Origin of the sequence: Thiocapsa rosea, from assembly GCF_003634315.1 — a bacterium.
GTDB lineage: Bacteria > Pseudomonadota > Gammaproteobacteria > Chromatiales > Chromatiaceae > Thiocapsa > Thiocapsa rosea.
Genome location: NZ_RBXL01000001.1, coordinates 1,515,554 through 1,630,896, shown reverse-complemented (window position 1 = coordinate 1,630,896; position 115,343 = coordinate 1,515,554). Strand labels below are relative to the sequence as shown.

Sequence of the window (115,343 nt, the reverse complement as noted above, 5' to 3'; positions counted from 1 at the left end):
CACGGCGAGGTCACGGACGATCAGGTCGATATCTTCGATCGCGAGCAGCGCTTCATCGAAGAGCGTTTGGAGCCGATCGTGCGCGCATTCCCGGAGCTTAAGGTCGTCTTCGAGCATGTGACGACCGCCGAGGCGGTCGATTTCGTACGCGACGGGCCACCGACCCTGGCTGCGACCATCACGCCCCATCACCTGCTCTACAACCGCAACGCCATGCTGGCCGGCGGGATTCGACCGCATCTGTACTGCCTGCCGATCCTCAAGCGCGAGCGGCATCGGCTCGCGCTGGTCTGCGCCGCGACCGGCGGTCATCCGAGGTTTTTTCTCGGCACCGACAGCGCACCGCACGCGATCGAGGGCAAGGAGAGCGCCTGCGGCTGTGCCGGGGCCTTTAGCGCGCACGCCGCCATCGAACTCTATGCCGAGGTGTTCGAGCAGGCCGGTGCCTTGGAGCGTCTGGAGGGGTTCGCGAGCCATCATGGCGCGGATTTCTACGGCTTGCCCCGCAACACCGGGACGATCCGTCTGAGCCGCGAGCCCTGGACCGTTCCGGCGTCCTATCCCTTCGGACCCAGCCGGGTGGTGCCTTTACGAGCCGGTGAAGCCGTCGCCTGGCGTCTGATGGCTTGACAGCTGCGCCAACGGGGTTTGCCCATCAACCCGGCCACCTCACCGATTGGAAAGGGTGGACAAGCGCCGTAGGGTGGACAAGCGCAGCGCAGTCCACCAGCGCCGGCGCGAGAACAGGTGGACTGCGCTGCGCTTGTCCACCCTACCGGCTTTATCCCGGAAATCGCGAAAATTCGCAACGCACTAAACCGCGTCTCACCGGGATCGAGGACATCTCCGAAGCCAAACGCAAAATGAAAACGACGCATGTCGAACTGGACGCGGTTCAGTCAAACTCGATCTCGTCCCAAAAATCCTCTTCTCCTTCGATCTTCGGCGGATTGCCGTCGTGCACCCGATAGTGACGTCGCTGCAGATAGGCGTCGCGCAGCAGGATGTAGGGATCGATAGCCGCATCCTCAAGGATCTGACTGGTCGCCAAATAGTTGGCGCGCTTATCGATCGCCCGGAGCGCAATCAGGCTCCAGTAGGTGTGATCCCTATCGATGTTCAAGAGGGGATCGAGGTTGAACAAGGGGTCGGTGAAAAGATCGCCGACATCGCCGAAGGCGTCGCGCACACTGCTCGGTCCCAGGAGCGGCAACATGATGAAGGCACCCGAATCGAGCCCCCAATAGCCGAGGGTCTGACCGAAATCCTCCTTGTAGCTCGGTAATCCCACGTTGGTCGCAACATCCACGAAGCCCAGCACGCCGACCGTCGAGTTGATGAAGAGCCGCCCGACGTCGCTGCCGGCACGAGACATCTTGAATTGCAGCACGTTATTGACGAACGAGGTGACGTCGGCGAGATTGCCGAAAAAGTTGGTCACGCCACGCTCGACCGGGTCCGGCGTGATGGCCTGATAGCCTTTCGCGATGGGCTGGAAAAACGCCTTGTCGAAATCGGTATTAAACCGGAAGACGGCACGATTGAAGGGCTCCAGCGGGTCGCGGGGCTCCGAGATCCGGCTCGGCGAGGTGGTGCAGCCCGCGCCGAGCAGCAGGATGACCACGATCCCCAGCCAAGTCAGTTGTCGATAGGCGTTCAAATCACGGTCCTTCATGCGTAGCAGATCTCTCGCGACACGTTGCGCAAATGCTATCACAAGCCGGTGCCTCGCTCGGTCCTTGCCGGGCGCGATTCAGAAGACGACCGTGACGCCATGATCGCGCCGTCGCAGCAGCGCAACGACGCCCTGATCGCCGGGAAGATGCAGGGCGCCGATCGCGATGAACCAGCCGCCCTCGGCCAGCAGGGGCACCATGCGATCCACCATGCGGCGGTTGCGTGCATCGATGACCACCTCTTGGAAGTGTGCGGCAAGACGGGGGTCGCTTTCCGCGAGGTGCTGTTCACTCAGGTGCTGTAGCTGATCGACATCGCGCGCGATATAGGCAGCGATCAGTGCCTCGAAAACGAGCGGCAGTTGCTCGCGAGACGCCAGCGTCTCGCGCAGCAGCGTGATCTGATCGGCCTCGGCCAGATCGTCGAAGACAGCGAGCTGCTCGGTCATGGTTTCCAGACCCTCGATCCGCTTGCCGTCCGCGACCGCGCGATGAAAGAGCAGTATGTCGAGGAACTCGCCTGTCTCGGAGGGCGGGCTGCTGAGCAGGGTCACGACGGACCAGGGCTTGAGATCCTTGAACGCCTCCTCGGGCATCCCGATCTCGGCGAGCGCATCGGCGGTCTCCAGGTAGAGATCCGCCGGCAGAACGTCGCGCAGCAGACGGCCGTCGGTATAGGACATGGTCACCATCGCGCGGATGATGGCGGAGGCATCCGGGACAACCTCGAGGGCGATGCTCGGGCTCGCATGAAAGGCCGCGCGCACCGGCGCGGGCAGCTCCACCACCCGAGCGTCCTCGCTGTGGATTGTGCCGAAGAGGTAGCTCGGCGGGGCGCCTGCCGGGGGGCGGATCTCGTAGAGGAGGCCACGTGTCGCGGGGGACCCGACGGGTGCGTCGACGGTTGTCGCGGGTTCGGCCCACACGCAGTGGCTTGTCGCGAGCCATGCGGCGAGAAGGACTCGGGCGATCATCATGCGCGCCGCCGGGTGTGGCAGACCGAACGATCGGTTCCGGGAGCCTCGGGGACGCCTGTCTCGCCCGGACCGGCCGTTAAACTCCGCTCCGGCGCCGCGCCGTCACGATCACTGTGTTTGGCATTCATCCGCGCGCCACTTATGCTGTCGCCATGAACCAAGAACCCAGAATGAGAGAAGGGATCGCCGCGCGCTTTCGCGGCTTTCTGCCGGTGGTGATCGATGTCGAAACGGCCGGTTTCGACGCCCAGCGGCATGCCCTGCTGGAGATCGCCGCCGTCATCATCCGAATGCTTCCCGACGGTCGACTCGAGCCGGCGGCGCCGATCGCCTGTCACGTACTGCCCTTCGTGGGCTCGGAGATCGACCCGAGCGCACTGGCCTTTAATCGGATCGATCCCGACCACCCCTTCCGAGACGCGATCTCCGAATGGGATGCCCTGACGCGCATCCTCACGCCGATCCGCAAGGCCGTCAAATCAACCGGGTGCAATCGGGCAATCTTGGTCGGGCACAACGCCCATTTCGACCTCGGGTTCGTGAAGGCGGCCGTCGAGCGAACCGGTTTCAAGCGTAACCCGTTTCACGCCTTCAGTGTCTTCGACACCGTGACCCTATCCGGCCTGATGTTCGGCCAGACCGTGTTGGCCCGTTCGGCGAAAGAAGCGGGTCTGGGGTGGCAGAGCAGCGAGGCACACTCGGCGATCTACGACGCCGAGCAGACCGCGCGTCTGTTTTGCACCGTCGTGAATCGCTGGCGCGAACTTGACCCGGTCCGGGTTTGGGAAGAGAAGGAGCCGATCTGAAACCGCGCGACGACGATCGCGGGGGACCGGATCTCCCCGATCCCCGCGTCCGACCGCTCAGGCGTGCTTGGCAGCCGCTTCTTCCATCATCGTCTTGAGCTGGCCGCCCGCGTGCAGCTCCAGCGTGATATCGCACCCGCCGACCAGCTCGCCGTCGATATAGATCTGGGGGAAGGTCGGCCAGTCGGCATAACGCGGCAGATTCTCGAAGATCTCGGGATCCTGCAGAACATTCACGTAGGCGAATGGAACGCCACATTCCTGCAAGGCGGCCGATGCCCGCATCGAGAAGCCGCATTGGGGAAACTGGGGTGTGCCTTTCATGTAGATGACCACCGGGTTGGTCTTCACCTGTTCGCCGATTCGCTCCAAAACATCCATCGCTGACCTCATGCTCTTGTTGACGACCGATCCGACAAGGTTCGGGACGGTGAATGGCTTTTCAAGCGACCCCGAAAGGGGAGGGGTCATGTCTCCCGGTCGGGTGCTAAACCGCGTCCGGAGCGATATGCGTCATTTTCACGTTGCGTTTGGCTTTGCAGATATCCTCGATCTCGGTGAGACGCGGTTTATAATTTAATTTTTTCAATACGTTAAACCTCGCCATCTCCGACAGTCGTCGGAGATGGTGCGGCCAAGCCATTCCAACACGTGACGCATACCGCACCGGGCGCGGTTTAGCATTTTCCGGCGTGGCCGTCCCGTCATCCGAGTGTGTCGACGTTGCGCTGCAACCAAAGCTCCAGCAGCGCGAGATGCCACAGTTTGTTGCCCTGGATGCGGGTGTGGTGCATGTCCGGTGCGGCCAGCAACTGGTCCAGATAGGTCTGCCGGTAGAGTCCGCGCTCGCGACTGGCGCGTGATGCGAGAACGTCGCGCATCAGCTCGAGGAAAGGGCCGCGTACATATTTGAGCGCCGGCATCGGGAAGTAACCCTTGGGTCGATCGATGACGGCATCCGGGAGCAGGCCGCGCGCCATCGCCTTCAATGGATATTTTCCGCCCTCGCGCAGCTTGAGTTCGGGCGGGCAGCGTGCCGCCAGCTCGACCAAGTGGTGATCCAGGAAGGGCACCCGCGCCTCCAGTCCCCAGGCCATCGTCATGTTGTCGACCCGTTTGACCGGGTCGTCGACGATCAGGGTCGTCGCGTCCAGACGCAGGACCGCGTCCAACAGCTCGTCTGCCTCGGGATCGGCCAGGCGCTCGGCGATCAGGGCGGAGGTGTGGTCCTCGCCTGCATAGGCGTCGGTGACCATCCGCAGATATTCGTCGTGATCGCGGTCGAAGTAGTGCTTCGCGAAGCGTTCGACCGGCGAACCCTCGCGCTCGGCGGCGATGCGCGGATACCAGAAATAGCCCCCGAAGACCTCGTCCGCGCCCTGACCCGACTGCACCACCTTGACTTCGCGCGAGACCTGCTCGGCCAAAAGATAGAAGGCCACCGCGTCCTGACCGAACATGGGCTCGGTCATGGCGTCGATCGCCTCGGGCAAACGCTGAAGGACCTGCGCGTTGGGGACCAGGAAACGATGATGCCGGGTGCCGTAGCGCTCGACGACGAGATCCGAGTATTGGAACTCGCTCCCGGCCTCTTCGGGCGTGTCCTCGAAGCCGACCGAGAAGGTCCGCAGGTCCGACACGCCGGCCTCGGCGAGCAGCGCAACGAGCAGGCTTGAATCCAGCCCGCCGGAGAGCAGCACGCCTACCGGCACATCGGCGACCTCGCTGCGGATCTTGACCGCGTGGCGCAGTGCGACGTGGATCGCATCCAACCAATCGGCCTCGCTCCGAGGCTCGGCCGGGCGCGTGGCGTCCAGACGCCAATAGGTGCCTTCGGTCCGGCCGCCGCGTGCATCGAACCGCAGCCAGTGTCCCGGCGCGAGCTTGCGCACCCCGCGCAGGATGGTGCGCGGCGCGGGGACCACGGCATGCAGTGTGAAAAGATGATGCACCGCGACCGGGTCGATGGCCGTATCCACCCCGCCGCCGGCCAGAAGCGCCTGTGTGCTGGAGGCAAAACGCAGCGTCCCGCCCTGCTCGGACCAATAGAGCGGTTTGATCCCGAAGCGGTCGCGCGCGAGAAACAGCACCTGCTGATTGGCGTCCCAGACCGCGAAGGCAAACATGCCGTGCAGCCGGGCGCAGCAGTCGGTTCCCCAAGCGTGCCACGCCTTGAGGATGACCTCGCTGTCGCCCTCGGAGAAGAAGCGGTAGCCGCGCTCTTCGAGCTCGCGACGAAGCGCCCGGTAGTTGTAGATGGTCCCGTTGAAGACCAGCGCGAGCCCCAACTCGGCATCGACCATCGGCTGATTGGAGCGCACCGAGAGATCGATGATGGAGAGCCGTCGATGCCCGAACCCGAGCGCCCCGTCGCTGTAGCTCCCGCCGTGGTCCGGCCCGCGTCGCACCAGCTCGCCCATCATCGCCTGGATGGTCTCCAGGTCAGCCGACGCGCCGTCGAGCCTCAATTCACCGCAGATACCGCACATCGGACCGCTCCCATGCTGTCGGGATCACTCGTCGGCGATCCCGTTGTGTGATCCTGGATTTGAAACGCAAAGGCGGGAAGGACGCAAAGAAAATTATAGTGGTGAGTGGTGAGTGGTGAGTGGCTAGAGTGACACCGCAGCGCGGGTGTCGCGAGCGGCATCGCTCATTAGACCGGCGCCAACCAACCTTACCGGTGCCACCGAATCTTAGAAGGTCTATAGGGTAGGGAAGGCTCACGCCTCCCCTCCCTCCGGTAGGGTCGAGAACTGGCGCGCCGAGGTTAGGGTCCGGTGGATCCTCCAGCGCTTTCGCGCTGGCCCTCAGTCCGGCTCCCATGATCACGTTTCCAGCCCCCGCCACGTCAAACCCGGCGTGCCGTTTTCCGGCACCGGGCTTTCCTGCCGACTTCACATCCAGGGTTATGAGACCGCTTGCACTGGGAGCGCTTTCGGCTTACGCAGCCCGATTCGGTACCCGTCGTAGAGCCCGAGCACCTCGTATAGCCACGTCCTACTCCACCTCTTCCAGCCAAAGCCCTGACGCTGCCGCGCGCGCATCAGATGGCGCCGAATCTTCTTCTCCACCCAATCTTGGACATACCCGAAACAGCGACTGGAGTGCCCCACCCGAAAGTAGCCTACCCACCCCCTGAGGATCGGATTGATCAAGGCGATCACCCGATCGATCGGCTGCGAGCGGTAGCGGCGGAACACGTCCTTGAGGCGTTGTAGGATCGCGGTACGCGCCTTCATCCGTGGCGTGTAACGCGCGCCCCAGACCCCGCGCCGAGTCTTGGCCCGGCGGAAGTCAAAGCCCAGGAAGCTGAATGCCCCTCCCCGGCTCAGGTCCAGCCGTCGTGTCTTGTCTTGATTGAGTTGCACATCGAGCTTGGCCAACTCCTCGACCAAGCGTCGCCAGGCCGCGTCCTTGAGCCAGTTCCACCGGCGATACCCATCGACCAAGATCACCAGGTCATCGGCATAACGGGCATACTCGATATAGGTATAGCGTCCGTTGCGGGTGACCTCCTTGGCCCGCTCCAGCATCCGGTCGACCTCGTTGAGGTAGAGGTTACTGAGCAGGGGTGAGATCACACCGCCTTGCGGAACGCCCCGCTTGCCACTGGCCTTGAGGATACGCTTGAGCAAGCCCAAGACCTGATCATCGCGGACCCGCTCCGCCACCTTCCCCAAGAGGAGATCGTGACGAACCGTGTCGAAGTAAGACGCCAGGTCCACATCAATCACATAGGTCTTGTTGCTCACAATGGCCTCGGCCACGCGCTGCACGGCTTGATGCGCCGTGCGCTTGGGTCGGTATCCATAGCTTCCATCCTGGAAGTCAGCCTCGAAGATCGGCTCCAGAATCAGCTTGAGCGCCCCCTGGACCACGCGATCGCGAATGCAGGGAATCCCCAGGACGCGCATGCGCCCGTCTCCCTTGGGAATCTCCCGGCGGCGATTCGGTTGCGGTCGGTAGGTTCCGATGACCAGCTCATCCCGGATGCCTTTCAGAAACGCCTCCACGCCAGCCGCCTCGATGGCCGCGAACGTCACCCCGTCACTGCCGGGGGCACCGTTGTTCGCTTTCGCCATCGCATAGGCCGCGTGCAGGGTCTCCTCTTTGCACACGTGGACGTAGAGTCCCCAGAAGCGCCAGGCCGGTTCAGCCTTCGCCTTGATGTAGATCCTCTTCCTCAGGTCTTGCAGATCGATGGGCGTCGTTGTCATCTCGCCCCTGCCTCCCATCTTGTTCAAGGATTGCCAACAGTAGGGCGCCTTCGCTCCACGGACATTACCCCGCTTCAGCGCTACTACGCGCCCATCCGCCACCCGCTCGCCTTCGGTCCACTTCCCGGTGTCGCCGGTTATAAGACCTACCTTGCTCCGGGGATTTCGCCCCGGGGCGAGACGGGCTTCTCCAGTTGCTTAGCGTGCCCTTGCCACCATGCCGTCGCTACTCACCCCGCCGAAGTGGTCGGATCGTCTCGGTCAGATTTCGACCCGCCATGCTGCCTTCGCCCCACGGTTGCAGGCTCGGCCTTCGGAGCTACGCATTGTCGAGGCCATCATTGCGTTCACTGTTGTTACGGCCTGGTGACTCGCCACCTCCCCAAGGAAGGTGCTGTCGATCGGCTTCAGAGTCTTGGTCTCCCGCCACCCTGCGATCCAAGCTACGGGGCTCCTGACTGTTACCCCGGCAGGACTGTCTCCTGCTGAACACGCCAGCCTTCGCTGGACACACAACCGTACGTGCGGTTCTCCCGCATACGGCTCTCCGGTCGAGCGTTTCCTCATCGGGATCGGCACGCTAGGGCATGGGCTTCGGTCAGGGTGAAAAGCCCAAGCTTCGCGAAGTAGGCATTTGGCCAACGTCGATGCGTTAGGGGGCTTAGGCCCCATCCCTGCTTGTGGTGGCGGCGCAATAACAGGGCGCGTAAGCGGCGGCGGACAAACTTGTCCACGTCGGGAAACTCGGTGCGGTAGGCGTGCTTGAAATATTCAAACCAGCCTCGCAGCGTGAGGTTCAATTCCTCCACGATCTGCGCCATGCTCCCGCTGCGCGAGCGACGGGTTTTGGCCCGCACGACCTCGCGCAGTGCCTTGCGACTCTTCTTGCGCACCCAACGGCGCCCCGCCTCGAACCGGTAGCCCAGGAATTCAAACCCCTGCCCCGGTTCACGGCAATCGCCGATGTGGGTCTTCTCGGGGTGGAGCGTCAGCCCGTTGGCTTGGGTCCACGCCCGGACCGCTTCCAATGCGGCTTGCGCCTCGTCCCGGTCCCGACAGAGGATGACGAAGTCGTCGGCGTATCGAACCATCTTCCAACCCCGCTCGGTGATCATCCGATCCAGGGGGTGCAGGTAGAGGTTGGCCAGCAGCGGACTGAGCACCGCACCTTGGGGGGTGCCCGCCGTGGGGGTCCAACACTCCAGGCCGTCCATGACCGCTTGCTCCAAGAAGCGCCCGATCAGGTTCAGTACGCGACCATCGCTGATCCGTTCGGCCACCCGTTCCAGCAGTGGCTGATGCGGGATGCTGTCGTAGTAGCTCGCCAGGTCGGCATCCACCACTGTGGTGTAGCCTTCGCGCAGGAGCTCATCGACCTGCCGCAGCGCGTCCTTGCATCCTCGTTGCGGTCTGAAGCCATAATTCACGGGCAGGAAATCCTTTTCAAAGATCGGTTCCATGACCAGCTTCAGCGCCGCTTGCACGATGCGATCTTTGATCACGGGGATTCCCAGCGGGCGGCGTTTTCCGTCACCCTTGGGGATGTAGACCCGTCGCACCGCATCGGGCCGGTAGCGTCCCGCGGCGAGGTCATCATGCAGTTCCGCCAGGTAGCGATCCGCCTGCGCCTCGAAGTGCTCAATCCGCATCCGATCCACACCCGCCGCGCCGTGATTCGCCCGCACCCGTTCCCAGGCCAGGCGCAGCGTTGTCGGGGCATGAACCTTATCCATCAGACTGTACCATCGCCCTCCCTTCACCCCGTTCTCCAGGGCTGCCAACATTCGGTCCGTCCACACCGATGCTTCCACCCACTGCCAAGAGCGGGTGTCTGTCTCACGTTTAGTCGTTGCCGACACTGCCGAAACTGCTCTGTTTTGCTGCATCGCTCTGGTCATTCCAAATCGCTCTTCCTATCCCCCTTCCCTCGACGCGGCTTTGCTTTCCGCGCTTTTCCGTACCCGGTCTCAACGGTAGGCCGGGTCTGCGCCCCGGTCTCTCGAGGATCGGCCGTTTCCAGCCGATGGCCCTGGTTGTCCGAGCGTACGTGCGGTACTACGAGGACTCTGACTCCTGCCCCCGGTCACCTCCGCGGGCAGGTCTCCCTGCTTCTCTCGTTTCACCTTCCGACCATTCCATCCCCAAACATACCCGGTGGTCCACTCATCGCTTTGGGCGCCATGTCAGCGTGAGCGGTGCGTTTCAGGCTTCGCCATGTCACGGCAGGCTCGCCACCACCGAACACCGAAACGGGTTCGTCATCCTACGGACTGGTCGTTCGCCTCCGGTTGCTCCCCACCCCGCCTCGCGGCGACGCAGTAACCTTCGGCTACGGGGTTATGGCTTGCCCCGGTACGGACTTTCACCGTACTGTTGAAACGCCTCTGCAGGCGTACCGTGACACCGCTCGGCGGTGTCACGCATGCCCTAGGCGCTCTGCGCCAAGTGCCGCGGCGGCCGGAGTGACAAACAATGCCTCACGAGCTTCCGTAGGTTTGCGAGGCCGCCCTCATGAGCGAGACCATCGCACTCATACTAGACTCGCGAGGCAGGCCGCACCGCAGACACTATCCGTCCCGCGTCGGCTCCGTACCCCACCCCCCGCCGCCCGGTGTCTCGATGGTCAGGCGATCCCCGCCGTCGACGCGAAGACTCACCTTCGGCGGCAGCTCTTCGCCGTTGAGCCGATTACGCCCCGGCAGGGCAGGGCCGCCGCCGGCAATGCCCCAAGGCGCGACCCGGCGCCGCTCGGTGAGAAGCGTCACCTCGGCCGGCGCAAGAAAGGTCAGCTCGCGGATCAGGCCCTCGCCGCCGGCGCGCGCCCCTTGCCCGCCCGATCCGGATCGCAAGGCATACCGCGACACCCGCAGAGGAAAGCGCGTCTCCAGGACCTCGATCGGCGTGTTCAGCGTGTTGGTCATGTGGGTCTGAACACCCGACCAACCGCCGCCGGTGGCCCCCGCGCCCATGCCGCCGCCGATGGTCTCGTAGTAATCCCAGGCCGCGCCGGGCTCGCTGCTGCCGACGGCCAGGTTGTTCATGCTGCCCTGACTGGCCGCCGGGATCCGATGCGGAATCGCTCGGGCGAGTGCCCCAAGGACGACATCCACGACACGGCTGCTGGTCTCGACATTGCCCGCGGCCACCGCTGCCGGGCGCTGCGCGTTGAGCAAGCAACCGAGCGGCGCGCTCAAGCCGATCGAGCGGAAGGTTCCGGCGCACGCCGGCGTCTGTGGCGGCATCAGACAGCGAAAGACATAGAAGACGGCGGCCGCAGCGACCGAGAGCGGGCAATTGATGTTGCCGGCGACCTGTAGCGCGGTACCGGCGAAATCGACTTGGATCCCCTCGGGCGTCACATCGAGGCTCACCCGGATCGGGATCGCCTCGGTCCCCTGGCCGTCGTCGTCCATCAGGTCCTCAAAGGCGTAACGTCCCGGCGGGATCGTCCCGAGGGCTGCACGGGCGAGGCGCTCGGCATAGTCGTCGAGTGCGCAAATCGCCGACACATAGGCCGAGACGCCTAGGCCGTCGATCAGACCCTGCAGTCGGGTCAACCCGGCGCGATTGGCGCCGATCTGGGCGAAGAAGTCGCCGCGCGCATCGTCCGGGTTGCGGGTCGCACCGAGGATCCGCGCCAGCAGCGGCTGGTCGATCTCGCCTTCTCTGACCAACCGCACGGGCGGGATGATGAGCCCCTCCTCGTCGAGCGTGCGCGAGACCGGCATCGACCCCGGTACGCTCGCCCCGATGTCGGCATGATGTGCGCGATTGGCGACGAAGGCGACCAGTCGACCCTCCGCAAAGAGCGGGGCCACCAGCGTCACGTCCGGCAGATGCGTCCCGCCGAGGAAAGGATCGTTGAGGACCACCATGTCGCCCTCGGCCCAGTCCAGCGCGCCGACGATGTCCGCCATCGCGTAGGCCATGCTCCCGAGGTGGACCGGAATGTGGGCGGCCTGGGCGCTGAGGTTCCCGTCGGGGTCAAACACCGCGCACGAGAAATCGAGCCGATCGCGGATGTTCGTCGAGAAGGCCGCTTGTCGCAGAACCACGCCCATCTCCTCGCAGACCGACTCGAGCCGGCTAGCGAAAAGCCCCAAGTCGATGGCATTCATGCTGTCGGGACCTCCGGGCTTTCACACGCAGCGACGCGCCGGCGACCCCGTCGTCCTGCGAAAGTTTCGCATCTCTCGCTCGGGCACCGCATCAACGGGTTGAGATACCCGATCGCGGGCCAACATTGCGGGTGACCGTCGACCACTGCAGAATTCAACCTTCGAGGAGGCTTGACCATGGCCCATGAACTCCCGGCGTTACCCTACGAAAAGAATGCACTCGAGCCCGTGATCTCCGCCGAGACCATCGACTACCACTACGGCAAGCATCATCAGACCTACGTCAACAACCTCAACAACCTGATCCCCGGCACCGAGTACGAGACCATGAGTCTCGAAGAGATCATCATGAAATCCTCGGGCGGATTGTTCAACAACGCCGCCCAGGTCTGGAACCACACCTTCTACTGGAACTGTCTCAGCCCGGACGGCGGCGGCGGCCCGACCGGCGCACTTTCCGATGCCATCGACGCCAAGTTCGGCTCGTTCGACGAATTCAAAAAGCAGTTCTCCCAAGCCGCCGCAACCAACTTCGGCTCCGGCTGGACCTGGCTGGTGAAGAACGCCGACGGCTCCGTCGAGATCCACAACACCTCCAACGCCGGGACCCCCATGACCGAGGGCAAGACCGCGCTGATGACCGTCGACGTTTGGGAGCATGCCTACTACGTCGACTATCGCAACGCCCGTCCGAAATACCTCGAAGCGATCTGGGACAAGATCAATTGGGAGTTTGTGGCGGCCAACTACGGCGGTTGATCCGCTATTATTTCTTCATAATTAAGTCCCGAACTGAATAATTAAGTCCCGAACTTCGGCGACCCCATGAAGACGTAAAGATACGAATTGGCCCAGCGCAATGCTGGGCCATCGTGCGTTTTGAACGGATTTTGAACAGGTGTGCTGGATCGCGGCTTTTCCGCCGTCTTCGCAAGCGGATGAATCACTCCTGCTCGAACCCCTGACTCGTAAACTTCAGCGTCCGGCAGTTCTCGGTCACCGTGCGCACCACCTGATCCGGTGCGCCGTCGGGCATCTCCGCCTCGATCTCGATGGTGACCGTCACTTTGGCATGAACGAGACCATCCAGGTGGGCGATGACCTCTTCGGCGATGCGGCCGGCGTCGCGCCCGACGCGGGTCGCGTCGAGAAGGACAGTGCCGTGGAAGCGCTTCGGCTTCGCCGCCGCCGGGGGCAGGGTGTTTCCGCCCGGTGTGGTGATCTCGGGCGTGACCACCGTCGGTTCGTCCACGCCGTTCGGGTTCGGATCAACGCTCCGCGGCTCCGGAGCGACCGGGCGCTCGGCGTCCATCTGACGTGCGGCCACGTCGGGTTTGACCAACAGCCCCGGCGCTTGGCTGTCGACCAAGGTCAGCATTTGGCCCGCGCGTAGCCCTTGGTAACGCCCCGCTTCGGCATCGTATCCGTCGGCGAAGGCAAAGCCATCCTGCACCCAGGTCAGCAGATTGACCCCGTCGGTCATCGCGTGGAGCAGAACGCTCGGGTCTTTGAGACGCGGCAGGTAGAGATAGCGTGCGAAATCCTCGACCAGCTGCTTGACCTCGACATGATCGCCGCGCCAGAGTGGAATCCTGTCCAGATCCATCTTCAGGCGGGTGGCGCCGAAACTGGTCAGGTACAGCTCGTCGGAGCGCAGCTTCTTGCTGACACGCACGGCCAAGGCGTCCGGGACGCTCAAGCGGCTCGCTTCCCAGGTGACGGGCGACTGCGGGGTCGCTTGGACCGGCACCAGCAGCCATTGGTAGGTCTCCGGAATGCGGGCGAGCATGGTGCTCTCGGCCACACCACGCTGGGTCTCGGCTTGGGTGACCTGATAGGGCGTCAGATCCAGGTGTGTGCGGTCGGCGAGGATCGACTGCCAGGCCAGGTATTTGCGCGCCGCCTCGTCGAGATCCTGCAGGCGGGTCTTGTCCGCGGCCAGGAAGACCAGGGTATTGCGATAGAGGCGCGGACTGGTGCCGCGAGTCTCCAGGATCGCCTTGGCGGCGACCTCGGCGGCGCTGTCGGGCGTCTTGGCGTAGGGCTGACCGATGCCCAGCACCACCAGGCGTGCGTCCAGATCGTCCGGGACATCGGCGCTGGTCTGCGGCATCGGATGGATGCGGGTGAAGGCACCCTTGTCGGTCAGATCCTTGCGCAGACGTTGCTCCAGCTCATGGGCAACCTTGTCCGGCTCGCGCTTGAACTGCTCGGCACGGTCCTCGGCGAGCTTGGTCACGGTCGGCTGGGTCGAATACCAGTAGTGCGGCCCGTCCTGATACAGATAGGTCGCGGCGGCGGCCATGCGGCGCAGGGCGTCGCCGAACACCGCCGGGGACTCGCCAGGCATGACGCAGCCAAGCTTCACGCGCCGGTCCTCGATGCCCTTGTGGGCGGCCGCCGTGGTCGGGGCAGAGCCCATATAGACCGCGCGCGCCACGCGCCGGCAGGCCGAGAACTTACCCAGATTCGGCAGCTCGCTGTCGAGCTTCAGCGGCAGGGAGCTGGGGCCGTCGACGTCCTTCTCGATCACCGGCACCCAGTTGTCGGAGAGATAGCGGGTCAGCTCCGACTGCACGCGCGCGTCGTCGATGGCGACGTTGGCGGGTAGAATGAGCGGGTTACGGTCGCCCTTCTCCCAGAGGCTGTGGATGACGGCGGCCATCAGACGCAGCACGCCGCGGGTGCGCTGGAATTTCACCAGGGTCGACCAGTCGGTATAGAGCCGGTCGAAGACCTCGGGATGGATCGGATAGGCGGCCTTGAGCCGCTGCTCGTAATCGGTCTCGCGACACTCCGGCGGAAACTCGGCCTGTTGGGTGCGGTACAGCTCGGCGAAGGCGCGCGCGGTCACGTCGCGGTCTTTGAAATGCGCGGGATCGGTGATCGGCTGGAACAGGCGTCGCCGCACGATCTCGAAACCCTCCTCCGCGGTGGCCGGGCGCCAGGAGGATTCGAGCCGTCCCACGACATTGCGCAGCCGGTCGAGTGCCTCGCGCCCGCGGGTGCCGCCGACCTCCACATCGTCCGAGTGAGAATGGGCCGTGCCCGAGGTATCGGACGCGGGCAGGCTGATGACCAGCAGACAATTGCGCGCCAGCTTGGCCGATTCGGTCAGCACTTGGGCGAAGCTGAACTGGGTCTCGAAGCCGCCGGCCGGCAGATCGCTCTGATCATGGAGCTGGCGGGCGTAGGCGACCCACTCGTCGATCAGGATCAGACAAGGTCCGTAGTCGTTGAACAGCTCGCGCAGCATGTCGCCGGGGCTGGTCGCGTTCGCGTCGTCGGCCGCGACGCGGGCGTAAGCCTCCGGGCCACCCAGTTGCCAGGCCAGCTCGCCCCAGAGGGTGCGCACCACCGTGCCGTCGGGTTTGACCGAGGGGTTGCCGGGCGAGATCTTGTTGCCCACCAGCACGACGCGCCGCGCCGTCGGCAGACGGTCGATCCCGGCGGCGGCCATGAGGGCATCGACTCCGGCGAGACCTGCTCCGAGGATGCCCGACACCAGGTGATACAGCGCCAGCATCGCGTGGGTCTTGCCGCCGCCGAAGTTGGTCTGCAACTGAATCACGGGGTCGCCGTCGCCGACGATCAACCGGCGCAGCGCCCCGATCAGCATCGCGCGCAGGCTCTCGGTGAGGTAGGTCCGACGGAAGAACTCCTCCGGGTCGCGGTACTCGGGCGTGCCTTCGCCGAGATGCACCTGCCAGAGATCGGCAGCGAACTCGGCCTGTTGATAGCGCCCGCTCGCGACGTCCTCGTGCGGCATCACCACCTCTCGCCAGGGCTTGAGGTTGCCGCTCGCGCCGCTCTCGATGGCGATCCCGGCCGACTTGCGCTTCTCCCCGCGCGCCTGTTCGTCGAAGCGCACCCGCAGCAGCTCCATCTTCATCTTGTCGACGTCCTCGGCCTCGGGGGCGGAGACGGCGGACAAGAGACGCTCGACGGAGTCCAGCGCACGGTAGGCGTCGTCGCCGGAGAAGAGTTCTTGGTGCGCCCAACGGTTGCGCACACTGATGATCTCATTGACCAGACTACGCTCGGCCTTGCCGAGGATATGGCGAAAGACCTCGCCCCATTTTCGATCCATGATCACCAGCATGGCGGCAACGTCCCCGGTGGGATCGCTCTTGCCGTCGCTCAGACGGGTGTCGGCCAGAATATCCTTGGCCTCGAAGGCCCAGCCCTCGCCGTATTTGGCCTTCAGCTCACGCTCGACAAACGGCCCGAGACCGGCCTTGAGCAGGGTGAGTGATTTGCCGACGCGTTCGTAGTTGGTGATGGCCACTACTCAGCCTCCGTGCGAAAGGATCGCTTCCAGTTGTCTCATCAGGGACGGGATGGCCGTCGAAGCCGTTTTCCGATCTTCAGGCCGCATACTGCACCTCGGCCGTGCGCACCACTTCGTCGCGGAAATAGCGCGACAGATCGCCGGCGGTTCGCAGATCCACCTTGCGGCCCAGCATGTCCGTCAGCTCGATCTCCATGCCGGCAATCCCGAACAGCGTCGGTGTGTGATCGGGATCGAACTCCACCAGCAAATCGATATCGCTGTCTGGCCCCGCCGTTCCCTTAAGTTGCGAGCCGAACAAAGACAGACGGCGAATCCGGTGTTTCTCGCAAAACCGGGCGAGGACCGGCTCATCGAGAGTCAAGATGTGATGCATGAGGGGCCCTCCTGTAGCGACCTCAAATGGCTACCCGCGAGTTCCTGCGCCGTGGTCGCCGGGGCGATCAAGGCAGAGCAGTCCGCGACCAGGATCATGGGTGGCGCCCAATGGACTGCAACTCCTGAACAAGCTCTTCACGTGAAACCTCGATGACCGGGATCCGATTCGCCTTACACGCAGCCATGAACTCGTAAATCGTGATCCCGGCCAGCTCTGCCGCCTTGGCAATCGTGATCCGCGCATCCTTGAACAAGGACAGCGCATAGGCCAGTCGCATCTCTTTGGCGATCGCCTGCTCAGTCAGCATCTCGACAAAATCATTCGGAAGATCAACGGCGACTCGCATGATTCGCTCCGCTTAAGGTTGTGCGAACAGATCCCCGGTACCCTGAGGTGCCGTGCTACCGGTCTCCCGCGCCAGTCTGGCGATCTCCGGCCAACTCTGCACTAAGCCGTTGTACGCCATGGCCTCGTTCTCGCGTTTCTTGCGCTCGCAGAGGGTGTAGAGGCGATAGCACAGCTCGCGCGCCGTCTCCGATTCGCTGCCGAGCTTGGCGAGCAGGGCCGCCGCCGCGGTCTCGCCGCCGGATTCGAGCGCGCGGATCAGTTGGTGCACCATCATCCAGTGAGGAGTGAGAAAAGAGGAGTGAGGAGTGAGTGGGTGTGCTCGCTTCTCGCCCCTCTTTCCTCGTTGCTCGTCCTCCGGATCCCAGTCCGCGGACAGCTCGGCGGGTTTCAGCAGACGCACCTTGCCGGCCTTGGAGACTAAAATGCCGGCCTGCTCCAGCCCCGCGACACTGGTGTTCTTGGACTTGGAGAGCTGCTCGGCGACGCCGTACTCGCCCTCGTTGAAGGCCATCTGCTCGAACCAGGTCAGCGCCCAGCGGGTATCCGCGTCGAATTCGCCCTCCTGCTCGGCCAGCGCCTCGTCGAGAGTTTGATTGATCAGGGCCAGCGCGGCGCGCACCGGCAGCGGCTTGCCCTCGGCATCGAGCACCTGCGCATAACGGGTATAGACCGCTGCAGCGTCGACGGATGCCCGTGCCGGATCGACTTCTCCCGCGCACTGGCCTTGTTGATCGCCTCAAGCGGCAGGGCGACTTCGATGAGTTTTTTCTTGGGAAGCGTCACGAAAAAATGTCCTTTCCAACTGCACTTCAAGAGCGCTCAAGGAGTTGCACCATGGTCTTGGCAGAGACGATTCGCGTGCTTGCGTGAGAGCCGAGGGCAAGCAGATCACTTTTGTCGCCGGTGACCAGATAGTCTGCGGCGGCAGCTTGGGCTATGGCCAACAGAAAATCATCGTTCGGGTCCGGGGATACCGTGACGCTGGGCAAGGGGTCAAACATGGTCGCAAGGCAACGAATGTCGTTGATCATCCTGCCGATCTCGCTCGCCGTCAGGCGCGCCTTAAAAAACGGTCGTCGCGATACCCTTTTTAGTTCTTCCAGTTGCTGCTCGGCAGAGGCCAGGTGAAACCGCCCGTGTCGCCAGGCTTCGTAGAGCCGATCCGGCGGCGTTCCGCGAACCATCAAGGCCGACAACAAGATATTGGTATCGAGAACGAGGCGCATGGATCGGCGCTACCGACTCTGGTCACGCATTTGGGCGCGTACTTCGCGCGTGGCCTCGTCGATCATCGCCTCCAGGACATCGGGCGAGAGATCTTGATTGCGATCCTTCACGACTTGAACCGTGCGGTCCAGCATCCGCCAGCGCACCGCATCCTCGACGAACTTTGAGAGATCGCCTTTTTTCATGCCTTGCGCGCCAAGGAAACCGCGCAAAGCGAGATCGGTTTCTTGAGAGACCTTGATCGTCCAGCGGACTGCTTCTGTCATGCTGACTCCTAAGCGGATAAACGTCTATCCGCCATTTATAGCGCGGAACTCGGGCCGGGCACCAGGTCTTGAGCACGGATATCCTGTCTTCGCTTTGGCGCGAGCGGCGGCGCCGGTTTGCGCGTCGAACATCGGCGTGTCGATCAGAGGTCCGCATAGGCTTGGCGATCCTCCTCGGAATCCCATTCATCGAAGGTCTTGAAGGAGTCATCGCGCCTGATGGGGTGCGCCTTGCTCAGGATGACCTGCCCCTCGTCGATGCGATACAGGATCTCGTCTCCGGGATGGAGATCAAGCGCGAGGCGCACAGGCTGAGGAATGGTGGTTTGCGCTCTGCTGGTGAGTTTGCTGGTGAGCATCGGAACCGCCTCGTTTCAAGATCAGGGGGACGTGGCAGGGAAGGTCCTCGCATCCGTTAAGCAGTCTCCTCGACGACGCGGTTAAGGTGGCGCGGAGACTATCGCGGCGCCTCCGCGCGACTCAGTAATTCAGCGAAGTCGTAATTCACGCTGTTGGCATGGAAGTCCGGCTCCCGCCGAAACGGTTGTCGAAGGTAGTGCACTCGGTGTGTGTCGCCCTCGAGAAACTCCACCATGGCGAGGATGAAATCGTCGGGCTTATTCAGCGAGTAGAGGACCTCGTTGCGCGTCACCGTGATGGTCTCGGCGCCCGACACCCGGCCCTTGACCTCGATGAAGCGCAGTTTTCCGGTTCCCGGGACGCGGCTCTCGATGTCGTAACCGAGCTTCTCGAATTCGCGGTCGGTCGGATCGAAGCCGAGGCCGCGCTCGACCGCCATGACGATGGCGCGGGCACTGGCGGCGCTCGCTTGGGTGTCGATCGGATGGGTCGGTTCGGTGCCGGTTTGTCCGGTCATGGCGCGGATCAGCCCGATCGGCACCACCAACAGACCGCCGAGGACCACCGGCGGGAGCGGCGAGAGCTGGGCATCCAGCTTCAGGTCTTGCAGTCGCTTTTGCAGCCGCCCTTGCAGGAGGTCGGCGCGCTTGCGTGCTTCGCCCGAGTTGAGCCTGGCGTTGGGCTTACCGGCCGACTCCTGGAGCTTCAACTCCTCGGCGCGATGGTCCCAGTAGGTGATCTCTTTGGTGAGACGGTCCTTCACCGCCGCCTCGGTCTTGGCGATCAGGTCGAGCTTGCGCGCCTTCACCTCGGCTAGATGCTCCGGCACCACGTGGGCGATGGCATGACCCTGCGCCTTTTTCTCCAGCTCGCGGTCGATCCATCGGCACTCGGGGCGGTCGAGGATGGCGTCGATCCCCGGCTCGTCCGGCGCCGGCGGTCGGTAGTCGAGATAGGGCGCGTAGGCGAGGTGAGAAAAGAGGAGTGAGAAACGAGAAGCGAGGAGAGAGAAACGAGGAGAGAGAAGTGAGGAGTGAGGTCCGGGTGGGACATCGGTGTTTAGGTTTGGCGGTGTTTGCGGCGCATGACGGTCAACATCCGGCTGACTTCGTCCAGCAAACCTCGAAGTAGGGCCGTTTCCGCCTTCGGAAACCAGCCGAGATCCTCGCACAGGGTCAGCAGGGTCTCGGTTTCCGCCAGCGAGGCGTGGGCGATCGCCAGAAACTGCGTTTTCTCCCGGATCCCCTCTCGCGTCCATCCCTCCGCGATGTTCGCCGGCATTGAAACCGCGGACCGCGTGATCTGGGAACGCATCCCGTACATCTCTTCCTTCGGGAGAAGCGGGACGAGTCGATAGACCTCCCGAGCCGCGAACATGGCCTTCTGCCAAACCACAGTCTCTCGATAATGCATGCCCCTCACTCCTGCCTTCTCTTTTCTCGCTCCTAACTTCTCTTTTCTCGTTTCTCTCTCCTCGCTCCTCGCTCCTCACTTCTACAAAAAGCATGCGCTTGGAGACCATCCGGCGCTCGCCCGAGCGGGTGACTCCGGCGTCCTGGATGGCGTGCTCCAGATAGAACACCACGCGCGGCGCGGTGCCGAGGTCGCGCTCGTCCACCAGCAGGGTGCCGCGCTTGAGCAGGTCGCGGTTGCGCTCCAGGGTGAGATCGATGACGGCGTCGAGCAGCGGATGGCCGGGGCAGACGAAGGCGGCCAGGGGCTGACCCTGCGGGGCGACCAGAGATTTGTCGAAGGCGATGCGCTCGTAGCGCGGCAGCACCGGTTCGCCGATGCCGATCAGGCGATCGCGGTTGCGCACGGCGGCGGGGACGTGGGTGATCTCGTAACGCCGGGGCTCGCGCTGCTTGGCCGTGCCGCCGAGTCGTTTGAAGGCGTCAAAGAAGAAGGACTCGATGTAGTGCGGTTGCAGACGGCGGGCGTCGGCGCGCTCCATCTCCTCGCGGATACGCTGCACGCCGCTGGCATCCATGGCATCGTGGGCCAGAACACGCTCTTCGAGCAGGCCCTGCAGGTGACCGCGGTCGAGTGCCGTATCGAGCACGGTGGTGAGGAAGGCTTGGACCTCGGGCCGTTCGCCGTAGCGGATCGCCTCGATCAGCAGGTCGCGCAGTGATTTACCCTCGAACTGGAGCTTGCCGAGCACGTCGAAGACCTGCCCGCCGAGGGCTTGGCGCGCCTGCTCGAGCTTCTCCAGCAGCCGGCGGTAGACGTCGCCCTCGCGGGTCTCCTCGGCGACCAGGTTCCACAGATGGCACACCTCGGTCTGGCCGATGCGGTGGATGCGCCCGAAGCGCTGCTCCAAGCGGTTCGGATTCCAGGGCAGGTCGTAATTGACCATGAGATGCGCGCGCTGCAGGTTGATGCCCTCGCCGGCCGCGTCGGTGGCGAGCAGGACCTGGACCTCGGGGGTCGTGCTTGAAGGACTCCTGGACATTAAGGCGCGCCTCGCGGCCGATCCCGCCGTGGATGATGACCACGGCATCCTTGCGCCCGAGCAAGGTGGTGATGCGGCCCTCCAGATAGTTCAGGGTGTCGCGATGTTCGGTGAAGATGACGAGCTTCTGATGCGGCGACGGCGTGGGCGGCGGGATCGGACCCGCGCCATAGGGGACCTTGGGCTCCTCGGCGCGGTCGGCCAAGGCGGCGGTGGTAAAGATCTCGCCCAGCAGGCTGGCCAGCTCGCGCCACTTGGTGTCGGTGCCGCTGCGGCAGACGGCGAGCGCTTGTGCTTCGAGATGCTGAAGCGTGGCGATCTCGATGCGCAGCTCGGCGATCGAGCGTGCCGCGGTGGCTTGGTCGAGGATGGTCTCTTCGAGGGCGGCGACTTCGTTCTCGGGTGCCTCGGCACGATTGAACTCCTCGCGCACATAGGCCGTGACCGCCTGATACAGGGCGGCTTCGGCGTCGGAGAGCTTATAGGGGACCGTGTGGGCGATGCGCTCGGGAAAGAGCGGCGTACCGTCGAACTTGAGCAGGCTCTCCTTGACCATCCGGCGCATCAGGTCCGAGACATCGGCGGTGTGCACGCCGTCGCGGAACTTGCCCTCGAAGCGGTCGCCGTCGAGCAGCGCCATGAAGAGCTGGAAGTCTTCCTCCTTGCCGTTGTGGGGCGTGGCCGACATCAGCAGGAAGTGACGTGTCAGGGTCGAGAGCAGTTGGCCGAGGCGGTAGCGCTTGGTGTATTTGACCTCGTTGCCGAAGATGGTGGCGGACATCTTATGGGCCTCGTCGCAGACCACCAGATCCCAACGGCAGTCCGGGGCCTTGAGTTTCTGCTGCACCTCCTCGTTGCGCGAGAGCTTGTCGAGTCGGGCGATGACCAGGTTGGTTTCGAGGAACCAGTTGCCGGCGCCGGGATCGTCGGCCAGCAGAAAACGCAGCGGCTGGCGCGGCAGCATCGCCTCGTAGACCGCGGTGACCTGGTGCGGGAGCGGATCGACCAGCGAGGTGTGCACCGCCAGCACCGGGTCGAACAGATGCGCCAGGCGGATGCGGTGCGCCTCCGAGACCAGGCGGAAGAGCGCGCCGTCGCCGTCGAAGCTCCAAGGACGGCCCTGCTCCGCCAGTTCCAGGCGGGACTCGTCATCGCGGTAGAGGATCTCGTTGGCGACCTTGCCCGTCGGCGTCTTGTAGGTCAGCTCCAACGCCTCGGATCCGAACCACTTGACGCTCACGACTTCGACCAGAGCATCCGGGAGGATGCCCCGAATCATGGCGCTGGGCTGAAGCTGTTCGAGCTGCATGGTCGGAGCGTCCGTGTTCTTCGTCTGTCCGGAAGTGTCGCACACTTGGCGGATAGGCGCCGACTGCCTCTAGAGTCGTCGGTGCGCCTCCAACTGCCTGATCAGCGCGCGCGATCATCGTCCGCGCCGGAGGCTTCGTCGCCGGAGTCCTCGGAGTCCTCGGGGACATCCGTGCTGTTCAGGTCGATCCAGAGGGGTGTCAGGAGGGAAAGCGACACGAAGTGCGGATCGGTCGTGACGAATCGGCCGCAGCCATAGTGATTTGCGATCGCGATATGCACCGCATCCATCGCCTTGAGGCGCTCGCTTTCCGCGATCGATAGGGCATCGGTGAACACCGACTTGGGTGTCTTCAGGACAGGGGTGGTCTCCAGGATGGCGCGGTAGGCCATCGCCAAGGGTGCTTGCTTCTTTCGCAACGGACCGATCAACACTTCCAATCGGACCGCGTCGGATGTGCAGAGGACCCAATTGTCCAAGGCCAGAGTCTTCAATGCAGCGCGGATCTTGGGATGATAGGTGGTGAGCCCCTCGACCAGGCTGATCCAGACACAGGCGTCAACGTATGCGAGTTTCATGATCCCTCGCGAAACCTTTTAAGCTCGTCGATGATTTGAAGATGGCTGCGGCTGTGCGTGCCGAGCTGATCGAGTCCGTCCAACACCTCCGACAGCTTGCTCCATTGCGCAGAGGCTGCCTGCTCGTCGGCTTCTTGGATGCTGACGCGGATACGCTTACCGCGATATCGCCTCGGGACCTGAATCGTCACAGTACCGTCTTCTTCGACGTCTGCCTCGATGTTCATAAATCGGTTCCTCGATGGGTTCCACTGTTCAGCCTGTAAAGAGCGCGGCCGCGATCGTTTTCGATCGCGGCACCCGCACGCCGGTTCCTTCAAACCAAGCCCGGCCGGTAGGGTGGACGAGCGCGAGCGAAGTCCACCGAACCCCGCTCCGGCGCTGGTGGACTGCGCTGCGCTTGTCCACCCCACGGCGCAAAGTCATCGCAGTGGCCGGCGTTTTGAGCACGGCTTCACCCGCGTTTTGACAGGCGCAGAGCAACCTGTCAATACGCGCGGAGCAGGCTTTACTTTCCGATACAGAAGCTCGAGAAGATCCGTCCGAGCAGGTCTTCCGAGGTAAAGCGGCCGGTGATCTCGCCGAAGGCGTGCTGGGCCTGAAGCAGATCCTCGGCCACCAACTCTGCGCCTGCTGCCTGCGCGAGTGCGTCTTGGGCCGATCGTAAATGAGCGAGGCCGCGATGCAGGGCATCAAGGTGGCGTCGCCGCGCAACGAAGGCGCCTTCGGTCAGGGCACCGAGACCTGCTCGATCCCTCAGGTGGGACTGCAAGAGGTCGAGCCCTTCTCCGGTCTTCGCGGAGAGGGCGATCTCCGTGCCCGTCTCCACCTCGCTCGATCCGGGCGGCATGCCGTAGAGGTCGATCTTGTTGCGGACGCGGGTGACCGGAACGCGTGCCGGGAGGCTCTCGCGGGTCAGCGGATCCGGGCCTTCGGCGGCGTCGTAGACCCAGAGGACCAGGTCGGCTTGGTCGATTTGCTCACGCGCTCGCCGCACGCCTTCGCGCTCAACGAGGTCTTCGCTGTGACGCAGCCCCGCGGTATCGACGATCCGAATGGGCAATCCGTCGACCTGGATATCGAGCTTCAGCAGATCGCGCGTGGTGCCCGGGATCGGGGTGACGATGGCGGCATCCTGTCCGGACAGGGCATTGAGCAAACTGGATTTTCCAGCGTTTGGCGGGCCGGCGATGACGACCGCGAGACCATCTCGAATGACCTGCCCCAGACGCGCGGCACCCATAACCTCGCTTGTGAGGCCGATGAGGATCCGAAGATCGTCGGAGACGCCGAGATCGGCAGCGAGATCGAGCTCTTCATCGGGAAAGTCGAGCGTGGCCTCGATGTAGGTCCTCATGCGGATGAGGCGCTCGATGAGGTCGTCGATCTTCTGCGAGAAGACCCCCTGCAGGCTGCGTCCGGCGAGCCGGGCGGAGAGCGCGGTCGAGCTTTCGATGAGATCCGCGATGGCCTCGGCCTGCGCGAGATCGATCTTGCCGTTGAGAAAGGCGCGCTCGGAGAACTCTCCGGGGCGGGCAGGGCGGGCGCCGAGTTCGAGGCAGCGCTGGACCAGAAGATCCAACACGACCGGGCCGCCGTGGCCCTGTAGCTCGAGGACATCCTCGCCGGTGAAGGATGCCGGTGCGGGAAAGTAAAGGACGATGCCTTGGTCGATGAAGGCGCCCGAAGCATCGCGGAAGGTCGCGAAGCTCGCGGATCGCGCAGCAGGAAGCCGGCCGAGCACGGCGGTGGCAATACGGGAAACACCGCTGCCGCTCACCCGCACGATGCCCACCCCGCCGAATCCGGGCGGGGTGGCGACGGCTGCAATGGTGTCTGTCACCATTGCGCTCGACCCACAGGGTCTACTTCTTCCGTTTGGCCGCGGCCGCCTGCTTCTCGATCGTGCGGGTGATGTGCCATTGCTGCGCGATGGACAGGAGATTGTTGACGGTCCAGTAGAGCACCAGGCCCGACGGGAAGAAGGCGAAGAAGACCGTGAAGACGAACGGCAAGGCCATCATGATCTTCGCCTGCATCGGATCCGGCGGCGGCGGATTCAGCTTCATCTGCACGAACATGGAGACACCCATGATCAGCGGCAGGATGAAGTAGGGGTCGGGCGCCGAGAGATTGTCGAGCCAGAGGATGAAGGGCGCATAGCGCAGCTCCACGCTCTCGAGCAGGACCCAGTAAAGCGCGATGAAGACCGGGATCTGGATCAGGATCGGCAGACAGCCGCCGAGCGGGTTGATCTTCTCGGTCTTGTACATCTCCATCATGGCCTGGTTCAGGCGTTGCTTGTCGTCGCCGTAGCGATCTTTCAATGCCTGCAGTCGAGGCGCCAGCTGACGCATGTTGGCCATCGACTTGTAGCTGGTCTCGGAGAGTTTGTAGAAGGCCAGCTTGATCAGGATCGTGAGGAAGATGATCGACCAACCCCAATTCCCGACCACCCAGTAGATCTTGCTGAGCACCCAGAAGATCGGCTGCGCGATGACGGTGAGCCAACCGTAGTCGACCGCCAGCTCCAGCCCCGGAGCCACGCCCGCAAGCTGGTCTTGGAGCTTCGGACCGACAAAGAGCTCGTTCTCGAAGACGTGGGTTGCGCCGGGCGCGATGCTGACCGCGGGCGAGTACTTGCCGATGATGTAGCGCGAGTCGGCGAGGACGTTCGTATAAAAGGTCTCGAGCACGCCCGCCGGCGGGATCCAAGCCGCCAGGAAGTAGTGCTGCATCATGGCGATCCAGCCGTCGGCGACACTCCGGTCGAGCTTGCCTTTGCGCATGTCGTCGAACGACACCTTCTTGTACTTGTCCTCCGGGCTGTAATAGACGGCACCGGTGAAGGTGTGGATGAAGCGCGATTCGTTCGGATCGTAGAGATCCGTGCGCTGGAGCTGGTTGTACTGGCGCGCGACGAGAGGCGCGTCGGTCGTGTTGGTGATCGACTGGCTGGTGCGCACGACATAGCTGCCGCGCTCGAAGCTGTAGCGTTTGCGGACCTCGATGCCGGTGTCGCTGACCCAAACCAATTCGACATCGAGGGTCTTCTCGTCCGGCCCGAGCCGATAGACGGACTGAGTGGCCTCGAAGATCGCCTCATGTGTCGGCAGCAATGAGGGGTCTTCGCCCAGCAGCCCCGACTGGGCAATAAACATGTTCGGGGGAACGGGCTTGAGCAACTGGAAGGGTTCGTCCGGACGCTCCGCGACGGTCGCGTAATCCAACAACCAGGCCGCGGAGAGGGTTCCACCGCGCGGGGAGATCTCGATGTGGAAGACGTCGGTCTCGACCCGGACCGGGATCTCGGTCGGTGACGTCGACGCTTCGGCGGCAGACATGCCGGCGGTAATGGCATCGGGGGTCGTCGCGACCTGCGGGACATCCGGCGCCGCGGAGGAGGGGGCGGATGCATCGACCGTCAGACCGCGCTCCTGCGCCACCTGCGGCTGAGCCGGGCGCCCGTAGTCTTCCATCCAGGCCGAGTAGATGAGAAACACTACGGCGGCCAGGGCGAAAAACAGGATTAAACGCTGGTTATCCATGAGAACTGGTCTGCCTTTCGGTTGGAACTGGATCGAAGCCGCCTTCGTGCCAGGGGTGGCAGCGGGACACCCGGCGCATCGCCAGGTAGCCGCCGTGCAGGAATCCGTGGCGCTCGATCGCCTCGACGGCGTAGTGCGAGCAGGAGGGATGGAATCGGCAATGCGGCCCGAGGAGCGGACTGATGCCGTACTGATAGGCGCGGATCAGGACGATCAAGATTCGACGCATGGTTGTTTCTCGATGGTATCCCAGGCGCGGGCGAGGGTGGCGAACAAGCGCTGATTCGGCATGGCCGGCGCGCCGGACGCGCACAGCACAACGATATCCCAGCCGCCGAGGCGCGAGCGATTGAGCCGGAAGCTTTCGCGAACGATCCGTTTCAAACGGGCTCGGTCGACGGCGCGGCGCGCGCACTTCTTCGCGATCGCGAGCCCGAGTCGTGGATGCTCCAATTGATTCTCGCGGTACAGCACGAGGAAGCCGGCGCCGCCGCGGCGCCGCGGTTCGGCAAAGACGTCACGAAACTGTCGGGAAAGGGTGAGTCGACAGGTCCGCGGAAAGGTCTGATCCGGCTCCGCGGGCGGCTCGGCGCGATCCTCCGCGCGGTTCAGGGGATCAGGCGCACGCGACCCTTGGCGCGGCGGGCATTGAGGACCTTTCGGCCGTTTTTGGTCGCGCTGCGCGCGCGAAAACCATGGGTCCGCGCGCGCTTGATGCGGCTGGGTTGGAAGGTGCGTTTCATGCTCGGTGCTCCGGAAGTCGCGTCGTCCGGGACTCGGCTGAGCCCCGCCTTAAAAGGCGCGGAAACATAAGCAATTTCCGCCTGAAAGTCAATGCCGATAGGGTTCGGGCTCTGGGCGACCGGTTGTGGATAAGTCTCGTCCGGGAGGCTAGACTGCCGCAACACCGGATCGGGGAGAGGTCAGCGAGGGAAACCTCCGGACCGATCGGCCGAGCCATCAGGAGCGCCGGAGCGATCGACGGTCCTGCTCGACAACAGCAAGCGGGTTTTTGGGAGTCCACCGTGGGAGTATGGGAACAGTGTGTCAGACAACTGAAAGGAGAGTTGACCTCGGCTGAGTTCAACACCTGGATCCTGCCGTTGCAGGCGCGGGTGGACGAGGGTCGGTTGCGGTTGTTCGCGCCGAACCGGTTCGTCTTGGATTGGACGCGCCAGCATTACGAGGGGCGGCTGCTTGACCTGTGCCGTGCCTACAGCGACGGTGCGATCGCGAGGCTGAGCTTCGAGGTCGGGGGTTTAGACTCCACCTCGAATGGCACGCCGGCCCAGATCTCCACCGCCGCCGTTCCCGTGGATGCAGACGGTGAGTTGGCCGCGCGGCGGGCGAGTGCCAATTTGAACGCGGATTTCACGTTCGACAGCTTCGTCGAGGGTAAATCCAACCAGCTCGCCCGGGCGGCATCGATCCAGATCGGACAGAATCCGGGTACCGCATACAACCCGCTTTTCATCTACGGCGGCGTTGGGCTCGGCAAAACACATCTGATGCATGCCGTCGGCAACATCGTCCTCGCGACCAACCCGAACGCTCGGGTCGTTTATCTGCACTCGGAGCGGTTCGTGGCCGAGATGATCAAGGCGCTTCAGCACAACCGAATCGACGAGTTCAAGAAGACCTATCGCTCGGTCAACGCCCTGCTGATCGACGATGTTCAGTTCTTTGCGGGGAAGGAGCGATCACAGGAGGAGTTTTTTCACACCTTCAACGCACTGTTCGAGTCCCGCCAACAGATTGTCCTCTCCAGCGACCGTTTTCCGAAGGAGGTCGTAGGCCTTGAAGAGCGGCTTAAATCCCGTTTCGGTTGGGGACTGACGGTTTCCATCGAGCCGCCGGACCTCGAAACCAGTGTCGCGATTCTGCACAGCAAAGCGAGCCTCTGGGGTGTGGATCTGCCGGAGGATGTCGCCTTTTTCGTCGGGCGGCGGATTCGCTCGAACATTCGCGAGCTCGAAGGGGCGCTCCGACGTCTGGTTGCCAACGCTCAGTTCACCGGCAAACCCATCAGCATGGAGCTGGCAAAACATGCGCTTCGGGACATGCTGGCCGCACAGGACAAACAGGTCAGTATCGAGAATATCCAGAAGACCGTGGCCGAGTACTACAAGCTCAGAACCTCCGACATGATCTCGGCGAAACGCAGTCGCTCGATCGCTCGCCCGCGTCAGGTCGCCATGGCGCTCGCAAAGGAGCTGACGAAGCACAGTCTACCCGAGATCGGACGGGCCTTCGGAGGACGTGATCATACGACCGTCCTGCACGCGACCCGGACGATCAAGAATCTTCGCGACAGCGACGCATCGATCGAAGAGGACTACAAGAACCTGTTGAGAACTCTGACCTCATAGCTGTGGATAGCGTGTTGACAGAAATCGAAGGCGGTTTGAGTCGAAACTTATACACAGACTGCCCAGAGGTTGTGTCTTCGGTCGAGCACGCCGATGTCGCTGATCCAAGGTCAGTTGTGGGCGCTCCTGCACTCATGCACAGCCCTTATTACTACAGGTTTTTTAAATTACTTAAGTTTTAGGAGATCACGATGGAGCTTGTCGTCAGCCGTGAACGCTTGTTGCCTGTGCTCAGTAAAGTCGTCGGTGTGGTGGAACGACGCCAAACGCTCCCGATCCTCGGGAACCTCTTGTTGTCCGCTCGCGAAGACCGCCTCGATATTTGCGGAACGGATTTAGAGGTCGAGGTGAGGACGAGCTGTACCGCCACGGTGCCGGGGGTGGGTGAGACCACGCTTCCGGCTAGAAAGCTGATGGATATTTGCCGGAATCTGGCTGAAGGGACGGAGATTCGGTTTCGACTGAACAACGAGCGTTGCCTGGTCACTGCGGGACGCGGTCGGTTTACCCTCGGTGCTTTGCCCGCGGCGGACTTCCCGCTGATGGATGCCGACATCGATGGTGTGGAGGTGAAGGTTCCGGAGGGCGTCCTGCGTCAGATTCTCGATAAAACCTCGTTCGCGATGGCCCAACAGGACGTGCGCTATTACCTGAACGGTCTACTGCTCGAGTGGGAACGCACCGGGATCACGGCCGTCGGCACCGACGGGCATCGATTGGCGAAATTTCATCGGACCCTGGATTTGGATGTGCCGGAACGCGTCCAGGTCATCGTACCGAGCAAGACAATCCTCGAGCTTCGGCGACAATTGGCATCCACCGACGAGGAAGTGACGGTTTCGGTCGGTTCGAGGAGCATTCGGATTGCGGTCGGGGGCATGATCATGACTTCCAAGTTGGTCGACGGACGTTATCCGGAATACGATCGGGTTATCCCGCGCGAGCTCGGAAAGGTGGCCAGGGTGAGTAACGATGCCTTGAAGCGCGCCTTGGCACGGACCTCGATTCTGTCGAACGAGAAATATCGTGGCGTTCGTTTGGCGTTCGAGGAGGGCGTCCTACGGCTGCAGGCTCACAATCCCGAGCAGGAGGAGGCGGAGGAGGAGATCGAGCTCGACTACAGCGGCGAGCCCGTCGCGATCGGTTTCAATGTTGCCTATTTGTCCGATGTCTTGGGTGCGGTCGAGGGCACGGAGATCGAGGTTCGATTCAGCGATGCGGGGAGCAGCTCTGTTTGGCGTGGTCTCGCGGCGGAGGACGAAACCTATGTCGTCATGCCGATGCGGTTGTGATCTGCGGAGTTCATGGACGGTTTGACAGGTCCGCGGCTTTTGACGCTGCGGATCAGGAATCTAAGAAACCTCCGGAGCGTGGATCTGGACCTGCGGGAGAAGTCGCAACGGATCCTCTTGACCGGGGACAACGGTGCGGGAAAGACAACGCTGCTTGAAGCGGTTTATCTTTTGGCTCGAGGCCGGAGTTTTCGTGGACGCAAGGCGGGTTCCCTCACGACCGACGGTGAGCGTCGAACGCTGATCGAAGGGCGGTTTCGGGAGGTGGATTCGTCGAGCGACTCGATTTTGGTCTTTGAGCGAAGCGGTCGGGGAAGTCTGAGACGGTATAACAGTGTCCCGTTGGGTTCGCTACCACCGAGCGACAGCCCCCTGCGGGTCAAGCTTGTCGGGGAGAATCCTCAGATTCTGTTGGAGGGGGAGCCGACACTCAGACGCGGGCTTTTGGACTGGAATGTGTTCCACGTGGAACATCAGCTTGGTCGGCTGCGGGCGGATCTTCGGCGTGTCCTCGCCCAGCGAAATGCGGCACTCCGGCAAGGCGGCGCTCGCGTGTCGACTTGGGATGCGGCATTCGTCGACCTTTCGGGCCAAATAACAGGCAAACGCGTGGCTTTCCTGGAGCGGTGGCGCGCCCAGTTCAGAACGCTCGCAGACGACTTTGCGTTCCTAGACGGGTGCGATTTGTTCTTCGAGCGCGGTTGGCCGGAGGATAGCGACTTGTTGGACATCCTGGAGCGGGGGCGGAGCGCGGAGATACAACGCGGTCAGACCCTCGCGGGCGCACACCGGGCCGATATCAGGATCGGCCGCGACGGATCTCCATCGAGGCTCTCCCGTGGCCAGGCAAAGGTGGTCGTTTGTCTTCTTCAGCTCGCGGCAGAACGTGTTCACCGAATGACCGGGCTCGCGCCGTCGCTCTGGCTCCTCGACGACGTCGATGCCGAGCTCGACAAAGGCACCGCTGATCGACTCTGGCGGGTGCTCGGAGAGTCGGTCGCACAGCTGTTCATCGCACGCTTGAGCGCCGAGTCCGGGGGCATCGCCGATGGATCCACGATGCCGGACGCCATGTTCCACGTGGAACATGGCGTCCTCACCCCACCTGCGATCGTCGATCTTACCCCGACGAGGTTGTCCTCGGTTTGACGGCCTCACCGTCCACTGCCCATATCCGCACCCGCCGCCCTTAAGGCGCTTCGGCGCCCGTTCCCGTATAATGGGGGTGTTCAGGCAGCAGCCTTGCCCCGGCGTCCACCTCACCGACAGCGGGGCGCACCATGCTTCCAAAAAAGGCGTGATGCGGCGATCCATCAACGGTCGCGCAGCCAGCGTTTGCGAGCCCTCCCACCGATCCAGCATTTCGACCAGGCCACATGACCTACGATTCAACGAGCATCAAAGTCCTTCGCGGACTCGACGCGGTCCGTAAGCGGCCGGGCATGTACATCGGCGATACGGATGACGGCACCGGTCTCCACCACATGGTCTTCGAGGTCGTCGACAACTCCATCGATGAAGCCCTTGCCGGCCATTGCGACAACATCCGTGTCATCCTGCACGATGACGGCTCGGTTTCCGTGACCGACAACGGGCGCGGGATCCCCGTGGATATCCATTCCGAGGAACAAAGGTCGGCGGCCGAGGTGATCCTCACGGTCCTCCATGCCGGGGGAAAGTTCGACGACAACTCCTACAAGGTCTCGGGAGGGCTCCACGGTGTGGGCGTGTCGGTCGTCAACGCTCTCTCCGATCGCCTTTTTTTGAAGATATCCAGGGGGGGGCGCCTGTATCAGCAGGAGTACCACCTCGGAGAACCTCAGTACCCGCTCAAGCTCGTTGGAGACACCGATGCAACGGGAACGGAAATCCGCTTCTATCCGTCGGACCAGACCTTTACCCACATCGAGTTCCATTACGACATCCTGGCTAAGCGACTTCGCGAGCTTTCGTTCCTCAACTCCGGTGTGCGTATAGAGTTGTTCGAAGAGGCAACCGGCCGAGAGGACATCTTCGAGTACCAGGGCGGCATCCGGGCCTTTGTGGAGCACCTGAACCAGAACAAAGAGCCGATCCACCCGAGCGTGATCCATTTCACCGCCGAGCGGCAATCCGTCACGGTCGAGTTGGCGATTCAGTGGAACAACGGCTATCAAGAGACGATCTTCTGCTACACCAACACCATCCCGCAGAAGGACGGCGGCACCCATCTGGCCGGACTGCGTGCCGGGCTGACCCGGACCTTGAACGGCTATATCGAGCGCGAAGGTCTCGACCGCAACCAGAAGATCCGTCCGGTCGGCGACGACGCGCGCGAAGGCTTGACCGCGGTCCTGTCCGTGAAGGTGCCGGACCCGAAGTTCTCGTCCCAGACGAAAGACAAGCTGGTCTCCTCCGAGGTGAAGGCGATCGTCGAGTCACTCGTCGTCGAGCAGTTGAACATCTTTCTCGAGGAGCAGCCGGCGGAGGCGAAAGCGATCGCCAACAAGATGCTCGAGGCCGCGCGGGCTCGCGAGGCGGCCCGCAAAGCCCGTGAGATGACGCGACGCAAGGGCGTGCTCGATGTTGCAGGGTTGCCGGGCAAGCTTGCCGACTGCCAGGAAAAGGACCCGGCCAACTCGGAGCTGTATCTGGTCGAGGGTGATTCCGCAGGCGGTTCGGCCAAACAAGGGCGTGACCGGGCCTTCCAAGCGATCCTTCCGCTCAAGGGAAAGATCCTGAACGTCGAGAAGGCCCGTTTCGACAAGATGTTGTCCTCTGCCGAGGTCGGTACCCTCATTACGGCGCTGGGATGCGGGATCGGGCGCGAAGAATACAACCCGGACAATCTCCGTTATCACCGAATCATCATCATGACGGACGCCGACGTCGACGGCGCTCATATTCGAACGCTTCTGTTGACCTTCTTTTATCGTCAGATGCCGGAGCTGGTGGAACGCGGCCATATCTTCATCGCACAGCCGCCGCTCTACAAGATCAAGAAGGGGAAGCAGGAGGAGTACCTGCTCGACGATGCGGCCCTGAACCGCGCGATGCTCCAGGCTGCGCTGGACGGTGCCGACCTCCACGTCAATGCGGACACGGTGCCCTTGGCCCGTACCGCGCTCGAAACACTCGCGCGGGACTATCAAGTGTTCGTCGGGATCATCAAGCGTCTATCGACACGCTACGACGCGGTCTTTCTCGACGAGCTGGCCAAGGCGCCACCGCTCGACGATGCGCTGCTGGCTGATGCCGGAGCCTTCTCCGATTGGCGCAACGACATGGAGCGGCGATTGAATCAGCTCAAGTCGCTTTCGTTGCACTACCAGCTCCGTCTCACCGATCCGACATCGCTTCGTCCTGGCGCGCTGGAGTTGGTTCGTTTGATCCATGGCATTCCGGAGAGCCGCATCATCCCGCTGGACTTCTTCCACACGGCGGACTACGCAAAGATCCTGGATTACGGCCGAAAGGTCGCTGGCTTGATCGAGCCGGGAGCCTACATTGCGCGCGGCGAACGCCGTAAGGAGATTACCGAGTTGGGCGAAGGGATCCGCTGGCTGCTCGCCGAGGCGCAGCGCGGACACAGCATTCAGCGCTACAAAGGACTTGGCGAGATGAATCCCGACCAGCTCTGGGATACCACAATGAATCCCGAGACTCGGCGCCTGTTGCGGGTGACCATCGAGGATGCCGTGGGTGCCGACCAGATCTTCACCACCCTGATGGGCGATCACGTCGAGCCGAGGCGTGAATTCATCGAGCGCAATGCGCTCAACGTCGAGAATCTGGACGTCTAAACCGCGTCCGGTCCAGGCAATGCAGCGACCGTCGACTCAATCCATTCTTCGACCGCCGCATTGATCTCGGCAGCGCTCCGCCCCGCCGTCGGGATGGTCGGGCCGATGACCAGGTCGATCGTCCCGGGTGTCTTGCTGATGCTCTGCCGTCCCCAGAAGGAACCCGCATTGTGCGCGATCGGCACGACGGGTTTACCGCTGCGCTCGGCTAAGACAGCCCCGCCGATAGCGTACGGGCGGCGACAGCCCGGTGCCGTGCGCGTACCTTCCGGGAAGACGATCACCCACCGCCCGCTCTGCAGGTTCCGCAGACCTTCGCGCACCAGCTCCACGATGGCTCGACGTCCCGCGGCCCGGTCGATCGGAATGCAGTGCAGGCGCCTCAAACCGGCCCCGAAGACCGGGATGCGCATCAACTCCTGCTTCAAGACCCAGCTCTGGCGAATCGGCAGCACGGCCCTCAGCGCGAGGATGTCCCATGCCGACTGATGTTTGCTCAAAACGATCGCGTTCTCGACAGGCAATCTGTCCAGTCCACTGACGCGGCAGCGCAGGCCGCAGATCCATTTCAATGCCACGAGATTGAGCTTTGCCCAGCTTTGCGCCAGACGATCGAGACGTTCGTCCGATGCCATCGGACCGACGAGGAGAAGAAGGGTGGAATAGACGAGGGCCGAGCCGACCAGAACGACCTGATACAGCAGGGAACGGGTCAGGGTCACCCCGCGCATCAGACCGGCATTCAGCCTCTCCCGGAATGTCGGCCTATCCATGGAGAAGTGCGTCGGCGACGGACGCGAGGTCGGCATAGGCGGGAACTCCGACGAGGTCAGGGGATCCGCTCGCCAGTGTGCCTTCCCCTTTTCCCGTGCGAACCATCCAGGGATCGGCCCCGGCAGCCCTCGCCGCAACGATGTCGCCGAGCGAGTCGCCGACAAAGGGTACGCCGGCAAGATTCACCGAGAGTCGCCTTCCGATCTCCTCGAGCATGCCGGGTTTCGGTTTGCGGCATTCGCAGCCGGCATCGGGTCCATGCGGACAATAGACGATCATCTCGATCCGTCCTCCTTGCTCGGCCAGGAGATCCCGAAGCTTGCGGTGCATGGCATCGAGGTCCGCCGGTGTCAGCAGACCGCGCGCCAACCCGGACTGATTTGTCGCGACGGCCACCCGATAGCCTGCGTGGGAGAGACGCACGATCGCATCAATGCTGCCCGCCAAAGGGATCCATTCGTCGATGGATTTGACGAAATGCTCCGAATCCTCGTTGATGACGCCGTCACGATCCAGAATCACGACCCGATCAACCATCACTGCCGCCCTCGTACATCAAAACGCAACCGCCCGTTGAGTTGACCCATCCATCATTCTTGGAGACGGGAAATATCCGCAACCAGGAGGAACAATCCCGCCAGTGAACTGAGCAGTCGGATGCGGTTCTCGCGGATATCCGGGTCCTCCACCATGACCATCACCTGGTCGAAAAAGGCTTCGAGATCGGTTTCGAGGTCGGATAAACGATGCAACACCCCGACATAGTCACGGGAACGGGCGAGGGGTACGACCAGCGAGGAGAGCTCCTCGACCCGAGCGGCAAGTCGGATCTCGGCAGGCTCTTTGAGCAGTTGCCCGTTGGTTTGCGGACACTCCGAGCCGAATTCGATGTCGACCCCTGCCTTGCTTAAGATGTTGCGGATGCGCTTGTTTGCCGCTGCGAGGGATGCCGACCCGCTCATGGATCGGAAGGCCGTGACGGCCGCCAGACGGGCATCCAGATCGGTCGGTCGAGTGACACCCGTGTGGAGCACCGCCTCGATCGTATCCGCGGAGACACCACGCTCATGGTAGTAGCCGCGCAAACGATCGATCACATACGCCAGCGCAGCAGCCTCGACATCCTTGCTCAAGAGGCCCTGCGGATAGGCGGATGCCGCCGAAGCAATCAGCTCGCGTAGATCGAGCTCCAAGGGGGTCTCGATTAGGATGCGCAGCACGCCGATCGACGCACGTCGCAGCCCGTAAGGGTCTTTGGCCCCGGTGGGACGCAAGCCGATGCCGAATATCCCGACCAGGGTATCGACCCGATCGGCGATCGCCAGGACCCTTCCGCACGGGCTCGTCGGAAGGACATCGCCTGCGAACCTCGGCAGATACTGCTCTTCCATGGCAGCGCAGACACAGGGATCTTCGTTCGCGTGCTCGGCGTAATAGCGCCCCATCGTCCCCTGAAGGCCGGGAAACTCGTAGACCATTGAGGTGACCAGATCGCAGCGTGAGAGCCGAGCGGCGCGGGCAGCGAGATCCGGATCGACCCCGATCGAGGACGCCAGATCACGTGCCAGGCGCGCTACTCGGGCGCTCTTCTCGGCGACCGTGCCGAGCCGATCCTGGAAGACAACGGTCTCGAGCCGTTGGGCATATCCTTCCAACGGTTGTTTGAGGTCTTGGGCCCAAAAAAAGGCCGCATCCGCGAAACGCGGACGGATCACGCGCTCGTTGCCGGCACGGACCTGATCCGGATCTCGGCTCTCGATGTTGGCCACGGTGATGAAGGAAGCTTGCAAGACACCCGAGGTGTCCTCGACCGGGAAGTATTTTTGATTCGAGCGCATCGTCTCGATCAGAACCTCGGGGGGAATGGCGAGGTAGGCCGCGTCGAAGTGGCCCAGAATCGCGCTTGGCCATTCCACCAAGGCCGTGACCTCGTCGAGCAGCGCGTCATCGACCCGTGCGCGCAAACCATTCGCCGCGGCCAGCGCCTCGACCTGGCTGCGTACCAGATCCCGCCGCCGTTTGAAATCCGGCTCGACCGAACCCCGCGAGCGCAGGAGTTCGGCGTATTCCGTCGCGTCGGGGACGTTGATCGGGTCGGGGTGATGAAAGCGATGTCCGTGCGTGTGGCGACCGGCCTCGGTGCCCAGGATACGCCCCGGTATCGCTTCGGTCCCCAGGAGTAAGCAGACCCAGTGGACCGGGCGGACGAACTCTTCCGAGCCCTCGCCCCAACGCATTCGTTTGGGGATGGGAAGTCGGGCCAGCGCGGCTTCGGTCACATCCGGCACCAGGGAGGTCGTGAGCGCGCCGGACAGCGTGCTTCGGAATGCCAGCCATTCGCCCTTGTCCGTGACCTCGCGAGCGAGAGCATCGACCGGCACACCGCACGACCCGGCGAAACCCAAGGCGGCCTTGGTCGGCAGCCCGTCGGGCCCGAACGCGGATTGCACGGCAGGTCCCCGCCGCAGGATCTCCCGATCGGGCTGCCGGGTCAGAATGCCTCGCACCAAAAGGGCAAGTCGACGTGGCGAGGCGAAGGGCTCGATCGTCTCGAAGCCGATGCCGGCGCCGTCGAGTTGCTCGCGAAAACACCCGGCAAAGGCGTTCGAGAGTGCGAGCAAAGCGGTCGGAGGGAGTTCTTCGGTCCCGATCTCGACCAGAAGGTTACTGGTTGCGTCCAAAGTCGTCTCCCGTTAGCGGGTCAGCATCGGGAAGCCGAGGGCCTCCCGGCGGTCGAAATAAGCCTGGGCGACGGCTCGCGAAAGGGTGCGCACCCGCAGGATGAACCGCTGCCGCTCGGTGACCGAGATCGCGCCGCGCGCATCGAGCAGGTTGAAGGTGTGCGATGCCTTCAAGACGTGCTCGTAGGCCGGCAGCGGGAGCCCCTTCTCGACCATGGCGGCGCTCACCGCCTCGCAGGTGTCGAACTGCTTGAACAAGGCATCGACGTCGGCGTGCTCGAAGTTGTAGGCGGACTGCTCGACCTCGTTTTGATGATAGACATCGCCGTAGGTGACGACGCCCGCCGGGGTCTGGCTCCAGATCAGATCGTAGACGCTCTCCACACCCTGCAGGTACATGGCGATCCGTTCGAGGCCATAGGTGATCTCGCCGGTCACCGGCCGACAATCGATACCTCCCACCTGCTGGAAATAGGTGAACTGCGTCACCTCCATCCCGTTGAGCCAAACCTCCCAGCCGAGCCCCCAAGCACCCAAGGTTGGGGATTCCCAGTTGTCTTCGACAAATCGGATATCATGCACGAGCGGATCGATCCCGAGACGGCGCAGCGAGTCGAGATAAAGATCCTGAATCTCGAGCGGCGAGGGTTTCAGCACGACCTGGTATTGGTAGTAATGCTGGAGGCGGTTCGGATTCTCGCCGTAACGCCCGTCGGTCGGTCGACGCGAAGGCTGGACGTAGGCGCTGCGCCAAGGCTCTGGCCCGATGGATCGCAGAAAGGTTGCCGGATGGAAGGTTCCCGCGCCCACTTCCATGTCGAGTGGCTGAAGGATGACGCATCCCTGCTCGGCCCAATAACGCTCGAGGGCAAAAACGAGGCCCTGAAAGGTCGAGACATCCTCGCGATCGAGACTCAAGATCGTACTCCTTCGGCCCAGTGTTGACGAAAATCCAGCAGTATAGCGCCGAACGGCGAGATCGCGCCAAAGTTACAGCGATCGCCGATGGCCTCCGATCCGCGATGGCGTGTCGCCGCGGCCGCCCGTGCGCGCAAAACGCGCCATCGCCTGGTACCCTAGCGCAATCGACCGCTCGAATCCTCGGCCCCGAGCCGGCCTCCAAACGCAACCTTGATTCCTCCCGCCATGCGCACGCCCAAAGACGCGTCAGCCGAACGCCGCCACGCCGTGACGCACACGGCCGTCGTCGGGGCGGCGATCAATCTCGTGTTGTCCGTCGTGAAGATCATCGCAGGGGTATTCGGACACTCTCAAGCGCTGGTTGCCGACGGGATCCATTCACTCTCGGATCTGCTGTCCGATCTGCTGGTCCTGTTGGCCGGTCGCCGAGCCAGTCAGGGACCCGATCACGATCATCCGTACGGGCACGCCCGTTACGAAACGGTTGCAACCCTCCTGCTGGGTTTGCTGCTCATCGCGGTGGCGGTCGGCATTGCGTGGGATTCCATCGAGCGCCTGTTCCAGCCGGCGGCCTTGCTCCAGCCGGAGCCATTGACCCTGCTTGCGGCTCTGGCATCGATCCTGGTCAAGGAATGGCTCTACTGGTGGACGCTCGGCTATGCCAAGCGGGTCAAGTCGGATTTGCTGCGCGCCAACGCCTGGCATCATCGTACAGACGCGGTTTCTTCAGTGGTCGTACTGGTCGGGATTGCCGGGACCATGGCGGGCTTGGCCTATCTGGATGCGATCGCAGCCGTCGTGGTCGCGATCATGATTGCAAAGATCGGTTGGGAGCTCGGCTGGGAAGCGATCAATGAACTTGTCGATACCGGGCTGGAATCCGAGCGGCTGAACGCGGTCAAGGAGACGATTCGCTCGGTCGGAGGCGTGCGCGATATCCATATGCTGCGCACGCGCCGCTATGCCGGACAGGTTTCGGCCGACGTCCACGTCCTGGTCGATCCCCTCGTCAGCGTCTCCGAAGGGCATATGATCAGCCTTCTGGTGGAGCATCGGCTCAAGCGTGAGATCGACGAGATCACCGATGTGACCGTACATATTGATCCCGAAGACGACGATCGGTTTCCTCCCCCGGTCGGCCTTCCGCTCCGAGCCGAGGCGCTTGCTCGCCTCGCGTCGCTTTGGTCGGCGATTCCGGAGGCAAACGAGCGTGAACGAATGGTCTTCCATTATCTCCGAGGCCAAATCGATATCGAGGTCCATTTTCCGCTTGCCGCGTGCCGACGACAGGGTGCGGATGTGGCCGCTCTGCGCGAGCGGCTCGCCGCAGCGATCAAGGACGAGCCGGCCTTCCGCGATGTGCGCATCCTGTTCGGGTAACTCAACCGCGTCCAGAGCGAGATGCTCACTTTCGAGTGAATTCGACGCTTGGTGCATCCACGACCCTTCGCGGGGATGCGGTTTAGCGCACAATAACGGTGCGTTTTTTTTCGCCGAGCCTCATTGAGGTGCATCCATGCCGGAGCCGGCGACGTATCGCCTTGCCGCCAGCTCCTCGTCGGTTGGTCTCGGGCGGCCGCGATCAATCCGAGACGCGTGCTGCTCCAAAGATAACCTTGTTTAAACAATGCTTTGATGGTGCATCGGACCAATAGAGGCGTACGGATCCAGCCAGGGGGAGGCACCGCAAGATGTTTTGGCTCGGTAGATGCTAGACGGCCCGGAGGTGATCGACAGCGCCGGTCGTCTCCGGTCTCTAGACCCGACCCGGAGAACACCCATACACACCGAATCACCGCGACCCGCCGACCCATCGCGAGTCGTGCAGCCCGAAGGGCGACCTGCTAGGCTCCGAGCGGCCTCGGTGCGCCCGAAGGCGACAGACCTATCATGCCGCCGTCCGGCCATGTATCCCCCGAACCCACAGCAGCGGAGAAATCCCAAATGACAGACGTGATCAAAATGATCAAGGACAACGACGTGAAGTTCGTCGACCTTCGCTTCACCGACACACGCGGCAAGGAGCAGCACGTCTCCATGCCAGTGCGGGTGGTCGACGAAGACCTCTTCAAGGACGGCAAGATGTTCGACGGCTCGTCGATCGCGGGCTGGAAGGGCATCGAGGCGTCGGACATGGTCCTGATGCCCGAGCCCTCCACCGCCGTGTTGGACCCCTTCACGGACGAGAACACCCTGATTATCCGCTGCGACATCCTGGAACCCGACACCATGACCGGGTACGAGCGCGACCCGCGCTCCCTGGCCAAGCGCGCGGAAGCCTATCTGAAGTCCACCGGCATCGCCGACACGGCCTACTTCGGCCCAGAGCCCGAGTTTTTCATCCTCGACGATGTGCGCTGGGGCGCGGAGATGAGCGGCGCCTTCTACAAGATCGATTCCGAGGAGGCCGGCTGGAACTCCGAGCGCGTCTTCGCCGACGGCAACATGGGGCATCGCCCGAGCACGAAAGGCGGTTACTTCCCGGTCCCGCCGGTTGATTCGCTCAATGATATCCGCGCAGCCATGTGTCTTGCGCTCGAAGAAATGGGTGTGCCGGTCGAGGTCCATCACCACGAAGTCGCAACCGCGGGCCAATGCGAGATCGGCACCCAGTTCGATACCCTCGTATCCCGCGCAGACAAGAATCAAATCACCAAGTACGTCGTCCAGAACGTCGCACATGCCTACGGCAAGACCGCGACCTTCATGCCTAAGCCCTTGGTCGGCGACAACGGCAGCGGCATGCATGTGCACCAGTCGCTGAGCAAGGACGGCCAGAATATCTTTGCCGGCGACAAGTACGCAGGCTTGTCCGACACGGCCCTCTACTACATCGGCGGTATCATCAAGCACGCCCGCTCTCTCAACGCCTTGACCAACCCCTCCACCAACTCGTACAAACGATTGGTGCCGGGCTTCGAGGCCCCTGTGATGCTCGCCTATTCGGCGCGCAACCGCTCCGCCTCCGTACGCATTCCCTATGTCGCCAGTCCCAAGGGTCGTCGGATCGAGGTCCGTTTCCCGGATTCGACCTGTAACCCCTATCTGGCGTTCGCCGCGATGATGATGGCCGGCCTGGACGGCATCCAGAACAAGATCCATCCCGGCGATGCCATGGATAAGGATCTCTACGATCTGCCGCGCGAAGAGGCGAAGGCCATCCCGACGGTCTGTCACTCGCTGGATATGGCCTTGGAGCATCTGGACAAAGACAGGGAATACCTCACCGCCGGTGGCGTCTTCACCGATGATCTGATCGACGCCTATATCGCTCTGAAGATGGGCGAGGTCACCCGCATCCGGATGACCACTCACCCGGTCGAGTTCGACATGTACTACAGCCTCTAGAACAGGGCTGCTCTCGAGCATACCGACAGAGGCCCCTCCAGGGGCCTCTGTCGTTTTCGGTTGAGCCCTAAATCCCGGTCGACTATTCTTCGACCATGATCAGACACGCGTTCGCCGTCCTCGCTCTCTTAACGCCCTTGGCTTGGAGCGCCGAGATCTTTCGCTGGGTCGACGCCGACGGACGCACCCACTTCTCGGATCGACGGCCTCCGGATGCGGCGGCGCAGCGCATTGTTCCCGATACGGGTTCGGTCGGCGACTCCACCCCCGATGGCGCGACGCCGTCGGATGATGTGCCGCTTCTCGGACCCTACGCGGCCTTCGACATCCTGACACCGGCCGCCGGTGCTGTCCTGCTGCAGCAGACCGATACACTCGAGATCCAACTTGAGCTGGAGCCGCCGTTGCTCGAAGGCCATCGCCTCGATCTCATGCTCGATGATCGCGCGGTCCCCGTCGAGGCGGGATCGACGCGGTTTCAAATAAAGGGCGTCGGTTTCGAGGCACACCGTATCCAAGCGCGCGTGCAGGATGCGCTCGGAATGGTGGTCGCGACGACTCCGTCGCTTGAGCTTGAGCTGCGCCAATCCATTCCCCCCGGGGTATTGCCCTAAGCCTGCCTGATTGCACTGACTTTCCCGAACGACCGAGCCGATCTGCGATGGTATGCTTTTCGCATGTCGTCGGTGTCGAAATGGACGCCAGAGTCCGCGTGTCGCGCCGTTTGTCTGCGTAAGCCTCCCGCAGCCCGACCGTCGACGTTACACCCTCCGTCTTCGCGTGCGCCCTCGGTCACGCGCGACCTTGTCAGCCGTTCGGATGAGAGATCATGAGTATTCAGCCAGCCCCGAAGCCGGCCCTAGAGCGGACGATCCTCGATCACCTGAACACGGCCGTCCTCCTGTTCGATAAGGACTTACGTCTTCTGTATATCAATCCCGCGGCCGAGATGCTCTTCGAGATCAGTGCTCGACACATGATCGGACACCATGCACTCAACCTGCTTCCCTGCCCCGACCACCAGGTTGAAGCGCGTTTGAAGGCCGCTTTGGAGTCGCGTCACCCCTTTACGGAGCGCGAGATCAATGTCGTTGCCGGCGACGGGCGCACCAAGACGGTGAACTGCACCGTCCTACCGCTGCACCATTTTGATGCACACGATCAAGTGCTCGTCGAGCTCGCTCAGGTCGACCGTCAACTCCGGATCACCCGTGAGGAGCATCTGCTGTCTCAGCACCAGGCCACCCAAGCCCTCATCCGCGGTTTAGCGCACGAGATCAAGAACCCGCTCGGCGGATTGCGCGGCGCCGCGCAGTTGCTCGAGCAGGAGCTTCCAGATCCCGGGTTGCGTGAATACACGCGAATCATCATCGACGAGGCCGACCGACTCCAGGATCTGGTGAACCGGATGGTCGGCCCCAGTCGCTTGCCGCGCCGAGCCTTGGTCAATATCCACAATGTCCTCGAGCATGTCCGTGGACTCATCCTCGCGGAATCACCGACCGGTCCGCGCGTGCAGCGCGACTATGACCCGAGTATCCCGGATTTCATGGCCGATCAGGACCGCTTGATTCAGGCCTTCCTGAACCTAGCTCGCAACGCCGCCGCCGCGGCCGGAATGACGGGTCGGATCGAGCTGCGCACCCGCGTTTTGCGTCAATTCACGATCGGAAACCGTCGTCATCGCCTTGTGCTGCAGGCGCAGATTCGTGATAACGGACCCGGAATCCCGCTGGAGATCGAGGATCGAATCTTCTTTCCGATGGTGTCGGGCCACCAAGGCGGTACCGGGCTGGGCCTACCCATCGCCCAAGAGCTGATCAGTCAACATGGAGGTCTCATCGAATGCGAGAGCCGGCCGGGCGAGACCACGTTTTGCGTCTATCTGCCGTTGGAGACGGACTATGAATAATCGCGAGCCCAAGGTCTGGGTCATCGACGACGACAGGTCCATCCGATGGGTGCTCGAGCGCGCACTGCGCAAGGCTGAGATGCACGTGACGTGTTTCTCCAACGGGGTCGGTGTCATGGAAGCGCTCCAGCGCGAGCAGCCGGATGTCATCCTGACCGATATCCGTATGCCCGGAATCGACGGGTTGGATCTTTTACGGCAGGTCTCGGCCCGCTATCCCGGGTTGCCCGTGATCATCATGACCGCACATTCCGACCTCGACAGCGCGGTGTCGGCCTTTCATGGCGGTGCCTTCGAGTACCTGCCCAAGCCCTTCGATCTCGACGAGGCCGTCGGACAGGTCAACCGTGCGTGCCGGCGCGGTCGCGAGGAGCGCTCCGAAGAGATCGTGATGACCAAGGCGCCGGATATCATCGGCGAGGCACCTGCCATGCAGGAGGTCTTTCGGGCGATCGGCCGACTTGCGCGCTCCAACATCACGGTTCTGATCAACGGCGAATCCGGAACCGGGAAAGAGTTGGTGGCACGCGCACTGCACCGCCACAGTCCGCGCAGCGATCGACCCTTCATCGCCTTGAACATGGCCGCAATCCCAAGGGATCTTCTGGAATCGGAGCTGTTCGGTCACGAGCGCGGCTCCTTTACGGGTGCCCAAAGTCGGCGCGAAGGGCGGTTCGAGCAGGCCGACGGGGGAACCTTGTTCCTCGACGAGATCGGCGATATGCCTGCCGAGCTTCAAACCCGACTCCTGCGGGTGCTCGCCGACGGCGAGTTCTACCGCGTCGGCGGCGTTGCCCCGACGCGGGTCGACGTGCGGATCATCGCCGCGACGCACCAAAACCTTGAGGAATTGGTTCGGCAAGGCCGTTTTCGCGAAGACTTGTTCCATCGTCTCAACGTCATCCGGATTCATCTCCCCGCGCTGCGCAATCGGCGCGAAGACGTTCCGGTGTTGATGCGGCACTTTCTCGCCCAGGCGGCCCTGGAGCTGACGTGCGAGCCGAAGGTGCTCGCGCCGAGTGCGATCGATCACCTGAAGCGGCTTGACTGGCCCGGCAATGTTCGCCAGCTTGAGAACACCGCTCGCTGGGTGACCGTCATGGCCTCTGGCAAAGAGATTCACGCCGAGGATCTGCCGCCCGAGCTCAACGCCTCGTTTTCCGAGCCGGCTCGCGATGAGCCCTGGGAGACGGTGTTTCGCCGCTGGGTCCGTCAGAGCCTCAAACAGGGCCAGGGTGCCTTGCTGGACACGGCCATGCCGGTGTTCGAGCAAATCCTCATCCAGACCGCCTTGGAGCATACCGGCGGGCGTCGGCAAGAGGCTGCGCGACTCCTCGGCTGGGGACGCAACACCCTGACACGCAAGATCAAGGAGCTGCAGCTCGACATCGAGATCGACCCGGAAGAGCCCTCGGCGGATGAGGATTCAGCTCGGAGCCCCCAAATCACTTAGGCGCAGCCAATCCAATCCAACACACGACGCATACCGCGCTAAGCGCGGTTTAAAGATCCGGAGAATGACTTGGACAGTATGAGTATCGAGCTGAAAGGCTCGGAGATTTCGTCGATTGATTTGAAGGACGGATGCCTGAGCCTGCATTTCTCACGGGCTTATCTCGTGAAGACGATGACGGGTTCGACCGAGCGGACGCGTTGGCAGCAGGCAGGGAACTTAGTGATCGAAGGGGTGGAGGAAACCTCGACGATTCCGAGTGGGCCGCTCGTCTGTCGGGGAGGGGACATCGAGGAGAACATCTTCACGTATCGCGATATGATCCCGATCCCGCTCGAGAGTCGAGGGCATGCGCGCTGTGTGCTGAGTTTCGAGGGGGTTGAGGATCCGTTCGTCGCTCAGGGAACGGCGATCAGACTGGACATGCGCGAAACACCCAAATACATCGAGCATTTACGCTGAACTGCGTCTTGCGTAGGCCCTTTCGTTGTGAGCCGCGTCCGAGGTTCGGACGCGATCTCCAGCCTCCAGCCGTGCCGAGCGGATCGGGTCGGATCAGTTGCGCGCAGAGCCGACGATCTCATGAGCAATGTCGACGACGCGATTGGCCATATCTTGGTATTCCTGCCGATAGTTGACCAGCAAGCCGTCCGTCGCCGCCCAGTAATCCTTGCCTGAAACCCCGTGCTCATGCTCGTAGTCGATGAACTGCTTTTGCATCCCGAGCATCTTTTCGATCAACTCCTGCTTTTCCTTCTTCAGCGCGGCGATATCGCTCATGTCGGTGTCCTCATAGGGTTTTTGGCCGCCTTGGAGCGGCGATGTTAGAACTTTCACAAACCTTAATATAGCATGCAGCGAGACGCCTCGGTCAACCGCCGAACCTGTTCGCGTGTCGATCGACCCCGGCCGCGACCGGCCTTCCCGCCCACGCCCTGCACACTGGATCCGCGATGTTTGATGTCATCCTCTACGAGCCCGAGATTCCGCCCAATACCGGCAATGTCATGCGGCTCTGTGCCAACGCCGGTCTGCGACTCAACCTGATCGAGCCGCTCGGTTTCGCTCTGGAGGATCGACTGCTCCGGCGTGCCGGGCTCGATTATCGGGAATGGGCAGAGGTCCAGGTGTATCGCACGCTGGAAACCTGCCTTGCGGCGATCCGCCCGCAGCGGCTTTTCGCACTCTCGACCCGAGGCTCGACCGCCTATACGAGTCCGCACTACGACACCGGAGACGCATTTGTATTCGGCCCGGAGACACGAGGTCTGCCGCAAGCCTTGCTCGACACCCTTCCGAGGGATCGATGCCTTTATATCCCGATGCGTCCGGGCAATCGCAGTCTCAATCTCTCCAACGCCGTTGCGGTCGTCGCGTTCGAGGCATGGCGCCAAACAGGGTTTGAAGGAGCGGTTTAGCCGAACTCCGCCTTTGGCTCGCGATCGAGCAGGGCGCGCGTTGCGCTCTCGGGCGAGACGCCTTCGTAGAGCACCCGGTAGACCTGCTCGCTGATCGGCATCTCGATGCCCAAGCGCGATGCGAGCCGATGCATGGCAAGCGCGGTCACGACACCTTCGACCTCTTGGCCGATCTTGGACTGTGCATCGGCCAAGCTCGCCCCGGCAGCAAGCGCAAGGCCCATCCGCCGGTTCCGTGATTGGTTGTCCGTGCAGGTCAGGACCAGATCGCCGATGCCGGCGAGGCCCATGAAGGTCTCCTTGCGCCCGCCCAAGGCGGTGCCGACCCGAATCAGCTCGGCAAGCCCTCGCGTAATGAGCGCGGCGCGGGTATTGGCGCCGAAACCGAGACCGTCGGCGATCCCGGTGGCGATCGCGAGCACGTTCTTGGCGGCTCCACACACCTCGACACCGACCATATCCGAGCTCGTATAGGCGCGAAACCGCTCCCCATGCAAAAGCCGTGCAACACGCTCGGCGAACGCGGCATCGGCCGAGGCGACCGTCACGGCGGTCGGGAGTCCGTGCGCGACCTCCTGAGCAAAGCTGGGTCCGGACACCACCGCGAGCGCGCGGGCGCCAAGACTCTCCCGGGCCACGGCGTGGAGCAGCTCCCCGCTTGCCGGATCAAGGCCCTTGGTTGCCCAAGCCACGCCCATCGCAGCGGGCAGTTGCCGTGCGATCTGTTCCGCAACGCGTCGAAACGCGTGACTCGGAACCACGATCAAGCAGTCGCTCGCCCCGTCAAGCGCTTCCTCCAGGGAGGCGGTCGCAGATAGATCTGCAGGAAGCGGGACTCCGGGCAGGAAGAGGCGGTTCTCGCCGTCGCGACGCAAGGCGTCGATCTGCTCGATCTCGTGACCCCACATCCGCACGCGGTGTCCATTACGACACAGCAGGATGGCGAGCGCTGTTCCCCAAGATCCTGCACCCAGAACCGCGATGGCGGCCTTCGCGCCATCAGCCTGCAGGGAATCGCCCGGCATGGTCGTGCTCAATGCTGGCTCGGCTGCTCGACAGCGTCGCCCTGCGCGCGCTGCATGGCCTCCTGCTGATGTTGCGCAAACAGGGCGTCGAAATTGACATGCTGCAGAACGAGCTGCGGGAAGCTGCCCTTGGACACCAGATCGGAGACGACCTCGCGGGCGTAGGGAAAGAGCAGATTGGGACAGTAGGCACCGACCATCGCGCCCATCTCCTGCTCGGCAAAACCGGCGATGCCGAAGATCCCGGCTTGCTGCACCTCGACGATAAAGGCCGTCTTATCCCCGAGCTGTGCCGAGACGGTCACGGAGAGCACGACCTCGAAAAGGTCCTCCTGGATCCGATTGACCTTGGTGCTGACATTGAGCTCGTGCGTAGGCTTCCACTCGCCGCGAAAGATGTCCGGCGCATTGGGAGATTCGAATGACGCGTCTTTGACGTAGATCCGTTGGACGGAGAACTGTCGCTCCGATTGGGTACGGGGGTCGTTGCTTTGTACGTTCTCGGCCATGTGGTGGTTCCTTATCGAAGACTTGATCGACGGTTGGATCAAAGACGGGGAGGATCGGGCGCCGGCGCGGCCGACCCCGGGATGGGTGACCGCGTCAGCGTTTCTTGCGCGTGAGCGGCAGGCTCGCGGCTTCCCACGCCATGATGCCGCCCTGCAGGTTGAAGACCTGCTCGAACCCTTCCTTTCGCAGTTGGCTACAAGCCATGGACGACTGAGCTCCGGAACGGCAGTTGATGATGATCGGTTTGGCCTTGTGCTTTGTCAGCGTGGCGATCTGGTTCTTGAATCCGTTCATCGGGACGTTGATCGCGTTGATGATGTGGCCCTTTGCAAAATCGGCCGCCGGCCGAACGTCGATGACCACCGCGTCTTGGTGGTTGATCATCTCGGTTGCCGCCAAAGGCTCGACGCTCCCTTTGCCGCCCACGATGATGTTGTGGGTCAGCAACCCCAAGATGACGAACAACGCCACGAAAAGGTACCAGTGGCTTCCGACGAATTCCACGATTTGGTCTAACAGCATCGCTCTGCGATCTCATTGATTAGGCAAGACTTCGGGTATGCCGCGACCGGCGCCTCGACCACGGGTCGAGCACGCCGGGGGCGCAGTTGCCCGCAACTGCCCTCGGGATGATTAAGGTGGCGAATTATAAGGAGTAGGGACGCGGGCGTCATCCCGCAGTGCATCGATTCAGTGGGTGTGCTGACAGAAGACCTCGCGCATCATCCCGATCAGCTGGAGGGTTCTGCCGTCGCTGACCCGGTAATACACGCGATTGGCATCCTTGCGCGAGGCCAAGATGCCCTTGTCGCGCAGAATCGCCAGGTGTTGGGAGATGTTGCTCTGCGAGGTGCCGACGTGGTCCACGATCTCCTGGACGCTGACCTCTTGGTCGCCCAGGGTACAGAGGATCTTCAGGCGCAGGGGGTGCGACATGGCTTTCAGCGATCGGGATGCTCGCTCGATATCCGCATCGTCCGCGAACAGGTTCATCGCGTCGGGGTCGTTGACCGGGTCGTTCAGGACCGGGCGGGAAGGCTGGCTCGGATTGCTCACCATCGGATCCTGTCTCATCAATTCTTAAGCATACAATAATAAACTCTTTCCGGCAGAGTGCGAAGTACATGTACCCCGCAGCCCGGGCTTGCCCGAGGAGGACGGTCGGGCGGCCGAGAGCCGAGGGTCCGCATCGTCGGCCGTCGGTTCTTTCCACGGCTTCCGATCGGGCCTCGGACGATGCGTATAATCAGACGACCGATTCGCACCACGACCCACTCCCTCACCGCCGTGCCCAGGACCGACGCAACAGGACATCCCGAGCGGCTTCACCGCGAGCCGTTCGCTCATCGGCGTCACCGAGCGCTCGATTGGATCGGGCACCGCGTTGCGCGCCCGGCGCTGATCTGCGTCCTGATGACGGCGTCGGCGGCTGCGGTGCTGGCGGAGACGGCCTCGGACGAGACCTTGGATACGCGCGCGAAAGATCTTCAGGAGATCCAGCAGCAGGTCGAGACCGTGGGTCGGGAGCTCATCGAGCAGCACGCGGACCGTCGTGCCTTGATCGCGGAGCTCGAGGTCCGGGAGCGCGAGGTTGCCGAGGCGGCCGTCAGCGGCCGAGAGTTGGCGCGCGCCGTTGCCGAGCAAACCCGTGTTGCCGAGGCGCTGCGGCTGCGTCATCTCGAGGAGTACGCCGCACTCGAGCAGGAACTCGCGCTCTGGGCGGACCTGGTGCGCACCGCTTATGTCATGGGTCGGGCCGATCGTCTACGACTTCTTTTGAATCAAGAAGATACCGCTCAAGCGAGCCGTATCCTATCGTATTTCGCCTATTTGAATCGAGAACAGCTGCGTAGGATCACGGCCATCCAGGCGCGCGTCGAGCGGCTCACGCGCTTGGCCCACGACGCCGAACGCGAGGCGGAGCGTCTGATCGATCTCGCACGCCGCCAAGAAACGGCGCGGCTTCGCTTGGAGGCCGCGCGGCAAGAACGCGCCGCGGTCTTGGGTCGATTGGAAGCCAGCATTGCCGGCCAAACGGAGAATCTCGAGGTCCTTGAGCGTGATGCCGAGGCGCTGCGGCTCTTGGTCGAGCACCTGCGTCAGCGTGCGCAGATCCGTGCCGAGCTGGACATCCGGCGTGATCCGTTTCCGGAGCGCCGAGGGCGCTTGGCATGGCCTCTGCTCCACGGCGAGATCCTTGCCGAGTTCGGAACGCTCAAACCCGATTCGGAGCTGCGCTGGGACGGCGTATTGCTGGCGGCGCGGCAAGGCGAAGAGGTGCGCGCCGTGCATGACGGGCGGGTGATCCACGCCGATTGGCTGCGTGGGTTCGGGTTGCTCTTGATGATCGATCACGGTGATGGCTACATGTCGATTTACGGCCACAACGAGGCGCTTCTGAAGGAGGCAGGCGAGTGGGTGGCCACCGGCGAGGTCATCGCCCTGAGCGGCGACAGCGGAGGTCGGGAGGAGCCCGTGCTCTACTTTGCCATTCGTCACAACGGCAAGCCACAAGACCCCGCGGGCTGGTGCGGCGCAACGGCTCGGCAGGGATCCCTCTCCGGGGCGGGTCGGAGCGATCTTTACGGGCTGCGGGAACGCGTCGACGCCGAACCGATCAAATCACGTCGAAAGCCGCAACAAAGGCTGTTTCTCGGCGCGGTCGGGTGCAACAAAGCGTCCGGATTGGCCTCGGATCAACCTGACGAAAGCAGCGAAAACATGCGATGCTAAGTCATCGTTCCGCAATCGCGGATCGGCCGTGTCCGGCCGCGCGATGCACGCCCCGCCCAACGGCGTGTCGACCCCCAACCGACGTGATTCCATGATACATGCCATGACCCGACGCCTACCCTTTGCCTCGACCTTGATTCTCGGGATTTGTCTTGTCTGGCCTGGTGCGCCGGGAGATCGTGCCTTTGCCGAGACGATCGAAAGCCCTGATATCCCCGAGACTACGGCCAAGACGGTCGAGACCGCGAGCGAGCTTCCGCTGAGCGATCTTCGAACCTTTGCCGAGGTGTTCGGGCGCATCAAAGAAGAATACGTCGAGGGCGTCCAAGACAAGTTCCTGCTCGAAAGCGCGATCCGCGGCATGCTCTCGGGCCTCGACCCGCATTCGGCTTATCTCGACAACGAGGAGTTCCAGGATCTGCAGGTCGGTACTCGCGGCGAGTTCGGAGGTCTCGGGATCGAGGTCGGAATGGAGGACGGTTTCGTGAAGGTGATCGCGCCGATCGACGACACGCCGGCACAGCGCGCGGGCCTTCAGTCCGGCGATACCATCGTGCGCATCGACCAGAAGCCGGTGAAGGGGCTCAGTCTGAACGATGCGGTGACCTTGATGCGGGGCGAGCCCGGCACGAGCATCGAGTTGACGATCATGCGTTCCGGCGACGAGCCTCCGTTCGACGTCACGCTCGAGCGGGCGGTGATTCAGGTTGCCAGCGTGCGCAGCCGCACGCTCGCGCCCGGCTTCGGTTACATCCGGGTCTCGCATTTTCAATCGCGGACCACCGAGGACGTGATCGCGGCGGTCGACACCCTCAAGAGTGCAAGCAACGGCTCCCTGAAAGGGCTCGTGCTCGATCTGCGCAACAACCCCGGCGGCGTGCTCAACAGCGCGGTCGGGGTGAGCGACGCCTTTCTGACGGGCGGTCTGATTGTCTACACCAAGGGCCGGCAGGAAGACAGCAAGCTCCAGTTCCAGGCCGGTCCCGACGATATCCTCTCCGGTGCGCCGATCGTCGTGCTGGTCAACGGCGGCAGCGCCTCGGCGTCCGAGATCGTCGCCGGTGCCCTACAGGACCACAAACGCGCGATCGTCATGGGCAACCAGACGTTCGGTAAGGGCTCGGTCCAGACGATCGTGCCGATCGACGACTCGACTGCGCTGAAGCTCACGACCGCCCGTTATTTCACGCCCTCCGGGCGTTCGATTCAGGCCCAGGGCATCACCCCGGACATCGAGCTCGAGCGCGGCGAGTTCAAACCTTTGGCTGCGAACGGCGTGTCGGATCTAAAGGAGTCCGATCTGGTTCGTCACCTCGAGGACGAGGCCCCGGAATCCGCATCCGAGGACGCTGCCGAGAAGGGGTCGCTCGTCGCCGAGGACTTCCAACTAGCAGAAGCGCTCAATGTTCTCAAGGCATTGAATATTTTCGGCCAGTTAGGCACTCCCTAGACCCTGTCCTCGAGTGACGTCAGCCGAGGCGCTTTCTTTCAATTTCGGAGTGGATTATGCCAAGGGTACTCGTCCCCCTCGCTCAAGGATGCGAAGAACTCGAGGCCGTCACGATCATCGACCTGCTGCGCCGAGCCGCGATCGATGTGGTGACGGCCGGCCTGGACAACCGGCCGGTGACCGCCAGTCGGGGGACCCTGTTGATCGCGGACACCAGACTTGAGGATGTCCTGGAGCGGACCTTCGACATGATCGTCTTGCCGGGGGGGCTGCCGGGATCCGACCATCTCGCGGAGGATCCCCGCATCATTGCCTTGCTTCGGAGTCAGCATGCAGCGGGCCGTTTCACCGCGGCGATCTGTGCCGCGCCCAAGGTTCTCGCGCGTGCCGGACTGCTCGACGGGCGATCGGCGACCGTCTACCCTGGCGCCGTCGATCCTTCGGACTATCCGAGTGTCGACTTCACGGACGCCGCGGTCGTTGTCGACGGGACCCTCGTGACCTCGCGCGGCCCGGGTACGGCAATGGACTTCGCGTTGCAACTGATCGAGCTCTTGCTCGGGCGCGAATCGCGCGACCAGGTCGAGCGCGGACTGGTCCGAACCCTCTGACGGAAGCTCGAAGCCGCCGGCCCGGATACCCGTGAGCCCAGGACATCAAGGACCATGCCCCTCGACCCGCCGATATCGGCTGCCGCAGCCTTTGCCTCTTTTTTGTTGAGTGTCGCCGCGACCCGCTGGTTGGCCTCGCACGGGGCCGCCGGCCTTGGACCACTCGATTACCCCAACGCGCGCTCGCTGCACAGCACGCCGGTTCCGCGCAGCGGCGGTCTGGCCGTTCTGCTCGGCTCGAGTACGCCGCTTCTGGTGCTGGCCGCACTCGGACTCTCCGCGCGAGAGCTCGGATGGATCGCAGCGGCCTTGCTGCCGGTCGCGGGGATCGCTTATCTCGACGACCTCGGCGAGGTGTCGCGTCGCCTGAGGCTCCTCGCTCACCTCGGTGCCGCCCTGCTCTTGATGAGCGGCGGGCTGCGTTGGGCCGTGCTGGATCTGCCGGGATGGGTCTTGGTCTTTCCGGGATGGGTCGCCGTCGTTCTGACCCTCGTCTATGTCGTTTGGCTCATCAATCTCTACAACTTTATGGACGGGATGGATGGCTTTGCCGCAGGGATGGCAGTGTTCGGATTCTCCGCGTTCGCGATCCTGGGCTGGTCCGGAGGCGAACCCCTCTTTGCGCTGGCTTCGGCCTGTGTGGCCTTGGCGGGCGCCGGGTTTCTGACCGGGAATTTTCCGCCAGCACGGATCTTTCTCGGGGACGCGGGTTCGTCGAGTCTCGGATTGTTCGTGGCTGCCTTCTCGCTGTGGGGGGTGCATCTCGGACTCTTCCCCTTGTGGAGCGCCTGGCTCGCCTTCTCGCCTTTTATCCTCGACGCGACCTGGACCCTGTTGGCCCGGTTGGCGAGGCGCGAGCGCATCTGGGAGCCGCATCGCTCGCATCACTATCAGCGATTGGTTCTGGCCGGATGGAGCCATCGTCGAACCCTGTTGAGGGCCTATCCCCTCATGGCCGCCGCAGCGGCCTGCGCGGTGGCCTCCCCACGCCTCCCGCCGCATGAGCAATGGTTGCTGATCGGGGCTTGGGCGATGATCTATGCCTTGATCCATCTGAAGGTACGACTGGTCGAGCGCACCGCCTCGTCGACGGAGCCCTCATGAATCCGCTGCTCGACCGTCTGCGCTCGCGAACCGCCGCCTTCTCGCACGATCTCGTCATGATCCCGGTGGCCTGGATCTCCGCGTACTGGCTGCGTTTCAATCTGGGCCGGATCCCGCCGGAGTTTGTCGACAGCGCCCTGAATTCGCTGCCTTGGGTCCTGGTTATTCAAGGCACCGTCTTTTGGCTGTTCGGGCTCTATCGCGGGGTGTGGCGTTTTGCGTCGCTCCCGGACCTGGTACGCATCGTCAAGGCCGCGGTGGCGGGGACCCTCTTGGTCGTCGTTGCGCTCTTCATTCTGAACCGCACCGAGCTGATCCCGCGCTCCGTGCCCGTGCTCTTCTTGGGGCTGCAAGTGATCCTGTTGGCCGGTCCCCGACTCCTGTATCGCTGGCTCAAGGATCACCGGCTCAATTTGAGCTCGGGACAGCGCGTGTTGGTCGTGGGTGCCGGGCGCGCCGGGGAGATGCTGGTGCGCGACATGCTTCGAGATACAAGCCGATCCTATTTCCCGGCGGGCTTCGTCGACGACAAACCGCGCCGACAGGGCAGCGAGGTCCACGGCGTCCCGGTGCTCGGGCAGACCGAGGCGATCCCCGAGATCGTCGTGCGCGAGGACATCGATCTGCTGATGCTGGCCGTTCCCAGTGCGACGGCCAAAGAGATGCGTCGGCTGGTGGAGTTATGCGAAGGCACCGGCCGACCGTTCCGCACCGTGCCGGAGCTGCGTAATCTCATGACCGGACAGGTCAGCATCAGTCAGTTGCGACCGGTCTCGATCGAGGATCTGCTCGGTCGCGATCCCGTCAGTCTGGACTGGGAGGGGATCCGCGCGGGGCTCTCCGACCGCGCCGTTTTGGTGACGGGTGCCGGCGGCTCCATCGGCTCCGAGCTGGTGCGCCAGATCGCGGCTGCCGTTCCGTCTCGTTTGATCCTGATCGACAACGGCGAGTACAACCTTTACCGTATCGAGATGGAGCTGCTCGAACGCTATCCGAGCTTGAGCTTCACGCGCTACCTGGTGGACGTTGCGGATGCGGCCGGGCTGGATGCGGTCTTTGCCGCCGAGCGCCCGCAGATCATCTTCCATGCCGCGGCCTACAAACACGTCCCGATGCTTGAGGATCAGCTCCGTGCAGCGGTGCGCAACAACGTCACCGGGACGCGCATTGTTTCGGAGGCGGCGTCGCGCTGGGCATGCGAACGTTTCGTCTTGATCTCGACCGACAAGGCCGTGCATCCAGCCAATATCATGGGCGCCACCAAACGTGTCGCCGAGGCGATCTGTCAAACCTTGGACCAGGACTCCGCGTGTCGCTACATCACCGTGCGATTCGGCAATGTCCTCGGATCCGCCGGCAGCGTGGTGCCGCTGTTCAGCCGTCAGATCGAGCACGGCGGACCGGTCACGGTGACCCACCCGGATATCGAACGGTTTTTCATGACCATCCCCGAGGCGTGCCAGCTGATCATGCAGGCGGCCGTGATCGGCGACGGCGGCGAGATCTTCGTGCTGGACATGGGCGAGCCGGTCAAGATCCGGTATCTTGCCGAACAGATGATCCGACTCTCCGGACGCGAGCCCGGCGAGGATATTCCCATCCATTACATTGGATTGCGCCCCGGGGAGAAGCTCTACGAGGAGCTGTTCTACGACTCCGAGGATCTTGTCGCGACGCGTCATCCAAAGATTCGTGTGGCCCGGGGAAGCGGCGGACTCATCGCGGCCGCGCCCGGGGAGAGCGTTGCGGCACTGGAGCAGGCCGCAGCCGTCGACGATCGCTCCGCGATGGCGAATATCTTGCGGGCGATGCTGCCGGAATGGCACCCTGAGCCGCGCGGCCAAACCCTATCGACCCAGTCTTTATCGAACCGGCCCCTATCGACCGAGGCCGTCTCGACAGAGGCAGGCCAAGACCGGAGAAATGCCGATGCATGACGACGCCGTCCTCGAAGAGGCACCGAGCATCAGCGCGCGGCGCGATGATCTCGATGGGATGTTTTCCGGGTCGCAATCGCTCGCTGAAATCCCCGAAGACGCGCTTGCGCCGGCCGCAGAGATGTCCCCGGAGCCCGACAGCAATCCCACCCCGAAGGCCGCCGTCTCCGCCTATATCGAGCCGCCCCCGGAAGGGCGAGTCGTTGCACACCTGCATGCGTCCGGGAAGCTCTCGCCCGGTGATCTCGCGCGGGCGAGGCGTCTCGCCGACGAGGCGGGCGATCCCCTCTTGCCGATGCTGGTTCGCTTGGGACTCATCTCCGAGCGCGACATGGCGCAGGCCATGTCCGACGTGCTCGCGCTTCCCCTGACCGACGCAAGCGCCTTCCCGTCCGAGCCATTGCGCGAAGATCTCTTCAGCCTGCGGTTTCTAAAAGACGCCAAGGTTCTCCCCGTGTCCGAGGACGATGACGGTATCCAGATCGCTTTCGCCCATCCGATCGATCGGTTCGCGGTCGAAGCCATGCAGATGGCGGCAGGCAAACCCGTGAAGGCGCTTGTGGGGCTGCCGAGCGAGATCGAGCTCGCCCTCGAGCGCCTCTACGAGAAGGTCGAAGAGGCGCCGGAAAGCCCCGAGGGTGCGCTCGGCGATTTCGACGAGGAGGACATCGAGCATCTCAAGGATCTGGCCAGCGAGGCCCCGGTCATCCGGATGGTCAACCAGCTCATTCAAAAGGCGCTCGAATCGCGCGCATCGGATATCCACATCGAGCCCTTCGCCGACCAGCTCAAGGTGCGTTACCGCGTCGACGGGATCCTCAAAGAGGTCGATGCACCGCCCGTGCGCTCCACGGCCGCTGTCATCTCCCGCGTGAAGATCATGGCGAAGCTCAATATCGCCGAGCGGCGGCTGCCTCAGGACGGGCGCATCCCGATCCGACTCCAGGGTCGCGAGCTGGATCTGCGTGTCTCCACCGTTCCGACCATGTTCGGCGAGAGCGTGGTCATGCGTCTGCTCGACAAGGAAAGCGTGCGCTTCGATCTTGATGCACTCGGCTTCGACGGCTCGCCGCGCGAGCGCCTTAGGCTCATCCTGGAGAAGCCTTACGGCATCCTGCTGGTGACCGGGCCGACCGGCTCGGGCAAGAGTACGACCCTCTACACGGCGCTCAGCCGGATGAACACCGAGGAGCGCAAGATCATCACGGTCGAGGATCCGGTGGAGTACCAGTTGGCCGGGATCAACCAGATCCAGGTGAAGAGCGCGATCGGCATGACCTTCGCCAGCGCACTGCGCGCCATCGTCCGCCAGGACCCGGACGTCATCATGGTCGGCGAGATGCGCGACCTGGAGACCGCACGGATCGCGGTCCAGTCGGCCCTCACCGGGCATGTCGTGCTCTCGACCCTGCATACCAACGACGCGGCCAGCGGTGTGACCCGCCTGCTCGAGATGGGCGTCGAGGACTATTTGCTCACCTCCACGATCAACGGCATCCTTGCTCAGCGTCTGGTGCGCAAACTCTGCCCGCATTGCCAGGAGGCTTATCCGGCGATCCCGGAGCTGGCGGTGCGTTTTGCGGCCATCGGGGCCGCGCCCGAGGACGTCGAGCTGCACCGGGCGGTCGGCTGCGACGCCTGCAACGGGACCGGCTATCGCGGCCGTTTGGTCATCACAGAGGTCTTGCTGATGACCGACCAGATCCGCAAGGCGGTGCTGAACCACGCGACCGCGACCGAGATCCGCCGCATCGCGGTCGCCGAGGGGATGGAGACCATGTACCTGGATGGCCTGCGCAAGGCGCTCGACGGTCGCACGACGATCGAGGAGGTGCTGCGTGTCGCCGAGGCAGGCGAAGAGCCGAGCGCGGACTGAGCCGCGTCGCAAGCGACTCCTCATGTCGTGTCTCGAAGCAGCGCTCGGTGGCGCCCGAAGGCTCCGAGCCGGACGCGGCTCAGGAAAACACGAATCGATCTTCAAACACTTGAACCGCGTCCCCGACAACGTTGAATGAGTGTTTCGACCTCAATACAGTGCGCATCCGGTGCCTATTGCGCCGGACGCGGTTCAACCGAGGACTGACGTGCCGAAATATTTCTACAAAGCGGTCAAGCTCGACGGAGAGTCGGTCGAGGGCGAGCAGGAGGCGGTCGACGAGGCCGCGCTGGTGCGCCAGCTCCAGAACGAAGGACTGATCCCGATCGAGACACGCTCCTCGGCAGGCTTGCGCGCCCGCTTTGTGCGGACACGACGTCGGCGCATCAACCAAAAGGAAATCGGCATCCTCACCCGCGAGCTGGCGACACTTCTCGAGGCCGGGATGACGTTGGACCGATCGCTCCAGATCCTGGTGGATCTCACCGAGGAGGAGCACCTGATCCAGGTCCTTTCGGACCTGCAGGAACGCGTGCGCGGCGGCGCGACCTTCTCGAGCGCGCTCGACCTGCAGGACGGGCAGTTCCCGCGGCTCTACATCAATATGGTACGTGCGGGCGAGGCCAGCGGTGCGCTGGATCAGGTTCTGGATCGGCTCGCCGATTATCTCGAACGACTTGCCGAGCTGCGCCAGACGATCACCTCCGCGTTGGTCTACCCATCCATCCTCTTGGTGGTCGCGGCCTTGTCGGTCATCATGCTGCTGGTCTTCGTCGTACCCCAGTTCACGGTGCTCTTCGACGATATGGGCGAGGCCCTGCCGCTGCCGACCCGAATCGTGGTCGCGACCGGCGATCTCTTCCGCAACTATTGGTGGGCCATGTTGGTCGGCATCGCCTTGATTGCCGTGGTGCTGGAGCGTTGGCTTCAGGACCCGGCCGTGCGCGACCGGTTCGACCACAAGGTACTGGGCGTGCCGCTGTTCGGGGATCTGATCTGGAAGATGGAGACGGCCCGACTCTGCCACACCCTGGCGACGCTCCTGAAGAACGGCCTGCCCCTGCTCAGCGCCCTGACGCTTGCCAAAGAGGTGGTCTCCAATCGGAAACTCTCGGGTCTGCTCAACGAGGCCGGCGACGATCTCAAGCACGGCCGCGGCCTCGCGGGACCCCTGGCCCGCCTCGAGGTCTTGCCGGATCTCGCACTGCAGATGATCCGCGTCGGGGAGGAGTCCGGTAGTCTGGACGCGATGCTCGCGAAGGTGGCGAGCATTTATGATCGGGAGACCCGCAACAGCGTCCAGAGTATGTTGACCTTGCTCGAGCCGATTCTCATCATCGGGCTCGGCGTGGTCGTCGCAGGCATCATCATCTCGATCTTGATGGCCATCCTCGGAGCCAACGAGCTGGTGTTCTGACGCGCCCAACCATCACCCATCACCCGTGTGCGCGTGCCGATCGCCTTGGCCCTGCACCATCCGCCCCCTACAATGACCACATACATTCAAAGTCATCCGAGCTTACCTATGCACCCGAATCAATCCCCGAATCGATCCCTGTTTCAATCAAGGCGAATTCGCGGTTTCACGCTCGTCGAGCTGCTCGTGGTCCTCGCGATCCTCGGTCTGCTGGCGGGGCTCGTCGGTCCCCAAGTCATGAGCTTCCTCGGCTCGTCCAAGAGCAAGACGGCCAAGCTCCAGATCGAAAACCTTGCCGCGACCCTGGATATGTACCGCTTGGAGGTCGGCCGCTATCCGACGCAGACCGAGGGTCTGCAGGCCCTCGTGGAGCGCCCGGCCAACATCCAGAACTGGAACGGTCCCTATTTGAGAAAGGGCGGCGTCCCGCAAGACCCTTGGGGTTTCGACTATCAGTACCGCTTCCCCGGCGAGCACGGCGCCTTCGATATCTGGTCGCTCGGCGCGGACAACCGTGAGGGCGGCGACGGCGAAAACGCGGACATCCGCAGTTGGGATTGACGAGGGTGCGGACTCGCCGTTTTGCGCGGACACCCAGTTGAGCTCTCCTGCCCGGCGTGGGCACCGCGGCTTCACCCTCGTGGAGCTGCTCGTGGTCTTGGCGATCGCCGCGTTGGCCATGTCTGCGGTGCCGCCGCTCTTCTCTGCGGCCATGCCGGGCGTGGAGATGAAAGCCGCCGCACGCCGCACGGTGAGCAGCCTCCGCCTGGCGCGGGAAACCGCGATACGTCAGGGAGCGGAGGTCGCCTTGGTGGTGGATGTCGAGCAACGCCGTCTCGAGCTTGCCGGACACCGCAGCCTGACGCTGCCCAAGCGTCTGGATGTCACACTCGAGGCCGCCGATCGCGAGATGCTCGACGAGCAGCGCGGGGCGATTCGGTTCTTTCCCGACGGGAGCTCGACCGGAGGCCGCATCATCCTGGCGAGCGAGGATTCCGGCTACCAGGTCGGTGTCGTTTGGTTGACGGGGCGCATCCGTATGGCGCCTTGGAGCGCGCGTTGAAGACCATGCGGAATCAAAGAAGACGGCAGTCCGGCTTTTCGCTGCTCGAGGTGTTGGTCGCCTTCGCCATCCTCTCCGTGTCGCTCGGTGTGCTGATGCAGATCTTCTCGCAAGCCATGCGGACCACCCTGGTCTCTTCCCAGTACAGCCGCGCCGCGTCGTTGGCCGAGTCCAAGTTGAACGCGGTCGGAACGGCGATCCCCTTGGAAGAAGGTTCCGTCTCGGGCGATCCGGAGGGCGGCATCGCGTGGGAGATCACCATCCTCCCGGTGACCTTGGGCGAGGAGTTCGGAGCCGAGCCGCCGGCCACGCCCTACCGTATCAACGCGACCGCACTCTGGGAGGACGGGAGCCAGGTCCGCAGCCTCACGCTTTCGACCTTGCGCCTCGGGGAGCGGTTCTGAACTGCGTCCGCCATGCCATGGAGCGTTTTCAACCGTGATCGGCCTCGAATGAGTCAACGATCGTTGCAGCAGACGCGGTTCGAGAGTACGCGTCTTGGTGATTATGGACGTGTCGGCACCGGTCGCCCCGGTTTCCCGTCGAAGACGAACCCCTGTGCGACCACCGCCTTCGCTACGGCTTGGTCTAGGACGCGTGCAACGAGAGTCCGGCGTCGGTTGCTGGACACCCGGGGCTTCACCCTGATCGAGCTGCTCATTGCCTTGGCGATCGTCAGTCTCATCACGCTCATGCTTTTTTCCGGATTGAGCCTCGGTTCACGCGCCTGGGAAGGGGTCGATGCGGTCTCCGAGCGCGTCTCCGAGGTGCGGGTTGCGCGCGATTTTCTGATGTCGACCCTGAGTCAGACGCGGGCGACGACCTTGACGCTCGACGCCCAGATGATCAGCGTCTTCGCCGGCGACAGCGAGCGCCTGGAGTTTGTCGCGCCCCTGTCCACGCAGGTCGGCGTGCCCGGGCTCTACATCCTGCGTCTCGGGCTTGTGCCGATCGGTCAAGACGTGAGTCTGGTCCTGACGCGCTGGCTGGTTCATCCCGAGGTACTCGAGGGAACCGACGAGATCCCGGCCTGGGAGCCCTTGGAGGCGGACTCGGGCGCCGCACTCGACTCGACCCCGCTCGACACGGACACCGCCGCCGGCGCCTTCGGCCGAACCCTGCTCCTGGATCGCGTCGCTGCGTTTCAGATCGCCTATTTCGGTACCGCCGACGGGGAGATCGAGCCCGATTGGCATGAGGAGTGGATCGGACAATCGACCATGCCGACCCTGCTGCAAATCCGTATGGCCACGCCCGCGCAGTCCTGGCCGGATCTGCTGGTCAGCCTGCCGGTGCGCCTCTTTTGACCGGGGTGCGTTCGCGCGCCCCGCGCCAGCGGGGCATCGCCTTGGTCCTGGTGCTCTGGGTGCTGACCCTACTCACCGTCATGGCGGTCGGCCTGACTGCGGCGCAGCGAACCGAGACGTCGCTGAGCGACAATCACGTCTCGGGAGCACGCTTTCGGACCGCTGCGGATGCCGCGATCGCCTTCACGGTCCTGGTCTTTGCGATGCCGCCGCCCGATGCGACCGATCCGGACGTGTCCGCCTGGTTGCCCAACGGCGTGGCCGTGCCTTGGCGGTTCGGCGGGGTCGATCTCGCGATCCGGGTCTTCAACGAGGGCTCGCGAATCGATCTGAATCAGGCACCGCCCGAGCTGCTCTCGGCGCTCCTCGTGACGCTCGGCATGGAGGAAGATCCGGCGGCGTCGCTCGCGGCAGCCATCGTCGATTGGCGCGACGAGGACGATCTGTCGCTCCTGAACGGTGCCGAGGATCGCGACTACCGTGATGCCGGTCGGACACTCGGGGCAAAGGATGCGCCCTTCGTGGCCGTGGAGGAGCTGATGCAGGTCCTCGGGATGACACCCGAGATCTACGCGCGCTTGGCCCCGGAGGTCAGTGTCGATCTCGAGGGGGCCGGATTCGACGAACGCTTCGCTTCCGCGGCAGCGATCGCCGCGACCCAGGGGATCCCGTTTGAAGACGCGCAGCTTCGCGTTGTCCAGCGCGATTCGCCTCTGTTCGAAGACAGCAGCGGACCTCGGTTCGTCGATCGGGCCGGACCCCTCTACCGAATCGAGGTCTCGGAAACCGGTGCGGGCGCCGGTGGACGCAGGATGGAGGCGCTGGTCGAAGCAATGCCCGGGCAGCAACCGCCCTATCAGGTGCGTTGGCGCCGTTTCGGTCTGCCCGCTGCGCCGCCGGCGCCGATCGACATCCAAGCCGATGCCGGTTGACTGGCGTCTCGGCGACCGGTGGACTTACACTCAAGGGGTCGGCTGACCGCAAGCACAGGCGTGCGGCATCCGACGCGGACCGACAACCCCATTCCGACTGGCACTCATGTCCCTCAGCGATCGACTCAAATTCCTCGGCCAGCTCCCGAGCGGCCCCGTAGCGGGTCTCGACGAGATCTACCGCACCCTCCGGCGCTCGCTCGTGGCCTGTCTGCCCATCCCGGCGCGACGTTTTCTCGCGCGCCGCGACCGTCGTTTGATCATCGAGCCCGAGGCATCGACCGCGCATCTTTTCCTGATGACCGGCGAGGAGCGCGAGCCTGTCGGGGAACTCGGGCTCGATACGGCGATTCCGCTCCCCGAGATCGCACGAAACGGACCTGAGCGCTCCCCGACGCGGGTCTTGATGATGCCGCGCGAGGACATCCTGACACGCACCGTCTCGCTGCCGTCGCAGGTGCGCGTCAATCTTCCTCAGGTGATTCGCGTCGAACTCGATCGCCTCTCGCCCTTCCAAGCAGGCGACGTCCTCTACGATTTTCTCGCCAAGCCCGGCCCGAAAGGCGCCGCGCGCGTAAAAGTCGAGCTCGCCTTGTGCCGCCGTGACCTTGCAGCGGCCTGGGTCCAGCGCATGCGCGATGCGGGGGCGCCGATCGATCGGATCGCTTGGGAAGGAGCCTGGCCTTCGGCCAACCTCTTGCCGGCGGCAGAGCGCCCGAAGCGCCGTCTCGAACTCTTCAGTGCCGATAAGCTCCTCTGGACAGCGGTGGCGCTGCTTATCGCGGTCGCCCTCGTCGGACCCTTGTGGCAGCAGAAGCGGACCGCCGACGCACTCGATGCCGAGGTGCGGCGGGCACGCGTCGAGGCGGTCGCGGTCGACGATCTGCGCCAAGAGCTCGAGCGGGCACGCTTGGGAAGCACGGCGGTGCTTCAACAGAAACGCGACGAGCCGAACATCCTCGTCCTGTTGCGCGAGTTGAGCGACCGTATCCCGGACGACACCTGGATCCAGACCCTCGACTACAACAACGGACAGGTCGAGCTGCGCGGCGAATCCGGACAAGCGACCGCCTTGATCGCGCTGCTCGAGCAGGCGCCCGGGATCGACGATGTGTCCTTTCGCTCGCCCGTGACCCAGGTCCCGCAGACCGGCAAGGAGCGCTTCAATATTGCACTGCGGTTCACGCGTGCGAGGGGAGAATGAAGGCCTTATCGCATCCGAAGATCCTCTGTGTTCTCGCGTGGGTTGCGCTGTTGTCGGTTCCGCTTCTGGTGATCGGCGGTCTGGCAATCGCATGGGGCGGCGAGATGAGAGGGTTTTCGGCACGGATCGCAGACAGCGAGGATCAGCTCATGCGCTTTCGGCGAATGATCGCCACTCTGCCCGAGTTGCGCGCGGAGATCGAGCGGGTCCGCACCAACGAGAGCTTCAAAGCGTTCTACTTCGATGCACCGACAGCGGCCTTGGCGGGTGCCGAGCTTCAGCGTCAGGTCCAGGATATCGTCACCGCGGCCAGCGGCCGTCTGATCAGTACCCAGATCCTGCCCGGGCCGCCGGAGGAAAGTCCTCCTCGGGTGCGGGTGCGCACCCAGATCCAAGGTTCGACCGAGACCCTCCTGGATGTGCTCTACAATCTCGAACAGGCACGGCCTTTTTTGTTCGTCGATCAGGTCTCGGTGCGCTCCTCGGCCCGCCCTCAGCAGCCTGCTGCCGATCCGCGCGGACGCGCCATTCGTCGTCCCCCGGTCAATCCGGCAGGCGAGCTGACGGTCCGAATCGACATCTTTGGATTTACCCTCGGAGGTGACACTTGATCAAGTGGCTCCCCGGATTCCTCGTGCTTGCCCTGGTCCTGTTGCTGGCCCTGCAATGGAAGGATTGGCCGCCCGGTCCGTCGCGCGCCGGACTCGACGCCGCATCCTCGGCGGCGACGAGCACGCCTGTCGGGAGCGAGCCGGACGCCGCAGCGCAATTGCCGCCCCCCGATCCGAAAGACGCCTACGTGAGCGTGACCGACCGACCGCTGTTTCGCCCCCAGCGTCGACCGGAAGAGGACGTCGATCCGGACGAGCAGCCAACGCTCGAGCCGGATGTGCTGACCTCGCTCGACGGCATGAACCTCAGCGCGGTAATCATCACGCCGACGCTGGTCTCGGCGTGGGTCCAGGATCCGAATCAACCCCGGCTCAGACGTCTGCGCATCGGCGATGATCTCGAGGGCTGGTCCGTTCAGACCATCCTCCCGGATCGTATCCTGCTGGAGCGACAAGGCGAGCAGGATGCGCTAATATTGCGCGATTACGGAAAAACACCCAACCCGGCTGCCCCGATGCCGGTCCCGCGGCGTCCGCCCCGGGTGCTGCAACCCGCGGATTCCCCGGACCAATGACACCTAGGACCACTGATCGCATCGGCCTGTCGAGCCGAGCCGACTCGAACACGATATCGATGGATCCATCGCGCCATTTCGGTGCCCGGTCGCTCGCCGGTCACCTGCCCCGACTGGCGGCTATCGTCATCGTTGCGTTCGTCTCCACGGCGTGCGAGCGCGCCTACTGGGATCCCACGGTCCGCATCGACGACATGGGAGATGACGGGACCCGCGCCCTGCAGGGCGGAGGCCGCGGTATGGTCTCGCCGGGCACGACCGAAGCAATGAGCATCGCCTTGGGCGAAGAGGATGTGCGTGGTCCCGCCGTCGAGTCACTCCAGCGCGGCACCGGGACCTTTGTCCGCGAGATATCGCCGCCGAGCGTGGACACCACGCCGGGCGACGTCACTCTGAACTTCGACGGCACAGACATCCGCGAGGTCGTCAAGGTCATCCTCGGCGATCTCCTGCAGGTGAACTATGTCCTGCATCCCGCGGTGCAGGGTGTCACCTCGCTGCAGACCGGTCGCCCGCTGCGGCGTGACCACCTGATCCCGACCCTCGAAACCCTCCTGCGCATGAACAACGCCGCCATCGTCTACTCGGGCGGCACCTACGAGGTGGTTCCGCTCGCGAATGCCGTTCAGGGTCGCGTGGTGCCCCAGCTCGGCGAGTCCGGTCGAGCCCTCCCCGAAGGCTACAGCGTGCAGGTCGTGCCCCTGCAATACATCGGTGCGGAGGAGATGAGCAACATCCTCCAGCCGCTGGCTCCCGACGGGAGCGTGATTCGTGTCGACAACCTTCGCAACCTGGTGGTAATCGCCGGGACCAGTCCGGACATGGGTAACCTGCTCGACACCATCCGCGTCTTCGATGTCGATTGGATGGCGGGGCTCTCCGTCGGCTTCTTTGTCCTGGAGTACGCCAAGGCCAACGAGGTCGTGACTCAGCTTCAAACCCTTTTAGGCGACGAAGGCAGCAATCCGCTCAAGGGTGTGTTCAGGTTCGTCCCGATCGAGAGCGCCAATGCCGTGCTCGTGGTGTCTCCGCAGGCCAGTTATCTCCAACAGGCCAGCAACTGGATCGAACGTCTCGACATGGCCGAAGCGACCGGCGACGCCGCCGAGCGTCTCTTCGTCTATAGGGTGCGCCACGGCGATGCGGAGAATCTGGCCGACACACTCTCCCAGCTCTTTGGGGGGGAGGGGTCGCAACGCACGCCGTCCGTGGGCGGTGTTGCGCCTGGATTGGGCGGCTCCTCGATCGGCTCGACGGGTGACGGCGGGACGGACGGGGGGGGTGTCGGCGGGCAGTCGGCACCGCGTCGCAGCTCTTCGCGCGAGATCGAGCTGTCCTCGCCGGTCAGTATCGTTGCCGATGCGACCAACAATTCTCTGATGGTCAGGTCGAGTCCGAGGGACTACAAGAAGATCCTCGACGCACTCAAGCAGTTGGATATCCTGCCGCTGCAGGTCTTGGTCGAGGCCACCATCGTGGAGATCAGCCTGGAGGGCAATCTCAAGTACGGGGTGCAGTGGAATCTCTTCGGCCTCGCAACCAAGGATCAGCGCAGCCAATTTACCTTGGGCTCGGGCAATACACTCGACACCAGCGTCGGTCTGAGCTTCCCCGGCTTCAACTGGGCCGTCATCAGCCGGCCGGATACGATCCGCGCGACCCTGAGCGCCTTGGCGCAAGACAACCTGATCAACGTCCTGTCGTCCCCGTCGGTGATGGTCTTGGACAATCAGACGGCGAAGATTCAGGTCGGCAAAGAGGTCCCGATCGCGACCAGCCAGCAGCAGGGTCTGACGAACACCGATCGGGTCGTCAACACCATCGAATATCGGCCCACGGGCGTCATGCTCTCGGTCAAGCCGCGGGTCACCCCGGGCGGTCTGGTGCAGATGGAGATCGAGCAGGAGGTCAGCACGGTCGACGCGGCCGGCAGCGGCGGCTCGGCGCTGGACTCGCCGACCTTCTCGACACGCAATATCACCAGCTCGGTTGCCGTACGCTCCAACCAGGCCGTGGTGCTCGGTGGCCTGATTCAAAACGAACGAAGCGACGGCAATCAAGGCGTCCCCGGGCTCTACAATCTCCCCTTCGCCGGGCCGCTGTTCGGGCAGCGCTCCAAGGTCTCCAGAAGGACCGAGCTCGTGGTGGTTTTGACGCCGAAGGTGATCGCAAGCGACCAGGACGCAGAAACGGTCACACGCGACTTCCGCAACAAGGTCCGCGGTCTACAGATGAAGTTCTAATCGGCTCCGCTCGCGGTTCGGCAGAGCCGTCGTTAGCCGAAGTTGATCTTGGCCTCGAGGTTCGGGGCCGAGTCCGCATTGGCGAGTGCTTCGTCCAACGTAATCGAACCCTTGTGGTAGAGCTTCAAAAGCGCCTCATCGAAGGTGGTTGTCCCCTCCTCGCCGTGTCCCTGCATCGCCTCCTCGATCGCCTCGATGTGCCCGTCTCGTATGAGATCGGCGATGTGCGGCGTGTTGACCAGGATCTCGATGGCCGCACAGCGCGCGCCAGTGGTGGTGCGAACCAGGCGCTGCGACACGATGGCGCGCATGTAGGCCGAGAGATCGCTAAAGAGCGTCTTGTGCATCTCCTGCGGGAACATGTTGATGATCCGTTCCATCGCCTGATACGCATTGTTGGCATGCAGGGTCGAGATCGCCAAATGACCTGTCCCGGCCAGCTCGATCGCCGCCTCCATGGTTTCACGAGTCCGGATCTCGCCGATCAGAATGACATCCGGAGCCTCGCGCAAGGCGCTTTTCAGCGCCCGTCGGTAGTCCTTGGTGTCCAGCCCGAGCTCGCGCTGGCTGAGGATGCACTGCTGGTGAGGATGCACGAACTCGATGGGGTCTTCGATGGTGATGATGTGACCCGGCGCCGTGCGATTGCGATGACCGATCATCGCGGCGAGTGTCGTGGATTTGCCGGAACCCGTCGCGCCGACCATGAGGATGATTCCCCGCTTGTGCATGACCAATTGGCTCAACACAGGGGGTAGATCCAATTCCTCGAGGGTCGGGATGCTGTTGCGGATGTAACGCAGGACCATCGCGCGGTGTCCGCGCTGGTGATAGGCATTGACCCGAAAGCGTCCCCGATCCTCCAAGGCGACGGCGAAGTCGAGCTCAAGCGATTCAGCCAGCTCACGCTCCTGATCCGCGTCGATCAGTGAGGCAATCGCCTCCCGACAAAAGGTCGTCGTCAACGGGGTCTCGCCGATCGAACGGATCACCCCTTCGATCTTGATCTTGGCCGGTGCCCCGGGCACGAAGAAGAGATCCGACGCCTTGTGTCGAATCATCATCTCAAGATAAGGGTTGATGTCCATCGCAGTTCTAAGGTTTTCGCCCGCGGTCTGGACCAGCCAATCCGTCGATCATCGTGGAGTTCGTGAGTGTCTCGCTGAACAGGGTCGAGTCGAATGAATCGCTATCCCCGTCACCGAGAATGGTCAGTCCGTCCGTCTCGGCGAAGGGATCTCTGCCCTGGGCTTCGTGGCCCTCCAACTTGATCGCCAAGCGAAGCTCGTTCATGGAGTCGGCGCTGCGCAACGCATCCTCATAGCTGATCTTACCGGCCTCGTAAAGATCGAAGAGCGACATGTCGAAGGTCTGCATGCCCTGCTCGCGCGAGCGCTTCATGATCGCCTTGATGGACCCGACATCGCCCTTGAAGATCAGATCCTGAATCAACGGCGTGTTGATCAAGACCTCGACTGCCGCGATGCGACCACCGTCGGTGCAGGGCAAGAGACGTTGCGAGATCACCGCCTTGAGATTCAGGGACAGATCCATCAGCAACTGAGCACGCCGCTCCTCGGGAAACAGATTGATGATGCGGTCGAGGGCTTGGTTGGCGTTGTTGGCATGAAGCGTCGAGAGACAGAGATGGCCGGTCTCGGAGAAGTTGATGGCATGCTCCATGGTCTCCCGGGTGCGGATCTCGCCGATCAGGATGACGTCCGGTGCCTGGCGTAGCGTATTCATCAGCGCGATTTCCCAGCTCTCGGTATCGACGCCGACCTCGCGCTGGGTGATGAGACAATGACGGTGGGGGTGGACGTACTCGACCGGGTCTTCGATCGTGATGATATGTCCGTAGCTGTGTTCGTTGCGATGACCCAGCATGGCCGCGAGCGACGTCGATTTCCCCGAGCCCGTGCCGCCGACGACCAACACCAGGCCGCGCTCGCCCATCACGATGTCTTTCAATACCGGAGGGAGCGCGAGCCCGTCGAGCTCCGGGATGGTCGCATTGATGGTGCGCAGCACTGCGCCGCAATGACCTTGCTGGATGAAGGCGTTGACCCGAAACCGACCGATCGACTGCGGACTGATCGCGAAATTGCACTCCTTCGTCGCGTCGAAGTCGCGAATCTGGCGATCATTCATGATGGAGCGCACCAGCACATTGGTCTGGGCGGAGGTCAAGGCTTGCTCGCTGATGGGCGTCATGCGCCCGTCGATCTTACAGGCCGGCGGAAAACCCGCAGAGATGAAGAGGTCCGACCCCTTCTTGGCCATCATCTTGCGCAGACAATCGAGCATGAAATGGGCGGCTTGTTGACGATCCATCTCTAATCTCGCCCTCTCGACGCGACGCGGCCTTCATGAGGAGACGCTGAGCGGACCCGACCGGATGCGAGCCGCTCAGTGATGTAGAAGAATACAACGCACTTCAGAATGATCGACCGTGTCAGCGACGCGGCGTTCGGGATCCGGCGCGGCCGAAGCCGCGCTAAGACCCTATCAAGCAGCAGTACACCAACGAAGCGGCCCAACCCGTCTCAACGCGCCAGATCGGAACGGCCCATCAACCACTCATCCACCGCCCTCGCGCATTGACGACCTTCGCGGATGGCCCACACCACGAGCGACTGACCGCGTCGCATGTCCCCGGCACAGAAGACGCCGTCGACCGAGGTGTGATAGGCGGCAGGGCCGTCGGTGGCGCCCTTGATGTTGCCGCGCGGATCAATCTCGAGGCCGGCGTTCTCGCGCAGCTCGGCGATCATGCCTTCGTGTACGGGATGCACGAAGCCCATGGCCAGCAGCACCAGGTCGGCCTTGAGCTCGCCGACGCTGTCCGGGACCGGCTGCATCTGCCAACGCCCGCCGTCGGTGCGCTCCCAGCGTACCAGCTCGAAGCGTAATCCCTTGACGCGGCCGTTCTCGTCGCCGACGAACGCCTTGGAGGCGACGTTCCACAGCCGCTCGCAGCCCTCTTCCTGGGAGCTGGAGGTGCGCAGACGGTTCGGCCAATCCGGCCAGGTCAATCCCTTGTCTTCCTTCTCCGGCGGTTTGTCCAGGATCTCGATCTGCGTGACGGATTTCGCACCGTGACGGTTGGAGGTGCCGATACAGTCCGAGCCGGTATCCCCGCCCCCGATCACGACGACATGCTTGCCGTGAGCGCTGATGAATTCGTCCTCGGGGACGTACGAGCCCTGCACGCGCTTGCTGTTGCGCGTCAAGAAGTCCATCGCGAAATGGATCCCGGACAACTCGCGCCCTGGCACCTCCAGGTCACGCGGCTTTTCCGACCCGCCGGCGAGGACCACGGCGTCGTACTCCTCGCGCAACCGCTCGACCGGGATGTCCACTCCGATATGGGCGTTGGTGTGAAACTCGACGCCTTCGGTGCGCATCTGCGCCATTCGGCGGTCGATCAACGATTTGCTGAGCTTGAAATCCGGGATGCCGTAGCGGAGCAGTCCGCCGATGCGATCCGCCTTCTCGAACAGGTGAACCTGATGACCGGCACGCGCGAGCTGCTGGGCAGTTGCCAGGCCGGCCGGACCGGAGCCGACCACGGCGACACGCTTGCCGGTGCGTCGCTCCGGCACCAGCGGCTTGATCCAACCTTCCTGCCAGGCCTTGTCGACGATGGCGCATTCGATCGTCTTAATGGCCACCGGCGTGTCGTTCAGGTTCAGGGTGCAAGCGGCCTCGCAGGGTGCGGGACAGATGCGGCCGGTGAACTCCGGAAAGTTGTTGGTCGAGTGCAGGACCTCGATCGCCGCCTGCCAGTCACCCTGATAGACCAGGTCGTTCCAGTCCGGGATGATGTTGTTGACCGGGCAGCCCTGATGACAAAAGGGAATACCGCAATCCATGCAGCGAGCACCTTGCTCGCTGACCTCGCGATCCCCCATCGGGATCACGAACTCGTTGTAGTGCACGACGCGGTCGGCGGCCGGCTGATAGCGCCGGTCACGACGGTCGAATTCAATGAATCCGGTCGGCTTACCCATGATCCACAATCCCCTTCGACTGCTTGATCGTCTGTGGCGGACGGCTTTGACGCGTCTGCATGGTTTCGAGCGCCCGGCGATAATCAACCGGCATGACCTTGACGAACCGTGTGCGATAACTTTCCCAATCGTCGAGGATCCGTCGCGCCACATCGGAATTGGTGTAGTGCAGATGATTCACGACGAGCTGCTTGAGCCGCGCGGCATCGTAACGGCTCATATCCTGACTGAGATCCACGAGACCGTGGGTCTCGAGGTCGCCACCCTGGTGGTCGAGCGCCTCGAGGATGTCGTCTTCAATCGCGATCGGCTCGAGCTCGACCATCGCCAGATTGCAGCGCTCGGCAAAGGTGCCGTCCTCGTCCAAGACGTAAGCGACGCCGCCGGACATCCCGGCCGCGAAGTTTCGTCCCGTCGGGCCGAGCACGACGGCGATACCGCCCGTCATGTACTCGCAGCCGTGATCACCGACGCCTTCGACCACGGCGATGGCGCCGGAGTTGCGCACACAGAAGCGCTCGCCCGCTACACCCCGGAAGAAGCACTCGCCGCTGATCGCACCGTAGAGCACGGTATTGCCGACGATGATGTTGTCTTCGGCGCGCTCGATCGCGGATTCGGCCGGAGGATAGATGATGAGCCGTCCGCCCGAAAGACCCTTGCCGACATAGTCGTTGGCCTCGCCCTCGAGTTCGATCGTCACGCCCGCGGCCACCCAGGCCCCGAAAGACTGACCGCCCGTGCCCTTGGCCTTGATGTAGATGGTGTCCTCGGGTAGCCCGGCATGCCCGAAGCGTTCGGCAACCCGGCCCGACAGCATGGCGCCGAAACAGCGGTTGTAGTTCCGGATCTCGGTCTGTATCCGCACGGGCTCGCGGCGCGCGAGCGCCGGCTCGGCCTGACGGATCAGCTCGTGATCAAGCGCCTTGTCGATGCCGTGATCCTGGCTCTCGCTGTTGTAGACCGCCACGTCCGTTCCGACATCCGGGCGTGCCAGCAGACGCGAGAAATCAAGTCCTCGGGCCTTCCAGTGCGAAATCGCGCGCCGCATCTCGATACGCTCGGAATGGCCGATCATCTCGTTCAACGTGCGGAAGCCGAGCTTGGCCATCAACTGACGGACCTCTTCGGCGACGAAGAAGAAGAAGTTGATCACATGCTCGGGCTGTCCGGTAAAGCGCCTGCGCAGCTCCGGATCCTGCGTCGCGACACCCACCGGGCAGGTATTCAGATGACACTTGCGCATCATGATGCAGCCCTCGACGATCAAGGGCGCGGTCGCGAAACCGAACTCGTCGGCCCCGAGCAACGCCCCGATCACCACGTCCCGACCGGTGCGCATGCCGCCGTCGACCTGGACCGCGATACGCCCGCGCAACCGGTTGAGCACCAAGGTTTGATGGGTCTCGGCGAGACCGATCTCCCAAGGCGAGCCCGCGTGCTTGATGGAGGTCAGCGGACTGGCGCCCGTGCCGCCGTCATAGCCGGCAATGGTGACGTGGTCGGCATGGGCCTTGGACACGCCGGCGGCAACCGTTCCGACGCCGACCTCGGAGACCAGCTTGACCGAGATGCGGGCCTTCGGGTTGACGTTCTTCAGGTCGTGGATCAGCTGGGCCAGATCCTCGATCGAGTAGATATCGTGATGTGGCGGCGGCGAGATGAGCCCCACTCCGGGGGTGGAATGGCGGACCCTGGCGATCTGCGGGCTCACCTTGTGGCCCGGCAGCTGGCCGCCCTCGCCCGGCTTGGCCCCTTGCGCGATCTTGATCTGGATGTCGTCCGCGCTCACCAGGTACTCGGTCGTGACGCCGAAACGGCCCGAGGCGACCTGTTTGATGGCCGAGCGTTCCGGGTTCGGCGAGCCGTCGGGCAACGGCTGGAAGCGCTCGGGCTCCTCGCCGCCTTCACCCGTATTGGACTTTCCGCCGATGGCGTTCATTGCCTTGGCGAGTGTGGAGTGTGCCTCGGGCGAGATGGAGCCGAAGGACATGGCGCCGGTTGCAAAGCGTTTGACGATGGCACTCGCCGGCTCGACCTCCTCGATCGGGATCGGCTCGGGAGCGAATTTCAGCTCCATGAGACCGCGCAAGGTCAGGAGGCGCTCGGACTGGTCGTTGATCAGACTCGAGTATTCGCCGAAGGTCTCGAAGCTCTTCGCACGGGTCGCGTGCTGCAGCTTGGAGATGGTCTCGGGGGTCCAGACATGATCCTCGCCGCGCAGGCGATAGGCGTAATCCCCGCCGACATCCAGGTGTTTGCGGTAGATCTGCTCGCGCCCGTAGGCTTGCCCGTGCCAGCGCACCGCCTCCTCGGCAACCTCCTTCAGACCGATCCCTTCCACCTTCGTTTGGGTGCCGGTGAAGTAGCGCTGGATGAACGGCGTGTTGAGCCCGATCGCATCGAAGATCTGCGCCCCGCAATAGGACTCAAGCATGGAGATGCCCATCTTCGACATGACCTTGAGCAGCCCCTTGCCGACCGCCTTGATGTAGCGCTTCTGGGCCTCTTCGAAGGTCAATGGCTCGGCCAGATGCGGCAGCAATGACTGAATCGTATCGAAAGCGAGATAGGGGTTGATCGCCTCGGCGCCGTAGCCGGCCAGCGTGGCGAAGTGGTGCACTTCCAAGGCCGCACCGGTCTCGACCACGATGCCCGAGCTGGTGCGCAGGCCGCGTCGAATCAGATGGTGGTGCACCGAGGAGGTGGCGAGCAGCGCCGGGATCGGGATGTGGTCGAGATTGGTGTTGCGATCGGACAGGATCAGGATGTTGTAGCCGGCCAAGACCGCCTGCTCGGCTTGCTCGCAGAGACGATCGAGCGCCGCGCCCATGCCTTCCGCGCCCTCGGTCGCGGGGTAGACCATGTCGAGCGTACGGGTCCTGAACGCCGCCCCGGCGCTGTACTCGATGTGCCGAATTCGCTCCAGGTCCTGGTTGGTCAACACCGGCTGCGGGGTCTCCAAACGCCAGTGCTTGCCGGCCTCGTTGATCCCGAGCAGGTTCGGACGCGGACCGATCATGCACACCAGCGACATCACCAGCTCTTCGCGGATCGGGTCGATCGGCGGATTGGTGACCTGCGCGAAGTTCTGCTTGAAGTAGCTGGAGAGATGCTTGGGCCGGCTCGAAAGCACCGACGGCGGATTATCCGCGCCCATCGACCCGACGGCCTCTTGACCCGTGAGGATCATCGGGCTGAGCAGGAACTTGACGTCTTCCTGGGTGTACCCGAAGGCCTGTTGGGCGTCCAGCAGGGTGGCATCGTCCGGAGACATGGGTCCGACACTCGTCGGCAGCTCGTCGAGTCGGATCTGCGTCTTCTTGAGCCATTCACCGTAGGGCTTGGCCTCGGCGAGCTCGGTCTTGATCTCGGCATCGTCGATGATGCGTCCCTGCTCCAGGTCAATCAGGAGCATCTTGCCGGGCTGCAGACGCCACTTCTTGACGATGCGCTCCTCGGCAATATCGAGCACACCCATCTCGGAGGCCATCACAACCATGTCGTCTTTGGTCACGAGATAGCGCGCCGGACGCAGACCGTTGCGATCCAGCGTCGCGCCGATCTGGCGCCCGTCGGTGAAGGCGACCGCGGCGGGACCGTCCCAGGGCTCCATCAGCGCCGTGTGATACTCGTAGAAGGCACGGCGCTTCTCGTCCATCAAGCGGTTGCCGGTCCAAGCCTCGGGGATGAGCACCATCATGGCGTGCGCGAGCGAGTAGCCGCCCATCACCAGCAGCTCGAGCGCATTGTCGAAGCACGCGGAGTCCGACTGACCTTCCGGGATCAGGGGCCAGATGGTGTCGAGGTCATCGCCGAGGATGTCCGAGCGCATGGTGTGTCGGCGCGCGGCCATCCAGTTGACGTTGCCGCGCAATGTGTTGATCTCGCCGTTGTGGCAGATCATGCGGAACGGCTGCGCCAGATCCCAGGTCGGGAAGGTATTGGTCGAGAAGCGTTGATGGACCAGCGCGATGGCGGATGTGAAGCGCTCGTCGGAAAGGTCCAGATAATAGTTGCCGACCTGGTCGGCGAGCAGCATGCCCTTGTAGTTGAGCGTGCGCGAGGATAAGGATGCGGTGTAGTAGGAGGTCTGATCGTATCCGGAGCCGCGGATCTCGTTGTCCATCCGCTTGCGGATGACGAAGAGCTTGCGCTCGAAGGCGTCCTGATCGGCACAGCGCTCGCCCCGGGCGATGAAGACCTGCTGAACGAGCGGCTCGGTCGGGAGCACGCTCTTGCCCAGATCGCTGTTGTCGACCGGAACATCGCGCCAACCCAGCACCCGTTGACCGCCTTCCCGCACGTGACGATCGATGATGTCCTGCATCAAACCGCGTGCGTCCGCATCGCGGGGCAGAAACACCATGCCGACGCCGTACTCGCCGACCGGAGGGAGGTCGAACGAGATCTGCGCGCGCAGAAAGGCGTCCGGGATCTGCACCAGGATGCCGGCACCGTCGCCGGCCTTGGGATCCGCGCCCACTGCGCCGCGGTGGGCGAGACGCTCCAAGATCTCGAGCCCTTGGCGGACGATCGCGTGACTCTTGGTGTTCTTGATGTTGCAGACGAAGCCGACCCCGCAGGAGTCGCGTTCGTTGGCTGGGTCATAGAGACCCTGTGCGGGCGGATAGGCACGAAGGCTCATGATTGACCTCGCTGATACGAATAACATGTTGCTGGGGATTGTGCAGTCGCGACCCGCGCGCTTACACCTTCAAACCTGTGTGTGATTGTCGCAACCGAGGCCCGACATCACAATCGTGTCGTCATTTAAACCGCGCCGGCTCCGACGACCGTCGGAGCCGGCGCGGCTCGGCCAATCCGATAAACAACGCGTACCGCACCACCGGGCGCGGTTTAGAACGGGAAATGTCGGTTCTCCGTCGAAGAGGAAAGACGACGATCTTGGCCGGGTCACCGCAAAACCCCAAAGCATACCGGCTCAGCAGATGCTGTGCCACATCTGCCGGACATCAATTGCGTCCTCGCCGCGTCCGATCGGCCCTGCCGTTCTCCGTCTCGGCGTGCCGGAGCCGCGGTCGTCGATCCCGCTGCGAAGGCGTTCTCATGTCGGCGCTTGAGCAAGCCCGACCGCACGCGGCAACGCTCCGCCGTCGTGCGCGAGGCGTTCGATCTGCACTCAATGAGTGCAAGCGGGGGTGGTCCTAGGAGGCCGCGGCGTCGAGGGTCGCACGCAGAAGGTCCGGATCGACGTCGCCCGTAACCAGTGCGTCTCCGGGGTGTTGCAGGAGAACAAGGCGCAGTTGACCATCCTGCACCTTTTTGTCGACCGCCATGAGCTCGAGAAAGCGATCGGCGGAGAGATCATTCGGGGCAGCGACAGGAAGGCCGGCGCTCGCCACCAGCCGGCGAACCCGCTCGACATCCGTCTCGTGAAGCCATCCCATGCGGGCGGAGAGATCGGCCGCCATGCAGATTCCGACCCCGACCGCCTCGCCGTGAAGCCAGGTGCCGTAACCGGTTGCGGTCTCGATGGCGTGCCCGAAGGTGTGACCGAGGTTGAGCAGCGCCCGCTGCCCGGCCTCGAGCTCGTCTTCGGCGACGATCTCCGCCTTGATCTCGCAGGAGCGGCGGATGATGTAGGCCAAGGCATCGGGATCGCGGGCGAGCAGCTCGGCCATGTGGGATTCGAGCCAGGCGAGGAAGGTCGCATCGCGAATAAGCCCGTATTTCAGGACCTCGGCCAATCCGGCCGAGAGCTCGCGCTGCGGCAATGTCGCCAAGGTCGAGGTGTCCGCGATCACTGCCCGGGGCTGGTGGAAGGCCCCGATCATGTTCTTCCCGGCCGGATGGTTGATACCGGTCTTGCCGCCGACCGAGGAGTCGACCTGTGCCAGTAGGGTCGTGGGCACCTGGATGAAGCCGACCCCACGCTGGTAACAGGCGGCGGCGAATCCCGTCATGTCGCCTACCACGCCTCCGCCGAGCGCCACCAAGGTGCAATCGCGCCCGAAACGCGCCTGCAACAAGGCATCGAAGATCCGGTTCCAGACCTCCATCGTTTTGTATTGCTCGCCGTCGGGCAGCACCGTTTCGCCGAGGTGATAGCCCGCGAGCGCCGAGCGAACGGCTTCAAGATAGAGAGGCGCAACCGTCTCGTTGGTCACGATCATGACCTGCGAGCCGAGCAGATGCGGCCGGTAGAGGTCCGGGTCCGAGAGCAGGCCGGATCCGATGTGGATAGGATAAGCACGCGCCCCGAGGGCGACGGTGAGGCTCCAGGACATGGCGTTTCTCCGATCAGGCTGCCCGGACGTGAGCGATGCTCTCGTCCAGGTCTTCGGGGCGCGGTTCAGACCTCCTCGGACTCCAGGCGCCGAGAGATCTCCTTGACCACGGAGCTGGTTCCGCGCTTCTCGGTCGAAACGACCATATCGGCGACTTGGCGATAGAGCGGCTCGCGCTCCTCCATCAGCTCGCGCAGTTTCGCGAGTGGATCCTCCGTGTCCAGCAACGGGCGATTCCGATCGCGAGCGGTACGGGCATACTGCTGCTCCGGACTGCAATGCAGATAGATAACGACGCCGCGCGCCGCGAGGTCTTGACGATTCTCCGCCGACAAGATGACCCCGCCGCCGGTCGCGAGCACGATCCGCTCCTCGCTCACCAGCTCCTCGATGACTTGGCGCTCGCGGGCACGAAAGCCCGTTTCGCCCTCGAACTCGAAGATCGTCGGGATGTCCACGCCCGTTCGGCGCTGGATCTCCTGATCGCTGTCTTTGAAGGTGTAGGAAAGCGTCTCGGCAAGCTGCCGTCCGACGGTACTCTTGCCGGCGCCCATCGGCCCGACGATAAAAATGTTCTGTGCGCGCATCATAGGAAAGGTATGCCAGATTTTCGGCGCGCGGGCAAGGGCAACGACGCCCGGCCCAAGCGCGGTAAGAAAAACGACGCAAGCGTGGAGCGAGCGCCGGTGCGGTCGATCCCGGCCCGGTCGAGACAACGCGAGATCAAGCGCAACCCTCTGAGCTCCATCGAATATCCGCTGCGGATTGCGGTTGCCGCTCGATGGGGACGGGCGCCGTTAGTTTCCAACCAGGTCGCCCTTGAGGATCTTCGGCGTCACGAAGATCAAGAGCTCGGAGTTGTTGTCCTCGCGAGCCTCTCGCTTGAAGAGTCGCCCGAGGACCGGGACGTCTCCGATCCAAGGCACCTGCTCTTTGGCGAAGATCTTGGTGCGCTCGTAGACACCGCCCAAGACGACCGTCTCGCCATTGTCGACCAGGACCCGTGTTTCGATCTCGCGGGTGTTGATGGTCGGGGTCCCGTCGACGACACGGCTGAAGTCCGGCTCATCCTTGGTGACGATCAGGTCCATGATGATCCGGTCGTCGGGCGTAATCGCGGGCGTGACCGTCAGACTCAGGGTGGCGTTCTCGAATTCGACGTTCGTGCCGTCCTGAGAGACGGTCGAGTAGGGAATCTTCTTGCCCACCTCGATCCTGGCCTCCTTCTGATCGGAGGTGATGACGCGCGGACTCGAGATCACCTCGCCGCGTCCCTCGCGTTGCATTGCCGAGAGCTCCAGTTGAAGCAGATAGGAGCCGACCTTGCCGATCAGGAAGTTCACCGCACCGGCCGGGTCCGTTGCAGGAAGGTTCACCAGAAGGGACGGGGTGTCGGTCGCGACCGGATCGAGGATGATCGCGTTGTTCGGCTCGCCGGCGGTGTCGAGCCCGAAGGGTCCGGCATTGTAGTTGCCGCGCCCGACCAGATTGCCGGGAAGCCCGCCGCCGATCAGCATCTCGTTGTTGTACAGCGCGCCCATGGAGGTCGCGAGACCGAACCGCACACCAAGATCCCGGGTGAAATCATTGTTCGCGATGACCACGCGCGACTCGATCATGACCTGCCGGACCGGGATGTCCAACCGCTCAACGACCGCGCGGATCTGGTCCAAGCGAGCGGCGGTGTCCATAACCAGCAGGGTATTGGTGCGCTGGTCGAAGGTCACGCTGCCGCGCCCGGGTGTCAGGATCGAGTCTTTCGTGGATTCGCTCACGGTGCGATCAAGCTGACGCGTGTCGCGGCCGATCGGGCTGCTGCCCCCTTGCGAGCTGACGCTCGACTGCAGACTGGACGCACCCCGAATGAAGGCGGCGATCTCGGCCGCCTTGGCGAACTTGACCGGAATAAACTCCGAGCGGATCGGCGCCAGCTCCTCGAGACGCTGGTCAGCGGTCAGGCTACGCTCTTCGTGTCCGACGATCTCGTCGAAGGGGCCGACCATGATGACATTGCCTTCCTGGCGCTTAGTTAGATTCTTGGTCTTGAGGATGATGTCGAGCGCCTGATCCCAAGGGACATTCTTGAGACGCAAGGTGATGTTGCCGCCCACCGAATCACTGGCCACCAGGTTCAGATCGGTGAAGTCGGCGAGCAGTTGGAGAACCGCCCGGACCTCGATGTCCTGAAAATTCAGCGAGAGCCGCTCCCCGTCGTAGACGACTTTTTCACGCGCGAGTCGCTCCTTTTCGGCGGACGTCAGCGGTCGCAGCTCCAAGGTGAAGAGGTCGTCCGTCTGGTAGGCCATGTATTCGAAGTCGCTGCCGGTTTGGACATTGACCTCGACGTTGCGTCCCTTGGGCCGAGATTCGACCGCTACCACAGGTGTTGCGAAGTCCACGACGTCGAGTCGCCGAAACAGACGCTGCGGCAAGGACGCGTCAATGATGTCGACGAAGACGCGGCTCCCTTGTTCCCGGACGGTTACGCGGCTGGTTGCGCTCGGGAGCTTGATCAGAACACGCCCCTCGCCCTCGGGACCTCGACGGAAATCGATGTCGCGGACACTCGGCCCGGGGGCCGCGCCGCCGTCGGAGGCGGGGCGATCCCACGGAGCCGAAGCCGGCGCTCGAGCCTGTGTCCGCGCGGCAGCGGGTGCCGGCGACGCGGGTCGCGCGGCTTCCGGCTCACTCCTGGCGTCGATGTCAACGCGCACGCGATTGCCCTCGGTCGTCACGCGATAGGGGACCGAATCGTTCAGATTGATCACGATGCGGGTACGATCGCTCGCCTCCACCGCGACCAGACTATGGACGGGACCGACGCCGATCGGAACGGCTCTGCGCTCGAGTCGGTTGGCAACGCCCTCGAAGTCGAGCGCGATCCGTGCAGGAGACACGGTGTCGAAGGTCTGCGGCGCGCTGACCGGTCCGGAGAAGAGGAGCTGGATCTCGACGCGATTCCCCGGCTGTGCCGCGAATTGAACGTCAGTGAGATCGACGGCGGCCACGTTCGCCGCGCCGAGAGACAACCCGAGCAGGGCCGCGTACCGGAGCGCCCGTCGGAGAATGCCGCGTGGTCCGTGCTGGCTCGGTCGAAAGGGGCTGTTCATCGCGGCATGCCTCTGCCTGTCACGGGGTGAGTTTGAGCTCGGCCGAACGTTCGCGCCAATCACCCGGTATCTCGGAAACGATCTCCGTCAACCGGACGGCGTCGTCGGTGATATCCACGATCTGTCCGTTGTTCATTCCGAGATAATTCCCGACCCGCACGCGATAGATCAAACCTTCGCGCGTTCGAACCAAGGCCCATCGGGTCTCTTGCTGCTGGACCGTACCCACCATGCGCAGCGCATCCAAGGGATAGCTCTCGAGCTCTTCTTTGGGTCGAAGCGGGTCCGGGGCGAGGCTATTGTCCGCTCCGGCCGCCGCGGCGGTTTTCGTGTCCATCACGAACGGATCCCGGCGTCCGTCGGGCTCGAAGATGAAGGCATCGACGGGTTGGATCTCGGGTAAGGGCTCGATCGGCCTCGGCGGGCGGGCCTTGACCTCGTCGATGTAGGCCCGCAGCTCCTGCGTCTCGGTGCGATCGCACCCCCACACGAGCAAGGCCGCAAAGACCATCGACCCGCGTAGGCAGGCTGAGCGCAGTCGCCTGCTCACTGTTCGGCGTCCTCGTCGAGATAGCGGTAGGTCTTCACGGTCGCCTGCAGCGACAGCTTCGCCGCACCGCTTCCGGTCGTTCCGCCGGCATCGCTGATCCTGGTGTCGTGGACGGTCACGATGCGCGGCAAGGATGCCAGCCCGCTGACGAAGCGCCCGAAGTCGTGATAGCTGCCGGTGACGCGAATCTGGATCGGCAGCTCGGCGTAAAAGTCCTTGAGCTGCTCGTTGCCGGGTTGAAACAGCTCGAATTCGAGTCCGGCAGCAAGCCCGGTTTGAGAGACATCGACCAAGAGCGAAGCGACCTCGGTTCGGTTCGGCAACTGTCGGAGCATCGCCCCGAAGGATTCCTTCATTTCCTCGATCTGCTGGCGATACTCCTCCAGATTGGCCGCCTTGCGCTGTTTGGTCTCGAACGCGGCGCGCAGGTCCCGCTCGGTCGCCTCGGCACGATCGAGTCGACTCAACTGCTCCTGCGTGTCGAAATAGAAGACCGCGCCGCCCAGGGCGATGCAGGCGAGCAGGATCGCGATGACCTTCACCGCGATCGGCCACTCGCCGACGCTGTTGAGATCGAGTTGGTTGAGTTCGCTCAAGTCCATCGGCAGATCTCCGCGCGCCTCGTCATCGGTGACTGTCGGCCAGGAGCCGCATCCCCGACGGTCTGTCCGCCGGGGCGCGCGTCTGCGTCGATGCCGGGCTTGCCACGGGGCTCACCTGATCGAAGGCCAACCGAAACTGGCTCAGGCCGGTCCCGGTCTTGTCCTCGATCAAGAGCAGGCGCGGTTTGCCGATCCACTGCGATGCCTCGATGCTCCGCATGAAGGCCGAGACCCGCGCGTTGGACTGGGCACGCCCCTCGACGACGACAGCGCGTCCGTTCTGCTCGAGTTTGGTGAGATAGACCCCTTCGGGAATCGCGACCACCAGCTCGTCGAACAGCCGCACGATCTCCGGGCGGCTCTCCTGAAGCTGTTGGATGATCTCCATGCGCGAGAGGAGATCTGCTTTGATCTTCTCGAGATCCTGAATTTCCTTGATCTGACGATCCAATTGCGCGATCTCGCCCTCCATGAGCTGGTTTCGAGCCAACTGATCGCCGATCCGCCCTTCGATCTGCAGGTGGACCAACACCGCCAGAAGCAGCGTGAAGACAAGTGCGAGCCCTCCCGCGGCGGCAAACTCCTTGCGCCGGCGTTGCCGCGCCTCTTCCCGCCACGGCAGAAGGTTGATGCGTGTCATCTAGTCGAACCCCCGCAAAGCGAGTCCGACGGCGACCATCATTCCGGGCGCCTCCCGCATCAACTCCTGGCTGTTGACGCTCGGGGAGATCGACATGCGACGAAAGGGGTTGGCGACAGCGGCCGGCAGTTTCAGACGCTCGGCCATCAGCCGATCGATCCCCGGGATGCTTGCCGGTCGACCGGCAAGCAGGAGCCGATCGACGCGATTGAAGCTGGTCCCGGAATAAAAAAACTGCAGCGCCCGTCCGATCTGTTGTGCCAACGCCTCCTTGAAGGGTCCAAGCACGTCGGTCTCGTATCCCTCGGCGACATCGCCGTCGAGGATCTTGCCGAGAGCGACCTCGCGCGACAGGCTGTAGCGGCGCTGGACCTCGTCGAGCAGTTGTTGGCCTCCGAAATTCTGCTCGCGGGTGTAGACGATCTGACCTTCGTGTATGACGTGCAAGGTCGTCGTCGCGGCACCCACGTCGGCCACGGCGACTGTTCGAGTAGCCTCCAGCTCGGTCTGGTCCTGTGCTTCTTCGGCGAGGATCAGCGAGCAGGCGTTCTCCATCGCATAGGCCTCGACATCGACGACGGCCGGTATCAAACCGGACGCTTCCAGTACGCCCACCCGGTCATCGACGTTCTCCTGACGCGAGGCGACCAACAGCACGTCGACCATCGACGGATTGCCCTTCGTCGGCCCAACGATCTGAAAGTCGAGATTGACCTCTTCCAACGGGTAGGGGATGTATTGATCCGCTTCGAGCTGGATCTGGTTCTCCATCTCGGCGTCGTTGAGGGTTCCGGCCATGGCGATCACCTTAGTGATCACCGCCGAGCCGGCCACGGCCACCGATGCGCGTTTCGCGCGTGTTCCGGTTCTGGCGACGGCCTTGCGGATGGTCGCGGCCACACGGTCGACATCCGCGATCTTTTTCTCGATCAGGGCACCCGGCGGAAGGGGCTCGATCGCGAAATACTCGACCCGAAACGTCGCGGCGGTCTCCACGGGCAATCGCGACAGCTCGATGAGCTTGATCGCGGTCGAGCTGATATCGATCCCGATGAGGGGTTTTATTTTGCTGCTGAGGCCGAACATCGCCATTTCGTGAGGTGATTTCCGTTCTAAACCGCGCCCGGTGCGGTATGCGATGTTTTTGGAAGGGATCGGCCCCGGCAGACTTGACGACCGTTGGAGCCGACGCGGTTTAAAATATTAAAAAATATATCATTTTAAACCGCGTCCCCGCTAATGGTTGTGGATGCGGCAAACATCGAACTTGCTCGAAAATGAACATCTCGCTCTGGACGCGATTTAATCCGGCTCGCCGCGCGCGTCTCCGAGCCGCCGGAGGGCCTTGCCGGGGACGCTCGAACCCCGCACCGGGGCGAGCCTCGGCTCGGCCCCATTATAGACAGGCTCCACGCCGATGCGCGGGCTTTGAGCGCATGAACGATGCGCCGATACCGGGCACAACAGAGTGAGGTACGCCATGCCGACCAGAGAACGGATCGACGCCCAGCGCGAGCGACTTGCCTACGAGGCCGCTCGCATCGTCCTCGACCAAGGCATGGAGGACTACGACAGGGCCAGACGGAAGGCGGCCGAACGTGTCGGAGTGCCGGATCGGCGGCATTGGCCGAGCAACGAGGCGGTACAAGATGCGGTTCTCGCCCAGCGTCGGCTCTTTATGGGCCGGGCCGACGAGGAGGCGTTGCAACGCCTCCGGGCCGCGGCCCTTGAAGCGATGCAGCAGCTCGAACACTTCTCGCCGCGGTTGATCGGCGGTGCCCTCAGCGGTGCTCTTGGCTGCGGGTCGGGCATCGACCTGTTGCTGTTTGCAGATCGCACCGAAGACGTGATCTTTACGCTGCTCGAGATGCGCATTCCCTGGCGCGAGGCCGAGCGATCGATGCGTTATCCCGGCGGCGTGCGCTGCCTTCACCCGGTCTTTCGCTTCATGGCCGGAGAGTTGCCTGTCGAGCTGACGGTGCTGCCGCGACGGGCCTTGCGCAATCCCCCCTTGGATCCCGTGACCGAGCGCCCGCAGCGCGGAGCGGATCGTCAGGAAGTGGCTCGTCTCGTCTCGATGGGCGGCTGAGAGAGCGCCCGTCGGTGCGGCACGTCTCTAAGGCGATTTCCGGGAATCAACATCCCGACTGCGCAGACGATGGGTCGGAAGTGACGCCGACGGTGCTTCCAGCCGACCGGATGTGCAAGGAAGGATCGGTTCGTCCGGAATCCGACAACGACAACGACAACGACAACGACAACGAGTAGAACCTTCGACGACTGACCTTGGTTCCCGCTCTGTCGGTAGATCCTTTCCCGGAAATCACCTAAACCGCGTCTCGCCGAGATCGAGGAAACCTCCGACGCCGAACACAAAGTGAAAATGACGCATTTCGCTCTGGACGCGGTTTAGCGCTTGGAAATCGGCAGATAGTCCCTCTGGGTGGGGCCATGGTAGATCTGACGGGGGCGGCCGATACGGTTGTTGGGGTCGGACATCATTTCCATCCAATGCGACACCCAGCCGACCGTGCGTGCAACCGCGAACATCACGGTAAACATGTTGCGCGGTATCCCGAGCGCTTGGTAGATGATTCCGGAGTAAAAGTCGACGTTCGGATAGAGTTTCCGCTCGACGAAATACGCGTCGCTGAGCGCGATCTCTTCGAGCTTCATCGCTAATTCGAACAATGGGTTATTGTTGTCGGCGAGCTCTTCGAGCACCTGGTGGCAGACCTCGCGAATGATCTTCGCGCGCGGATCGTAGTTCTTGTAGACGCGATGCCCGAAACCCATAAGCCGGAACGGGTCGTCCTTGTCCTTGGCCTTTTCCATGTAGCGCTGCACATTCTTGACATCCCCGATCTCGTGGAGCATGTCTAAGACGGCCTCGTTCGCACCCCCGTGCGCCGGACCCCAAAGCGAGGCTATACCCGCCGCGACACAGGCGAAGGGATTCGCACCTGAGCTGCCGGCGAGGCGCACCGTGGAGGTGCTGGCGTTCTGCTCATGGTCGGCGTGAAGGATAAACAGCAGATTCATCGCCTTCTCGGCGATGAGTGTCGGCTTGTAGACCTCGCAGGGCGTGGCGAACATCATGTGCAGGAAGTTCGCGCAATAGCGCAGGTCGTTGCGGGGATACATGATCGGCTCGCCGATGCTGTGCTTGTAGGCCGCAGCAGCGATGGTCGGGAGTTTTGCGATGAGACGATGCGCCGAGATCTCGCGGTGGCGTGCGTCGTTGACGCTGAGCGAGTCGTGATAGAAGGCGGAGAGGGATCCGACAACGCCGATCAGGATCGCCATGGGATGGGCGTCGTAGTGAAAACCGTTGAGAAAATCCTTCAGGTTTTCATTGAGCATGGTGTGGCGGGTGATCAGCTTTTCGAACCCGACCAACTCCTTTTCCACGGGCAGCTCGCCATACAGGAGGAGATAGGCGACCTCGAGAAAACTCGCCTTGGTCGCCAGCTGCTCGATCGGATAGCCCCGATAGAGCAGGATCCCGTCCTCGCCGTCGATGTAGGTGATGGCGCTGTGGCAGCTGGCGGTGGACATGAAACCGGGATCGTAGGTGAAGATCCCGGCCTCCTTGTAGAGCGATGAGATGTCCGCGGCCGACGGGCCGACGCTGCCGGAGCGTAACGGGAAGTCGAAGCTCTCGCCCGTGACGTTGTTGGTGATGGTGATCGTTTGGTTCGCCATAAGCTCGCTCCTGGCCGTCTTTGGGGCTTAGCGCCCCGGCCGGCGTTGGTCTATTGGTCTCGAGTCTCGACAACGGCGTAACGACACGCAAGGCCGATGTGCCGGGATGGTCGCGACATGATCCGTGGGTGCCGATCCGCGCTGCGGTTTCGAACAAGACGCCTCGACGCGGTGCCGGTGGGCTCGACGGACCTAAGCAATTTTCGGCCCAACGTCATGATAGGGACAGGCTGTTCAGGCGTTCGATGTCGGCGCGCACCGCGCTTGCCGAGCGGTCGAAGTCCGCCCGTTCGCGCGCATTCAGATCCAGCTCGACAATCGACTCCATGCCCCGCTCGCCGAGCACGCAGGGAACGCCCATCGCGATATCGCTCTCGCCGTATTCACCTTCGAGCAGCGCGACACAGGAGAGGAGCCGCCGGCGGTTGTTGACGATGGCGTCGACCATCGCCGCAACCGCGGCCCCCGGCGCGTCGTAGGCGCTTGAGGTTTTTCGTAAGGCAAGGATCTCGGCGCCGCCTTGACGGGTGCGCTCCATGATGGCCGCGATACGCTCCTCGGAGATGAAGTGCGAGATCGGGATCCCGTTGATGGTGCAAAAACGCGGCACGGGCACCATCGTGTCGCCGTGCCCGCCGAGCACCATGGTCGTGATGTCGAGCGCCGAAAAACCGGTTTCCTGAGCGATGAAGCTGGCCATGCGCGAGGCGTCGAGAACACCGGCCTGTCCGAAGACACGATTGCGGTCCCAGCCGGTGCGTTGCGCCACCCGGTAGGTGAGTGTATCGACCGGATTGGAGACGATCAGCACCATCGCATCGGGCGCGTACTGCATGATCTGATCGGTGACGCCGTCGATGATGCGAACATTCGCCTCGAGCACATCGGATCGGGACATGCCTGGTTTGCGCGGAAGTCCGGCGGTGACGATGACCAGATCGGAATCCCTGAGGATTTGAGGATCGTTGCTGCCGTTGATCGAGCAATCAAACTCAAAGAAGGGTGCCATTTGGAGGATATCCAGCGCGACCCCCTCGGGGATCCCCTCGCGAACATCCATGAGTGCGATCTCGCGACAGAGCTCCTCCTCGGCCAGGATTTGCGCGGTTGTCTCGCCGACTCGGCCAGCGCCGATGATGGTGATCTTGTTCACGTGACTGTTTCTCCGATCAGTGGTCCGTTGACCACGGTCGCGCGGACCAGCCTCGTCGCCGTGGCCTCGAGGGGATCAGTCGGACTGCGCCCCGGGGCCTATCTTACACCGGCAGTCGCGTGCGTGACCCGCCACTCGCGGGGTCGCTCGATCGGGTCAGGCAATCGACCGGTGGCACGGCGGAGATTCGACCCAAGCAAATAGCCGCACAATCCGCGGCTGGCCGGGATCGTGCCGGGATCATGCTCAGGCGGGATGGTCGAGTAGCGCGGATGCGCCAGGCGGCATATCCGAGACAGGTGAGCGTCACGCTCAGGGGAGGGGACTCGGTCGACGAGCCGGAATGCGCCGGGCGGGGCAGCGCCCGGTGCAAGCGCATCAGCGCGCGTATTTGCGCCTGAACTTGTCGACACGCCCGGCGGTGTCGAGAACCTTTTGCTTGCCGGTGTAGAAGGGATGGCAAGAGGAGCAAACCTCGACGTGCATCTCCTTGCCCAAGGTTGAGCGGGTCGTAAACTCGTTACCGCAGCTGCAGACCACCTTGACGTCGGCGTAGTTGGGATGGATTCCTTCTTTCATGATGACCCTGGCGTTGGCATTGGCCCCGATCGGGCGCTGAAAAATCAATGGAACGCGGTAGGATACAACCCCGGGTACAACCCCGCAACCAGATGTTGCGGCTCGACCATCTTTGCCTGACCCCTGCTCCTCGCACAGGCGGCGATCACGACCCCGGCGCAAAGCGCGCGACAAGGTCGTCGAGAAAACGAAGACCCAGGTCGGTCGGCTCGACGCGGTCGGCGAGGATCCGGACCATGCCGTCGCGCTCCGCGCCCTGAAGGATGTTCGAGATGTAAGACCAAGGCAGTCCCGTCGTGCGGGTGAAAAGAGCGCACGGGAATCCCTCGACGAGACGCAGTGCATTGAGTGCAAACTCGAAAACCCGATCCTGCTCGTCAAGGATGCGCGTGCTGCTGATCAAGCTGTCCAAGGTCTCCAAGCCGTCCGTGGAGGCGTTCAGGTAGGCCGAGGGATGGCGGTGTTTCGCGGTTCGCGACACCTGCCGGCCGCCTCGCTCCGGGCTCTCCTGCGTGAGCTTGCCGTGGGCGCCCGCACCGATCCCGAGATAGTCGCCGAACTCCCAGTAGTTGAGGTTGTGGCGACAGCGCGCTCCATTCCGCGCATAGGCGGAGACCTCGTATCGTCGGTAGCCGGCCCGTTCCAGGACCTCGAGGCCCTGCTCGGCGATGTCGGCGGCCAGGTCGGGATCCGGCACGGCAGGCGGGTTCGCATAAAACGCCGTGTTGGGCTCTAGGGTGAGTTGATAGTAGGAGATGTGCTCGGGTTGCAGAGCGATCAGCCCTTCGAGGTCCTGCCGTGCCTCTGGGAGGTCCTGCTCGGGTAGCGCAAACATCATGTCCAGATTGATATTGTCGAAGCCCGCCGCGCGGGCCATCCGCAGGGTCTCGTCAACCTCGTCCGGTCCGTGGATCCGGCCCAGCGCACGCAAACGAGCTGCCGAAAGACTCTGCACCCCGATCGAGAGCCGATTGATCCCCGCCTCGCGATAGTCCGCGAAACGGGCCGCATCGCGCGTTCCCGGATTCGCCTCCAGGGTCATCTCGATCTCGGGGAGCACGTCCGCACGCTCCCGAATCCCGTCGAGCAGGCGCCGCACGGCCGGGCCGGGAAACAGGCTGGGTGTTCCGCCGCCGATAAAGACCGAACTCAGCGGCCGGCGTGCACCGGGCCGATCGAGCTCCAGATCCAGATCCGCCAGAAGGCGTGTCACATAGTCTTCGAACGGCGGGGTGGGCGCGGCGTGCGAGTTGAAATCGCAATAGGGACATTTGCTGACACACCAAGGGGTGTGCACGTAAAGCGCAAGCGGCAACGCCTGCGCGCCGCCGCTGCTGCTGCTTGCGGATTCGGTCACGCCTGATCGCGTGCCTGCAGGTAGGTCAACTCCCCGATTCGGCTCCACTCCTTGCTTTGGCTGAGGAATTTTTTGTAGGAGCTATAGACCTTGGAGGAGAACTCGTCCTTCTGTGCAATCTCGGCGACAACCTCCTCCGAGAGTGTCCGAAGTTTGAGGATGACGTCGTTCGGAAACCGTCGCAGCTCGACATTGTGCTTGGTGATGAGCGTCTGAAGCGCGACGGGGTTGCGCGCAGTGTACTCGGCGAGCATGTCCTGATTGACCACCTTGCAGGCGTTCATGACGATGGATTGCAGATCCGCGGGTAGCCCGTCGTAGACCTTTTTGTTGATCATTGCCTCCAGGATGGTGCCCGGCTCGTGCCAACCCGGATAGTAGTAATACTTGGCCGCCTTGTAGAGACCGAAGGCCAGGTCGTTGTAAGGTCCGACCCACTCGGTGGCATCGATCGTGCGGTTCTGTAGTGCGGTAAACAGCTCGCCTCCGGGAAGGTTGACCGGGGTGCCGCCGGCTCGCGCCAGCACTTCGCCGCCAAGCCCGGGGATACGCATCTTCAGGCCTTTCAGATCCTCGACCGAGTTGATCTCCTTGTTGAACCAACCGCCCATCTGAACGCCGGTGTTTCCCGCAGGCGCAGGCACCAAGCCGAACCGCGCGTAAAGCTCGGACCAAAGCTCCATCCCGCCGCCATGGTAAATCCAGCCGTTCATCTCCTGCGCCGTCAGGCCGAAAGGCACGGTGGAGAAGAATTGAGCGGCTTCGCTCTTGCCCTTCCAGTAATAGGCCGAGCCGTGACCCATCTCGGCGGTTCCGCGCGAGACCGCATCGAAAATCTCGAACGCGGGGACCAGCTCGCCGGCACCGAAGACCTTGACCTCGATCCGGCCTCCGCTCATCTCGCCGATCAAAGCCGCAAGGTTGTTCGCCCCCGTGCCGAGACCCGGGAAGTTCTTCGGCCACGTCGTGACCATCTTCCACCTGTATTCGGCCTTGGCATGAGCCGACCCCATGCCGCCGGCCAGCGCCCCGACCGCCAACGAGCCGGCACCAACCCCTTTGATGAAATCGCGGCGTTGCATCCCCGTCCTCCAGTCTGCTTCTTGATGGTTTGTTGGTCGTATACCGCGGCCGAGGGCAGAACGCGACATCGGTCCCGGACCGCATTTCGTGTCCGCAAAGGCCCGAGGAGACTTACGATTGGCCTTTCTTCAACGACGCCTGCAAAAGCGCGCCGAAGCTGCCCATGGTCTTCTCCGGCACCTCCGCGGCCGGTACGTCGGACGTGCCGCCCGGCGCCTGCCACCCGGCTTCGCCCGCTTTGGTCTCGTCAAGCGATAGGCTGATCCGACGCCGCTCCGAATCGACGCCCAGGACGGTTGCCTCGACAGGGTCGCCGACGTTCAGCACCTCGCTCGGATGGTTCACGCGGCGCCCGGCGCCAAGCTCGCTGATATGGACCAGGCCGTCGATCCCGGGGGCAAGCTCGACGAAAGCACCGAAGGGTTGCAGTCGACTTACCCTGCCGCTCACCCGCTGACCGACGGGGAAGCTGTTCGCAGCCTCCTGCCAGGGATCGCGGGCGAGAGCGCGGATCGAGAGCGCGATCTTCTCCCGGCCCTTCGGACCGCTCGGCGGCTCGATGCGCAGGACCGAGACCTCGACCGACTGGCCGACGCTGAGGATCTCGCTCGGATGCTTTACATGACCGAAGGCCAGTTGACTGATGTGGATCATGCCCTCGAGACCGCCGATATCCACGAACGCGCCGTAGTCCTTCAGCGAGGTGACGATCCCCGACAAGACCGCGCCTTCGTGCAGTTGCGCGCGGGTCTCCTCGGCGCGTTGGCGCTGCTCCTCTTCGAGCAGGACCTTGCGCGACAGCACCAGATTCGGACGTCGGCCGCCTTCGAACTTGGTGATGCGAAAATCCAAGCGCTGGCCGACCAGCTCGGAGAGGTCTTCGATGAAGCGGATGTCGACCTGAGAGGCCGGACAGAAGGCACGCAACCCGGCCACCTGCACCTCGACACCACCCTTCACGGCCGCGCTGACCTGGCCTTGTACGGGCAACCCCTGCCGGTAGGCACCCTCGACCTCTTCGATACCGTGATAGCGATGACCGTGCTGGCTGCCGAGCAGCAGCATCCCCGAGTCTTCGTCCTTGCCGGTGACATGTGTCTCGATGGTGTCGCCGACGGCGGACTTTAGATTGCCCTCGTCATCCTTGAGGACCGAGACCTCGATGCGGCCTTCCGATTTGCCTCCTAGATCGACGAAGGCGAACTCTTCGCCGATCGACACCAATACACCCCGCACCTTGTCGCCGACGGCTGCCCCCCCGGCACCGGACTGCGGATGGGTCTGGTCGAATTGCTTGAGGAGGTCTTCAAAGCTGGGTTCGGACATGATTGCGGAGTGCCGTCGTCGGGTTGAGGGTCGCGGCTAAACCGCGTCCGGAGTGAGATGTGTTGTGTCGGGATGATCGCAGGCTCGGCGAAGATTAAATTCGAGCGCGCCTCACAGCGGTGGTCGAACGATACGTGCTTAAACACGAGCACGGCGCGTCAACCCGCTGGCTCGAGCCGAGCATAAGCCAGGACCAGCCATTTGGCTCCGGCCTTCTGAAAATTGACCTGAATCCGTGCCGCGGCGCCGCGTCCCTCGCTGTTCAGGACCACGCCCTCGCCGAATTTCGGGTGGACGACGCGTTGGCCGAGCCTGAAGAGACCGGCATCGCCGCTCGACATCGACGTCAAGCTCGCGCTCGGGGTGGGTGTCGCGCGGCGGGTCGCGCTGCGCGCCCGGACCTCCTCGACCAATCCCGGCGGGACCTCGCGCAGGAACCGCGAGGGCATCGGGGACTCCTCCCGGCCGTAAAGCCGTCGGCTTTCGGCGTGGGTCACGTAAAGCTCGCGCATCGCGCGTGTCATGCCGACATAGCAAAGCCGTCGTTCCTCTTCGAGCCGGCTCGGATCTTCGGCCGAGAGACTGTGCGGGAAGAGGCCCTCTTCCAGCCCGACCAGAAAGACCACCGGAAACTCCAGACCCTTGGCGCTGTGCAGGGTCATGAGCTGGACGCTGTCCTCGAAACCGTCGGCTTGAGTATCGCCTGCTTCGAGTGCGGCATGCGCAAGAAAGACCGCAAGCGCGTCGCTCTCTTCCTCGTGCAGGTCCTCCTCGAAGCGCGCGGCCGTATCCACCAACTGCTCCAGGTTTTCCACCCGATCCTGGCCCTTGCCGTCTTTGTTCTTCTTGTAGAAATCCGGCAAGCCGGCCGCTTCGATCAAGGCGGTCACCAGCGCGTGCAGCGGCAGACCTTCGCGCGCACCCCGCTGGTCCCGGATCAGATCGATGAAGCCGAGCAGTGCGGCACCGCCCCTCGGGCCCAGGACCGATGTCCCGGTCAGATCGGCCGCCGCCCGCCAGAGCGAGACCCGTGTCTCGCGCGCCTGCTGGCGCAACAGATCCAAGGTACGGGCGCCGATGCCCCGGTTGGGTGTGTTGACCACGCGTTCGAAGGCGGCATCGTCGTCCGGGTTGGCCACCAGGCGCAGATAAGCGAGAGCATCGCGGATCTCGGCGCGCTCGAAGAACCGCAATCCGCCGTAGACCCGATAGGGGATCTGCGCCTGGATCAGCGCTTCTTCGAAGAGACGTGATTGGGCCGTCGTGCGATAGAGGATGGCGCACTCGTCGCGCCGATGACCCTCCGTCTGGGTCAAGCGCCGAATCCTCTCCACGACGAAACGCGCCTCGTCGACCTCGTTGAAGGCCGTGTAGCGTCGGATCGGCTCGCCCTCGCCGTCTTGGGTCCAGAGATTCTTGCCGAGCCGAGTCGGGTTGTGGGCGATCAGGGCGTTGGCTGCGGCCAGGATGTTGCCGCTCGATCGATAATTCTGCTCCAGCCGGATCACCTGGGTGTTGGGGTAATCGCGTTGAAAGGATTGGATATTCTCGACCTTCGCGCCGCGCCAGCCGTAGATCGACTGATCATCGTCGCCGACGGCGAAGAGGTTGTCGTTCGCTCCGGCCAAAAGACGCAGCCAGGCGTACTGAATGGCGTTGGTGTCCTGAAACTCGTCGACCAGGATATGCGCGAAGCGTCGCTGGTAGTGCCCGAGGATATCCGGACGCTCGCGCAGCAGCTCCAACGTCTTGAGCAGAAGATCGGCAAAGTCGAGCAGACCCGAGCGTGCGCGCTCCTCCTCGTACTGGCGATAGACCGTGATCATCTTGTCCGTGAAGAAATCGCCGCCGCCGTCCAGGTGGTTCGGCCGCAGACCCTCGTCCTTCTGTTTGTTGATGAAACCCTGTACCTGACGCGGCGGCCAGCGCGCCTCGTCAAGCTGCATCGCCTTGAGGATCCTCTTGATCAGGCGGAATTGGTCGTCCGAATCCAGGATCTGGAAATGCTGCGGGAGTCCGGCGTCCTGCCAGTGCGCGCGCAAAAAGCGATGGGCGAGCCCGTGAAAGGTACCGACCCACATCCCGCCGATGGGCATGCCGAGCATGGTCTCGATTCGGCCGCGCATCTCGCGCGCTGCTTTGTTGGTGAAGGTGACCGCCAGAACGGCGTAGGACGGGACCTGCTGCACCTGGACTAACCAGGCGATGCGATGGACCAGGACGCGAGTCTTCCCCGACCCGGCGCCGGCGAGCACGAGAAGGTTACCGGACTCTGCGGCGACAGCCGCGCGCTGAGCGTCGTTCAGGGGATCGAGTAGGGCGGAGACATCCATCGCCTGGATTCTACTAAACCAGCTCCGGCATGACATGTGTTGTTGTCGGCTGGCTTAACGCGGGGAGTAGACAAGGCCAGACGTGGTGCTGCGGCAGAAAAACTTATTAATACAGACTGTTGGATGACTAACAGAGCCGTGCGGGCGGGATCGGCCGGTTTTCCGGCCGGATCCTTATTCAAATTAGTTTAAATAAAAAGACAGTAATCTTAATAAGCGCTGTGGATAACTCGTCCGTGTCTAAAAATAATTCAATTTCAAGGGTCTGAAGCAATTCTTGGGTGTTCCCCGATGGCTGCTTAACCTGTGCGTAACCGGTGTGCAGAAAAAGGTCGCCAAAATGATCACACCTTATCCACAGAGTTCGAGACCCTGCCGTGAACAGACTTATACAGTCGGCCGATGTGCCCCTGCCCCCCGACGAGCGGTCGGTGTTCGCCTGCCGCGCGACCCGGCGTTCGCACCGGAGCGCTGAACTTGAGCGCGCGGGTCCTTCACAACCTCGTCACGAGCGAAACCCGTAGTAGAATGGGCGCCCGAACCACCGAGACTCTTCTTCCTCGACTGCCCAGGTCCTGCTTCATGACGCCACTCATCAATGACACCTTCCTCCGTGCAGTGATGCGCGAACCCGTTGAATACACGCCGGTTTGGATGATGCGCCAAGCAGGCCGTTATCTGCCCGAGTACCGTGCGACGCGCGCGAAGGCCGGCAGCTTCATGGATCTGTGCAAGAACCCGGAGCTTGCCTGCGAGGTCACGCTGCAGCCCTTGGAGCGTTTTCCGCTGGATGCCGCCATCCTCTTTTCAGACATCCTGACGGTGCCGGACGCGATGGGGCTGGGTCTGTATTTCGCCGAGGGCGAGGGACCGCATTTCGAGCGGCCGGTGCGCACGCAGGCCGATGTGGATCGGATCGCCGTGCCGGATCCGGAGGACGAGCTGCGCTACGTGATGGATGCCGTGTCGACGATTCGACGCGAGCTCGCCGGACGCGTGCCCTTGATCGGTTTCTCGGGCAGCCCTTGGACGCTCGCGACCTACATGGTCGAGGGCGGCGGTGCGAAGAACTTCTCGCATGTGAAGGGGATGATGTTCGACCGTCCGGATCTGCTCCACGCCTTGCTGGCCAAGACAGCGGATGCCGTGGTCGCCTACCTGAACGCTCAGATCGCTCGCGGTGCGCAGGCGACGATGATCTTCGACACTTGGGGCGGGGCACTGGCGCCGGCCAACTACCGCGAGTTCTCCCTGGCCTACATGCAGCGCGTGGTCGAGGGTCTGAACCGCGAGTCGGAAGGACGCGCCGTCCCGGTGATCCTCTTCACCAAGAACGGTGGTCAGTGGCTGAACCACATGGCCGATACCGGCTGCGACGGACTCGGTGTGGACTGGACGACGGATCTGGCCGACGCACGCATCCTGACCGGTGACCGCGTCTCGCTTCAGGGCAATCTCGATCCCTGCGCGCTCTACGCCTCACCCGAGCGGATTCGCGAAGAGGTCGCGCGCGTGCTCGCCAGCTACGGTAAGGGTCCGGGCCATGTCTTTAATCTCGGACACGGGATCACGCCGGACGTGAATCCTGAGCACGCGGGGGCGATGGTCGCGGCAGTGCACGAACTCAGTCGGTCCTACCACCGCTAAACCGCGTCCGGTGAGATAAAGGATGTTTTAGGACTGGGGCTCGCGGTTGCGTGAGCCCACGCCCTCGGTGAAGACGCGGTTTAGGATATTTTTTCGAAAGGGCGTCTATGGCTCGGCTTGAGCTTACGGACCCAGTGACCGATCCGCTTCCAAACCCTTTGTTGTTTCCGATATTATCTCGTCACGGATTTCTCAGATTCGCTTACCTGACTTCCGCCGATCTTTCCGCACTGCGGCACCGGCCGAGAGGCGGCGCAACCCACGTGGGATTTGCAGCCCGACGAGCAGGGCTTGCATGTCACATTTGCCTTCGCCCCCTTTTCAGGCTTTCTTTGGTGCAACGATCCGATGAACAACGCCAGCGAGGTCAATCCACGACCGGCACCCAATCCGCGCCGGGGTCGTAGGCATCGATGGTCTCGGCGACAGCAGCGGTGTCTTCGCCGAGATTCGCCTGATAGACCATGCCGCGCTGGTTGACCTGGAAGCTCATGATCCCGGAATTGCCGTAGCTTGCAGGCCAGGCGAGCAGACCGAAACCGTTCGCCAACTTGCCGCATTCGAGATAACTCTTGGCCCCGCCCGGCGCGCTCGGTCCTTGTGCGGTGAGGATCTTGAAGTAATAACCGTGGTAAGGCCGCCGCCCCTCCCCGTCGTCGCCGACCTCGTAGCCTTCCTCGACGGCATCGTCCACCAGGGGTCCCATGGGACTCTCGGGCTCGCCCTCGTTCGTCGGCCAATAGAGTCCGTCCCGTGTGCCTTCGGTGCTCCAGAAACGCCCCGCGTAGGCCCGCACGCCGTCGCCGTCCGGATCGGCTGCGGCGTACTCCACCTGGGCATCCACGAAGGCGCGGGCGGTCGCGACGGCATGCAGCTCGTTGAGTCCGATGCGTCTGTCCAAGAGCTCTTCGAGCCCGGCCTGCGTATCGAAGGACCACCCCCGATCGTCCTTGGCCAAGGGGATCGGGAAGGGCCAGTCCTCGGGGCCGATCACCAGGATGGCGCTGTCGTCCGTCTCGTCCTCAAGCTGCGCTGCCTCTTGGGACAACTCCACGAAGCGCCGACGATCGAGAGCATCCGCGACCGGGTCGCCGGAGACGAGCGCGTCGAGGTCCGATCCGAGCACAGCGAAGAGTGCGTCGCGATCCTCGGAGGCAGCCGCGTCGATCAGGGCCATGACGGCGGCATCCGGGGTCTCGAACGACATCGGCGGCTGGACCGACACCTCGGTCGCCTCCGGACCGGGAGCCGAATCAGTCGCCGGAGTCATCTCCTCCACGGCGGCGCGGGAATGGGTCATCACAAGCACGAGGGGCAAGCAGGCAAGCAAAGCGCTGGTCGTCTTCATAAGCTGAGCTCCGAAACAAGAGGCAAGGTGATGCGACAGCCGATCCGAGGCCGCCGCGCGAGGAGAGACGCGGTCTGGCTGCACGCCACGCGGGCGCCGCCATCAGCGTCTCAGCCCGCCGCCACCCCGAGCCGCTCCGCCGCCCCCGCCACGCTGGCCCGCTGCGGCTCGACTGGCCCCGCCGCGATTGCTGGCGGCGCGGCTGACGGCCGGCTTGCTTGCCTTGAATGCACTGGCCTTCGGCGCCGAAGCCCGTGGAACCGCCGGGCGCTGCGCCAAGGGTTTCGATGCCGCTGCCGGGCGCTTGGCCGGCGCCACCGCCGGACGTTTGACCTCGCGATTCACCGGTCGCTTGGTCGCGGCGGCCGCTTGCACCTTGGGTTTGGCTTTGGCCTTGATGGCGGGCGCCTTCGCCTTCACGGCCGGCGCCTTGGCCTGCACCTTGGCACGCGCGTCCCCGCCGGCAGGGCGCGTCTCCGCGACCGCGGCGACCTTGCCGCCGGCCGCGCCCTCGCGCCTGACCTGGTCGAGATTCGGGGCCTTGACCTGCCGGTCGGTGCTCTTCAGGCGCCCGCGCGCAGCGTCGCGATTGATGTTCGCCGCGCCGCGCTTGGCGGCGAACCGGTTCTCGGTGGAGGCATCCCGGTAGCGCACGCCGCCGCGCCGCTCGGGGTTGTGCTCCCATTTTGCGACCTCGTTGCCGACGATGCCGCGGTTGACCTCGATGTCGCCGCGCTCGACGTTGCGGTCGATGTCGAGGTTGCGGCTGCGGTCGACAGTGATGTTGGCCGGTTCTCGCCAGCCGTTGTTGTCCCAGTATTCGTTGCGAGCCCAGTAGCTCGGAGCACCGTAATAGCCGCGACCGCCGTAGTAGAGTCGGTCGTTCCAGTCGTCATCGTCGTCCCACATGATGGCCGCGGTGAGCAGACCTCCCGCCAAGGCTCCTACTCCGAAGCCGATCAGACTGTCGGTGCCGATGCCGCTCGAGGCGGACTCCTCGGCCGCCTGGCCCGCCGCATAGCCGGACTGGTAGCTGGCGGTGGCGTCGGCATAGGCATCGGGGTAATAGGACTGAGCCGGCGGATTGCTCTCGCCGTAGACCGTCACCGGGTCATAGGTGGGCACGTAGACGACCTCCGGCTGCGCAGGCTGGATGATGATGGTGTCGCCGGCCTTCTCGACCCGCTGTTGTTCGTTGCTGGCGAGCGCGCCGGTCCGGTCGGCCTCCGCGCGCAGACGTTGAATGGTCTCGGTGACCTCGCCCTGCTGGGCCAGTACCGCATCGCCCAGGTCCTGAGTCCAGTCCAGGTTGTCGTTCATGAACGCGACCACGCTCGGGAAGAACACCAGCGCCTTCACGCTGTCGTCCCACGGCTCCTCCTTGACCGCCTGGTCCAAGGCTCCGCCCTCGATGTCTTCATGGTCGTCGAGCCAGCGTTTCGCCTGCACCACGTCCAGCGGATAGGTGCTCGCCATCAGAATCTGGGCGATCAGGGCATCGGGATAGAGTGCGATGGGGGCGACGAGCTGCACGATCTGCTCCGGGGGGAAGGCATCGGCCGGCGGCGTGGTCGACTCCGCCCCGAGTGCGAGCTGCGGCGTGACGGCGACGCAGACGGCGACAATGATGGGGGCCAGCGATCGGCCGAGACGGTGCCGTCGGTTTTGCATGGATGTCCTCGCAAGGGTGTGCGCGCTCCCGGCGCTTGGTTTGAATGCGAACCGCAAACGCACGTCGACGCGACGAACAACCTACTCATCCGGCTGGGACCCTTGCGTCGGCGGAAACAGGTGCGACCAGGCATCCTTCATGGAGACCAGCACCCAACCGTTCTCGGGCGCCAACGCCAAGGCTTTGTCGAGCCTTCCGAAGTGGCTCTCCCGGTCGTAGGCATACTCGCGCTCGGCGTCGGTGTGATGGAGGATCAGACCAAGACTCGGGCCGGGCGCACCGGTGGTCCATTGCAGCATTTGGATGTCTCCGTCGGAGTTGCCGAAGGCGAGGATCGGGCGGCGCCCGATGTGGCGTTGGATGCCCACCGGCTTGCCGGCCTGGTCATCGATGAAGGCCACCTCGGGCTCGCGCACGATCACAGGTACGCCGTCGCGGACCTCGAAACGCTGCGCGATCTGCGAGCCGATGACCTGCTCCGGCGGGATGCCGTAGACCGTCTCGGACCAGGGGCGCATGAAGTCGGCCCCGCCCCCGGAGACGATGAAGGTCTTGAAGCCGTTCCCCCGCAAATACTCCAGCAGCTCCAGCATGGGTTGGTAGATGAGTTGCGTGTAGGGCTGTTGGAAACGCGGGTGGCGAGCGGCGCCGATCCAATCCAAGGCGATCGTCTCGAATTCGGCACTGGTCATGCCGCTGTGGGTCGCGATCACGAGTTGCAGCAGACCCTCGCTTCCAGCGGCCCCCAGGGTCGCCAGGTCGCCTTCCAGGGCGGCCTTGAAGGGCTGCTGCTCTGTCCACTCCGGGTGCGCGGGCGCCAGGACCTTTAGCCGATCCAGCACAAAGGCGAGTTGGGTATACATGGGCTGCTCGATCCACAGGGTCCCGTCGTTGTCGAAGACGGCGATGCGCTGGGCCGGCGGAACGAAGTCCTTTCCCCCGGCCTTCGTCACGTCGGTGACGAAGCCGGTAATGGCCTGCTTGGCGGGGCCGTCCTTCCAGGAGGGTAACGGGTCGGCGGCCGCGGATAGGGCCGCGAGGACCAAGACGGCGGATAGAGCGAGTCGGTGCATCGGGTGTCTCCTATTGCCCGGTGGAGGGCGGGAATTTCCAGGTGACCTTGCCGGTCCGGATCAGCTCGCGCCCCGGCTCACCGAGCTGCTTGCCGTAGCGGAGCATGGCGATCAAGTCGGAGCTGACCCGGGGATTGGTGGTGAAGTAGGAGTGCCCGAAGAGATCGGTGCGATCACCCTCGTAGGTGATCAGATCGACCTTGCCGAGCGTTTCGAAATACGCCTGGGCCCTCGGTTGGAGGTCCTCCGGGCGCAGTTGGCCGACCCGATTGCGGCTGCGGAAGAGGATCTTGGAGACCAGCAGCGCCCGATCTTCCGGAGAGGCATAGATCGTCATGCGCCCCTTCAGGAGGCGTGGCAGTCGGCCCTCGGGCCAGACCGTGACCAGGTCCGGATCGGACAGGAGACCGGTAATCTGCTGGGCGGCGATGTCCACGTCGATGTCCGGCGACATCAGCACCAGGTTGTCGATCCGATAGACCTGCATCGGCTCCTGACCCGCGGAGATGGCCTCCAGGCCCAACTCGCGCACGGCGCGCAGCATGACCGCCGTACCGCGACTGTGGGCCAACAGTTGCAGCCCCTCGACCCCGGGGGTGCGGGCGATCATGCGGATGGTCTTCTTCAGGTGCTCCACGGCATAGTCCGCGGACTCCGTGGTCGTGGTGTAGGAGGTCAGGACGTTGCCGCTGGAAGAGGCGGGCCAGGTAAAGAAGGCGCAGACGTCCTGTCGACCCAGGAAATGGCACAGCTCCGCGGCGGTGTAGGCGGCGGAGTCGAAGGTCTCGTTGAAGCCATGGACGTAGAGCATGACGTCCTTGGAGGATGACTCCGCCAGGCGGCGCTCGATCTCCCGGGTCAGTCCCTCTTTGGCCGCATCGTGACGGGCAAGCTCGTCACGATCGCGTTCGATCAAGCCGTTCGGCAGCCGATGCAGTTGGTAGGGCTCGTTCGGAAATTGTCCCAGTTCTTCGACGGCACCCAGCTCCAGAGCGATCTCCCGGGTGCGCTCGCCGAGTTGGCTCTGCTCGCGCAGGGCGTCCCAGGTGATGGCCGGCGTCAGGCGTACCTGGGCGGTGCCGAAGCGGATTTGCCGGGCGCGGACCTGGCCATAGGGGATCGTGGTGCCATCCGCCGTGGTCTCCGGGCCGCGGTCGGTCACGTACAGCAGGTCCACATCCGTGCCGTGTCGTTGGACCGCCGTGCTGTCGAAGACCGGTACCCCTCCGGGTTGCCGATACAGTTCCGGCGTGGGCATCAACTGGCGGGCCGGTGTCGCGCAGCCGGCCAGCAGCAGCAAGGCGACCAACAGGATCGATAGCTTGGGGATCGATTCGGGGAACGATTGCGTCATGGCATGCTTGCCCGTAATTCGACCAACGCTTGGTCAAAGGTATCGACCCGGATCAGACCGAGCCGGGGGAATTCCAGATCGATGATGAGGTAAACCGCCACCGCCATTACACCCGCGAAACCGAGGATGTGGAGCCAACTGCGCGACTTGCTGCCGGCCATACCGAAACCGGCCAGCAGTGCACTGGCCAGCGCCAGCGCAATCAACATGCCGTAGATGACGAAGGGCGGGTGTGCTTGTGTCGCCATCGTCCGCGTGGTGGTGATATCGAACATCTCGTTGAGCGCGGGCAACAGCAGCTTGATGGCATCGGGTGAGGCGCCCTGGCTTTGACCCGCGGCGATGGCCTGCGCCCAGATCGTCGCCTGCAAGCCCGTCGCCTTCGCCAGTTCTGCGTGCGCTGCCTCGAGATCCGGCAGTTTGCGGTAGACCGCCAGCCGGGCATCCACATACCGAAGGAAGCTGTCGCGGATGGCCGGTTGGTCGGCGGGCAGCAGATCGAGCCTCAGCCAGGCGGTCCCGACGGCGTTGGTTTCCGCAACGATCAGGTCACGTCGCGCGTCGAAGCGCGACGCGGCCCCGGAAAAGGTGAAGGCGATCAGCAAGCCCACGAGCGCAAAGACCGCACCCTCGACCGCGCCGGTTCCGGCCTGCGCACCCGCAGGGTCGCTCGCCAGTCGCCGAATGCCGAGCCGTCGACCCAATTCCAGCATCGCCAGGATGCCGAAAAAAGACCCACTGCGAGGACCGAGGCCATCAATATGGCGTTCATGATGAGGTTCCGGGTAAGGTCGATCGGGACGCACTGACACGGCGCCAGCGCAAATAGGGAATCATCGGGCCTTGATCGTTTTTCCGTTGCGCCAGGCAAAGCCTGGAAGGAGAGGAAGATAGCGAACGGATAAGCCAATCGGAAACTCCTTTTTGCGACCCACCGGGTGCAAGTCCCGAGCCGGTAAGGAGTGGCCATCCACCGGAACCGAGTGTTGTGTGGTGCGGGAGCGATCCCGCCTGCGAAGCGTACACAGGGGGCGTGCAGGCCGTGTGATGGAGCCCCGTTACTGAGTTCAGCGGAGCCGACGTATTCGGAACACCGGAAGGCAACAGTTTCGGCATCGTAACGGCCTGATGTCGAGACTCCGCCGGGGTCTAAGAGCAGGGCATGTACGCACGGGTCGTCCAGGAACCTGGGAGCGCTCAGTTGCTCCTTGCCCGAGACGCGGCGCGGGCACCGCGTAAGAAGCCGCCCCGGCCCGACGGCGCTGGTCCGGCCGACGGGAGCGAACAGGACCGACGGCAAGGTAGCGCCAAGCGAAGGCAACGAAGTGCGGCGCGATGGCGACTGAGCAGTCAGAGTCGGCTGATAGTACCGTTGAGCGTGGGGAACGCACCCGAGCGGACCCATGGGAGGGAAGCGGCCGATCGGTTGAGACACCTTCTGAAGGGACGATGGCGTGAACATCGAGTCACCTGACCATCTGAACAGAACGACAGGAGATCGCGACATGGGCTGAATGGTCCATCGGGTGTGCGACAGTTGTCGTGCAGCGAGCGCTCAACCGAGGAGCCGGATGCGGTAGTCCCGCACGTCCGGATCTGTGGGAGCCGCGGGTGGGTAACCACCCGCGGCCACCCGGTGCCGGTAGGGGGCGGGTGGACGAGCGGGAGCAACGTCCACCGAACCCCGCGGCGCTGCCGGGTGTCGCCCGTCCGGGTTGTCAGCCTCCCGGCGGTGCCAGTGCCTCCATGACCTTGTCCAGGCTGAAGCTCGCCGCCTTCATCCGCGGCGGGTAGTCCTGGAAGGTCGACAGGAACCGGCCCACGTAGCCCTGCGCCGGGACCAGCATGAAGGCCCGGTCAAGCTGCCAGTCGTGGTAGGTGTTGGAGGTGATGGTTGCCTGCTCGTAGGGATCGCGGCGCAGGTTGAAGATCAGCGGCACGCGCAGCGGGCTGAATTCGTCCATCCAGACGCGCAAGGTTCCCGGCGTCTTCTGCTCCATGAAGAGGATCTTCCAGTCGCCGTAGCGCAGGGCGGTCAGGTCGCCGTCGTCGGAGAAATAGAAGACCTCCTTGCGGGGGCTCGGGGTGTTCTCGCTGTCCTTCAGGTGCGCGGAGACGTCATAGCCGTCGAGATGGGCCTTGTAGTCCCGGCCCAGTGCGCTGGAGGTATAGCCGTCGAGCAGATCGTCCTTGAGGTCAGCCTTGCCGGCCGCGGCGGCGAGCGTCGGCATCCAGTCCATGTGGTGGACGATCTCGTTGCTGACCGAGGCAGGCGGGATCACGCCCGGCCAACGCACCATGGCGGGCACCCGCCAGCCGCCCTCCCAGTTGGTGTTCTTCTCCCCGCGGAAGGGATTCACGCCGGCATCGGGCCAGGTGTTCTTGTGCGGGCCGTTGTCGGTGGAATAGAAGACGATCGTGTTGTCGGCGATGCCGAGCTCGTCGAGCTTGGTCAGGAACTGACCGATGTGGCGATCATGCTCGACCATGCCGTCGGCGTATTCGTCCTGGCCGGAGATGCCGCGCAGCTCATCCTTGACGTGGGTGCGGAAGTGCATGCGGGTGCCGTTCCACCAAACGAACCAGGGCTTGCCGGCCTGGGTCTGCTCAGTGATGAACTCGAGGGCGCGGGCCGACGTTTCATCGTCCACCGTCTCCATGCGCTTCTTGGTGAGCGGCCCGGTATCCTCAATCTTCTGCGTGCCGTCGGGCATGGCCCAGGAGTGGATGACGCCGCGCGGGCCGAACTTCTGCCGGAAGGTCTGTCCATCCTCCAGCACCAGGTCGGCGGGGTAGTCCTCGTTCTCCGGCTCTTCCTCGGCGTTGAGGTGGTAGAGGTTGCCGAAAAACTCATCGAATCCGTGGTTCGTGGGGAGGTGCTCGTCGCGGTCCCCGAGGTGGTTCTTGCCGAATTGGCCGGTCGCGTAGCCCTGATCCTTGAGCACCACGGCGATGGTCGGGTCCTGCGTGCTGATGCCCTCCTTGGCCCCGGGAAGACCGACCTTGGACAGTCCGGAGCGGAACACGCTCTGACCGAGTACGAAGGAGGCACGACCGGCCGTGCAGGATTGCTCGGCGTAATAGTCGGTGAAGAGCATCCCTTCGTTGGCGATGCGGTCGATATTGGGGGTCTGGTAGCCGACCATGCCCCTGGAGTAGGCGCTGATATTCGACTGGCCGATGTCGTCTCCCCAGACGACGAGGATGTTTGGCTTGTCGGCCGCGCCCGCGGGGCCCACAACGCCGAGCGCGGCGCCGAGTGTCGTCAGCGTCAAGGCCAGCGCGGTCAGACCGCGCCGGCCATCCGGGCGAAACCGCGGGGCGTTTGGTTCAATTGGTCGTTGCTTCATCGTCCTCTGTCCTTTGTTGTTTTGAAGGGATATGACTTAAACCGCGCCCAGTGCGGTATGTGATGTTTTTGGATGGGATCGGCGTCGGCAGACTCGACGCGTCGCAAGCGTCCGCCTCCTCGCGTTACACGCCACGTTGCTGCTCCGCGCTCGCGGGACCGAGCCGCAGAGTCAGGTAGGCCGAAAGACCGACCAAGCTCGCCCCAGCCGCTCGCAGCCGCCGCAGGGCGGCCAAAGACGCCTCGTCCGCTTGCCGCAAGCCGCGTAGATCCAGGGTCAGCCCGGCGGACGGGTCCCCGCAGGCCCGTTCCAACTCGGCAAGCCCGTCGACCTGTAACCACCCGTCGACCTCGAGGATCGTTCGCCGCGGGTCGTCGACTCGTGTGATCCGAAACGTCATGCGCCGTCACAGAGCAGGACACGGGCCATAACCGACGGAATCGCTTGGGAGAAAGGCAACCGATTGAAAAGAATCTTTTTGGCTTCGACCGGTGTCGCCGCGGAGGCCCCGTCCCGGGCGTGAAACGACGACATTCAACGAGACTGTTCGCGATATATCGTTTCTTACGAAATATCGTGTCCTGCCGATCGGCAACCCGGCGACTGCCCCCGGCCATCACACTGCCGATGACGGCCTGATCAAACTCGGGTAGGCTCTGTCGCGAAATATCGTGATGCGCGCCGCTACCCCAGGGGACCTCCCGGAGGACGCCGTGAATGATCCAGCACCGCTTGCCCGCGACCCCGGGGAAGCTGCGTCGCCCGACTGGGTGGCTCAGTCCGAGACCAGCTTCGAGGACCTGCTGACGGATCTCGCGGCCTCCTTCATCAACGTGGAGGCCGGCGCACTGGACGCCCACATTCAGGCCGCGCTGCGCCGGATCGTGCGGTTCCTGGGGCTCGACCGCTGCACCATCGGGCGCTTCGACGACGCGTTGGCACAATGGACCGTCACCCATTCCTGGGCGCAGGAGGGCATCGCACCGATCCCCTCGCCGCTGGCGGAGGCCCACTTTCCCTATCTGGTGGCGCGGGTGCGGGCCGGGCTCCCGACGATCGCGCAGCGGCTGTCGGACCTGACGCCGGAGGCGTCGCTGGACCGCCAATCACTGCTGCGTCTCGGGCAGAAGTCTCTGGCGGTCTTTCCGCTGTCCGCGGACGCACAGGTGCTCGGTTGGGTCTCGTTCGGGGCGGTACGACGGGAGCACGCCTGGCCCGATGACCTCGTGCGGCGGTTGCGGCTCATCGCCGGTATCTTCGCCAATGCGCTGATGCGCAGACGCAAGGAGACGGCGCTCAAGGGGGCCCTGGCGGAGAACGTGGCCCTGCGGGAGCGGGTGGAGGCGGAAAACGCCGTGTGGCGGGAGGAGGCGCTGCTCTGCGGCAGTTTCGATGACCTGGTCGGCGAGAGTCCGATCCTGCGCCGGGTCCTGCTGCAAGTCGAGCAAGTCGCCCGAACGGACAGCACGGTGCTGGTGTTGGGCGAGACCGGCACGGGCAAGGACCTGATCGCGACCGCGATCCACCGGCGCAGCCGACGGGCGGAACACCCGCTGATCCGGGTGAATTGCGCCGCCCTGCCCACAACCCTGATCGAGAGCGAGCTGTTCGGCCACGAGAAAGGCGCCTTTACCGGGGCCATCGCACGCAAGATAGGGCGCTTCGAGGTGGCCCACGGCGGGACCCTGGTCCTGGACGAGATCGGCGAGCTGCCGCTGGAGTTGCAGGCCAAGCTGCTGCGGGTCTTGCAAAGCGGCGAGTTCGAGCGGCTGGGCGCGACGGCGACCCGGCGCAGCGATGCCCGGGTCATCGCCAGCACCAATCGGGATCTGGAGGCCATGTCTCGGGACGGCAGTTTCCGCCCGGACCTCTTCTATCGTTTGAGCGTCTTTCCGATCACGGTACCGCCCCTGCGCGAGCGCAAGGAGGACATCGCGCTCCTGACGGCCTATTTCGTCGAGAAGCTGCGGGCCAAGCTTGGCCGGCCGGCGCTGCGTATCCCGGACCGGGCCGTCGCGGCGCTGATGGCCTATGACTGGCCAGGCAATGTGCGGGAGTTGGGGAATATCGTGGAGCGATCCATGATCCTGTCGCCGGGCGCGACCATGGTGGTGGACGTGCTCCCGCGCACCACGACGGGCGCTCGGGCAACGACGGACAACCGGTCCGCCGAGACCGACAATCGCACCCTGGGCGAGGTGGAACGTGACCACATCCTAGCCGTCTGTGCCGCCTGCGACTGGCGGATCAACGGGACGGGGAACGCCGCGGAACGCCTCGGGATCAATCCCAACACCCTGCGCTCGCGGATGCTGAAACTGGGGATCGCACGGCCGGTTGGGTCTCGGCCCCGGCGGCCTTAGGGAACGGTTTACTTTGGCTCCGTTGTCGTTGTCGTAATCGAGGCGATCGAAGCGGCACCGATCGACGGATGTTCAAGGGATGGACTGCGAGGCCCGCGGCAGTTGGTCCTGCGCTTGGGGACCGATGTCAATCAACGATTACGACAACGACAACGACAACGACAACGAGGATTGTAGATGACCAATCTCGATCCAATAGCCGACCTGGCCGTTCCAGCACTGGTCTGGCTGTTGATGTTGGCGGTGGGGCTGGAACTGACGCCGGGGGACTTGCGGCGCGTCGTCGTCTACCCCAAGGCGGTCCTGGTGGCGACCCTGGGCCAGCTCCTGCTGCTGCCCGCGATCGCCGCCGCGCTGATCTGGGCACTGCGCCCGGAGCCGACGGTCGTAGCCGGGATGATCCTGCTGGCGGCAAGCCCCGGCGGTGCGCTCTCCAATGTCTATACCTACCTGGCGCGGGCCAATCTCGCCCTGTCGGTGACCCTGACCGCGCTCTCCACGCTCCTGGCCCTGATCAGCATGCCGCTGCTGACTGCCGCCGGTATGGCCCTGTTTCTCGATCGGCAGGACGCGATCCCGGTCCCCTTCGCGCGCATGGTCGGTCAATTGGTGCTGCTGATGGTCCTGCCCCTGGGCCTGGGGATGGCGCTGCGGCACGGGTGGCCGGGGTTGGTGCGCCACGTCGGGCGATGGTTGCGGCGGCTCAGCCTGCTGGGACTGGCGATCCTGGTCGGCGCCATCCTCTACGCGCAGCGGGCTGATCTGGCGAGCGGTCTGGGCCCGATGGTCACGGCGGCGCTGATCTTCTTCGTCACCGCCATGCTGACCGGCTGGGTGCTGGGCTGGATGGTCGGGCTGAATCGGCGGGACCGATTCACGCTCCTCTTGGAATTCGGCGTGCGCAACCTGGCCCTGGTCGCGCTGATCGGGATCACGGTCTTCGGGCGGGTCGAGCTCGTGCTGTTCGCCACGCTCTTCCTGGTGGTGGAGATGCCCATCGTCCTGCTGTTGGCGGGGCTGCATGGACGCCGCGCCGGGCCAACCGACACAGCCGAGCTGGTGGGCGGGGAACCTGGTTCACCTTCGCACGACCGGGAGGCGAACGCCCCGGTGCACTAATATCGGATCTGAGTTGTCTGCGGTTGCCTCGTCACCGGTAGGGTCAGCGCGGATTACTCTGAGGAGTTCTCGTGGGATAAAGTGACCGACAACACCCTTCCTCGTTTTTTACCTCTGAATCGCGTCCCTCGGACGTTGTTGGTGACACGGACGCCGAAACGGCCTCCAGCCCAACATACGCCCGCAAGGGCGCGATTCATTTTAGACCGCCTCGGCTAGCGCCACCGCCTCCGATTCCGTCTCCACCCCCGCAGTCGCATCGCCATGACCGCGCGTATCCTCGTACCCCATCAGCAGCTCGCGAGCGAGCGACCGCTCGTCGATACAGGCACCCAGATAGGCCGCGATCGAGCGCATGTCGGTCTCGCCGCTGCCCAGACAACTGGTACCGCCCGGCGACGGGGTCATGTTGAAGATGAGGCCGGCCTCGTTGGTGATCTTGGCCTCGCCCATGCGCAGCTTGCCGGACTCCTTGTCGATCAACTGGGGTCGCAGCCCGCCGAAGCGCTCGGCATAGGTGATGTCGGCCGCCCTGATCGAGGGGACGATCTTGCGGATCTCGCGCACGAAGAAATGGCGATTCAGGCCCGGTACCTCGTAAAGGAAATTGCGTAGGATGTAGTGGCGGATATCGCGCTCTTTGAGCATGGCCCAGAAGGCTGCGGCAACCCGCCGATCGAACCTCAGGACCTTAAAGAACTCGGGGATGCTCTCGCGGTTGTAGCGCTCGAGCATCGGCAGCATGAAGGCGGTCGGCCCGAAGCGGGTCTTGCCGGTTTCCTTGATGTCGTGGTCGCCGTGGACCGCGGCGAACGGCAGGCTCGGATTCTGGACGGTGTAGACCTTGCCGTTCAGCGCCTCGGGGGCGAAATAGAAGGACCCGGCGACCGGCATGCAGGAGTATTCCAATCCCAGCCCCATCTCCTGGGCCATCAAGAGCGAGTGTCCGCCCGCGCAGACGACGAGTGCTCGCGCCTTCAACAAACCTCGGTTGGTTTCCAAGACGTAATCCTGGCCGTCGCGGCGGATCTTATCGACCTTGGTCGAGAACAACTGGGTGATCTGTTTTGAGGTTTGCCGGTCCAGCCGCACGCAATCGGCCGAGAAGGATTGGGCCAGGGCCTGGAAGTCGACGGCACAATAATCATCCCGTGTGCCCGTCGCGACGATCTCCTCCTTGCGCCAGGTCCCGTCCACGAGGGCGACGTTGGGCTCGATGTCCGCGATATCCTTGCGCTCGAGCAGCTCCATGCGCGGATAGAGCCCCTTAAAGCGCTCGTAGCGATCACGGATGTAGCGACATTCGGTCTCGCCCACGCCCAGCACCATCTTCGGCATCCGGTGGATGATGCGATCGCGATCGCGAGGGGCAAGCTTGGTCGCGTAGTTGATCACCATATAGGCCGTGCGTTTGATGGCGCGCGCCTTTTCCAGCGTGTAGTTGGTCTCGATGTCGCCGCAGTGAATGGTTTGGCTGTTGTTGTGCGCGTGCGAGTTGACCGTGGCGATGCTGTCGTATTTCTCGACCAGGCAAAGTCGGTTCAGGTCGGTGAATTTCGCCAGCTGATAGAGGAGTGCGGTACCGGTGACGCCGGCACCGACGATGAGGACGTCGTAGTGGGTCGAAGCAGTCATGGTCTTGTGGTCCTGACAAGCGGCCGTGAAGCCGAGCGCTCGGGTCAAACGTCCACAGGTCGTCGGGACGGTTTTTGTGCAGCGCAACAATGCGGTCACGTTAGCCCATGTCGGCACAGGAAAGAATGCCGCGGGACGGATTTAATGTATTGAGTAAAACAATCGGATTTGCGCGGAGGGTCAATCGGACGGCGGTCAAGGGCGTCATATAGAGCCAGCGGGGTCGTTGACGCGCATCGCGCAACGCTGATGCTGATGCGGTATCCGAATCGTTTCGTGTATTCTTGTTTTGTGTGTTTGCTGATGTGGGCTAAAGTGTCGCCATCGAAATATCAACGGAACGTGATCGATGCCGCACCGGTCCAGTTTTCGATGGGGGCTTTCCCTGCTTCTCTTCGGCCTGCTTCACGGCCCGGCCGCAGCAACAAGCGAGGAGGCGATTGCTTCGGGGGATGTGTCGTCGGCCACGCGTGTTCCTGCGGGCGCGTCGACGACGACGCGAACGGTGCCCGGTTTGGCACTGGGGGAGGTCTATCGCCCCGGTGTCGATCTCGGCGCCTACCTGCTCAGCGAGAAGCTCGACGGTGTACGCGGTTACTGGAACGGGCGCCGTCTCATCACGCGCGGCGGCATGCCGATCACGGCGCCCGCCTGGTTCACGGCCGATTTTCCCGCGGTTGCGCTCGACGGAGAACTCTGGATGGGCCGTGGCACCTTTGCCCTCCTGTCGGGAACGGTGCGACGATCCGTGCCGGACGAAGACGCTTGGCGTCGTGTCCGCTATATGGTGTTCGACCTACCCGACCACCCGGGCGATTTCGAGACCCGGTTGAACGTGTTACGAGGGCTAGTCGAGGCCTCGCCGAGCCCCTTCCTCATGCTGGTCGAGCAGACCCACGTTGCGGATCATGACGCCTTGATGGCCGCATTGGAGCAGGTGGTCGCCGCGGGCGGCGAAGGCTTGATGCTGCATCGACGCGATTCGCTCTACCGCATCGGACGGACGGCCGATCTCCTCAAGGTCAAACCCTACCTGGAAGCCGACGCGCGGGTGATCGCCCATCTCCCGGGTCGAGGGCGGCATGAAGGGCGGATGGGTTCACTTCTGGTCGAGGAGGCGGACGGCACTCGCTTCCGGCTCGGCACAGGTTTCAGCGATGCCGAGCGCGACGACCCGCCGCCCGAGGGCAGTGTCGTCAACTTCAAATACCACGGGCGCACGATAAACGGGCTGCCCCGTTTCGCGAGCTTCCTGCGGAGGGTCGAGACCCTTTAAACCAATCGACCGTACGCAATGGCCGGTACCAGCCAGTAATGGATGCCGCTGCCCCCGAACTCGTCTCCCAATCCTGCGAGCACCGCCTGAGCAGTCTCTTCGGGAAGCAGCAGCATGAACATCACCCGCCGACTGCGCCCGGCGACCTGCTCGGCGGTAGTCATGGATCGCTCGGACGAGCCGTGCCCGGCGACCGCGCTGCTGGTGAAGCCGGGAATGTCCTCGCGCTCGAGAAGCCACTCGACGAGCGCGTCTTCCGCCTGCAGAGGGACGATCAGATGGAGCAGATGGTGTTGCATGTTGCGGCCTTTTCTCCGGGCGTGTGATCGATGCGATTCATCCGACCGCGCTCAGCGCTCGGCCGAGGTCTTACCGACCCGGTGCGCCACCTCGATGGTCGCGGTCCCGGACGGCACCTCGGGCACCAGCGTGCTGAAGCTGGCCTTCTGCGGATTGGATCGCGTCGGTGAGTAATGGACCATGGAGGTGTCTTTGTGCGCGAGCACCAAGCCGGTCTCGTCAAGCAGCCTGATTTCCACATGGCCCTGCATCCGCCCGGCGTGCGCAGTGCGTTTTGCGACCCAGCCCTTGACCTCGAGTCCGTCGGGCGAGAGTCGATAAGTGACGTCGGTCGGGATCACCGATGTTGTTTCGTCGAGGAGCAGTTTCAGATCGCCGGCATGGCTCGGGATCACCGTCGTGGCCAGCACAATGAGTGCCGCCAGGGCATTCAAGGTTGATTTCGACATGGTTGTAATTCTCCGTAAGGTCATGAGTCCCTGTTGTCGGGCATCGTCCCGATTCGACACGGTCGCGTCGCCCTTAAGCGATTAGACTCGCTCCGCACCGAAACGTCGGTAGAGGATCGGCAACAGGATGAGCGTGAGCAGGGTGGCCGAGACCAGCCCGCCGATGACGACGATCGCCAGCGGGCGCTGGATCTCGGATCCGGGTCCGGTCGCGAAGAGCAACGGCACCAGGCCGAAGGCCGCGATACTCGCGGTCATGAGCACGGGACGCAGACGCCGCCGCGCGCCCTCGACGACCACTTCCTGCATGGGTCGGCCGAGCGCGCGCAGTTGGTTGAAGTAGGTGACCATCACCACGCCGTTGAGCACCGCGATGCCGAGCAGGGCGATGAAGCCGACCGAGGCCGGCACCGAGAGATACTCGCCTGTAAGGGCCAACGCGAAGACGCCGCCGATCATCGCGAAGGGCACATTCGAGAGAACCAGGGCGGCCTGTTTCACCGAGCCGAAGGTCGAGAAGAGCACCAGGAAGATCAGCACCAGCGCGACCGGCACCACCAGGGCCAGACGCGCCGCGGCACGTTGCTGGTTTTCGAACTCACCGCCCCATTCCAGGCGATAGCCGGGCGGCAGCTCGATCTGCTCGGCGACCGCCGCACGCGCCTCGGCGACGAAGCCCACCAGGTCGCGCCCGTCGACGTTGGCGATGGCCACGGCCATGCGGCTGCCGCGCTCGCGCGAGATGGCCACCGGTCCCTCCATGCGCTCGATCCGCACCAGGTTATTCAGCGGGACGGCACGTCCATCGGGCAAGGAGACCTGAAGTCCGGCAAAGCGGGCGGGCGACTCGCGCAACGCCTCGGGGCCGCGCACCAGCAACGGGCGGCGCTTGCCTTCCAGATCAAGTGTGCCGACCGTCAGGCCCTCGACCTGGGCGCGCAGCAGATCGGCCAAGGCGTCCGCGTCCACCCCGAGCCGACCTGCCTCCAGACGGTCGACCACCAGATTCAGGTATTGGGCGCCGTCGTTGCGCGGGGTGTAGACATCCTGGGAGCCGGATATGCCTTCCAGCACCCCGACGATCTGCTCGGCGAGCGCGTTGAGTCGTTTGGAGTCCGGGCCGAAGATCTTTACCGCGAGATCGCCGCGCACCCCGGTCAACATCTCGGAGACGCGCATCTCGATCGGTTGCGTAAAGGCGTAGTCCATGCCGGGGAAACGGTCCAACACCGCGCGGATGGCGTTCATCAGCTCGTCCTTGGTCTTGAAGCGCCAGGTGTCGTTTGGCTTGAGCACCAGGAAGCTGTCGGTCTGATTCAGCCCCATCGGGTCGAGACCCAGCTCGTCCGAGCCCGTGCGGGCGATGATCGACGCGACCTCCGGCACCTCCGCAAGGATCGCCGCTTGGACGCGTTGGTCGATGGCGATGGACTCAGCCAGGTTGATCGAAGGCAGCTTCTCCAGCTGGACGATCAGATCGCCCTCGTCCATGGTCGGCATGAAGGATTTGCCGACTTGGGTGTAGAGGGCGCCCGCGGCGATCAGCAGGGCCAGCGCCCCGCTCAGCAGAACCCACTGATGGCGCAGGCTCCAGTCGAGCACCGGGACATAGATCCGGGTGAGGATGCGCACCAGCCAGGGTTCGGCGTGCTCGCCCCCGCCATGACTCGCACCGGCCCCTTTTCCCAACAGATAGGACGCCAGCACCGGGATGACCGTGAGCGAGAGCAGCAGCGAGCTGGCCAAGGCGAAGACGATGGTCAGCGCCACCGGCATGAAGAGCTTGCCCTCCAGTCCCTGCAGCGTGAGCAAGGGCAGGAAGACGATGATGATGACCAGAATGCCGGAGGAGACCGGCAACGCCACCTCGCGGGTGGCCCGATAGAGGATGTGCAGGCGCGGCAGGCGTCCGCCCGCGCTGCCCCGATTGAGATGCGTGACCAGGTTCTCGACCACCACGACGGCCGCGTCCACCAACATGCCGATGGCGATGGTCAGCCCGCCCAGGGACATGAGATTGGCCGACAACCCGAACTGGCGCATCAGGATGAAGGTCGCCAAGGCCGACAGCGGCAGGATCAAGGCGACCGTCAGGGCCGCGCGCAGATCGCCCAGGAAGAGCACCAGCAGGATCAAGACCAGAACCGTCGCCTCGATGAGCGCCTTGGTGACAGTGTGGATCGCCTTGTCGACCAGGACACCGCGATCGTAGAAGACATCGATGCGCACACCCTCCGGCAGCGCCGGCGCCAGCTCGTCGAGCTTGGAATGGATGCCGCGCACGACCTCGCGCGCATTGGCGCCGCGCAGGGCCAGCACCAGACCCTCGACCGCCTCGCCGCTGCCGTTGCGCGTCACCGCGCCGTAGCGGGTCAGGGCGCCGAAGCGCACCTCGGCGATATCGGCGACCCGCACCGGCTGGCGGGCATCGCCCCCGACCACGATGGCGCCGAGATCCTCCAGCGTTTTGATCGCACCCTGGCTGCGGACCAGCAAGACCTCTTCGCCCGCGCTCAGGCGTCCGGCACCGTCGTTGCGGTTGTTCGCCGTGATCGCGGCGGTCAGATCCGACAGTCGGATCCCTCGTGCAGCCATGCGGGCATTGTCCGGCACCACCTCGAAGCTGCTGACCAGGCCACCGAGCGCGTTCACGTCGGCCACGCCGGGCACGGCGCGCAGGGCCGGGCGGATGGTCCAGTCGAGCAGATCGCGGCGCGCCTCCAGGGAGAGATCGCCGCCCTCGATGCTGAACATGAACATCTCCCCGAGCGGCGTGGTCATGGGCGCGAGCCCGCCTTCCACGCCGTCGGGCAGATCGCCCCAGATGGCGCCGAGCCGCTCGGCCACCTGCTGGCGCGCCCAGTAGATGTCCGTGCCCTCGGCGAAATCCAGGGTGATGTCGGTCAGGGCATATTTGGCGATGGAGCGCAGCATCGTCTGGTTCGGGATGCCGAGCATCTCCAGCTCGATCCGATTGGTGATGCGCGTCTCCACCTCCTCGGGCGTCATCCCCGGCGCCTTCACGATGATCTTCACCTGTGTGGTGGAGACATCCGGGAAGGCATCGATCGGCGTGGCCTTGAAGGCCAGCCAGCCGCCGCCGATGAGCGCCAGCATGGCCAGCAGCATCAGAAGCCGCTGGGTCAGCGCGAACTGAATCAGACGGGCGAGCATTATTCAGCGCCCCCAAGCCAGGCCGCCTTCACGGCGACGACACCCGTGACCGCGAGGCGGTCGGCCGCCGTCAGCTCACCCGCGATCACGGCGCTGCCTTCCTCCTCGGCGAGCACCCGTACCGTGAGCGCTTCGAATCCGCCGCCGCGATTCACGAACACATAGGCGTGACCTGCATGGCGTACCACGGACTCCAGCGGGACGCGCCAACTCTCGCCTTGCGCCTCTGCGCTCAACTGGACCTCGACGAACTGACCCGGACGCAGTCCCTCCGTCCCCTCGGTGATCTCGGCGCGCACCAACACACCCTGATCCTGACCATGGACCATTCGCCCGATGGTTACGACCGTTCCAGCGGTACCCTCGCGGGGCAGGAGAACACGTCCGCCCTCCTGCACCCCGACGATGCGTTCCACCGGCACATGGATTTCGAGCCACAAGGGGTTGAGCTCGGCCACCCGGTAGAGCGGCGCGGCGGTCGCGACCGACTGGCCCGTGCTCACGATCTGCTCCAGCACCACGCCGCCGATCGGCGCGCGTACCGGCAGCCGACTGGTCAGCCGCCGGGTGCGCGCGAGCGTTTTGATGTCCTCGCTGCCGAAACCGGCCAGCTCCAGCAACTGAAGACGCTGCTCGACCATCGTCGTCAACTCGCGCTGCTTGGATTGGCTCTCCAGCAAGCGCCGCTCGGCGATCACGCCTTCGCGGAACAAGGTGCGATCGCGGGCCAGCTCGGTCTCGATCAGCTCGAGCCGTGTCAATGACTCCAGATACT

General features: G+C 63.6%; 97 protein-coding genes (2 of these 97 running past the window's edge). 35 read left to right on the top strand and 62 right to left on the bottom strand.

The features are described 5' to 3' along the window. Nucleotides 1–630, top strand: partial view of a dihydroorotase gene (gene pyrC, locus BDD21_RS07465; RefSeq protein ID WP_120796616.1) — the 3' portion only. 414 nt of this gene lie to the left of the window's left edge; the window shows 630 of its 1,044 coding nt (coding positions 415–1,044); its start codon lies off the left edge, out of view; it ends in the stop codon at nucleotides 628–630. A gap of 265 nt (nucleotides 631–895) precedes the next feature. On the opposite strand, the gene BDD21_RS07460 is transcribed toward pyrC, so the two are convergent. After that, entirely contained in the window at nucleotides 896–1,675 is a 780-nt protein-coding gene (locus BDD21_RS07460; protein WP_120796615.1) for an MlaA family lipoprotein, read from the bottom strand. Nucleotides 1,676–1,753: 78 nt separating this feature from the next. Next, nucleotides 1,754–2,653, bottom strand: coding sequence for a TraB/GumN family protein (locus tag BDD21_RS07455; protein ID WP_245969463.1), 900 nt, complete (start codon nucleotides 2,651–2,653; stop codon nucleotides 1,754–1,756). Between the two features lie 170 nt (nucleotides 2,654–2,823). Between BDD21_RS07455 and rnt the strand changes: the two genes are divergently transcribed. Further along, entirely contained in the window at nucleotides 2,824–3,459 is a 636-nt protein-coding gene (gene rnt, locus BDD21_RS07450; RefSeq protein WP_425470225.1) for a ribonuclease T, read from the top strand. A gap of 57 nt (nucleotides 3,460–3,516) precedes the next feature. Here the strand turns inward: rnt and grxD are convergent, their stop codons facing one another. The 5 genes from grxD to BDD21_RS07425 form a co-directional block, all read right to left on the bottom strand. Beyond that, nucleotides 3,517–3,840: a Grx4 family monothiol glutaredoxin gene (gene grxD, locus BDD21_RS07445; protein ID WP_093034310.1), complete on the bottom strand. Its 324-nt coding sequence runs from the start codon at nucleotides 3,838–3,840 to the stop codon at nucleotides 3,517–3,519. A 323-nt stretch (nucleotides 3,841–4,163) separates the two neighbouring features. After that, nucleotides 4,164–5,948 (bottom strand): N-acetylglutaminylglutamine amidotransferase, encoded by a 1,785-nt coding sequence (locus tag BDD21_RS07440; RefSeq protein ID WP_120796614.1) that lies wholly within the window; start codon nucleotides 5,946–5,948, stop codon nucleotides 4,164–4,166. 420 nt (nucleotides 5,949–6,368) lie between these two features. Then, nucleotides 6,369–7,679 carry a group II intron reverse transcriptase/maturase gene (gene ltrA, locus BDD21_RS07435; RefSeq protein WP_170164696.1) on the bottom strand — a complete coding sequence of 437 codons (1,311 nt, stop codon included), beginning with the start codon at nucleotides 7,677–7,679 and terminating at the stop codon, nucleotides 6,369–6,371. Nucleotides 7,680–8,242: 563 nt separating this feature from the next. Continuing rightward, nucleotides 8,243–9,463: a group II intron reverse transcriptase/maturase gene (gene ltrA, locus BDD21_RS07430; protein WP_120796613.1), complete on the bottom strand. Its 1,221-nt coding sequence runs from the start codon at nucleotides 9,461–9,463 to the stop codon at nucleotides 8,243–8,245. A gap of 783 nt (nucleotides 9,464–10,246) precedes the next feature. Then, complete coding sequence (locus BDD21_RS07425; protein WP_120796612.1) at nucleotides 10,247–11,797, bottom strand: hydantoinase B/oxoprolinase family protein; 1,551 nt, start codon at nucleotides 11,795–11,797, stop codon at nucleotides 10,247–10,249. A 177-nt stretch (nucleotides 11,798–11,974) separates the two neighbouring features. Here BDD21_RS07425 and BDD21_RS07420 point away from each other — a divergent pair, with 177 nt between their 5' ends. Next, entirely contained in the window at nucleotides 11,975–12,556 is a 582-nt protein-coding gene (locus BDD21_RS07420) for a superoxide dismutase (protein WP_120796611.1), read from the top strand. A 184-nt stretch (nucleotides 12,557–12,740) separates the two neighbouring features. Here BDD21_RS07420 and BDD21_RS07415 read toward each other — a convergent pair whose 3' ends face one another. The 16 genes from BDD21_RS07415 to rpmH form a co-directional block, all read right to left on the bottom strand. After that, nucleotides 12,741–16,085 carry a Swt1 family HEPN domain-containing protein gene (locus BDD21_RS07415; RefSeq protein WP_120796610.1) on the bottom strand — a complete coding sequence of 1,115 codons (3,345 nt, stop codon included), beginning with the start codon at nucleotides 16,083–16,085 and terminating at the stop codon, nucleotides 12,741–12,743. A 79-nt stretch (nucleotides 16,086–16,164) separates the two neighbouring features. After that, entirely contained in the window at nucleotides 16,165–16,464 is a 300-nt protein-coding gene (locus tag BDD21_RS07410; protein WP_120796609.1) for a nucleotidyltransferase family protein, read from the bottom strand. A 94-nt stretch (nucleotides 16,465–16,558) separates the two neighbouring features. Next, the gene (locus tag BDD21_RS07405) at nucleotides 16,559–16,813 is read right to left on the bottom strand and encodes a UPF0175 family protein (RefSeq protein ID WP_120796608.1); all 255 of its coding nucleotides are present in this window, start codon (nucleotides 16,811–16,813) and stop codon (nucleotides 16,559–16,561) included. 12 nt (nucleotides 16,814–16,825) lie between these two features. Next, nucleotides 16,826–17,464 (bottom strand): hypothetical protein, encoded by a 639-nt coding sequence (locus BDD21_RS07400; protein ID WP_211334997.1) that lies wholly within the window; start codon nucleotides 17,462–17,464, stop codon nucleotides 16,826–16,828. Continuing rightward, the gene (locus tag BDD21_RS29165; RefSeq protein WP_211334995.1) at nucleotides 17,413–17,598 is read right to left on the bottom strand and encodes a DUF1156 domain-containing protein; all 186 of its coding nucleotides are present in this window, start codon (nucleotides 17,596–17,598) and stop codon (nucleotides 17,413–17,415) included. Before BDD21_RS29165 ends, BDD21_RS07400 begins: the two co-directional genes overlap by 52 nt. Before the next feature lie 26 nt (nucleotides 17,599–17,624). Next, complete coding sequence (locus BDD21_RS07390; RefSeq protein WP_120796607.1) at nucleotides 17,625–18,041, bottom strand: putative toxin-antitoxin system toxin component, PIN family; 417 nt, start codon at nucleotides 18,039–18,041, stop codon at nucleotides 17,625–17,627. Nucleotides 18,042–18,050: 9 nt separating this feature from the next. After that, complete coding sequence (locus BDD21_RS07385) at nucleotides 18,051–18,308, bottom strand: ribbon-helix-helix domain-containing protein (protein WP_120796606.1); 258 nt, start codon at nucleotides 18,306–18,308, stop codon at nucleotides 18,051–18,053. Nucleotides 18,309–18,451: 143 nt separating this feature from the next. Continuing rightward, on the bottom strand, nucleotides 18,452–18,667 hold the full coding sequence (locus BDD21_RS07380; RefSeq protein WP_120796605.1) for an AbrB/MazE/SpoVT family DNA-binding domain-containing protein: 216 nt from the start codon (nucleotides 18,665–18,667) through the stop codon (nucleotides 18,452–18,454). A 98-nt stretch (nucleotides 18,668–18,765) separates the two neighbouring features. Continuing rightward, entirely contained in the window at nucleotides 18,766–21,123 is a 2,358-nt protein-coding gene (locus BDD21_RS28535) for a protein NO VEIN domain-containing protein (protein ID WP_245969461.1), read from the bottom strand. 1,410 nt (nucleotides 21,124–22,533) lie between these two features. After that, entirely contained in the window at nucleotides 22,534–23,010 is a 477-nt protein-coding gene (locus BDD21_RS07360) for a type II toxin-antitoxin system VapC family toxin (protein ID WP_120796604.1), read from the bottom strand. Further along, nucleotides 23,007–23,237 (bottom strand): hypothetical protein, encoded by a 231-nt coding sequence (locus tag BDD21_RS07355; protein WP_120796603.1) that lies wholly within the window; start codon nucleotides 23,235–23,237, stop codon nucleotides 23,007–23,009. The genes BDD21_RS07360 and BDD21_RS07355 overlap by 4 nt, the downstream gene beginning before the upstream one ends. Before the next feature lie 281 nt (nucleotides 23,238–23,518). Then, nucleotides 23,519–24,856: a tRNA uridine-5-carboxymethylaminomethyl(34) synthesis GTPase MnmE gene (gene mnmE, locus BDD21_RS07345; RefSeq protein ID WP_120796601.1), complete on the bottom strand. Its 1,338-nt coding sequence runs from the start codon at nucleotides 24,854–24,856 to the stop codon at nucleotides 23,519–23,521. A 19-nt stretch (nucleotides 24,857–24,875) separates the two neighbouring features. Next, the gene (gene yidC, locus BDD21_RS07340; protein WP_120796600.1) at nucleotides 24,876–26,558 is read right to left on the bottom strand and encodes a membrane protein insertase YidC; all 1,683 of its coding nucleotides are present in this window, start codon (nucleotides 26,556–26,558) and stop codon (nucleotides 24,876–24,878) included. Next, nucleotides 26,551–26,787 carry a membrane protein insertion efficiency factor YidD gene (gene yidD / locus BDD21_RS07335; protein ID WP_120796599.1) on the bottom strand — a complete coding sequence of 79 codons (237 nt, stop codon included), beginning with the start codon at nucleotides 26,785–26,787 and terminating at the stop codon, nucleotides 26,551–26,553. Before yidD ends, yidC begins: the two co-directional genes overlap by 8 nt. Then, nucleotides 26,772–27,170, bottom strand: coding sequence for a ribonuclease P protein component (gene rnpA, locus BDD21_RS07330; protein WP_120796598.1), 399 nt, complete (start codon nucleotides 27,168–27,170; stop codon nucleotides 26,772–26,774). The genes yidD and rnpA overlap by 16 nt, the downstream gene beginning before the upstream one ends. Next, the gene (gene rpmH / locus BDD21_RS07325) at nucleotides 27,167–27,301 is read right to left on the bottom strand and encodes a 50S ribosomal protein L34 (protein WP_093034278.1); all 135 of its coding nucleotides are present in this window, start codon (nucleotides 27,299–27,301) and stop codon (nucleotides 27,167–27,169) included. Before rpmH ends, rnpA begins: the two co-directional genes overlap by 4 nt. Before the next feature lie 282 nt (nucleotides 27,302–27,583). Between rpmH and dnaA the strand changes: the two genes are divergently transcribed. The 4 genes from dnaA to gyrB all read left to right on the top strand — a co-directional run bounded on the left by dnaA (nucleotide 27,584) and on the right by gyrB (nucleotide 34,001). Continuing rightward, nucleotides 27,584–28,927: a chromosomal replication initiator protein DnaA gene (dnaA, locus tag BDD21_RS07320; RefSeq protein ID WP_120796597.1), complete on the top strand. Its 1,344-nt coding sequence runs from the start codon at nucleotides 27,584–27,586 to the stop codon at nucleotides 28,925–28,927. A gap of 191 nt (nucleotides 28,928–29,118) precedes the next feature. Next, nucleotides 29,119–30,219 carry a DNA polymerase III subunit beta gene (gene dnaN, locus BDD21_RS07315; RefSeq protein WP_120796596.1) on the top strand — a complete coding sequence of 367 codons (1,101 nt, stop codon included), beginning with the start codon at nucleotides 29,119–29,121 and terminating at the stop codon, nucleotides 30,217–30,219. 12 nt (nucleotides 30,220–30,231) lie between these two features. Beyond that, nucleotides 30,232–31,368 (top strand): DNA replication/repair protein RecF, encoded by a 1,137-nt coding sequence (gene recF / locus BDD21_RS07310; RefSeq protein ID WP_120796595.1) that lies wholly within the window; start codon nucleotides 30,232–30,234, stop codon nucleotides 31,366–31,368. A 227-nt stretch (nucleotides 31,369–31,595) separates the two neighbouring features. Beyond that, nucleotides 31,596–34,001, top strand: a complete 2,406-nt coding sequence (gyrB, locus tag BDD21_RS07305) for a DNA topoisomerase (ATP-hydrolyzing) subunit B (RefSeq protein ID WP_120796594.1) — start codon at nucleotides 31,596–31,598, stop codon at nucleotides 33,999–34,001. On the opposite strand, the gene BDD21_RS07300 is transcribed toward gyrB, so the two are convergent. Genes BDD21_RS07300 through glyQ form a run of 4 tightly spaced genes read right to left on the bottom strand, consistent with a single transcriptional unit; the run spans nucleotide 33,998 to nucleotide 38,374 of the window. Then, complete coding sequence (locus BDD21_RS07300; protein ID WP_120799800.1) at nucleotides 33,998–34,774, bottom strand: lysophospholipid acyltransferase family protein; 777 nt, start codon at nucleotides 34,772–34,774, stop codon at nucleotides 33,998–34,000. The two genes, gyrB and BDD21_RS07300, sit on opposite strands and share 4 nt — an antisense overlap. Further along, nucleotides 34,767–35,312, bottom strand: coding sequence for a D-glycero-beta-D-manno-heptose 1,7-bisphosphate 7-phosphatase (gmhB, locus tag BDD21_RS07295; RefSeq protein ID WP_120796593.1), 546 nt, complete (start codon nucleotides 35,310–35,312; stop codon nucleotides 34,767–34,769). The genes BDD21_RS07300 and gmhB overlap by 8 nt, the downstream gene beginning before the upstream one ends. A 53-nt stretch (nucleotides 35,313–35,365) precedes the next feature. Next, nucleotides 35,366–37,456, bottom strand: coding sequence for a glycine--tRNA ligase subunit beta (gene glyS, locus BDD21_RS07290; RefSeq protein WP_120796592.1), 2,091 nt, complete (start codon nucleotides 37,454–37,456; stop codon nucleotides 35,366–35,368). 12 nt (nucleotides 37,457–37,468) lie between these two features. After that, nucleotides 37,469–38,374, bottom strand: coding sequence for a glycine--tRNA ligase subunit alpha (glyQ, locus tag BDD21_RS07285; RefSeq protein WP_120796591.1), 906 nt, complete (start codon nucleotides 38,372–38,374; stop codon nucleotides 37,469–37,471). A 228-nt stretch (nucleotides 38,375–38,602) separates the two neighbouring features. Here glyQ and BDD21_RS07280 point away from each other — a divergent pair, with 228 nt between their 5' ends. The 6 genes from BDD21_RS07280 to BDD21_RS07255 all read left to right on the top strand — a co-directional run bounded on the left by BDD21_RS07280 (nucleotide 38,603) and on the right by BDD21_RS07255 (nucleotide 45,552). Further along, on the top strand, nucleotides 38,603–39,757 hold the full coding sequence (locus BDD21_RS07280; RefSeq protein WP_120796590.1) for a cation diffusion facilitator family transporter: 1,155 nt from the start codon (nucleotides 38,603–38,605) through the stop codon (nucleotides 39,755–39,757). A 564-nt stretch (nucleotides 39,758–40,321) separates the two neighbouring features. Further along, entirely contained in the window at nucleotides 40,322–41,725 is a 1,404-nt protein-coding gene (gene glnA, locus BDD21_RS07275) for a glutamate--ammonia ligase (RefSeq protein ID WP_120796589.1), read from the top strand. Between the two features lie 95 nt (nucleotides 41,726–41,820). Beyond that, nucleotides 41,821–42,339 (top strand): DUF4124 domain-containing protein, encoded by a 519-nt coding sequence (locus BDD21_RS07270; RefSeq protein ID WP_120796588.1) that lies wholly within the window; start codon nucleotides 41,821–41,823, stop codon nucleotides 42,337–42,339. A gap of 215 nt (nucleotides 42,340–42,554) precedes the next feature. Then, nucleotides 42,555–43,637: a nitrogen regulation protein NR(II) gene (glnL, locus tag BDD21_RS07265; RefSeq protein WP_120796587.1), complete on the top strand. Its 1,083-nt coding sequence runs from the start codon at nucleotides 42,555–42,557 to the stop codon at nucleotides 43,635–43,637. Then, the gene (ntrC, locus tag BDD21_RS07260) at nucleotides 43,630–45,090 is read left to right on the top strand and encodes a nitrogen regulation protein NR(I) (protein WP_120796586.1); all 1,461 of its coding nucleotides are present in this window, start codon (nucleotides 43,630–43,632) and stop codon (nucleotides 45,088–45,090) included. Before glnL ends, ntrC begins: the two co-directional genes overlap by 8 nt. Nucleotides 45,091–45,168: 78 nt before the next feature. Further along, complete coding sequence (locus BDD21_RS07255) at nucleotides 45,169–45,552, top strand: hypothetical protein (RefSeq protein WP_170164699.1); 384 nt, start codon at nucleotides 45,169–45,171, stop codon at nucleotides 45,550–45,552. A 93-nt stretch (nucleotides 45,553–45,645) separates the two neighbouring features. Here BDD21_RS07255 and BDD21_RS07250 read toward each other — a convergent pair whose 3' ends face one another. After that, the gene (locus BDD21_RS07250) at nucleotides 45,646–45,870 is read right to left on the bottom strand and encodes a hypothetical protein (RefSeq protein WP_093034232.1); all 225 of its coding nucleotides are present in this window, start codon (nucleotides 45,868–45,870) and stop codon (nucleotides 45,646–45,648) included. A gap of 173 nt (nucleotides 45,871–46,043) precedes the next feature. Here BDD21_RS07250 and BDD21_RS07245 point away from each other — a divergent pair, with 173 nt between their 5' ends. Further along, on the top strand, nucleotides 46,044–46,508 hold the full coding sequence (locus tag BDD21_RS07245) for a tRNA (cytidine(34)-2'-O)-methyltransferase (protein WP_120796584.1): 465 nt from the start codon (nucleotides 46,044–46,046) through the stop codon (nucleotides 46,506–46,508). Here the strand turns inward: BDD21_RS07245 and BDD21_RS07240 are convergent. The 4 genes from BDD21_RS07240 to BDD21_RS07225 all read right to left on the bottom strand — a co-directional run bounded on the left by BDD21_RS07240 (nucleotide 46,505) and on the right by BDD21_RS07225 (nucleotide 49,102). Continuing rightward, entirely contained in the window at nucleotides 46,505–47,533 is a 1,029-nt protein-coding gene (locus BDD21_RS07240; protein ID WP_120799799.1) for an NAD(P)H-dependent glycerol-3-phosphate dehydrogenase, read from the bottom strand. The two genes, BDD21_RS07245 and BDD21_RS07240, sit on opposite strands and share 4 nt — an antisense overlap. A gap of 8 nt (nucleotides 47,534–47,541) precedes the next feature. After that, on the bottom strand, nucleotides 47,542–48,042 hold the full coding sequence (gene secB, locus BDD21_RS07235) for a protein-export chaperone SecB (RefSeq protein WP_120796583.1): 501 nt from the start codon (nucleotides 48,040–48,042) through the stop codon (nucleotides 47,542–47,544). Nucleotides 48,043–48,136: 94 nt separating this feature from the next. Continuing rightward, nucleotides 48,137–48,565 (bottom strand): rhodanese-like domain-containing protein, encoded by a 429-nt coding sequence (locus BDD21_RS07230; protein ID WP_120796582.1) that lies wholly within the window; start codon nucleotides 48,563–48,565, stop codon nucleotides 48,137–48,139. A 168-nt stretch (nucleotides 48,566–48,733) separates the two neighbouring features. Then, nucleotides 48,734–49,102, bottom strand: coding sequence for an ArsR/SmtB family transcription factor (locus BDD21_RS07225; RefSeq protein ID WP_120796581.1), 369 nt, complete (start codon nucleotides 49,100–49,102; stop codon nucleotides 48,734–48,736). A 177-nt stretch (nucleotides 49,103–49,279) separates the two neighbouring features. On the opposite strand from BDD21_RS07225, the gene BDD21_RS07220 reads away from it, so the two are divergent. From BDD21_RS07220 to gspD, 16 genes are all read left to right on the top strand, one after another. Beyond that, nucleotides 49,280–50,776 carry a murein hydrolase activator EnvC family protein gene (locus BDD21_RS07220; protein WP_245969459.1) on the top strand — a complete coding sequence of 499 codons (1,497 nt, stop codon included), beginning with the start codon at nucleotides 49,280–49,282 and terminating at the stop codon, nucleotides 50,774–50,776. A 103-nt stretch (nucleotides 50,777–50,879) separates the two neighbouring features. Then, nucleotides 50,880–52,226, top strand: coding sequence for a S41 family peptidase (locus BDD21_RS07215; protein WP_245969457.1), 1,347 nt, complete (start codon nucleotides 50,880–50,882; stop codon nucleotides 52,224–52,226). A gap of 56 nt (nucleotides 52,227–52,282) precedes the next feature. Next, nucleotides 52,283–52,837 carry a DJ-1 family glyoxalase III gene (locus BDD21_RS07210; RefSeq protein WP_120796579.1) on the top strand — a complete coding sequence of 185 codons (555 nt, stop codon included), beginning with the start codon at nucleotides 52,283–52,285 and terminating at the stop codon, nucleotides 52,835–52,837. A 54-nt stretch (nucleotides 52,838–52,891) separates the two neighbouring features. Beyond that, nucleotides 52,892–53,941 carry an MraY family glycosyltransferase gene (locus BDD21_RS07205; RefSeq protein WP_120796578.1) on the top strand — a complete coding sequence of 350 codons (1,050 nt, stop codon included), beginning with the start codon at nucleotides 52,892–52,894 and terminating at the stop codon, nucleotides 53,939–53,941. Continuing rightward, nucleotides 53,938–55,878 carry a polysaccharide biosynthesis protein gene (locus tag BDD21_RS07200; RefSeq protein WP_245969456.1) on the top strand — a complete coding sequence of 647 codons (1,941 nt, stop codon included), beginning with the start codon at nucleotides 53,938–53,940 and terminating at the stop codon, nucleotides 55,876–55,878. The genes BDD21_RS07205 and BDD21_RS07200 overlap by 4 nt, the downstream gene beginning before the upstream one ends. Continuing rightward, nucleotides 55,871–57,754: a type II secretion system ATPase GspE gene (gene gspE / locus BDD21_RS07195; RefSeq protein ID WP_120799797.1), complete on the top strand. Its 1,884-nt coding sequence runs from the start codon at nucleotides 55,871–55,873 to the stop codon at nucleotides 57,752–57,754. The genes BDD21_RS07200 and gspE overlap by 8 nt, the downstream gene beginning before the upstream one ends. Before the next feature lie 208 nt (nucleotides 57,755–57,962). Next, complete coding sequence (locus BDD21_RS07190; protein WP_120796577.1) at nucleotides 57,963–59,171, top strand: type II secretion system F family protein; 1,209 nt, start codon at nucleotides 57,963–57,965, stop codon at nucleotides 59,169–59,171. 108 nt (nucleotides 59,172–59,279) lie between these two features. Further along, entirely contained in the window at nucleotides 59,280–59,732 is a 453-nt protein-coding gene (gene gspG / locus BDD21_RS07185; RefSeq protein ID WP_120796576.1) for a type II secretion system major pseudopilin GspG, read from the top strand. Nucleotides 59,733–59,769: 37 nt separating this feature from the next. Next, nucleotides 59,770–60,234: a GspH/FimT family pseudopilin gene (locus tag BDD21_RS07180; protein WP_120796575.1), complete on the top strand. Its 465-nt coding sequence runs from the start codon at nucleotides 59,770–59,772 to the stop codon at nucleotides 60,232–60,234. 5 nt (nucleotides 60,235–60,239) lie between these two features. Then, nucleotides 60,240–60,638, top strand: coding sequence for a type IV pilus modification PilV family protein (locus BDD21_RS07175; protein WP_120799796.1), 399 nt, complete (start codon nucleotides 60,240–60,242; stop codon nucleotides 60,636–60,638). 216 nt (nucleotides 60,639–60,854) lie between these two features. Continuing rightward, nucleotides 60,855–61,541: a prepilin-type N-terminal cleavage/methylation domain-containing protein gene (locus BDD21_RS07170; protein WP_245969454.1), complete on the top strand. Its 687-nt coding sequence runs from the start codon at nucleotides 60,855–60,857 to the stop codon at nucleotides 61,539–61,541. A gap of 5 nt (nucleotides 61,542–61,546) precedes the next feature. Then, the gene (locus tag BDD21_RS07165; protein WP_245969890.1) at nucleotides 61,547–62,473 is read left to right on the top strand and encodes a type II secretion system minor pseudopilin; all 927 of its coding nucleotides are present in this window, start codon (nucleotides 61,547–61,549) and stop codon (nucleotides 62,471–62,473) included. Between the two features lie 106 nt (nucleotides 62,474–62,579). Beyond that, nucleotides 62,580–63,677 (top strand): PilN domain-containing protein, encoded by a 1,098-nt coding sequence (locus BDD21_RS07160; protein ID WP_120796573.1) that lies wholly within the window; start codon nucleotides 62,580–62,582, stop codon nucleotides 63,675–63,677. Further along, nucleotides 63,674–64,288: a type II secretion system protein GspM gene (gene gspM, locus BDD21_RS07155; protein ID WP_120796572.1), complete on the top strand. Its 615-nt coding sequence runs from the start codon at nucleotides 63,674–63,676 to the stop codon at nucleotides 64,286–64,288. Before BDD21_RS07160 ends, gspM begins: the two co-directional genes overlap by 4 nt. Next, nucleotides 64,285–64,863 (top strand): hypothetical protein, encoded by a 579-nt coding sequence (locus BDD21_RS07150; RefSeq protein ID WP_245969453.1) that lies wholly within the window; start codon nucleotides 64,285–64,287, stop codon nucleotides 64,861–64,863. The genes gspM and BDD21_RS07150 overlap by 4 nt, the downstream gene beginning before the upstream one ends. Nucleotides 64,864–64,922: 59 nt before the next feature. Beyond that, complete coding sequence (gene gspD / locus BDD21_RS07145; protein WP_245969451.1) at nucleotides 64,923–67,106, top strand: type II secretion system secretin GspD; 2,184 nt, start codon at nucleotides 64,923–64,925, stop codon at nucleotides 67,104–67,106. 32 nt (nucleotides 67,107–67,138) lie between these two features. Here the strand turns inward: gspD and BDD21_RS07140 are convergent, their stop codons facing one another. The 11 genes from BDD21_RS07140 to BDD21_RS07090 form a co-directional block, all read right to left on the bottom strand. Beyond that, entirely contained in the window at nucleotides 67,139–68,194 is a 1,056-nt protein-coding gene (locus BDD21_RS07140) for a PilT/PilU family type 4a pilus ATPase (RefSeq protein WP_120796570.1), read from the bottom strand. 7 nt (nucleotides 68,195–68,201) lie between these two features. Then, a complete protein-coding gene (locus tag BDD21_RS07135; RefSeq protein WP_120796569.1) occupies nucleotides 68,202–69,440 on the bottom strand; it encodes a PilT/PilU family type 4a pilus ATPase in 1,239 nt (412 codons plus the stop codon). A gap of 212 nt (nucleotides 69,441–69,652) precedes the next feature. Continuing rightward, on the bottom strand, nucleotides 69,653–71,119 hold the full coding sequence (locus BDD21_RS07130; protein ID WP_120796568.1) for a glutamate synthase subunit beta: 1,467 nt from the start codon (nucleotides 71,117–71,119) through the stop codon (nucleotides 69,653–69,655). Next, nucleotides 71,112–75,767 (bottom strand): glutamate synthase large subunit, encoded by a 4,656-nt coding sequence (gene gltB, locus BDD21_RS07125; protein WP_120796567.1) that lies wholly within the window; start codon nucleotides 75,765–75,767, stop codon nucleotides 71,112–71,114. The genes BDD21_RS07130 and gltB overlap by 8 nt, the downstream gene beginning before the upstream one ends. A 520-nt stretch (nucleotides 75,768–76,287) precedes the next feature. Further along, on the bottom strand, nucleotides 76,288–77,370 hold the full coding sequence (aroB, locus tag BDD21_RS07120; RefSeq protein WP_120796566.1) for a 3-dehydroquinate synthase: 1,083 nt from the start codon (nucleotides 77,368–77,370) through the stop codon (nucleotides 76,288–76,290). 65 nt (nucleotides 77,371–77,435) lie between these two features. Then, complete coding sequence (aroK, locus tag BDD21_RS07115; protein ID WP_120796565.1) at nucleotides 77,436–77,960, bottom strand: shikimate kinase AroK; 525 nt, start codon at nucleotides 77,958–77,960, stop codon at nucleotides 77,436–77,438. A gap of 207 nt (nucleotides 77,961–78,167) precedes the next feature. Then, nucleotides 78,168–80,480: a type IV pilus secretin PilQ gene (locus BDD21_RS07110; protein ID WP_120796564.1), complete on the bottom strand. Its 2,313-nt coding sequence runs from the start codon at nucleotides 80,478–80,480 to the stop codon at nucleotides 78,168–78,170. A gap of 19 nt (nucleotides 80,481–80,499) precedes the next feature. After that, nucleotides 80,500–81,030, bottom strand: a complete 531-nt coding sequence (locus tag BDD21_RS07105; protein WP_120796563.1) for a pilus assembly protein PilP — start codon at nucleotides 81,028–81,030, stop codon at nucleotides 80,500–80,502. Next, nucleotides 81,027–81,632: a type IV pilus inner membrane component PilO gene (locus BDD21_RS07100; protein WP_120796562.1), complete on the bottom strand. Its 606-nt coding sequence runs from the start codon at nucleotides 81,630–81,632 to the stop codon at nucleotides 81,027–81,029. The genes BDD21_RS07105 and BDD21_RS07100 overlap by 4 nt, the downstream gene beginning before the upstream one ends. A gap of 22 nt (nucleotides 81,633–81,654) precedes the next feature. Continuing rightward, nucleotides 81,655–82,272, bottom strand: coding sequence for a PilN domain-containing protein (locus BDD21_RS07095; RefSeq protein ID WP_120796561.1), 618 nt, complete (start codon nucleotides 82,270–82,272; stop codon nucleotides 81,655–81,657). Then, a complete protein-coding gene (locus tag BDD21_RS07090; RefSeq protein WP_120799793.1) occupies nucleotides 82,273–83,358 on the bottom strand; it encodes a pilus assembly protein PilM in 1,086 nt (361 codons plus the stop codon). A 394-nt stretch (nucleotides 83,359–83,752) separates the two neighbouring features. Between BDD21_RS07090 and BDD21_RS07085 the strand changes: the two genes are divergently transcribed. Then, a complete protein-coding gene (locus tag BDD21_RS07085; protein WP_120796560.1) occupies nucleotides 83,753–84,361 on the top strand; it encodes a hypothetical protein in 609 nt (202 codons plus the stop codon). 320 nt (nucleotides 84,362–84,681) lie between these two features. Here BDD21_RS07085 and BDD21_RS07080 read toward each other — a convergent pair whose 3' ends face one another. The 7 genes from BDD21_RS07080 to uvrD form a co-directional block, all read right to left on the bottom strand. Further along, complete coding sequence (locus tag BDD21_RS07080) at nucleotides 84,682–85,977, bottom strand: citrate synthase (RefSeq protein ID WP_120796559.1); 1,296 nt, start codon at nucleotides 85,975–85,977, stop codon at nucleotides 84,682–84,684. 214 nt (nucleotides 85,978–86,191) lie between these two features. Then, nucleotides 86,192–87,130 carry a malate dehydrogenase gene (mdh, locus tag BDD21_RS07075; RefSeq protein WP_120796558.1) on the bottom strand — a complete coding sequence of 313 codons (939 nt, stop codon included), beginning with the start codon at nucleotides 87,128–87,130 and terminating at the stop codon, nucleotides 86,192–86,194. Between the two features lie 378 nt (nucleotides 87,131–87,508). Then, on the bottom strand, nucleotides 87,509–87,709 hold the full coding sequence (gene rpmE, locus BDD21_RS07070; protein WP_093192065.1) for a 50S ribosomal protein L31: 201 nt from the start codon (nucleotides 87,707–87,709) through the stop codon (nucleotides 87,509–87,511). A gap of 145 nt (nucleotides 87,710–87,854) precedes the next feature. Then, nucleotides 87,855–89,066: a radical SAM family heme chaperone HemW gene (gene hemW / locus BDD21_RS07065; protein WP_120796557.1), complete on the bottom strand. Its 1,212-nt coding sequence runs from the start codon at nucleotides 89,064–89,066 to the stop codon at nucleotides 87,855–87,857. After that, nucleotides 89,063–90,148 carry a TRAP transporter substrate-binding protein gene (locus tag BDD21_RS07060; RefSeq protein WP_120796556.1) on the bottom strand — a complete coding sequence of 362 codons (1,086 nt, stop codon included), beginning with the start codon at nucleotides 90,146–90,148 and terminating at the stop codon, nucleotides 89,063–89,065. Before BDD21_RS07060 ends, hemW begins: the two co-directional genes overlap by 4 nt. 112 nt (nucleotides 90,149–90,260) lie before the next feature. Continuing rightward, a complete protein-coding gene (locus BDD21_RS07055) occupies nucleotides 90,261–91,475 on the bottom strand; it encodes a 30S ribosomal protein S1 (protein WP_120796555.1) in 1,215 nt (404 codons plus the stop codon). 158 nt (nucleotides 91,476–91,633) lie between these two features. Next, nucleotides 91,634–93,808 (bottom strand): DNA helicase II, encoded by a 2,175-nt coding sequence (gene uvrD / locus BDD21_RS07050; RefSeq protein ID WP_120796554.1) that lies wholly within the window; start codon nucleotides 93,806–93,808, stop codon nucleotides 91,634–91,636. A gap of 582 nt (nucleotides 93,809–94,390) precedes the next feature. Between uvrD and hemE the strand changes: the two genes are divergently transcribed. After that, nucleotides 94,391–95,455 (top strand): uroporphyrinogen decarboxylase, encoded by a 1,065-nt coding sequence (hemE, locus tag BDD21_RS07045; RefSeq protein WP_120796553.1) that lies wholly within the window; start codon nucleotides 94,391–94,393, stop codon nucleotides 95,453–95,455. Nucleotides 95,456–95,822: 367 nt separating this feature from the next. Here the strand turns inward: hemE and BDD21_RS07040 are convergent, their stop codons facing one another. The 7 genes from BDD21_RS07040 to BDD21_RS07010 all read right to left on the bottom strand — a co-directional run bounded on the left by BDD21_RS07040 (nucleotide 95,823) and on the right by BDD21_RS07010 (nucleotide 104,652). Beyond that, the gene (locus BDD21_RS07040; protein ID WP_120796552.1) at nucleotides 95,823–96,803 is read right to left on the bottom strand and encodes a DUF2950 domain-containing protein; all 981 of its coding nucleotides are present in this window, start codon (nucleotides 96,801–96,803) and stop codon (nucleotides 95,823–95,825) included. 102 nt (nucleotides 96,804–96,905) lie between these two features. Further along, nucleotides 96,906–98,474 (bottom strand): DUF3300 domain-containing protein, encoded by a 1,569-nt coding sequence (locus BDD21_RS07035; RefSeq protein WP_120796551.1) that lies wholly within the window; start codon nucleotides 98,472–98,474, stop codon nucleotides 96,906–96,908. 81 nt (nucleotides 98,475–98,555) lie between these two features. Further along, nucleotides 98,556–99,548, bottom strand: coding sequence for an HAD family hydrolase (locus BDD21_RS07030; RefSeq protein WP_120796550.1), 993 nt, complete (start codon nucleotides 99,546–99,548; stop codon nucleotides 98,556–98,558). 10 nt (nucleotides 99,549–99,558) lie between these two features. Next, a complete protein-coding gene (locus BDD21_RS07025; RefSeq protein ID WP_120796549.1) occupies nucleotides 99,559–100,902 on the bottom strand; it encodes an alpha/beta hydrolase in 1,344 nt (447 codons plus the stop codon). Then, nucleotides 100,899–101,615, bottom strand: a complete 717-nt coding sequence (locus BDD21_RS07020) for a bestrophin-like domain (RefSeq protein WP_120796548.1) — start codon at nucleotides 101,613–101,615, stop codon at nucleotides 100,899–100,901. The genes BDD21_RS07025 and BDD21_RS07020 overlap by 4 nt, the downstream gene beginning before the upstream one ends. 1,005 nt (nucleotides 101,616–102,620) lie before the next feature. Next, the gene (locus BDD21_RS07015) at nucleotides 102,621–104,252 is read right to left on the bottom strand and encodes an arylsulfatase (RefSeq protein ID WP_120796547.1); all 1,632 of its coding nucleotides are present in this window, start codon (nucleotides 104,250–104,252) and stop codon (nucleotides 102,621–102,623) included. 124 nt (nucleotides 104,253–104,376) lie between these two features. After that, nucleotides 104,377–104,652, bottom strand: a complete 276-nt coding sequence (locus BDD21_RS07010) for a hypothetical protein (RefSeq protein ID WP_120796546.1) — start codon at nucleotides 104,650–104,652, stop codon at nucleotides 104,377–104,379. Between the two features lie 313 nt (nucleotides 104,653–104,965). Here BDD21_RS07010 and BDD21_RS07005 point away from each other — a divergent pair, with 313 nt between their 5' ends. Continuing rightward, the gene (locus BDD21_RS07005) at nucleotides 104,966–106,615 is read left to right on the top strand and encodes a sigma 54-interacting transcriptional regulator (RefSeq protein WP_120796545.1); all 1,650 of its coding nucleotides are present in this window, start codon (nucleotides 104,966–104,968) and stop codon (nucleotides 106,613–106,615) included. A gap of 177 nt (nucleotides 106,616–106,792) precedes the next feature. Further along, nucleotides 106,793–107,734 (top strand): bile acid:sodium symporter family protein, encoded by a 942-nt coding sequence (locus BDD21_RS07000; RefSeq protein ID WP_120796544.1) that lies wholly within the window; start codon nucleotides 106,793–106,795, stop codon nucleotides 107,732–107,734. A 201-nt stretch (nucleotides 107,735–107,935) separates the two neighbouring features. On the opposite strand, the gene BDD21_RS06995 is transcribed toward BDD21_RS07000, so the two are convergent. Next, nucleotides 107,936–109,369: an FAD-dependent oxidoreductase gene (locus BDD21_RS06995; RefSeq protein WP_120799792.1), complete on the bottom strand. Its 1,434-nt coding sequence runs from the start codon at nucleotides 109,367–109,369 to the stop codon at nucleotides 107,936–107,938. A 349-nt stretch (nucleotides 109,370–109,718) separates the two neighbouring features. Here BDD21_RS06995 and BDD21_RS06990 point away from each other — a divergent pair, with 349 nt between their 5' ends. Further along, the gene (locus tag BDD21_RS06990; protein ID WP_120796543.1) at nucleotides 109,719–110,645 is read left to right on the top strand and encodes a DNA ligase; all 927 of its coding nucleotides are present in this window, start codon (nucleotides 109,719–109,721) and stop codon (nucleotides 110,643–110,645) included. Here the strand turns inward: BDD21_RS06990 and BDD21_RS06985 are convergent. From BDD21_RS06985 to BDD21_RS06970, 4 genes are all read right to left on the bottom strand, one after another. Next, on the bottom strand, nucleotides 110,642–110,944 hold the full coding sequence (locus tag BDD21_RS06985; RefSeq protein WP_120796542.1) for a DUF3240 family protein: 303 nt from the start codon (nucleotides 110,942–110,944) through the stop codon (nucleotides 110,642–110,644). The two genes, BDD21_RS06990 and BDD21_RS06985, sit on opposite strands and share 4 nt — an antisense overlap. Before the next feature lie 51 nt (nucleotides 110,945–110,995). Beyond that, the gene (locus tag BDD21_RS06980; RefSeq protein WP_120796541.1) at nucleotides 110,996–111,394 is read right to left on the bottom strand and encodes a hypothetical protein; all 399 of its coding nucleotides are present in this window, start codon (nucleotides 111,392–111,394) and stop codon (nucleotides 110,996–110,998) included. A gap of 81 nt (nucleotides 111,395–111,475) precedes the next feature. After that, the gene (locus tag BDD21_RS06975) at nucleotides 111,476–114,568 is read right to left on the bottom strand and encodes an efflux RND transporter permease subunit (protein WP_120796540.1); all 3,093 of its coding nucleotides are present in this window, start codon (nucleotides 114,566–114,568) and stop codon (nucleotides 111,476–111,478) included. After that, nucleotides 114,568–115,343 carry the 3' portion of an efflux RND transporter periplasmic adaptor subunit gene (locus BDD21_RS06970; protein WP_120796539.1) on the bottom strand. It continues 523 nt past the right edge of the window, so 776 of the gene's 1,299 nt are visible here — the last part of the coding sequence; the start codon falls outside the window, past its right edge; it ends in the stop codon at nucleotides 114,568–114,570. The genes BDD21_RS06975 and BDD21_RS06970 overlap by 1 nt, the downstream gene beginning before the upstream one ends.

Excerpts from the sequence above, each read along its gene's own strand:
- yidD (WP_120796599.1), bottom strand. The coding sequence starts at position 26,787 with ATGCGTCGAATCTTGATCGTCCTGATCCGCGCCTATCAGTACGGCATC.
- BDD21_RS06980 (WP_120796541.1), bottom strand. The coding sequence starts at position 111,394 with ATGTCGAAATCAACCTTGAATGCCCTGGCGGCACTCATTGTGCTGGCC.
- BDD21_RS07220 (WP_245969459.1), top strand. The coding sequence starts at position 49,280 with ATGCGTATAATCAGACGACCGATTCGCACCACGACCCACTCCCTCACC.
- BDD21_RS07440 (WP_120796614.1), bottom strand. The coding sequence starts at position 5,948 with ATGTGCGGTATCTGCGGTGAATTGAGGCTCGACGGCGCGTCGGCTGAC.
- gmhB (WP_120796593.1), bottom strand. The coding sequence starts at position 35,312 with ATGGTTGATCGGGTCGTGATTCTGGATCGTGACGGCGTCATCAACGAG.
- rnt (WP_425470225.1), top strand. The coding sequence starts at position 2,824 with ATGAGAGAAGGGATCGCCGCGCGCTTTCGCGGCTTTCTGCCGGTGGTG.
- gltB (WP_120796567.1), bottom strand. The coding sequence starts at position 75,767 with ATGAGCCTTCGTGCCTATCCGCCCGCACAGGGTCTCTATGACCCAGCC.
- BDD21_RS07095 (WP_120796561.1), bottom strand. The coding sequence starts at position 82,272 with ATGACACGCATCAACCTTCTGCCGTGGCGGGAAGAGGCGCGGCAACGC.
- BDD21_RS07385 (WP_120796606.1), bottom strand. The coding sequence starts at position 18,308 with ATGACAGAAGCAGTCCGCTGGACGATCAAGGTCTCTCAAGAAACCGAT.
- BDD21_RS07085 (WP_120796560.1), top strand. The coding sequence starts at position 83,753 with ATGCCGACCAGAGAACGGATCGACGCCCAGCGCGAGCGACTTGCCTAC.
- BDD21_RS07240 (WP_120799799.1), bottom strand. The coding sequence starts at position 47,533 with ATGCCGGGCGATTCCCTGCAGGCTGATGGCGCGAAGGCCGCCATCGCG.
- recF (WP_120796595.1), top strand. The coding sequence starts at position 30,232 with ATGGACGGTTTGACAGGTCCGCGGCTTTTGACGCTGCGGATCAGGAAT.
- BDD21_RS07200 (WP_245969456.1), top strand. The coding sequence starts at position 53,938 with ATGAATCCGCTGCTCGACCGTCTGCGCTCGCGAACCGCCGCCTTCTCG.
- rpmE (WP_093192065.1), bottom strand. The coding sequence starts at position 87,709 with ATGAAAGAAGGAATCCATCCCAACTACGCCGACGTCAAGGTGGTCTGC.
- BDD21_RS07360 (WP_120796604.1), bottom strand. The coding sequence starts at position 23,010 with ATGAAACTCGCATACGTTGACGCCTGTGTCTGGATCAGCCTGGTCGAG.
- BDD21_RS07355 (WP_120796603.1), bottom strand. The coding sequence starts at position 23,237 with ATGAACATCGAGGCAGACGTCGAAGAAGACGGTACTGTGACGATTCAG.
- BDD21_RS07405 (WP_120796608.1), bottom strand. The coding sequence starts at position 16,813 with ATGCGAGTCGCCGTTGATCTTCCGAATGATTTTGTCGAGATGCTGACT.
- BDD21_RS07250 (WP_093034232.1), bottom strand. The coding sequence starts at position 45,870 with ATGAGCGATATCGCCGCGCTGAAGAAGGAAAAGCAGGAGTTGATCGAA.
- mnmE (WP_120796601.1), bottom strand. The coding sequence starts at position 24,856 with ATGGTGACAGACACCATTGCAGCCGTCGCCACCCCGCCCGGATTCGGC.
- aroK (WP_120796565.1), bottom strand. The coding sequence starts at position 77,960 with ATGATGCGCGCACAGAACATTTTTATCGTCGGGCCGATGGGCGCCGGC.
- BDD21_RS06995 (WP_120799792.1), bottom strand. The coding sequence starts at position 109,369 with ATGACTGCTTCGACCCACTACGACGTCCTCATCGTCGGTGCCGGCGTC.
- BDD21_RS07135 (WP_120796569.1), bottom strand. The coding sequence starts at position 69,440 with ATGGATCGTCAACAAGCCGCCCATTTCATGCTCGATTGTCTGCGCAAG.
- BDD21_RS06975 (WP_120796540.1), bottom strand. The coding sequence starts at position 114,568 with ATGCTCGCCCGTCTGATTCAGTTCGCGCTGACCCAGCGGCTTCTGATG.
- BDD21_RS07245 (WP_120796584.1), top strand. The coding sequence starts at position 46,044 with ATGTTTGATGTCATCCTCTACGAGCCCGAGATTCCGCCCAATACCGGC.
- yidC (WP_120796600.1), bottom strand. The coding sequence starts at position 26,558 with ATGGATAACCAGCGTTTAATCCTGTTTTTCGCCCTGGCCGCCGTAGTG.
- aroB (WP_120796566.1), bottom strand. The coding sequence starts at position 77,370 with ATGTCCTGGAGCCTCACCGTCGCCCTCGGGGCGCGTGCTTATCCTATC.
- BDD21_RS07090 (WP_120799793.1), bottom strand. The coding sequence starts at position 83,358 with ATGTTCGGCCTCAGCAGCAAAATAAAACCCCTCATCGGGATCGATATC.
- glnL (WP_120796587.1), top strand. The coding sequence starts at position 42,555 with ATGAGTATTCAGCCAGCCCCGAAGCCGGCCCTAGAGCGGACGATCCTC.
- BDD21_RS07455 (WP_245969463.1), bottom strand. The coding sequence starts at position 2,653 with ATGATGATCGCCCGAGTCCTTCTCGCCGCATGGCTCGCGACAAGCCAC.
- ltrA (WP_170164696.1), bottom strand. The coding sequence starts at position 7,679 with ATGACAACGACGCCCATCGATCTGCAAGACCTGAGGAAGAGGATCTAC.
- gspG (WP_120796576.1), top strand. The coding sequence starts at position 59,280 with ATGCACCCGAATCAATCCCCGAATCGATCCCTGTTTCAATCAAGGCGA.
- grxD (WP_093034310.1), bottom strand. The coding sequence starts at position 3,840 with ATGGATGTTTTGGAGCGAATCGGCGAACAGGTGAAGACCAACCCGGTG.
- BDD21_RS07210 (WP_120796579.1), top strand. The coding sequence starts at position 52,283 with ATGCCAAGGGTACTCGTCCCCCTCGCTCAAGGATGCGAAGAACTCGAG.
- gyrB (WP_120796594.1), top strand. The coding sequence starts at position 31,596 with ATGACCTACGATTCAACGAGCATCAAAGTCCTTCGCGGACTCGACGCG.
- BDD21_RS07130 (WP_120796568.1), bottom strand. The coding sequence starts at position 71,119 with ATGGGTAAGCCGACCGGATTCATTGAATTCGACCGTCGTGACCGGCGC.
- BDD21_RS06985 (WP_120796542.1), bottom strand. The coding sequence starts at position 110,944 with ATGCAACACCATCTGCTCCATCTGATCGTCCCTCTGCAGGCGGAAGAC.
- BDD21_RS07380 (WP_120796605.1), bottom strand. The coding sequence starts at position 18,667 with ATGCTCACCAGCAAACTCACCAGCAGAGCGCAAACCACCATTCCTCAG.
- BDD21_RS07055 (WP_120796555.1), bottom strand. The coding sequence starts at position 91,475 with ATGTCCGAACCCAGCTTTGAAGACCTCCTCAAGCAATTCGACCAGACC.
- BDD21_RS07225 (WP_120796581.1), bottom strand. The coding sequence starts at position 49,102 with ATGGTGAGCAATCCGAGCCAGCCTTCCCGCCCGGTCCTGAACGACCCG.
- gspM (WP_120796572.1), top strand. The coding sequence starts at position 63,674 with ATGAAGGCCTTATCGCATCCGAAGATCCTCTGTGTTCTCGCGTGGGTT.
- BDD21_RS07205 (WP_120796578.1), top strand. The coding sequence starts at position 52,892 with ATGCCCCTCGACCCGCCGATATCGGCTGCCGCAGCCTTTGCCTCTTTT.
- BDD21_RS07390 (WP_120796607.1), bottom strand. The coding sequence starts at position 18,041 with ATGCGCCTCGTTCTCGATACCAATATCTTGTTGTCGGCCTTGATGGTT.
- BDD21_RS07140 (WP_120796570.1), bottom strand. The coding sequence starts at position 68,194 with ATGGACATCAACCCTTATCTTGAGATGATGATTCGACACAAGGCGTCG.
- hemE (WP_120796553.1), top strand. The coding sequence starts at position 94,391 with ATGACGCCACTCATCAATGACACCTTCCTCCGTGCAGTGATGCGCGAA.
- BDD21_RS07010 (WP_120796546.1), bottom strand. The coding sequence starts at position 104,652 with ATGACGTTTCGGATCACACGAGTCGACGACCCGCGGCGAACGATCCTC.
- BDD21_RS07425 (WP_120796612.1), bottom strand. The coding sequence starts at position 11,797 with ATGAATGCCATCGACTTGGGGCTTTTCGCTAGCCGGCTCGAGTCGGTC.
- BDD21_RS07080 (WP_120796559.1), bottom strand. The coding sequence starts at position 85,977 with ATGGCGAACCAAACGATCACCATCACCAACAACGTCACGGGCGAGAGC.
- BDD21_RS07410 (WP_120796609.1), bottom strand. The coding sequence starts at position 16,464 with ATGCATCACATCTTGACTCTCGATGAGCCGGTCCTCGCCCGGTTTTGC.
- ltrA (WP_120796613.1), bottom strand. The coding sequence starts at position 9,463 with ATGTTGGCAGCCCTGGAGAACGGGGTGAAGGGAGGGCGATGGTACAGT.
- gspD (WP_245969451.1), top strand. The coding sequence starts at position 64,923 with ATGGATCCATCGCGCCATTTCGGTGCCCGGTCGCTCGCCGGTCACCTG.
- BDD21_RS07060 (WP_120796556.1), bottom strand. The coding sequence starts at position 90,148 with ATGCAACGCCGCGATTTCATCAAAGGGGTTGGTGCCGGCTCGTTGGCG.
- dnaN (WP_120796596.1), top strand. The coding sequence starts at position 29,119 with ATGGAGCTTGTCGTCAGCCGTGAACGCTTGTTGCCTGTGCTCAGTAAA.
- BDD21_RS07025 (WP_120796549.1), bottom strand. The coding sequence starts at position 100,902 with ATGACGCAATCGTTCCCCGAATCGATCCCCAAGCTATCGATCCTGTTG.
- BDD21_RS28535 (WP_245969461.1), bottom strand. The coding sequence starts at position 21,123 with ATGTCCAGGAGTCCTTCAAGCACGACCCCCGAGGTCCAGGTCCTGCTC.
- uvrD (WP_120796554.1), bottom strand. The coding sequence starts at position 93,808 with ATGGATGTCTCCGCCCTACTCGATCCCCTGAACGACGCTCAGCGCGCG.
- BDD21_RS07020 (WP_120796548.1), bottom strand. The coding sequence starts at position 101,615 with ATGCTGGAATTGGGTCGACGGCTCGGCATTCGGCGACTGGCGAGCGAC.
- BDD21_RS07460 (WP_120796615.1), bottom strand. The coding sequence starts at position 1,675 with ATGAAGGACCGTGATTTGAACGCCTATCGACAACTGACTTGGCTGGGG.
- BDD21_RS07035 (WP_120796551.1), bottom strand. The coding sequence starts at position 98,474 with ATGCAAAACCGACGGCACCGTCTCGGCCGATCGCTGGCCCCCATCATT.
- BDD21_RS06990 (WP_120796543.1), top strand. The coding sequence starts at position 109,719 with ATGCCGCACCGGTCCAGTTTTCGATGGGGGCTTTCCCTGCTTCTCTTC.
- BDD21_RS07420 (WP_120796611.1), top strand. The coding sequence starts at position 11,975 with ATGGCCCATGAACTCCCGGCGTTACCCTACGAAAAGAATGCACTCGAG.
- BDD21_RS07030 (WP_120796550.1), bottom strand. The coding sequence starts at position 99,548 with ATGCACCGACTCGCTCTATCCGCCGTCTTGGTCCTCGCGGCCCTATCC.
- BDD21_RS07110 (WP_120796564.1), bottom strand. The coding sequence starts at position 80,480 with ATGAACAGCCCCTTTCGACCGAGCCAGCACGGACCACGCGGCATTCTC.
- BDD21_RS07015 (WP_120796547.1), bottom strand. The coding sequence starts at position 104,252 with ATGAAGCAACGACCAATTGAACCAAACGCCCCGCGGTTTCGCCCGGAT.
- BDD21_RS07255 (WP_170164699.1), top strand. The coding sequence starts at position 45,169 with ATGAGTATCGAGCTGAAAGGCTCGGAGATTTCGTCGATTGATTTGAAG.
- BDD21_RS07270 (WP_120796588.1), top strand. The coding sequence starts at position 41,821 with ATGATCAGACACGCGTTCGCCGTCCTCGCTCTCTTAACGCCCTTGGCT.
- secB (WP_120796583.1), bottom strand. The coding sequence starts at position 48,042 with ATGGCCGAGAACGTACAAAGCAACGACCCCCGTACCCAATCGGAGCGA.
- BDD21_RS07215 (WP_245969457.1), top strand. The coding sequence starts at position 50,880 with ATGACCCGACGCCTACCCTTTGCCTCGACCTTGATTCTCGGGATTTGT.
- glnA (WP_120796589.1), top strand. The coding sequence starts at position 40,322 with ATGACAGACGTGATCAAAATGATCAAGGACAACGACGTGAAGTTCGTC.
- BDD21_RS07280 (WP_120796590.1), top strand. The coding sequence starts at position 38,603 with ATGCGCACGCCCAAAGACGCGTCAGCCGAACGCCGCCACGCCGTGACG.
- BDD21_RS07000 (WP_120796544.1), top strand. The coding sequence starts at position 106,793 with ATGACCAATCTCGATCCAATAGCCGACCTGGCCGTTCCAGCACTGGTC.
- BDD21_RS07230 (WP_120796582.1), bottom strand. The coding sequence starts at position 48,565 with ATGCTGTTAGACCAAATCGTGGAATTCGTCGGAAGCCACTGGTACCTT.
- BDD21_RS07160 (WP_120796573.1), top strand. The coding sequence starts at position 62,580 with ATGTCCCTCAGCGATCGACTCAAATTCCTCGGCCAGCTCCCGAGCGGC.
- gspE (WP_120799797.1), top strand. The coding sequence starts at position 55,871 with ATGCATGACGACGCCGTCCTCGAAGAGGCACCGAGCATCAGCGCGCGG.
- BDD21_RS07040 (WP_120796552.1), bottom strand. The coding sequence starts at position 96,803 with ATGAAGACGACCAGCGCTTTGCTTGCCTGCTTGCCCCTCGTGCTTGTG.
- ntrC (WP_120796586.1), top strand. The coding sequence starts at position 43,630 with ATGAATAATCGCGAGCCCAAGGTCTGGGTCATCGACGACGACAGGTCC.
- rpmH (WP_093034278.1), bottom strand. The coding sequence starts at position 27,301 with ATGAAACGCACCTTCCAACCCAGCCGCATCAAGCGCGCGCGGACCCAT.
- BDD21_RS07300 (WP_120799800.1), bottom strand. The coding sequence starts at position 34,774 with ATGGATAGGCCGACATTCCGGGAGAGGCTGAATGCCGGTCTGATGCGC.
- BDD21_RS07175 (WP_120799796.1), top strand. The coding sequence starts at position 60,240 with ATGCGGAATCAAAGAAGACGGCAGTCCGGCTTTTCGCTGCTCGAGGTG.
- BDD21_RS07100 (WP_120796562.1), bottom strand. The coding sequence starts at position 81,632 with ATGGACTTGAGCGAACTCAACCAACTCGATCTCAACAGCGTCGGCGAG.